Here is a 112,804-nt window from a genome sequence, read left to right on the forward strand (position 1 = left end):
ATGGGGCCGCCTGAGACAAAAATCGTCGGAATGTTGAGGCGCATGGCAGCCATCAGCATGCCCGGGGTGATCTTGTCGCAGTTGGAAATACACACGAGTGCATCGGCACAGTGTGCATTCACCATGTACTCTACGGAGTCGGCGATGATTTCCCGGGATGGCAGGGAGTACAGCATGCCGTCATGGCCCATGGCGATGCCGTCGTCTACCGCGATGGTGTTGAATTCCTTGGCAACACCCCCGGTGGACTCGATTTCGCGGCACACCAGTTGCCCGAGGTCCTTCAGGTGCACGTGGCCGGGTACGAACTGGGTGAAAGAGTTGGCAACCGCGATGATCGGTTTGCCGAAGTCGCCGTCTTTCATACCGGTGGCGCGCCAGAGGGCACGGGCGCCGGCCATGTTGCGGCCTGCGGTGGATGTCCGCGAACGATACTGAGGCATGGGGTTCTTTTCTCTCTGTTGTTACCTGATGACGTTGATCAAAAAAACAGAGGATACCAGATTAGACTCCAGGCGCATGGTTGTTTTCAGAGCCTCTGTTTACAATAGTTAACACAGTTGCCAACTTATTTTCCGGTTTGATCCGACAAGGAGTATGCCTATGGCCGGCCAGGAAAGCCTGCCGCTTCGTCGCCTTAAAGAGTTTCAGCCGTTGAACCGGCTGACCGATGACCAGTTGGTTTTGCTTGCCAGCCGGGCCGAGCGTCGTACTCATGGGCCCGGGCAGCGGGTTCTGGAACGCGGTGTCCGTGATGGTCTCGATTTCTTCCTGGTGGCAGGAAAGATCGAACTTGAGTCCGTGGATGGCCGAAAAACGATTATCGAAGCCGAAACCGAGAAAGCCCAGAACCCGATTGCCAGACTCCAGCCACGGATGTACGACGTTACAGCCGTAAAACCTTCGGAATTCCTGGTCGTCGAGCAGGAGATTCTCAACCAGTTGCTACGCTCGGCGCCTGTCGAACAGGTTGAGATGGATTCGGGTGAAGGTAATGGAGGGCTGGAGAGCGAAGAGCATCACCTGCTGATGGAGTTCCTGTCGGAGCTGAGATCGAACCAGGTGAAGCTTCCCAGTGTGCCGGATGTGGCCTGGAAGGTCCGGCGGGCGGTGGATCGTGAAGAGTCGACGGCGGACCAGGTGGCCCTTGCCGTATCGGCCGACCCGGCCATGGCTGCCAAGCTTGTTCGCGCCTGTAACAGCCCTCTTTACCGTGGATTCAGTGACGTCCGGAATGTCCGGGAGGCGGTGGTCCGTCTGGGAATGCGTACCACCCGGCAACTGGTGACGGTGTTCTCCATGCGCGAGGTGTTCAAGACCCGTCAGGCGTCACTTCAGAAAGAGATGGAAAAGCTCTGGCGTCACTCTCGTGAAGTGGCTGCGCTTTGCTGGGTGCTGGCCGATCACGCCACCAAACTGAATCCCGAGGAGGCGTTGCTGGCGGGGCTACTCCATGATATCGGCGTAGTACCGATCCTGGTCCAGGCTGAACACCATGTGAATCTCTTTGCCGATGAGGCCAATCTCGGCCATGCAATCCGCGAACTCAGGGCGGATGTGGGAACGGCGGTTCTGGAGAACTGGTCGTTCCCGCCGGCGTTCGTGGAGGCGGTCCGTCATGCCGAGGACTGGGGCTATGAATGCCGCGAGGAATCACCCCAATTGGCGGATGTGGTTATCGTGGCGCAATTGCATTCGATGATCGGTTCCAGCCAGAATGCCGAGCTTCCCCCGTTCGACCAGGTGCCGGCGTATCGGCGTCTGGGCGAGCTTGAACTCAATGCTTCTCGCAGTTTGCAGCTTCTGACGGAGGCCAGGGCCCGGGTCGACGAAGTTCAGCAATTGCTGTCCATCCGGTGATTGTCCGGGCTGTGTAAACTGTGGAGTCTGCTTTCCGGTGACTGTTGCACTTATGAATGTACCTTTGTTCCCCCTGAATTCCATCGTCCTGCCCAGGGGGAGGATTCCCTTGCAGCTGTTCGAACCGCGCTACATCGACATGCTGACCCGTTGTCTCAAGGAGGATCGTGGGTTCGTTGTGGTGCTGTTGCAGGAAGGCGGAGAGGCCGGGCGCACCGCCGCCTTCTACGATATTGGCACCTACGTACGTATTATTGATTTTCAGCAGCTGGAAAACGGCCTTCTGGGGATTACCGTTGAGGGCGAATCCAAGGTCTCCGTGGTCCGCAGCTGGCAGCAGGAAGACGGCCTGAATGTGGGTGACGTCGAATGCCTGATTGAAGAGGCAGAGAGTGAGGTGCCGGAGCGTTTCAGCGAATTGCCCTCGGTTCTGAAGGCGCTGTTTCGTCATCCGGTCATCCGGGACCTGAACATGGACATCGACTATGGCGATGCCAGGGATGTTGGCTGGCGGCTCACCGAGCTTCTGCCACTGGACAAGCAGGAGAAGCAGAAGCTCGTAGAGTTGCAGGATCCTCTAGAGCGGCTCTCCCGGCTACAAGGGCTTCTGGAGGCCCTGGAAGAAGGCTAGGTGCCAGCCACCGGCCTGAAGTTCAGAACCGCCTGATCCCAGGACAGCAGGATGTAGGCTCCCGTGAAGATTAACCACACCACCGCTGCACCGACGATGGTTATATCCGGCGCCAGCGGAACCTTGTCATAGCGGCTGTAACTGGCTCGCACCGCACCGGTAACAGCCAGGGCAAGCAGCAGTCCTCCAATCACATCGGTAAACCAGTGCACCCCAAGATAGAGCCGGCTCAAAGCCACGGGCACCAGTGGAAGAGAGAGCAGCACATAGTATTGCCAACGTCTCCGGTGCCTGCTTTCGCCGGCGACAAAACTTGCCAACAGCGTCACCAGCAGGGTAATGCCCGCCGTGTGACCGCTGGGAAAAGCGCCGGAATTCGGCGGGCCCATGACTTCATCCGGCCGGGGTACGCCGAGCAGGGCCTTCAGGCCCCAGACCAGAACCACCGTCACTGCGATACCCGCCAGAACATGGATGGCTGCGGCGTAATAGCCCCGGAACAGCAGTGTCACACAGGCGAGCGCACCGGCGGTCAATAGCACCGGCGCGTCACCCAGCAGGGTAATGGCAATGAACGGACCGTCCAGCAGAGGTTGCCGGAGTTGCTCAAACCAGAGAAGGGTGGCCTGGTCGAACCCATCCAGCAGGTTGGTTGCGGTGGCCAATTGGCCCCATATAAGCAGTAGCGCGGAGGCACCCAGCGCGAGCATGAATGAGGCCAGCGGGAACTCGCCCTCCCGGGCCGGACGTTGATTGGTGTACAAGCGCCAGAAACGGTTTGTAGCTTCGTATTGCGCCATCCATTGCTTCAGCCAGCGGTAGAAACGGCTGTCCTCCCCGAGCCCCAGCTGAAACCGTAACAGCACGAAATAGACCACTGTCAGGGCCGCGAGGCTGATGCCGATGACCGCATAAAAATGCGCCGGAGGCCTGATTTCACTGGCCAGGGCACTGCCCACCAGAAACCCCGGGAAGATATAGACCGGCGCCCAGGCAATGGCGGAGCCGATGTTGAAGGCCAGAAAGCGTCGCCAGGACATCGTCAGGGCACCGGCCACGAGGGGGATGATCGGTCTGACCGGGCCGACGAAGCGGCCGATGATCACACTCTTGCCGCCGTGACGCCTAAAAAAGCGCTCCCCGGTCCCGATGATTTTCGGATAGCGACTCAGTGGCCAGGTGGTTGTCAGGCGACCTTGCAGCAGTCGCCCCAGGCCAAAACTTGCCGTGTCGCCGGCGATGGCTCCAAGCCCCGCCCAAAGCAGTGCTTCCAAAAGCGGCATGCCGGTCTCCCCCGCCAATACGGCCACGGCAAACAGGATGGCGACACCCGGGACAATAATGCCGGCTATAGCGAGGGACTCGATGAAGGCAGTCGTAAACAGGGCCGTTGCCAGCCAGCCGGGATGCAGGCTGAGCCATGCCGACAGGTCGTGCAGCCAGGCACTGCTCATGTTTCGATGGTTTCTCCAGGGCTGAACCAGACCGAATCCGTGCCGCGTCTGCGAGCTTCTTCCATGGCCTGGTGGGCCCGGTCCCTGAGTGTGTCGGTGCGGGTGTCGCCACTGCCGCGGGTGGTGCAGCCCAAGCTTACTGTGGCTTTGCCAACCACCGGCCAGTGGTGTTCGGCAATGGTCCGGCGAATCCGTTCGGCAATCACTCGCACGCCTTCTTCCGGGGTGAACGGCAGGATCAGGAAAAACTCCGAGTCTTTCAGTGTGTACAGGGTATCGCCGGCACGAATCACGCCGAAGAGGTGCTCGGTCATATCCCGGAACAGGCCCTGAACCTGGTCCCTGCCGTGCAGGTCGGCCACTTCGTCGGCGTAATCAATGCTCAGGTCGATGACGGACAGACAGTGCCCGGTGGCGATGGCACGGCTGATCTCTTTTTGAAGGGTTTCATCCAGGAAGCGGGCGTTGTGGGCGCCGGTCACCGGATCGGTAATGGCGAGGTCCTCTGCCGACTGGGCCATGTGGTCATAGTGCCAGATGTACAGGGCCGCAACCGCCAGGAGAATGAACAGGCCCCCCGTGATGGCAATGGCGTCAGCCGGTGCCTGTTCCAGGAAAAGGATGATCGACATGGGTACCAGTAGCAGAAGCGATAGCCCGACGCCCTGGCGCAGGGGCAGGATAAGCAGATTCAGCACCAGCAGGGGCATGGCCCAGTGGCTGATGCCCGGGGCATCCATGGTCAGGAGCGCTGCCAGCATGCCGCTGTTCAGGCCGGAAAGGATGACCAGGTGCCCGGGCGCCGACAGCTGGTGGCGGCGGCAAATGATCGTGTAAACGGCACCCGCGAGGGTCAGAACCGCCATCCCTGAGGCCAGGTAAAAGAGTTCGTAGAAGCCATAACGGAGGTTCTGCATCGCCAGGGTGAAAATGAACAGACAGGCGATGCCGTAGCCAAAGGCGTGTGTCCAGGTTCTCAGGCGGGTCTCTGTCATGCCACTGGCCCCTCGGCCCGAGGCTGGCTCGGTTGTGCCGGCTGCGACCATGAACTGTAGGCCTGGCTTCGGTTGCCTCCCTGTTGCTGGGCCCGGCGCAGGGCATTCGCGGCACTCTGCTGCAGACTGTTGGCATCGTCACCGATATTCAGCCCGGCGATCCCGGTGCTGACGGTCAGATTCATACCGTGGGATTCCAGAAGCGTTGCCAGGCCCTTGCGGATCGTCTCGGCGCGGGCGATGGCATCGCCGGTGGAAATGCCCGGCAGGATCACCAGAAACTGCAGATCCGCGACCCGGTAGTAGGTGTCGAAATCACGGATCTGTGAATGCAGGTAGCGACCAATGCGGGGAAGAATCGAGCGGATATCCTCATCCGGTTCGTCATCGCTAAGGTGGGTGTCCAGCCCGATCATGATAATCGACATATCGGTGCCCTCACGCTCACTGCGCTGAATTTCCTTATGCAGGTCGGCGGACAGATATTCCCGGCTGGCTGCCTGGGTCAGCTCGTCGGTACGGCGCAACGGAGCGAGTTGACGGGCCTTGTAGTCCCTCAGAAAGACCAGCAGCGCCGAAAGCAGCAGGGTCAGTAGAAAGGCACTGATCATCTGGTGGCGGTCGGCAAGGCCTACCGCCCATTGTGTCGCGATCATTGCCAATACAGCGATAATCAGTGTCACCACGGCTGCGGCGGCTGGCGGAACCAGGGCGAAAGCAGCCAGAGGGAGCGCGTAAAGCCAGTGGCTCAGTATCCATGGGCCGGTCCAGAAACTGGCCAGCAGTATCAGCAGAAGCACGACAAAGAAAGCCTGCTGGAATCTCGGCCAGGGCTGGTGGATCCGGTTGGGGTGGAACGTCTTACCGGCAATGACAATACCTGCCGCGGCAGCCGCGGCTGCGGCGACCATGGGTTCTCCCAGCACGGCGCAAAGGGTCGCAATGGCGATCAGGGCCACGAAGCCCGCTCGCGACAACTTGCTCAACAGGAATTTTTCGGCCATCTGGGCCATGGTGTCCTTCCTTTTCCCGAACTCCCTTGAAAAACCGTCCCCGGGGAACCTTTATAGGTCCGAGTATGGCATATCGCAGCGGTATAATATCTGTTTGGGATGCGTACTTGAAACGGGAAAGGTAAAGTTAGGCCCTGATTCCTGATTCCGCTTGAAAACAGAAAGGTATTTGAATGGATATTGCAGCGTACATGGCTGAGGTTGGGCAGCAGGCCCGTGCAGCGGCAACCGGAGTGGCACGTTCGACCACCGCCTTGCGAAATCAGGCGCTCCTGGCGACGGCAGAGGCCCTGGATGCAGCCCGGGAAGATCTGGCCCTCGCCAATGGCAAGGATCTGCAGAGGGGCCGTGAAAATGGCCTGGATGCGGCGATGCTTGACCGACTGGAGCTGACGCCCCAGCGAATCGATGCCATGATTGAGGGCCTGCGCCAGGTGGCTTCCCTGCCAGACCCGATTGGTGCCATTACCGACATGACCTACCGTCCCTCCGGTATTCAGGTGGGCAAGATGCGTGTTCCGCTGGGCGTCATCGGTATTATCTACGAGTCCCGTCCCAACGTGACAGTTGAGGCCGCGAGTCTCTGTCTCAAGTCGGGCAATGCGACCATTCTCCGGGGCGGCTCCGAGTCCATTCATTCCAACCAGGCCATTGCCCGCTGTCTTTCCGAGGGGCTCGCCAAAGCGGGTTTACCCGAGAATGCCGTGCAGGTGATCAAGACTACGGATCGCGCTGCGGTGGGTGAGTTGATCACCATGCCGGACTACGTCGATGTGATTGTACCCAGGGGCGGCAAGGGTCTGATCGAGCGTATCAGCCGTGACGCCCGGGTGCCTGTTATCAAACACCTCGATGGCGTCTGCCATGTCTACATCGATAGCCATGCTGATCCGGAAAAGGCGCTGAAGGTCGCGATCAACGCTAAAACCCACCGGTATGGGACCTGCAACACCATGGAAACCCTGCTGGTCGATGCCGAGATCGCCGAGGATATCCTGCCTCTGCTGGCCCAGGCTTTTGTTGAAAAAGGCGTGGAATTGCGTGGCTGCGAGCGAACACGGGCCATTGTCGAGGGCGTGGGCGAAGCTACCGAGGCAGACTGGGAAGCCGAATATCTGGCTCCGGTCCTGGCGGTGCGTGTGGTTGACGGTCTGGATGGCGCCATTGCTCATATCAACCGTTACAGCTCCCAGCATACCGACAGCATCATTACCGAGAACTACACCCGGGCACGCCGCTTCATCACCGAGGTGGATTCCAGTTCGGTGATGGTCAATGCCTCCACCCGCTTTGCCGATGGATTCGAGTATGGACTGGGGGCCGAAATCGGCATCTCCACTGACAAGATCCACGCCCGGGGTCCGGTGGGGCTGGAGGGCCTCACTTCCCAGAAATACGTGGTCTTCGGTGACGGGCACATCCGGACCTGATGCCCATGCATGTCATTTATGGAGGGACCTTTGATCCGGTGCATCATGGCCATCTGAGATTGGCGCTGGAAATCAGCGATCGTCTTGGCGTGGATTACGTCAGCCTGATGCCCTGTCATATCCCGCCGCACCGTGGGCAAACCGGGGCGTCTTCCAGTCAGCGCCTGGAGTTGTTGAGGCTGGCAGTGGCCGGTGAGCCCCAGTTGCGGATTGACGACCGGGAGCTGTCACGAGGCGGAGCTTCCTACACGGCCGATACCCTTCGCCAACTCCGGGCCGAGCTTGGCCCGGATGAACCCCTGGTGATGGTGGTTGGCACAGACGCGTTCGCGGGCTTCGATCGCTGGCGGGAATGGCGGCAGATTCCGGATCTGGCGCATGTGGTGGTGGTCCGTCGGCCGGGCCCGGCACTGGACCCATCCTCCGAACCGGCCCGATTGCTGGCAGAGCGCGGTGTGGAAAGCCCGGAGGCCCTGCATGACAGCCCCTGTGGCTGCGTTCTCGAGCTGGACCCGCCCTTGCTGGATGTTTCCGCGACCGGTATTCGGGAGCGTATCGGTGACGGCCGCTCGCCCCGCTATCTGTTGCCTGACTCGGTCTGGACAGAAATTCGCCGCCAGGGGCTCTATGGAGCATGCCCTGACGGGAACTTTTAGTGCTACAATCGCGTCTGAATATGACATTTCGGGCGGCCATACCGGCAAACGCCCGTCCAACAGGGTGATTATGCAGGCAGAGCAACTGAAAGATCTGGTAATTAATGCGCTTGAAGATGTGAAAGCACAGGACATCAGCGTGATCGATGTCCGTGACCGCACCAGTGTCACCGACTTCATGGTTCTGGCATCCGGAACGTCCAACCGACATGTAAAATCCCTGGCAGACTCCGTCGTGGTCGAAGCGAAGGAGAAGGGTGTGCGCGCGAGCAATGTTGAAGGTGCCGGCGTCAGCGACTGGATTCTTGTAGATCTGGGCGATGTGGTTGTACACGTTATGATGCCTGCCACAAGAGAATTTTACGATCTGGAGCGCTTCTGGCGTGATGCTCCGGATCTTGGTGTTGCGGGCAGCGAATAATCATGCGGTTACGCCTGATCTGTGTGGGGCAGAAAATGCCCGACTGGGTCAGTACCGGATTCGGAGATTACGCCCGCCGCATGCCGCCGGAGCTACCCGTGGAACTGGTTGAAATCCCCGTCGCCCACCGGGGAAAGAATCCCGATATCCCCAGGCTGATGCAGCGAGAAAGTGACGCCATTCTGGCGGCCACCGGTGCAAAAGACCGCGTCATCGCGCTCGAGGTTGGTGGTCGGCCCTGGTCGACTGAAAAGCTCGCGGCGCAGCTGGAGAACTGGCAACAGGATGGCCGGGACGTCAGCTTTCTGGTGGGCGGGCCGGATGGCCTCGCCGACGATTGCCGCAAACGGGCCGACCAGCAATGGTCGCTGTCGCCCCTGACCCTGCCTCATCCCCTGGTGCGTATTGTTCTGGCAGAGCAGCTCTATCGGGCCTGGTCGATCACCCGCAATCACCCGTATCACCGGGCCTAGGGGGACGTTATGCCATGGGGTGAATTCAAGGATACGGCAGCGGAACGTCGGCTCTTCCAGCGGCGGAGCCTGGTCATGCTGGTGCTTGTCATGCTCGCTATCAGCGGCCTGATTGCCCGGATGTACCAGCTTCAGGTCGTGGAGCATGAGATATACACCACGCTCTCAGACAAGAATCGCGTTCAGGTCCAGTCTGTGCCTCCTCCCCGGGGGCTGGTATACGACCGCAATAACACCCTGCTGGCGGAGAACCGCCCCGTTTTCAGTGTGACGCTTGTGCCCGAGCGGGTGCAGGGCATGGACGATACCCTGTCACAGCTTGACACGATTCTGGAAATCTCCGAGGAAGACCGCGAACGGTTCCAGCGTCGGCTCCAGGAGCCCCGCCGGCCCTTCCAGGAAATCCCCCTTCGCTATGACCTGAATGAGCAGGAGATGGCACGCCTCGCGGTGCATCGCCACGAGCTTCCGGGCGTCGAGGTCAAGGCTGAACTGGTACGGTATTACCCCCACAGTGAACTGACGGCCCATGCCCTGGGCTTTGTCGGGCGTATCAACCGGGATGAGTTGCAGAGGATCGATCCGGTCAACTACGCAGGCACCAACTACATCGGCAAGTCGGGCATTGAGCGCTTCTACGAGGAAATCCTCCACGGCCAGGTTGGTTACCAGCATGTTGAAACCAATGCCCGTGGCCGGACCCTTCGGGTCCTGGAGCGCGAGAACCCGGTTCCCGGGGAGGATCTGCAGCTGCACCTGGATCTCAGGCTGCAACAGCGTGCCCACGAGCTTCTTGATGGTCGTCGGGGCGCCATCATTGCCATAGAACCGGATACCGGCGGCATTCTCGCGTTGGCCAGTGTGCCGGGGTTTGACGCCAACAAATTTGTCACCGGTATCAGCGTCAATGATTATCGGGAATTAAGCGACAGCAAAGACAAGCCCCTGTTCAACCGTGCCTTGCGCGGTCAATACCCCCCGGGCTCAACGCTCAAACCCATGCTTGCGGTCGCCGCCCTCGACAGTGGCGCGACTACCCGGGATTACACCATCTGGGATCCGGGTCATTTCCGGCTGAATCAGGGTGGGCGGGTCTGGCGCGACTGGAAGCGGACGGGTCACGGCTGGGTCGATCTCAAAGACGCTGTAGCCGAATCCTGTGACGTCTACTTCTACGAGGCGGCGGTCGAGATGGGCGTGGATACCATGCACAGCTACCTGTCTCATTTTGGTTTCGGGGAAGACGCGACGCTTGATGTCTCCGGGGCCCTGAGCGGCTTGCTTCCCTCCAGAGACTGGAAAAGGGCCGTCCGCAATGAACCCTGGTATCCGGGAGATTCCGTTAACCTGGGTATCGGTCAGGGATTCATGCTGGCGACACCGTTGCAACTGGCGACGGCGACCGCCCTCATCGCCAACCGGGGCGAGTGGGTCGAGCCGAGGTTACTGAAAGATATCAAGGGGGATCGCCCGGTCGAGGAGTTCCTGCCCGCCGAAACCCACGAGCCGCTCAAGTTGAAGAACCCGGATGACTGGGAGTATGTGGTGGAAACCATGGTTGAAGTCATGCACGGAGCGAAGGGCACTGCCCGGGGCGCCGGCCGCGGTGCCTCCTACAAGATGGCAGGCAAGACAGGAACTGCCCAGGTCTTCAGTCTGGCCGAGGATGAAGAATACGATGCGGAAGAAATTCGCGAGCGGCTCCGGGATCATGCGCTTTTCGTAGGTTTTGCGCCGGTGGATAACCCGAAAATTGCCGTCGCCGTGATTGTCGAAAACGGCGGCAGTGGCAGTGGCACCGCGGCACCGGTTGCGCGGGCGCTGTTTGACTCCTGGTTGCTGGATTATGGGCAGGGGGATAGCGCATTGATCAGCGGTGTCGGCGAGGTGGCCGACTGATGGCATTCAAGGCGTTACTGGATTCAACCGCCAGCAATCCTCTCGGCCGGCACCGTAGCATCTGGACCGCGCTGCACCTGGATCCGATCCTGTTGCTGCTGTTGCTCCTGCTGGTTTCCGGCGGGCTGTTCGTGCTATTTAGCGGCGCCGACCGGAACCTGGAGGTCGTCAAGGCCCAGGGCATCCGGCTGGGCGTGGCGTTTGTCGTGATGCTGGTATTTGCCCAGCTCGATCCCTCGGTGTTTCGCCGTTGGGCACCATGGCTCTACGGCGCCGGTATTGTGGCCCTGATTGCAGTTCTGCTGGTGGGCGTTGGTGCCAAGGGTGCGCAACGGTGGCTGGCGATTCCGGGACTGCCGCGTTTCCAGCCATCGGAATTGATGAAGCTGGTGGTTCCCATGATGGCAGCCTGGTACCTGTCCAGGCATTTCCTGCCGCCCAGGTTCCGGCACGTGACTGTCGGGCTGGCGATCGTTCTGGTGCCCATGGTCATGATCATGCAGCAGCCGGACCTGGGGACCTCGCTGCTGGTCGGCATGGCCGGTATCTTCGTGGTGTTTTTTGCGGGTATCAGTTGGAAGCTGATCACGGCGTTCGTGGCCATGGTGTCCGTTTCGGCCCCGCTGATGTGGTTCTTCGTCATGAGGGAATATCAGAAACAGCGGGTGCTGACGCTTCTGGATCCTCAGAGTGATCCCCTCGGCGCCGGCTGGAACATCATCCAGTCCAAGACCGCCATCGGTTCCGGTGGCGTGGATGGCAAGGGCTGGCTTCAGGGAACCCAGTCGCATCTGGAGTTTCTGCCAGAGAGCCATACCGACTTCATAGTTGCAGTGCTGGCTGAAGAGTTCGGGTTCGTGGGTATGCTGATCCTGATGACGGTGTATTTCCTGATCATACTGCGGTGTCTGTATATTGCCGCGACGGCCCAGGATTCATTCAGCCGCCTTCTCGCGGGCGCGCTCACCATGACGTTCTTCATTTACATCTTCGTAAATGTCGGGATGGTAAGTGGACTTTTGCCCATCGTTGGTGTGCCATTGCCTCTGATCAGCTACGGTGGGACATCGGGGGTTACCCTGATGGCAGCGTTTGGTGTTTTGATGTCGATTCATACCCATCGTCGAATGATTGGCGCCTGATCAGGTCACTCAAACCATGGCCGCAGGGTAATGGTGATTCCGGCGGAGAACCCGTTACAATGAAGGCGGGACCACCGGGAACCTGGTAACGGTGGCCAGTGTAGTCAAGAGGAATTCCGGACAGTGAACTGCAAGCCCTCATTCTCCCTCCTGCTGGCGATGGTTGTGTCGCTGGTACTCGGCGGCTGCGCTTCGGCCCCGGAAACGGACCACTCGTCCCGCTATACCCTGGCAACCGACAGGGCCCCTTCGGGCAACTTCGACGTGTCCGGTCTTGAAGATGCTGTACCGGTTTACGAGGCTCCCAGGAGGGCGGGTAATAAATCGCCTTACCAGGTCTGGGGCAAGCAGTACTACCTGCTCGACAGTAACGACGGCTATGTCGCCCGGGGTACGGCGAGCTGGTACGGCGAGAAGTTTCATGGCCACAAGACCTCCAATGGCGAAACCTTTAATATGTATGCCATGTCCGCCGCGCACAAATCGCTGCGGATCCCCGGCTATGCACGGGTAACGAACCTTGATAACGGCCGCTCGGTGATTGTCCGTGTCAACGACCGGGGTCCCTTTCACAGCGACAGGATCATCGACCTGTCATATGCCGCTGCCAAGAAGCTGGGTTACCAGGCCAGGGGCACGGCCCGTGTGGAAGTGGCTGCTATCACCGTCAGGCCGGATGGCGCCATGTTCATTGCTGGCGAGCCTTATTCCCCCGGAGATCCGGCCGGATACGCTGAAAGCCGTGTAGAGGCAAGCGGTGACATGGCGATGACCAACCGGTCATTGTTTGTCCAGCTTGGGTCCTTCAGCAGCCGGGACCCGGCCGAAAAACTGCTCAGCCAGGTGAGGGCGGTGCTGGAGAACCCGATGCGCGTTCGGGCAGTGGATACCTCCGCGGGACGCTTCCATCGGGTTCAGGTGGGCCCCTTCAACGATGAAGACAGCGCCCGGCGCACCCAGAGTCTGCTGGAAGCCCGTGGTTTCGATCAGTCCATCCTGCTGACCGACACGCACTGAATAAACCGAACACGACATATATAGAAAAAATACACTTAACGACGAATGAATGGACCCATGGCCTTAAACTCTGCTTTTCGAACTCTCTCCGTTGTCCTTGTGCTGATGCTTGCCCTGACAGGCAAGGCAATGTCCCAGTCGGTGCTGATTCCGTCGCCGCCGCAGATTGCCGGCAGCTCCTACGTGTTGATGGATCCCAAGAGTGGACGGATCATCATGGAGGAGAACAGCCACGAGCGTTTGCCTCCGGCCAGTCTGACCAAAATGATGACGGCCTATATTGTCGAGCGTGAGCTTGATGAGGGCCGCATTGCCATGTCCGACATGGTTCCCGTCAGCGTCAATGCCTGGAAGACTGAAGGTTCGCGCACCTTCGTTCGGGAAGGCACCCAGGTGTCGGTTGAGGATCTGCTCAGGGGGGTCATCATTCAGTCGGGCAACGACGCCTCTGTTGCCCTGGCGGAATTCGTTGCGGGCAGTGAAGGAGCCTTCGTTGACATCATGAACCAGCAGGCCCAGCTGCTGGGAATGAAAGACAGCAATTTTGTGAACGCTACCGGCCTGCCCTCGCCGGAGCATTTTTCAACAGCGTATGACCTGGCGATGCTGGCCCGGGCGATCATCAATGATTACCCGGAGAACTATCCGCTCTACGCTGAAAAACATTTCACCTACAACAACATCCGCCAGCCGAACCGGAACAGTCTGCTCTGGCGCGATGACAGTGTCGACGGTCTGAAAACAGGCCACACCGAGGAGGCGGGGTATTGCCTCGTTGCCTCTGCCAAGCGCAACGACACCCGTTTTATTGCCGTGGTAATGGGCACCAACAGTTCAGAAGCACGTGCCCAGGAAATCCAGAAAATGCTGAACTACGGCTTCCGCTACTATGAGAGCGAGCGCCTGTTCCGGTCGGGCCAGGAGCTCATCGAAGCCCGTGTCTGGGGCGGTCAGGCTGATCAGCTGTCGGTTGGCATGACTGGTGATGTCTACGTAACCATCCCGCGGGGTTCCCGAAACGATCTCGAATCTACGGTCGACCTTGATTCTGTGATCAAGGCACCCATTAAGGTTGGGGACGAGCTGGGACGGGTCAAGGTGTCCTATAACGGCGAGGTACTGGTTGATCAGCCGGTGCTGGCCCTGACCGAGGTTCCTGAAGGTGGCTTTTTCAAGCGCATCTGGGACGCCATCAAGCTCTTTTTCGTTCAGTTATTTCAGTAAGGCGATGTTGATCCCGGGGAGTAAAGCGGCATGAGTCAGCCGAAAGCACCAAAAATTGAGTTTCCTTGCGACTATGTGATCAAGGTGATTGGCAACGCGGCCCCGGATTTCACCGAGTTCGTGGTCGAGGTTGTGGAGCAGCATGCCCCCGGAATCAGCGAGACCGACATCACGGTTAACGATAGCAGCAAAGGCCGTTTTTCCTCGATTCAGCTGAAGATTGTGGCCACGGGTGAGGCGCAACTGAAGGCCCTGTTCGAGGATCTCAAGGCCAGTGGCCGCGTACACATGGTGCTCTGAGGCCGATGCCTGACCTGATTGTCCGATCCCTGGGTGAGCAGCCCTATCTGGAAACCTGGGAGGCCATGAAGTCCTTTACCGCCGACCGCGACGACAGTGTGGCGGATGAGCTCTGGTGTTTGCAGCATCCGCGGGTTTACACCCAGGGCCAGGCGGGTAAGGCAGAACATATTCTCGCCCCGGGCGACATCCCCGTGATCCCGGTGGACCGAGGCGGGCAGGTGACCTACCACGGACCCGGTCAGCTTGTGATTTACCTGATGATCAACCTGACTCGCAAAAAACTCGGTGTACGTTCTCTGGTAGACGAGATAGAACAGGCCATCGTCCGTACGCTTGCAGGATTGGGCGTTGAAGCAGCTCCAAGACCGGACGCTCCGGGCGTTTACGTGGGCGATGCCAAGATTGCCTCACTCGGCTTGAGGGTTCGCCGGGGTTGTTCCTTCCATGGCCTGGCGCTGAATGTGGATATGGACATGGAGCCTTTTCAGCGCATAAACCCGTGCGGCTATGCCGGAATGGCCATGTGTCAGGTGCGCGACTTTGTTCCCGGTGTGACCCTGGCGGACATGCAGCAGCGGTTGTCGCAGCAGCTTGTCAGTGGCCTGGCCCACCACGATGTCGATTTCCGCGAAGGCTGGTAGTTCAGGCCGCGGCTTCATTCTCGTAACCGCATGCGCGGTTACGTCCCTCGGATTTCGCCCGATACAGGGCTTCGTCTGACCGCTGCAGCAGGCGATCAACGGATTCCGAGCCACGGATCGACGCCACCCCCACACTGATGGTGGCCTGAATCAGGCCCTGCTCCGTGCTCACGGATTTGGCGGCAAAGGCTTCCCGGATCCGGTTGGCAGATGCCAGGGCCTCCCCGGTATTGGTTTCGGGCAGCAGAACCAGGTATTCCTCACCGCCCCATCGGGCCAGCGTATCAACTTTGCGGCATTGTTCCCGAAGGGTCCTGGCCACCAGAATGATCAGCTCGTCACCCACATGATGCCCGTAGTTATCGTTAACGCTCTTGAACAGGTCAATGTCCATCAGCAACACCGAAAAGGGACGGGCGTTGCGAAGATAGCGCTGGTACTCGATGTCGAGTTGCTCAAGCGCTTCGCGGCGATTGGCCAGGCCGGTCAGGGCATCGTGCTTGGCGGCATACTCGAACTCCGCGGCCAGCTTAAGCAACCCCAGCTTGCTGCGTCGACGGCTCTGGTCAAGGATGTAACAGGTGACCATTTCAAAACCCAGCACCGCTATCATGGTAATTCTGAAACTTGTGCTGTGCGGCGGCTCAAACAGGAAATCCCCCAGTGGGCTGAACAGGAAGATGACGGCGGCGAACCCGCCACAGCAGGCAAGCACTCCAACCCGGGATTCACTGATGTAGAAAATGATGGGCGGGTAGGCAAACAACCAGATAATGGCGGAGCCGTCTTCTACCGCGTGGATAGCCAGGTAGGTGAACAGCACCGTAATCAGGGTTATGAAGCCGCGACGCTGCAGGGTCTTGTTTCCGAAAAGCAGGTAGCTCACAGAGTTGACGGCAAGAAGAACGGCGAAGCCAACCAGTAGTGGCGGCGTGATCGGGTCGCTCTGCAGGCTCGAGCGCCAGGCAAAGAAACAGAGCAGGGGCACGGCAACAGCGGTCAGCCAGTTGATCAGGATCGGGACAGGAATCTCGCCCTTGACCCGGAACTGCGACAGCTCTGTATCCGGCGTTTTTCTTGCGGATTGCGGCATTTTGAGATCTTGTTCTTGTGATAGTCGTTGTTGGACCTTACGTATCTAGAAATAGTAGACAGGTTCCCCGGCGGAAACTGTGTCGAAACGTAAACGATCCGGTTATGCAGATGTAAACCGGCAACGGTGCTGGCGCATTGGCTCCGTGGCCGCGTCAAGCCGGTCGACTCGGTTAGGTCAGCTCCCCTGACTATCCGTATAATGGTATAAGCCGCCAAACGTGGTGAAATTCTCTGATCCGAACAGGTCACTATGTCTTCCAGACGTTCAGGAAATTCGGTTTCCCGCATCAAGACAGGCAGTTTCGAGCGCAGGCTGAGTCTGACCCGTGCCGGGTTGTTTGCTGGTACCCGCATGGCCTCACACATGGCAACCAATTGGTTCAGCAGTCGGGAAAACCGGGAGAAGCGTCACCGCGCCATGCTTTCGAGCCAGGCGCGGTTCCTGGTGGACGAGCTGGGCCAGCTGAAGGGCAGCGTGGTCAAGATTGGCCAGGTTATGGCTCTGTACGGCGAGCATTTTCTGCCCGAGGAAGTCACCGAAGCGCTCCACACTCTGGAAGATCAGACCACCTCTCTGGAATGGCCGGCTATCGAGCGTGTGCTGAAAGACGAGCTGGGCGCGGAGCGTCTGGCGCAACTGGATGTAGAGCCCGAACCGATTGGCGCTGCGTCGCTGGGGCAGGTGCACCGGGCCTGGCGCCGCAGTGACGGACTGGAGCTGGTGCTGAAGGTGCAATACCCGGGCGTTGCCGACGCCGTAGACAGCGACCTGAATGCTGTCGCCCAGTTGCTGCGAGTGGCGAGGCTGGTCAGTTTCGGCCCCGAGTTCAATGACTGGCTGGAGGAAGTCCGGCAGATGATGCATCGCGAGGTGGACTATCGCCTTGAGGCGAAGACCACCGAGAAATTTCGCAACATGCTGGCATCGGATCCGAGGTTCATTGTGCCCAGGGTCTTGCCCGAGTTTTCAACCGAGCACGTTATTTGTTCAACCTACGAACACGGGCATTCGGTCAGTTCCCAGTCGGTCAGGGACCTTCCGCTGGATCGGCGGAGTGCCCTGGGCAAGGCAGCCCTGGAGCTGTTTTTCCGGGAGTTGTTCATCTGGGGCGAAATACAGACCGATCCCAATTTCGGCAACTACCGCATCCGGATTGCCGGGGAGGAAGGGGATGACCCGGGGTACGACCGTATCGTCCTCCTCGATTTCGGCGCCGTGCAGTCCTACTCGGATGACTTTCTCAAACCGGTTATCCAGATGATCAGGGCATCCTACGAGAATGATCTCGCTGCAGTGATCGATGGTGGCGTGAAGCTGCGTTTCATGAGCACCGAGTGGCCGGAAGAGGTATTGGAGAAGTTTGGCCAGGTCTGCATGTCGGTGCTTGAGCCGCTCTCCAGCGACAAGGAATCCTGGCCAGACTATGCAGTGAACAGCCATGGCCAGTATCGTTGGAAACAGAGCGAACTGCCGTCCCGTGTGGCACGTCAGGCGGCCCGGTCGGCGATCAGTCGTTATTTCCGGGTGCCTCCGAAGGAGTTCGTGTTCCTCAACCGTAAACTGATCGGGGTCTACACCTTTGTTGCGGTCCTGAATTCCGAATTTAACGGCGAGCCGCTGCTTCGGAAATACCTCTACGGTGAAGGTGACGATGCACCGGACGCCTCCGCGACGAGCCAGAGCACGAAGGCATAGCGGGCCCCCTTACCAATCCCTACCAGTACCACAAAATTGAGCCACGGCACGCGCATGATCCCTCCAACCAGGGTCAGCGCGTCGCCGCCCAGAGGCAGCCAGCCCATCAGCAGTGACCACTGGCCATACCGGTTAAAGCGGTTCCTCGCCTTGTGCAGTTGCATTTCGCTGATCGGAAACCAGCGTTTATGCTTAAAGCGATCTACCTGCCGGCCGATAACTCCATTAACGACCGAGCCCAGCGTATTCCCCAGTGTTGCCCAGAACCAGAGCCACCACCAGGAGTAACCCTGTGTTATCAGCGTGCCGAGCAGAACTTCCGAGTAAGCGGGCAGCAGCGTGGCAGCGGCAAACGCGGTCAGAAATAGCGTCAGGTAGGCCACCGGCCCCTCCGTGCTTTAAAATAGAATGAACCACCAAATCCCCGCAGGTCCGACTTCACCATGAAACAGTTATCGCTCCGCTTCAAGCTCTACGCCCTCGTTGTGTCCCTGCTTCTGATAATGGGCATCAGCATTGTGGTGACTGCCCAGCTGTCTCTCGGAGATATGGAGAAGCGGTTGACCGGCGAGACCCGGGATACGGTGCAGGGTATTGTGATGGATCAGCTCGGCGCAACCGCCGGCAAGTATGGCGAGCTGGTCAGTGGTCAGTTTGCAACCGCCTTTCGGACCCCGGAAGTCGTACGCAATGTCATTACCCGCAATATTCAGTCCGACAGTTCCGGGCGAATCAGCAGGACGGCCTTGCAGGAAACTGTTGGCGCCGTGCTTGAGGAGCAGAAAAGTCTGAGTTCGATATACGCCCAGTTCGAGCCTGATGGCTACGATGGGCAGGATCGCTATTTCACCGGTGGTGTTGAAGAACACAGCAGCGACGAGGGTACCCTGGAGATCTATTACTACCGGGATCCGGACGGCAAGGTCCAGTTCAGCCGCACCGAAGACCCGGCCACGAAGTATCTGGACAGCCTGAACGAATTCGGTATTCGGGAAGCCGAGTGGTATCTGTGCTCGCGGGACACCAAGGCACCCTGCATCATGGAGCCCTATGATTACGAAATCAGTGAGGGCTATTCCGAGCTGATGACCAGCCTGGTGGTTCCGATTCTGGATGACGGAGCATTCGCCGGTGTGGTGGGCGTCGATATCAATCTCTCGACACTGCAAACAACCATTGCTGGTGTCAGCCAGGAGTTATTTAACGGCAAGTCCCGGGTTACGCTGATCAGTCAGCAGGGGCTTATCGCGGCCTCAAGTCATTACGAGGAGCACCTTGGCCGACCCCTGCCGGAAGCCGTGCCCGATCATGGCGATACCTTCGCAGGACTGCACAAGGGGGAGGGCACCTTTGATGACGGCGAGACCCTGGCCGTGGCCTACCCCGTCGAAATCCGCCTGCCGGATGCCGAGTGGTCGTTGTTGATTGAACTGCCAAGAGATGCCGCGCTTGCCAGCGTTTCTGAAATCACGGACCTGCTGGCAGACGAAGTGGCCGCGACCGCGACTCGCCAGACTCTGGTAGGCATCGGTGTCGTGGTTCTGGCTGTTGTCGCCCTCGTTCTCCTGGTGCGCTCCGTGACCCGCCCGCTGGATGAGATCCGGGATCGCATGAAGAACCTGGCCAGTGCGGAAGGGGATCTTACCCGTGAGCTGGAAATCGACACCCATGCCGAACTGATCGAGCTGGCTGGCGGATTCAATGCCTTTCTGGCCCGGTTGAGAGAAATGATCAACGACCTGAAGGATGTGAACGCCAAGGTCCGCGAGCAGGCCAGGGATGTCGGCAGCATCGCGGTTGAGACCGATGAGCAGACCGGTAGGCAACATCAGGACATCGACAGTGTGGTGACCGCCATGAACGAAATGTCTGCCGCTGCCGGTGAGGTGGCCGGATTTGCCGGCGAGGCGGCGGACAACGCCCGGATGGCCCAGGACGGCATCCGGTTTACCCAGGATACCCTGTCATCGGCGGTGAAGGGCGTGAGCGCGGTCGCCAATGATATGGGCGAGGCCAGTACGGCGATCGGTCAGGTGGCCAGTCGCAGTGAGGAGATCAACCGGATTCTGGATGTCATTCGTGGCATCGCAGAACAGACCAATCTTCTCGCCCTCAACGCTGCTATCGAGGCCGCCAGGGCCGGCGAACAGGGGCGCGGGTTTGCCGTGGTTGCCGATGAGGTCCGCACGCTGGCCTCCCGCACGCGGGAATCCACCGATGAAATCAGTACCATGATCGACGGGCTCAAAGAGGATGTTAATGGCGCGGTTTCGGTGATCCAGAGTGGCGTTGATCGCGCCACCTCAGCGGTCGATGGCACCCAGGAGGCGGCCCATTCCCTTGCCACGGTTGTCGACAGGATCGGTACCATTGTCGAACACGTGACCCAGGTGGCGACCGCAGCGGAAGAGCAAAGCTCGGTAAGCGAGGAAATCAATCGCAACCTCACTCACATCGGTGATGCCGCCAACGATCTCCGGGAGCTTGCTGGTCGGGTAAAAGGCAGTGGTCAGGCCCTGGACAATGAAGTGCAGGTTCTGGAGCGGGAGCTCAGCCGCCTCAGGACATGATGAGCGGCCGCTATGGTGGCGATTCAAAGCATCAATTTTAAATTACCGGGTGCCGTGCCATCATTCATTGATAGGTTTTCAGTTCCGAAACATACAGCCAGAGACTTTGGGGAGGTGTTTATGGAGCAGGTCACAATTTATGGCCGCTCGAGTTGTGGGTTCTGTGTTCAGGCAAAGCGCCTGTGTGAGGCCAGAAACATTCCCTACGTATGGGTCGATATGATCGAGAAGGGCATGAGCAAACAGGATATTGCGGACAAGATTGGTCGGCCAGTGTATACCGTGCCTCAGATTCTGGTGGGGAACCAATACGTGGGTGGGTTCGATCAGTTCTACGCCTACATGCGCGACCAGCAATCGGAGATGGCCCGCTAACAATTTGCGGTAGTGTCTGAACAATGAAAAAAGCCTGACAGAGTTAGTCTGTCAGGCTTTTTTGCTTCCCGATGCGCTGTTTGCTCGGTTACAGCTGGAAGTCGGTCTTCAGCTTCTTCTCGGTCAGCGTGTTCTGGAGTTTGGCAACACGCGGCAGGCCATTATCGAATGGCGGGAAACTCTCACCGGCAATCAGAGGTTCCAGGTAGTCCCTGCAGTCCTGGGTGATACCAAAGCCATCGTCGGTGATGAAGTGAATCGGCATCTTCTTTTCCTGGTTTGCCACTTCGCTCAGCGGGGCCTCACCGATCTTCCAGACGTAAGGTTTGCCCTGTTCGCGGACGATGGTGGGCATCAGTGCCTGCTTGCCTTCGAGCGCCATTTCCACGGCGGCCTTGCCAACCGCATAGGCCTGCTCCACATCGGTGGCGGAGGCAATGTGGCGGGCGCTGCGCTGAAGGTAGTCGGCAACGGCCCAGTGGTATTTGTGGCCCAGAGCCTGCTTGACCATATTGGCCAGGGCCGGTGCAACACCACCCAGCTGGGTGTGGCCAAACGCGTCCTTGGCACCAGCGTCCGCCAGGAAGCGACCATCTTCGTACTGGGCACCTTCGGAGGCCACGACAACACAGTAGCCATACTCCTTCACGCAATGATCCACGCGCGCAAGGAAGGCGTCCCGATTAAAAGGGATTTCCGGGAACAGGATAACGTGGGGCGGTTCGCCCTCGCCCTGTCCGGCCAGGCCACCGGAGGCGGCAATCCAGCCGGCATGGCGCCCCATCACTTCGAGGATGAACACCTTGGTCGACGTTTCGCACATGGATTTGATGTCCAGGCTGGCTTCCAGGGTGGATGTGGCAATGTATTTGGCAACGGAACCGAAGCCGGGGCAGCAGTCGGTAAACGGCAGATCGTTATCCACAGTCTTGGGCACGCCGATGCAGGTAATGGGGTAGCCCATCTTGTCGGCGATCTGGGAGACCTTGTAGGCAGTGTCCTGTGAGTCACCGCCGCCGTTATAGAAGAAGTAGCCAATGTCGTGGGCCCGGAACACTTCGATCAGGCGTTCGTATTCGCGGCGGTTCTCGGAAATGTTCTTGAGCTTGTGACGGCAGGAGCCGAAGGCGCCGCCCGGGGTGTGAATAAGTGCCTGGATGGCGTCGTCGCTCTCGAGGCTGGTATCAATCAGTTCTTCCTTCAGCGCACCGATAATGCCGTTGCGTCCGGCAAACACCTTGCCGATTTTGTCCGGATGCTTGCGGGCGGTCTGGATAACGCCACAGGCACTGGCATTGATGACGGCGGTGACACCGCCGGACTGAGCGTAGAATGCATTCTTGATGGCCATCTCGGGCTGGAGCCTCCTGCTGGTTCGACAATGGCGCAGATGATACGCCAATCGCCGGCAATTTTCATGAGCAGGATTGCGGATAGCGTGGCTCTTGACGGGGTGGGGCGGATACGGGAGGCTTGTCGGGTTTCAACTCAGAGGGCAGTTGCCGAATGCACATTCATATCCTCGGAATCTGTGGCACTTTCATGGGCAGCCTGGCCGTTCTGGCCCGGGAACTCGGCCATACGGTGACAGGCTCCGATCAGGGTGTTTATCCACCCATGAGCACCCAACTGGAGGCTCAGGGTATCAGTCTGATGGAAGGGTATAGCCCGGATCACCTGGAGCCGAAACCCGACCTGGTGCTCATCGGTAACGCCATGTCCCGCGGCAATCCGGAAGTGGAAGCGGTGCTTAACCGCAATATCGACTACATGTCCGGGCCCGAGTGGCTGAGCCGCGAGGTGCTCAGGCACCGTTGGGTGATGGCGGTGGCCGGTACCCACGGCAAGACCACAACCACGTCCATGCTGCTCTGGATCCTGGATCAGGCCGGGTTTGAGCCGGGTTACCTGGTTGGCGGTGTTCCCCGGGACTTTCCCGTGTCGGCGCGTCTGGGCAACAGCGACTTTTTTGTGATCGAGGCGGACGAGTACGACAGCGCCTTTTTCGACAAGCGCTCCAAGTTCGTTCATTACCGCCCCCACACCCTGATCCTGAACAATCTGGAATTTGATCACGCGGATATTTTCGAAAACGTTGAGGCCATTGAGCGACAGTTTCATCATCTGGTCCGGACCGTCCCTTCCCAGGGCCTGATTATCCGTCCGGCGGTGGACGGCCACCTGGACAATGCCCTGGCGCTGGGCTGTTGGAGCCCGGTTCAGGACACCGCCATTGGCAGCGAGACCCCGCGCATGTCGGACTGGCGGGCCGAGTTGCTATCGGAGGACGGCAGCCGGTTTCTGGTGATTCACCACGAACAGCCGGTGGCAACGCTGAAGTGGGATCAGACCGGTCTGCACAATGTCCGCAATGCCCTGTCTGCCATTGCTGCCGCCCGTCACGTGGGCGTCACCCCTGACCATGCGGTGGCGGCCCTGTGCAGGTTCTCCGGCGTCAAACGGCGGATGGAGTTGCTGGCGGACATAGACGGGGTGCGCGTATACGACGACTTTGCCCACCATCCGACCGCCATTGCCACGACACTTGAGGGCTTGCGCAACCAGGTGGGTGAGGAACCCATCCTGGCATTGATCGAGCCGCGCTCGAACACCATGAAGCAGGGCGTCCACCAGCAGACACTGCTGCCCAGCGCGGAAATCGCGGACCGGGTTCTGTGGGCGAATCTGAACAATATGGAGTGGCTGCCGGAACTGATTGCCGGTTGGCAGGCGCTGAATGCCGGTTCCGATCGGCACCGGGTGGAGGCCTCGGTGGAGGACATGCTGGCGCGCACCCTGGAAGATCTTCCCAGCCCCTGCCACATTGTGATCATGAGCAACGGCGGCTTTGGTGGTATTCACGGTAAACTTATTGCCGAGCTTGAGCGTATCCGTGGCTGATCCGGCGCAACCGGCGACTCCCCCTGACTGACAAGTGGCGATATTCATGACCAACGACCATAACCGGCCATCAACCGTTAACCTGGCCTTCACCGGCGCGTCCGGTGCGCAGTATGGCCTGCGCCTGTTGCAGTGCCTGGTGTCAGCGGGTTGCCGGGTGAACGTGATGGTCAGTCGGGCTGCGCAAGTGGTGATCGCCACGGAAACCGATCTGAAACTGCCGGGAACGCCGCCGGCGATGCAGGAAACATTGTCTGCCTATGCCGGCGCAGAACCGGGGCAGGTTCTGGTGTTTGGTCGGGAAGACTGGTTTGCACCGCCGGCTTCCGGCTCCGGGGAGAAAGCGCCACTGGTGGTCTGCCCCTGCAGTACCGGCACTCTCTCGGCCCTGGCGACCGGTGCCAGTAACAACCTGATCGAGCGGGCCGGGGACGTTGCGCTGAAAGAGCGTCGTACGCTCATTCTGGTTCCCAGGGAGGCACCTTTCTCGGAGGTGCATCTGGAGAACATGCTGAAGCTGACCCGCATGGGTGCCGTCATCATGCCGGCGAGTCCCGGCTACTACCACAAGCCCCAGTCGATCGAGGATCTGGTGGATTTTATTGTCGCCCGTATCCTCGACCATCTGAATCTGCCCCAGAACCTGATGCCCCGCTGGGGCGAAGCCCGCGCCGAGGACAAGCGCAAGGGCTGAGGCTGCTCGGGGCGATGGTTTTGGCCAGCCCGATTGATGCTTTTCATCATTGAGCAAACCGGGCTCCGGGCAGAGACTTGGTGAACGACAATCACTACACAGGTTATTCACCGAGGTTCACCATGATTCCACGCACTCTCTTCGACGCCGACCTTGAAGGCTTTCGCGATTCTGTCCGCAAGTTCCTGGAGCAGGAAGCAACGCCGTACCATGATCAGTGGGAGAAAGACGGCCAGGTTAGTCGCGAGCTCTGGCAGAAAGCGGGTGAGCTTGGCTTCCTTTGCCCATGCTTGCCGGAAGAGTTTGGCGGTGTTGGCGCGGATTTCCGGTACAGCGCGGTGTTGATCGAAGAGGTAGCCAGGGCCGGCTTGACGGGCATAGGCTGGGGCCTGCACTCTGACATCGTTGCGCCTTACGTGCTCAACTACGGCTCCGACGAGCTGAAAAATTACTATCTGCCCAAACTGGCCAGCGGCGAAATGATTGGCGCCATTGCCATGACGGAGCCGGGTGCCGGCTCGGACCTGCAGGGCGTGAAAACCACGGCGGTGAAAAACGGCGATCATTACGTGCTGAATGGTTCCAAGACCTTCATCACTAACGGCCAGCTTGCTGACGTGGTTATTGTTGTTGCCAAGACCGATCCCAAGGAAGGCGCCAAAGGCATCAGTCTGTTCATGGTGGAAACTGCGTGGGAAGGTTTCGAGAAAGGCCAGAACCTGAACAAAGTGGGTATGAAGGCCCAGGACACCTCCGAGCTGTTCTTTCAGGACGTAAAAATCCCTGCGGGAAATTTGATTGGCCCCGGGGAAGGCCAGGGGTTTTTCCAGCTGATGCAGGAACTGGCGGCAGAGCGTCTCCAGGTGGCTCTGGGTGCTGTGGCCGCGGCTGAAGCTGCCTGGCAGTGGACCCTGGATTACGTCAAGGAGCGCAACGCTTTCGGCAAGCCGGTGATTGCGTTCCAGAATACACGCTTCAAGATGGCGGAAATGAAGGCGGAAATTACCGCTGCCCGGGTGTTCACCGATCGGTGCCTGGAGCTGCATCTGGACAAGAAGCTCGACATCCCCACCGCGGCGATGTTGAAGCAGCTCACCACTGACCTGCAGTGCAAAGTGATGGATGAGTGTGTTCAACTTCACGGCGGTTACGGCTACATGTGGGAATATCCGATCGCACGGGCCTGGGCGGACTCACGAGTGCAGCGGATCTACGCCGGCACCAATGAAATCATGAAGGAAATCGTTGCCCGTTCATTCTGATTCTGGCCCCGGGGCCTGGTCATAAGGGCAATTGAGGGCAATGCTGGCACTGCCCGTTTCCTTTGATCAGGAGAGGCACAGATGAAACAGCCGTTGTCGCGAGAAACCGGTTTCGAGGTAAACAGCCTCGAAGAACTTGCACCGATGGCCGACTATTCGCTGATGGATCATCTTACCCCTGATCCTGACGCCACGCCCGATGGTGTTGACCATCGGCCGAGGCAGGTCTTTTCGGGGCACTATGTCCCGGTCAGGCCCACGCCCATCGAGACCCCTGAATACGTTGCCCACAGCGAGGATTTGTTCCGCGAACTGGGCTTTGCCGACAGCCTGGCCCAGTCCGACGACTTTATCCGGATGTTCTCCGGAGACCTCTCGCTTGTGCCTGAGCCGATGCGCAAAGTGGGCTGGGCCTCTGGCTACGCGCTTTCCATCTACGGCACCGAATACACCCAGCAGTGTCCGTTTCAGACCGGCAACGGTTATGGCGACGGTCGTGCCATTTCGGTGCTCGAAGCGGTTATCAACGGTCGGCGCTGGGAAATGCAGCTCAAGGGTGGCGGACAGACGCCGTATTGTCGCGGTGCAGATGGACGCGCCGTTCTGCGCTCCAGCGTCCGTGAATTCCTGGCGCAAGAGCACATGTACGCCCTGGGTGTGCCGACCTCGCGATCACTGAGTCTATATGTCTCGAAAACGGAGAGGGTGCGGCGTCCCTGGTACTCCGAGGGCTCCCATTCCCGGGATCCCGACCAGCTCATTTCAGAGCCGGTTGCCATTTCCACCCGCGTTGCCCCTTCCTTCATCCGGGTTGGCCAGCTGGAGCTCTTTGGTCGCAGGGCCAGAAAGCAGGAGCACCCTCGAGCGATCGAAGAACTCGAACAGTTGGTGCTGCACCTGATTGATCGGGAGTACAGCGGGGTCATTGACCAGACGCTCGCGACTCCTTCGAAAGTCGTCATGCTTGCACGGGAGTTCCGCGGCCGCCTTGCCTCGCTGGTGGCAAACTGGATCCGAGTCGGCTATTGCCAGGGCAATTTCAACAGCGACAACTGCGCCGCTGGAGGCTTCACGTTGGACTACGGGCCTTTCGGCTTCTGCGAAGTGTTTGAGCCGTTTTTCCAACCTTGGACCGGCGGCGGGCAACACTTTGCTTTCCTGAATCAACCGGCGGCAGCCGAGCAGAACTTCAAGAGTTTCTGCTCGGCCCTGCGGCCTCTGCTCAATGGCCATGAAGACGAACTGGCTCAAATTGACGAGATTCAGAAAGGTTTTCCGGAGGTGATGCAGGCGGAAATGCAAAGGATGTGGTCAGCGAAACTGGGGCTAAAAGGTTTTGACGTCGAACTCTTCCGGGAGCTGATGATGCTGATGACCCGAACCCCGGTCGATTACACCATTTTCTTTCGTGAGCTTTCGTCGATACCCGACGACATTGAGCCAATAAAAAAGAGCTTCTACAGGTCACTGGATGAAGCAGATGGAGCTGATTCGGAAGGGCTGCTCCAGCGCTGGTCCGAATGGCTTGCCAAGTGGAAATCCCAGATTGGAATCGGCGGCGCGGGCAATGGTTCCCAGCTCCGCGAGGAGCTCTCCCGAGACATGAAACTCGTGAACCCGAAATACACCATGCGCGAGTGGTTCGTGGTTCCCGCCTATCAGCAAGCTGCCGAAGGTGGTTACCTGCCACTGAGGGAACTGCAAAAAGTATTGATTCAACCCTATGCTGAGCAATCGCATGGGATTGAGCATCGCTACTACCGGCTGAAGCCCTCCGAGCTGTTCGATCTCGGCGGGTTTTCCCATTACAGCTGTTCGTCCTGACCTGTTACCAAACTTTACAAATTGCCAAACCTATCAAGGTCTCCGATCACCACATCCCCTAAAGTAGCGGCACAACCTCTAACAAGGATAAACGGTTGCCGCGATGAAACGCCTGATAGGTTTCTCTGTGTCTGTTCTCTCTCTAGCCCTGGCCGGTTGTGGCGAGGAATCCGATGAATTGCCCGTGGACGGGCGGGATTTTGATGGTGTGGAGTACAGTGAGCCGGCGCCCTACACCGGCAAGGTTATCGACGGATACCTGAATAACGCCCGAGTCTGGCTGGATATGGATGGCGACAGCCAGTTTACGCCGGGGCCACTGGTCATCGAACTGGGTAACGGGGGAGAAGTCACCCTTGCCTCGGGTGAGCCCACGGCAATGAGCGGTACCGGTGGCCGCTTCACAATGGACATCTCGGAGCTGGTTCTACCCCCTTCCGTGGGCCCGGACCTGGATCCCAGGGACTATCCGTTACACGCAGTCGCCCTGCCGGGCAAGACCCTTGAGGAAATGCGCAACGGCGAGGTGCCGGTAGCCAGCGCCTATCTGATGTCGGCACCCCCCGGTGTTCGCAATATTACGCCACTGACAACACTGGCCCGTTACCGGGGTATCGTCGGGCTGGGTTCGTTCCTGGAAGCGTCATCTGGCGTTGCTGCCAGCCTGGCAGACCTGAATCTGGTGCGGGATTATATTCTCGCCCAGGACGACCGCTCACACGCCTACGCCAGGGCATTGGCAAGATTTATGGCCAGCCAGATTCCCGAGGCTTACAACGACCTGCTGGCAGCAGAGGGCAGTGACGGCACGGAGCGATTCCTGAGCAGGGAAGCGGCGTTTCTGCTGGGTGTCTCTCTGGTGCAGAATGCTGAGGATGTTATCGCGGTAGTCGATGCCGCCGCTCAGGGTGACTTCGCCAATGTCGATGTCGACGCCCTGACCCTGCCCGAAGTGGATGTGGAATTGAGCGATCCGGTGCTGCTAACCAGCCAGAAGGTATACGCCGAGCCTTCCAACCAGGACACCCTGCCTGCCAATCGCTCTGGCCTGCAGATCTCTGCCGAGCTGGCCTTCGATTACAGTGAGAGCGGGCGCCTGCTATCCGTCTCGGCGAATGGCTGTCTGTCACCTTCCCTGCCGGAGTTGGCGCGCCTGATCGGTGTAAATGGCTATATGGCGAACCTGCAAACCCAGTGGTTGCCCTCCGCCGCACTGTCGGAGCAGAGCCGCTTGAATTTCGATGAAGAGGGAGCGGATGAGCGTCTGATTTTCGACTGGGACAACCGCCGTGCCTATTTCGAGACCAGTACCACCTGTCATCAGTATCGCGGGATTACAGCGGGCTCGACTGAACTCGGTGGTAACCCCGAGGTTACCTACAGCTGGACAAAGGACAGTGGTGAGCTGGCAGAGCTGGTTGCAGAGACTAGCGGTGGCACAGCTCGAACGCTGGTTCCTGAAACCGCAAATTCGTCTTCCGTGTTTCCCGGTTACCGGATTGCAGAGCAGGGCGGTGAGGTGGAGGCTGTAACGTTTGCGGCCGGCATCAGTAACTGTAGCCCGCAGGAGGATGCCGCGGACGCAAATCAGGCTGTAACAGGCGTTCAGGCGTACCAGTTTTCGGGCTACGATCCTCAGCCCGAGGGTTTTACCGATACGGTTCTGGAATTCGATCGCAGGGAGTTTTCCGGCCCGGAGCAGCCCGATCTTCGGCTCTTGCGATACGGATTTCTCGATCCGGATCTGCTCCAGCTGGCCCGGGTGAGCGGCGATGGCAGTTTCGAGTGGGCCATGAATTACCCGGTGGCGGATGGGCCAGGCTTTGTGGCTGAACAACCGAATCTAATTCGCGATGCCTACCTTAAATCATACAATACGGGTGGTGACTGTGGCCGCGAGTTCGAGGGCGTTCCCAATTCCGCTTATGCGCGGGTGGAGTATAGCTACCAGCGTTTGTCTGAGTATCTGGTTGGATTGCTGGAATAGGCAATATTGAGCCCGATTCTTTTCCTGGCTGCAGGCAACTGGCAAAGGAGCTACGGGAATTAGATGTGATTCGACGGGATCTGGAATGTGGCCGGCTGGCCAATTCGCCACTTCCTGGGGGAGGAAGTGGTGCCGAGGAGAGGACTTGAACCTCCACGGGGTTGCCCCCACTAGCACCTGAAGCTAGCGTGTCTACCAATTTCACCACCTCGGCAGGTGATTTGCAGTTCTGCGTTTAGTTCGTTGAAAACTTGGCAGTTCTGCCGCAGCTGAGGTATTGCCCCTCAACCGATGGCGCGTACTTTAATAATTCCGGAAAACGGTGTCAAACGTTTTTTATCAAAAACCTTGAGTGGTATTTGTGCCTATATTCTTTGTGTGGTTAGGCACTTCCTTTATACCGGCGTTATACTCGGGATCAAATTCAATTCAGACACACCGCATTACGGTACCAGGACAAGGACACGAATGGCTTCGAGAAAAAAGACAGACAGAGATCCGCACGCAGGTCGTGAAGCAGAAAAATACGACAATCCGATCCAGAGCAGGGAGTTCATCCTCGAGCACCTCAAGGAGCGTGGCGCCCCGGCGACACACGAGACGCTTTGTGACGAGCTCGGACAGAATTCCCCGGAGGGTATCGAGGCTCTGCGTCGGCGTCTGATTGCCATGTGTCGTGACGGTCAGCTGATCTGTAACCGCCGTGGGGCCTACCTTCCGATTGAGGAGGCCGAACTGGTCGCCGGCAGGGTGGTTGGTCATAAGGATGGTTTCGGTTTCCTGATCCCTGACGACGGAGGCAGTGACCTGTTCCTCACCGCCCGGCAGATGCGTCAGGTTTTCCATGGTGATCGGGTGGCTGCGAGGGTCGATCGTGTCGATGATCGCGGCCGGCGGGAAGGTGTGATCGTTGACGTTCTGGAATATCGGACCAGTCAGACGGTGGGACGTTTCTTCCAGGAAAGCGGGATCAGCTTCGTTGTGCCGGAAAATGCGCGGATCAACCACGAAGTACTGATTCCCCAAGAGAATTGCGGCAATGCCCGCCACGGCCAGTACGTGGTGGTGGATATCGTTCGCCAGCCCACCGTGCGCACCCAGCCATTGGGTAAGGTGGTCGAGGTCCTCGGGGAGCACATGGCGCCGGGGATGGAAATCGATGTTGCCATTCGTTCCTACGACATTCCCCATAGCTGGCCGCCCGCTGTCGGAGAGCAGGCGGCAGAAATTCCGGAAGAGGTCACGGAAAAAGACAAGGCCAACCGGAAGGATATCCGCAATCTCAGGCTGGTGACCATCGACGACGAGACGGCCCGTGATTTTGATGATGCCGTGTATTGCGAGCCAAGGCCCCGTGGTGGCTATCGCCTGCTGGTTGCGATTGCCGACGTTTCCCACTATGTCCGGCCGGGTACACCGCTGGATGAAGAGGCGGTTAACCGCAGTACGTCGGTCTATTTCCCGGACCACGTTGTGCCGATGCTGCCGGAAAAACTGTCCAATGGCCTGTGTTCGCTGAACCCGGGGGTCGACCGCCTCTGCATGGTGGCCGATATGACCATCAGCGCCGCGGGCAATATCAGCAGCTACAGCTTCTATCAAGCGGTCATGTTCAGTCATGCGCGGCTTACCTATAACAAGGTAAGCACCATGCTGGAGCACCCGGACACCGAACAGGGCTACAAGCTGTGTGAGCAATACGCCAATGTTCTCCCGCAGCTGCACAATCTCTACGGGCTCTACCAGTTGCTGCGCAAGGCCCGCACCGAGCGTGGCGCAATTGATTTCGAAACCACCGAAACCAAGATTGTGTTTGACGCCGACCGGAAGATAGAAGAGATCGTGCCGGTGCAGCGGAACGACGCCCACAAGATTATCGAGGAGTGCATGCTGTGCGCGAACGTAGCGACAGCGCGATTCCTGAAGAAGCATAAACTGCCGGCCCTTTACCGGGTGCATGATGGCCCGTCGGAAGAGCGCCTCAATGCGGTCCGGCTGTTCCTGGGCGAGCTGGGCCTGCAATTGGGTGGTGGTGATAACCCCACGTCTGCGGACTACCAGGAACTGCTGAACAGTATCAAGGACCGCTCGGATGCCAATGTGATCCAGACGGTTATGCTGCGCTCACTCAGTCAGGCGGTCTACAGCCCGGAAGAGGGCGGTCATTTTGGTCTTGGTTATGCGGGTTATGCCCACTTCACATCGCCGATCCGACGTTACCCGGACCTTATCAATCACCGGGCCATTAAATCGGTAATCCACGGGGGGCAGGCGTCCAAGGACGTTATCGTGCCCCCGAAAGCGGATCCGGAGCTTTCCGAGTATCCCTACGATATGGCCCGGATGGAGCAGCTGGGTGAGCACACCTCGATGGCAGAGCGCCGTGCCGATGATGCTACCCGGGATGTCATGGCCTGGCTGAAGTGCGAGTACCTCAGTGATCATGTCGGTGAGGAGTACGACGGCGTCATTGCGTCCGTTGTGCCTTTCGGTTTCTTTGTGGAGCTTTCTGGCGTCTACATAGAGGGGCTGGTGCACGTGTCGACGCTCAGCGGTGACTTCTTCCATCACGATTCAGCCAAGCATCGCCTCATCGGTGAGCGCACGGCAATGAGCTTCCGGCTTGGTGATGAGGTGCGTGTGAAAGTCGTTCGGGTTGGAATGGAAGATCGCAAGATCGACCTGGAGCTGATCAGCGAGCCCGTGCATCGACAGGCAGATCGCGACGCGCTCAAGGTTCCAGATAAAGGCGAGCGAGGAAAGGGCAAGCGCGGCCCCGGCAAAGGTGGCAAGCCGCCCGGCAGAACCAGGCCTGGCCAGAAGGGCGCATCACCCGGCGAGCCTGGTCTGAAGCGTCCGAGGAAACGCCCGGCGTCGGCGTCATCGAAGAAAAAGGAGCCTGAGGCCTTCGATGATAATGAAACGCCGTCTGCCAGAGATGAGCTGGTTGCAAAGGCTGCGAAACTTGCCCTGAAAAAAGGCAAGAAGGGCAGTGGCGCTGGTAAAGACGACAAGAAAGCCAAGCCGCGAAAATCAGGCAAGTAACAGGAATCAGAACCAGTGTCCGGAGAGTTTGTGTTTGGCTGGCACGCGGTTGAGGCTGTCCTCAAGCGCGAGCCTGAGCGTCTTCAGCAGGTCTGGATCCAGACCGGCCGGCAGGATAAGCGGGTCAAGAGCATTACCGATACCCTGGACAGTCTGGGGGTGAAATGGAAGGTCGTGCACCGCAAGGAGCTTGATGAGCGGGTGTCCGGTGTTCATCAGGGTGTTGTCGCTGCCGTCAGTGAGAGCCGGGAATGGACGGAGGATGATCTGCTGGCCCAGTTGGCCGGTAGTGACAAACCGCCGTTCCTGCTGGTACTTGACGGTGTGACCGATCCACACAACCTTGGTGCCTGTATGCGCACCGCCGATGCGGTGGGTGTTCAGGCGGTTATTGTGCCCAAGGACAAGTCCGCGTCACTGACGCCGGTCGCCCGAAAGGTCGCCTGTGGTGCTGCCGAAACGGTGCCCTTTGTGCGGGTTACCAACCTTGCCCGCTTTCTGCGTAATTTGCAGGATCAGGGTGTCTGGCTGATTGGCACCGCCGGTGAGGCGGACGCCACCCTTTATCAGGCCGATTTCAAGGGGCCGGTAGCGCTGGTGATGGGCGCCGAAGGCAAGGGTATGCGCCGGCTCACCCGCGAGCACTGCGATCAGTTGATCAATATCCCCATGCTGGGCCACGTAGACAGCCTCAACGTCTCTGTGGCTACGGGTGTTTGCCTATACGAAGCACTGCGCCAGCGGCTTGGTTAACCCTTGCACACAGGGCCTTCCCCGCCTAGAATACGTGACCCCTTTTCTAAGGGGTGGTTTTGTATTGCCTGATTGCAGGCAATACCGGGCCAAGCTTTTGATCAAGCCTTTCTTGTAAAGCCTTATTGATAAAGCAAAAAGAAACCGGCAGCAGCAGCTGTCAACTCCTTGCTTTCATATTTGTCGGTCGCGGGTTCAACGCCGTGCCGGTAAAAAGGAAGCTGTTTAAACCGTAGGGAGAACTCATGCGTCACTACGAAATCGTTTTTATGGTACATCCGGATCAGAGCGAGCAGGTGCCCGCGATGATCGAGCGTTATACCGGCGTCATCACTGAAGATGGCGGCAAGGTACATCGCCTGGAAGATTGGGGCCGTCGTCACCTGGCATACCCGATCAACAAGATTCACAAGGCTCACTACGTACTGATGAACGTTGAATGTTCACAGGCCGCGATGGACGAGCTGACTCACAACTTCCGTTTCAACGATGCAATCATCCGCGACATGATCCTGCGCCGCGATGGTGCGGATACCGACCTGTCCCCGATGAAAGCTTCCGAGTCCCGTGAAGACCGTCGTGGCGGCGATGATCGCCCGCGTCGTTCAGCCGAATCTGACGAGCCACGTCAGCGTGCTGAAACCCAGGACGAAGAAGAGTAATTAACCGGAGTTGAGGAGTTAAGTTATGGCTCGTTTTTTCAGACGTCGTAAGTTCTGCCGCTTCACGGCAGAGGGTGTTAAGGAGATCGATTACAAAGATCTGGACACCCTGAAAGGCTACATCACTGAAACCGGCAAAATCGTGCCCAGCCGCATCACCGGCACCAAAGCACGTTATCAGCGTCAGCTGGCTACCGCTATCAAGCGTGCCCGCTACCTGGCACTGCTGCCGTACTCGGACAGCCACGATAACTAAGTAACAGAAACACAGGACTTGGGACCATGCGTGCACTTGCACAGTATGTAATGCGCGGTCCCTTCCAGGCCGGCGGGGTAGCGGCAGTCACGACTGCAGTGCCCTTGTTGTTCTGGATTGGCGCAGCCGTTGTCGGCCTGGTTATTCTCAGGCTTGGCATCAGTCAGGGGCTCAACATCGGGCTCTGGGCATTACTTCCGGCGCTTGGCTGGAGCATTTTCGGGCAGGACCCGACCGCTCTGGCTGTATTGCTCCAGGTGATGCTCATGGCGTCGCTGATCAGAAACACGCAGTCCTGGGAAAAAGCCCTGCTTGCGGGAAGTTTTCTCGCAATCGTCACAGGCCTGTTGTTGCCTGTGGTCTACCCGGGTTTGCTGGATGATCTGGTCCAGGCCGGGGTGAGCTTTTACCAACAGTACAATGCCGAAATCGCTCAGAGTCTGGGCGATGACCTCGACAGGGTTATCCGGGACACGATGAACGCGAGTATGGCCGGCACCTACCTGGCAACGGGTGTGGGCATGACCATGCTGGCGCGGTCCTGGCAGGCGGGGCTTTATAACCCCGGTGGGTTCCGCAAGGAATTCCATAGCCTGCGGCTGTCGGCGCCGATTGCGGTGTTGTGTGCAGTGACCATGGTGGTTGGCCCGGTCCTCGGGCTGAATTCCATGTTGCTTGCCTGGGCTGCGGGAACACCGCTGTTCCTGGCCAGTCTGGCACTGGTGCACGGTGTTGTTGGTTTGAAGAAGCTCAGTGGGAACTGGTTGGCGATGTTTTATGTAGCGCTGATCCTTTTGGGCCCAAGCCTGATGATTCTGTTAGTGGTTCTGGCTTTTGTGGATAGCTGGCTGGATATCCGGAGGCGTATAAGCCCTGCCGGGCCGGCTGAATAAAGCACGAAGAGGTTAACGAGATGGAAGTTATTCTGCTCGAGAAAGTTGCAAACCTTGGCTCCCTGGGTGACAAGGTGAAGGTTAAGGCCGGTTACGGTCGTAATTTCCTGCTTCCTTATGGCAAGGCTGTACCTGCCACCGAAGCAAATCTGAAGGCGTTCGAAGAGCGTCGCGCCGAGCTTGAGAAAGCAGCTGCTGAGAAGCAGGCTGCTGCCCAGGCCCGTGCCGAGGCCCTCGAGGGTGCTGCTTTCACCATCAGCTCCAAGGCTGGTGAAGAAGGCAAGCTGTTCGGTTCTATCGGTGTGCGCGACATTGCTGACGCGATTACTGCCGGTGGTACCGAAGTTGAGAAGAGCGAAGTTCGTCTGCCGGAAGGCCCGATCCGGGTGACTGGCGAGTACGAGATTGAGCTTCAGCTGCACTCCGACGTTGAAGTAAGCGTCAAGCTGGCGGTTGTTGCCGAGTAAGCCGTTTTCCCGGAAAACGGCGTCGGGGTTTCCCCGGCTCTGGTAATACGCTGGTGGCCTCACCGCCTCTCCGGAGATTGGTGCTGGCCAACCTGACAGGCCCGAACCGCATCTTGCGGCTTTCGGGCCTGTTGCTTTCTGGTATGCTGTTAAGTCCTTGTAACCCCCTCCCATTGCTTCGGCAGGTCGCTTAAACTGTCGTGGTTATGATGTGCAACTGAAGATGTGTTCATGGCCAAGCCCAATCTGAAGCCCGCGAGTACCGATCTCGAAACCAGTCGTATCAAGGTTCCCCCTCACTCTGTGGAAGCAGAGCAGGCGGTCCTGGGCGGCCTGATGCTGGACAATCGCCGGTTTGACGAGATTTCCGAGGTGATTTCGGCCGCTGATTTCTACCGGCAGGACCACCGCCTGATCTTCGGTGCCGTGGAGCGTCTCGCCAGTGAGAGCGAGCCACTGGATGTGGTGACCCTCGCCGAATTCCTGGAGCGGGCCGGAGACATCGAAGATGCCGGTGGTTTGTCCTATCTGGCGGAATTGGCCGAGAAAACTCCGGGTGCCGCCAACATCCGTGCCTACGCCGATATCGTCCGCGAACGCTCCATTCTGCGCCAGCTGGTGGAAGTGTCCGGCAAGATTTCCGATTCGGCGTTTAATCCGCTCGGGCGGAACAGCAATGAGATTCTGGATGAGGCTGAGCGCAGCGTCTTCCAGATTGCCGAAGCACGAGTCAAGGAGGGTTCCGGGCCGCAGGCCATCAACCCCATTCTGGCCAAGACCCTGAGCCGAATTGAGGAACTGTTTGAGTCGGGTGAGCAGACCACCGGTCTGACGACCGGCTTCAAGGATCTGGATGAGCAGACCTCGGGCATGCAGCCTTCGGATCTAATCATCGTGGCGGGTCGCCCCTCCATGGGTAAGACGACCTTTGCGATGAATATTGTCGAGAACGCCCTGATCAGCACCGGCACGCCGGTTCTGGTGTTCAGTATGGAGATGCCGGCGGATGCCCTTGCCATGCGTATGCTCTCGTCACTCGGGCGCATCGACCAGACCAAGGTCCGCGGCGGCAAGCTCGAAGAGGACGACTGGCCCCGGTTGACGTCGGCGGTGAGTCTGCTCAAGGACAAACCGCTCTACATCGACGATACGCCCGGCCTGAGCCCCACGGAGATGCGCTCCAGGGCCCGTCGTATTGCCCGGGAAAACGACGGCAAGATTGGCCTGATCATGGTCGACTACCTGCAGTTGATGCGGGTGCCCGGGAACACCGAAGGCCGGACTGCAGAAATCTCGGAAATCTCCCGGTCGCTCAAGGGTATTGCCAAAGAGCTGAGCTGCCCGGTGGTGGCTCTGTCCCAGCTCAACCGGAGTCTTGAGCAGCGGCCCAACAAGCGCCCAGTCAACTCGGATCTGCGTGAATCCGGTGCCATCGAGCAGGATGCCGACGTCATCATGTTCGTGTACCGGGATGAGGTTTACAACGAGGATACCTCGGACAAAGGCATTGCCGAGATCATTATTGGTAAGCAGCGGAACGGCCCCATCGGCACCATCCGACTTGCGTTTATCGGCAAGTACACGAAATTCGAGGATCTGGCCCACGGCGATTACAGCGACTACGGCGGGGAGTATTGATGCCCCGCAGTACGATTGCCCGGATTGATCTGGACGCCCTTCGGCGGAACTTCCAGACTGCTCGAAGCCGGGCCGGCGGAGCCCAGGTGATGGCCGTGGTAAAAGCCGATGGCTATGGCCACGGCATCGGGACGGTCGCTTCGGCGCTGGATAGCCTGGCGCCGAAATATGCAGTGGCTTGCCTGGAAGAGGCTCGGGCCATTCGGGAAGCAGGTCTGGTACAGCCGGTCGTCCTGTTGCAGGGTGTCCACGCTGAAGCGGATATCGATGAATGCGCCCGGAATGGGTTTGAGCCGGTTTTCCACAGTTTCCAGCAACTGGCGTGGCTGGAACGGCTGGAGGCATCCCCGGCTTTCTGGCTGAAAGTGAACAGCGGTATGAACCGTCTCGGCTTTCATCCGGATGAGCTGGAGGGGGTGATGGGTCGGTTGCAGGCCAGGAGCGCTGATAAAGAGCTCTTGGGGTTTGTCACGCATTTTGCGTGCGCCGACGACCCCGACAGCGCAATGACGACGCAGCAGACTGCGGTGTTCGAAAAGGCCACGTCTTCGTTCCCGGGATTAATGAAGAGCGTTGCCAATTCGGCCGCCCATTTTCGACCGGGCCAGCCGATGTTTGACTGGAGTCGCCCCGGAATCATGCTGTATGGCGGTTCACCAATGGTCGGTACGACCGGTCCCGAGCTTGGCCTGGAGCCTGTAATGTCGCTTGAGGCACCTTTGATCAGCACCCGGGTGGTGCCGGCGGGCGAGTCCGTTGGCTATGGTGCCAGCTGGGTTGCCGATCGGGACACCCGGATGGGCATGGTGGCAATTGGTTACGGTGATGGCTACCCCCGGCATGCCGGCACCAATACGCCTGCGGCGATCAACGGTCAGCGGATAAGGCTGATTGGCCGGGTATCCATGGACATGCTGGCGGTGGACCTCACCAATGCACCCGATGCGAAGGAGGGTGACAGCGTTGAACTCTGGGGTCGCACCGTGGGTGTCGATGAGGTGGCCGCATGCGCCGGTACCATCTCCTACGAGTTGATGACCGGCATCACCGGTCGGGTACCTCGGCAGTATCGGTAGCGTTGCGGAGCGCTTTGTCAGCCCGGTTCCGGTTCGTGAATGATTTCCTCGATAAAGTCGAGAATGGCAGCGAGGCTGCGGTCGTCCAGTTTTTTGAGCACCTTGTGCACGACCATCTTACTGCCCTTGAGCATGCTGCTGATGCCCATTTTGGCCATGCCCATCATCATGCTGCTGGCATGCAGGCGGCGAAGCGGCTCCAGGAAAAAGAAGTCCAGACCTTCTTCGGTCATGTCCACAATCAGGTTGAAGAGTTTGTCGATGGCTTCCTTGTCGGCCTTGCCCCGCTCGCGCAGTTCGCCGACGGTATACAGGGCCCGGGTTCGCAACTCATCAGGGATCGGCGCCACAATGTGGCTCTGTTGTTTCAGCATGACAGTTCCTGTTGTTGTATGCTCTTGAAAGAAATAGCAAAGCATTAAGTTCAGACTGCATCAGTGTAGGCGCCGGAATCCAGAAGCCATTGGCCAGACCGGTTCCGAAATACCGTCACATAAGTGATATCGGGAGGCATTGAATCCTCGTGCATGTACTTGTTGTTCACGATTACGGCCCTTTGGGGAAGGTTTTGCTGGAGCGCTTGCGGGCAACGCACCTGCATGTCAGCCCATTGCTTGTCAGCGACCCCTCCAACGCCGATCTTGATGCACTTGAGAACTGGATTCCCGAAGATACCGACCTGATCGTAAATGCTCTCTGGATGGCCGATCCGGAGGTCGCCGAGAATGATCCTGAGGGCGTCCATATGGCCGCATTCTCGCTACCGGTTGCCATGGCCGAGTTTGCCCGTGATCGTGGTATGGCGCTGCTCCAGCTCTCCTCCTGCTACGTGTTCGATGGCCGGAAGCAAAGTGGGTACATCACGTCCAATCCGGGGCAGCCGGTGAATGAACTGGGTAACTGGCAATGGGAGTGCGAGCAGGCCCTGCGGACCCTGTTGCCACGGCACATTATCCTGCGGACCGGCTGGAGCCTGGCACGGTTCATCCGGAAGGTGCAGGCCAGTACTGCTGCCGGTGAGATACTCTCACTGCCCGGACGATGTCGGGGGCAACCCCTATCGGTCCGTGATCTGGCCCGGGTAATCGAGGCGGTGGTTCTGCAACTTGATTGCGGGGCCGAGGTCTGGGGTACCTATCAGTACGCCGGTGCCGAGGAAATCAATCTGTACGAGCTGGGCCTGGCGATTGCCGGCCTGCCGGGGATTCCCGAAGGTATCCGGGTGGTGGATGAAGTGCCCAAGTGGGGCCATCTTGAGCCGGTCAATACCACGCTGATCTGCACCAAGATCCGCAATACCTTCGGCATCAAGCAGATGCCGTGGCGCTCCGGCCTGATGGATGAGCTGACCATGCTGAAAAAGAATAACGGTAGGGAAGTGGAGGGTGAGCCCGCCGGCTAGTGACAACGGCGGGCAACACGCAGTTACTCAGTTATTGCACTGGCGGGAGAATTCCCGGCTGACCATTTGCAGGGCTTCGATATCCAGAAGTTCGACTTCCCGGCCCCGGGCCTTGATGATGCCCTGATTCTGAAAGCGCGTGAATACCCGGCTTACCGTTTCAACGGCGAGACCCAGGAAGTTTGCGATGTCGTTCCGTGCCATGGGCAGACTGAAGTTGGTCGGCGACATACGGCGGCGCTGGAATCGGCTGGACAGCGACAACAGCAGTGCGGCAATGCGCTCTTCAGCGGTGTTCTTGCTCAGCAGCATGGCCAGTTGATGGCTGTTCTGGATCTCCTGGCTCATCAGGTGATACATGTGGTGCTGCAACTCCGGCAGTTTGCCGGTCAGCTCCTCCAGTTTCTCGATCGGAAACTCACACACGCTGGTCCGTTCCAGAGCCTTGGCAGTGCAGGCATAGTGTTCACTGCCAATGCTGTCCAGGCCCACCAGTTCCCCGGGCATGAAAAAGCCCGTCACCTGTTCCTCACCATTTTCCGTAATGATCGACGTCTTGATGGAGCCGCTTTTCACCGCAAAACAAGAGCGGTAGGGCGTACTCTGGTCGAAGATGTGTTCACCACGGTTGAAGATCCGTCCCTGCTGGACAATGTCTTCCAGGCGGTCGAGGTCATTCTCTTCAATTGCCAGGGGCAGGCACAGGTTGCTAAGACTGCACTGGTGGCAGGACGCCTTGAGGGGAGATGCCTGACGAAACGGAATTGCTTGAGCCATACGTGATAATCCGTCCGATTTGATCCATGTCAACTATGTACCTTAATACGGATGGCTGTCTTTGCCAATAATCAAGCTGGATGATCTTAGAATATATTTTTAAAAAATAAGGGCCCGCAGGCCCTTATGCACCCCGGTTTCAGAGCTTCTCGAATACCAGTGAAGCGTTGGTTCCACCAAATCCGAAACTGTTGGACATCACGGTGTTCAACGAGGCTTCCCGACCTTCAGGGCCTACAAGAGGAATATCGCTGATTTTCTCGTCCAGATTGATCAGGTTCTTGGTGCCGGCGATGAACCCGTTCTGCAGCATCAGCAGCGAGTAGATGGCTTCCTGAACACCGGCAGCGCCGAGCGAATGACCAGACAGTGACTTGGTTGAAGAAATAGCCGGGATGTCGGAACCGAAGGTGGCCCGCACCGCGCCCATCTCGGCAACGTCGCCAACCGGGGTGCTGGTGCCATGGGCGTTAATGTAGTCAATCTTGCCATGGATAGTGGCCATGGCCTGCTTCATGCAGCGCTGGGCACCCTCGCCCGAAGGCGCGACCATGTCGTAACCGTCCGAGGTGGCGCCGTAGCCGGTCAGCTCGGCAATGATGTTGGCGCCGCGCTTCTTCGCGTGTTCCAGCTCTTCCAGCACCATCATGCCGCCACCGCCCGCAATCACGAAACCGTCCCGGCCGGCATCGAAGGGGCGCGAAGCCGTTTCAGGCGCGTCGTTATATTTGGTGGACAGCGCCCCCATGGCATCGAACATCATGGTCAGGCTCCAGTCCTCTTCCTCACCGCCACCGGCGAAGACAATGTCCTGCTTGCCGGCCTGGATTTGCTCCATGGCGTGACCGATGCAGTGGGCGCTGGTGGCACAGGCCGAAGACATGGAGTAGTTCACGCCACGGATCTTGTAGGCTGTGGCCAGGCATGCGGACACTGTGCTGGTCATGATGCGGGGGACCATGTAGGGCCCGATGCGCTTCACGCCTTTCTCGCGCATGATGTCGGTGGCTTCTACCTGGCTCGAGCAGGAGGCTCCGCCCGAGCCAGCGATCAGGCCGGTGCGGTCGTTTGAGATCAGGTCTTCGGTCAGCCCCGCCTGGGCGATGGCCTGCTCCATGGACAGAAAACTGTACATGGCGGACGGACCCATGAACCGGCGGATTTTGCGGTCGATAACGGATGTGTCCACATCCACCGAGCCTGCAATCTGGCTCCGGAAGCCCATTTCCTTATAGGTTTCGTTGAAGCGGATGCCTGACTTTCCATTCTCCAGGCTCTGGGTGACCTCGTCCAGTGAGTTTCCGAGGCAGGACACGATGCCCATGCCGGTGACGACGACGCGTCTCATAAGTTCCTCCTTACCGACCGGCCGAAATGGCCGATCTTGCGATCAATAACGTTATTTAACAGTCTAGGCGCTTTGGCCCGGATACGATATTTGACCTTGGTAAGGGGCGAGGGGCGGATTGAGTCTAGAGCCGAATCAGCGACTGCTACCCCGGCCTTTCCTGGGGCCCTTCTTTTTACCGTCGACCTCTTCCCTGGCCGCCTTCTCGGCCTCGGCCTCGGCCGCTTCCCGAGCTTCTCGCTCGACCATCTCCGGAGTCTCCAGGGAGATGCGCCCCAGGGTTCCGGCCCGGAATTCGTTGAGTAGCACCTCCGACACTTTATGCAGGTCAGGGATGCCGCCGCGCCCGAAAAACCTGCGCTTTGCGGCAATACCGTCCATCAGCGCCAGCGCGTCTTTCGGCAGTTCTTCAAAGCCGTAGCGGGCCCGCACAAGCTCCGGGTAGGCTTCCAGCAGGTACTCGGCCTCGAACATGGCCACATCCTCAAAATCCAGAACCGCGCTTCGAATCGCTCCGGTAACCGCCAGACGGTAACCGCAGGCCTCGGGCGACAGTTTCGGCCAGAGGAAGCCCGGGGTGTCGTAGAGCAGAATATTGTTGGGCAACTTGATAGCCTGCTGGGCTCTGGTTACTGCCGGTTCGTTCCCGGTTTTGGCTGCAGGTCGTCCCGCCAGTGTGTTGATCAGGGTGGACTTGCCGACATTCGGAATACCCAGAATCATCACCCGTAATGCGCTCTTCTGGCGATCGTGACCGGGCGTCATCTCTCCCGCCAGCTTGAGGATGGACAGTGCCTCACTGCGCTGGTTGTGGGTAAGAGTGATGGCGCGCACCCCACGTTCTTTCTCGAGCCAGGCTAACCACTGCTCGGTAATCTCTGGATCCGCCAGGTCGCGCTTGTTCAATACCTTGATCAGTGGCGTATCACCACGAAGGGCCGGCACGAGCGGGTTTTCGCTACTGAAAGGAATACGCGCATCAACCACTTCGATGATGAGATCCATCTGCGGCATGACTTTTTTGATCTCCTTGCGGGCCTTGTGCATATGCCCTGGAAACCAGTTAATGGCCATCTTGTCTGCTCCGGATGTGGTTAAACGGCGCCATTATGAAGGGGAATGACTAAACTTTCACATTTGTTTGAATCCCCGTGTGTGGCGGGTTTTAGCGAGGGATACTGAGAAGTATGTACAAAAAGAGGGCTGATCGGGGTGAAAAACCGTATCCGTATGTTTTAGGGTGTAGTCCCTGAACGATGAAACCAATGTATGTCGGTGGTATTCAGATTGCGGCCACCCTGTTTATGGAGAGAGTTATGAAGCTTGCAAAACTGTTTGGTACTGCCCTGGTCGCCCTGAGCCTTTCGGTTCCGGCCATGGCCCAGCAATCCGGTGGCCAGCCGGATCAGGTTGATCAACTGGCCCAGATGGTAGGGCTGACTGAAGATCAGCAGGTTGAAATCCGTGCCATCATCGACGAGATGCAGGGCGAAATTGGCGAGCTTCGCCAGGAAGCCCGTGCGCTGCAGCAGCAGATGCAGGGCGAGATCAAATCAGACTTTGACGAAACCGCCATTCGCGAACAGGCTGAAGAGCTGGGCGATGTGACCGGCGAGATCGCGGCTCTGTCTACCCTGATGCAGGCGAAGGTCGACAGCATCTTCACCCAGGAGCAGCGCGACGAGCTGGATAAGCGTATGCAGCAGATGCAACAGCAAATGCAGCAGCGTCGTCAGATGCAACAACAGATGCAGCAGGGCCAAGGTCAGGGCATGCAGTAATCCTGCTTTCCCTCTGACTTTGTTGGAGAAGGGCCGCATCCTTGGGTGTGGCCCTTTTTTTGTGTCCGTAGCCTGCGAGTTCTGGTGGGGCTCGGCGGGTGTGGGCCTTTGCCAGAACCGCTACGAGCACATCCATGTGCGCTTGACGTCGGCCATCCTTGGCCGCCGACATTCTGGCAAAGGCCCACACCCGCCAAGCTTCAGAAATCGGAGCTATAGGAAGTCACCTTGGATTCGAATCTCAGCGTGCCTTTTGACGGTTTGCGATTACTGAACTGTTTGAAGAACAGGGGTGTTGCCCCCTCCCAAAAATGGCTGTGGCCAAGGATGGCCACAGCCAAGCGCACATGGATGTGCTCGTAGCGTTTTTTGGGAGGGGGCAACACCCCTGTTCCTCCTCTGAAACCGGAAGGCTAGGAGCCCAAGACTGAAGCCCCGCCAGAGCCAAAGGGTTTAACCAGAACAATGAGCCGGGGAAGCAGGGTAAGCGCCCCCACCAGAGCCATGAACATGGCGAACCCGGTGAACAACCCGAAGTAGATGGTCGGGATGAAGTTGGAGAGCACCAGTATCGAGAACCCGGAGATGATGGTCAGCGAGGTGAAGAACATGGCCTGGCCGATGCTCCGGTGGCAGCGGTGCATGGTGGCGATGTAGTCGCCGTCTTTCTGGAACTCGGTTTTGAACCGGTGAATGTAGTGGATAGTGTCATCCACGGCGATGCCAACAGTGATTGCGGCCACGGTGATGGTCATCATATCCAGGGGAATGCCCAGCCAGCCCATCAGGCCGAGCACGGAGCCGGCGGCGATGAGGTTGGGGGCAATGCCGATGAGTGCCAGCTTGAGCGAGCGGAACAGGATCAGGAACATCACCATGATGGCGGCGAAGACCACGCCGATGGTCTTGATCTGGGAATCGAACAGGCTTTGCAGCATGTTGTTGTACATCACCGTCATGCCGGCAAAGAGTATCTGATCCTCGGAGTAGCCCAGTTTCGTCGTCAGGTGTCCACGGATGCGGTTCAACAGCTCCTGTCGTCGCAGTTCCGGCATGGTCTCCAGTATCCGGATGCTGAAGCGGGCCTGGTCGTGTTCCTCGGAGATGTAAGGCGTCAGCAGGGTATCCTGCAGGTCGTCCGGAACGGCAGCAGGTACAAATGCCAGTTCCAGGGCGTCCAGAGGCTCGCCCTGGTTGATTTGTGCGAGGATATCCAGCGTGGTGTTGATTGAGAGCACCTTGCCGGTTTCCGGTAATCCGTCCAGGTACTGGTGAACGGCTTCCAGTTCTTCCATTTTCTGGTAGGTGTACCAGGTATCGCGGTATTCCTCTCCGGCACCGCAGTCTTCCACGAACGGGTCGCAGTCACTGGCAAACGGGTCGCCGCCGCTCGCGCCTTCCGGTGGTGGATCGTCGGTGATCACTACGTCCAGAGGCGTCGTTCCGCCCAGGCGATTGTCGATGGTGATCATGCCCTGATGGATTTCGGTGGACGATTTGAAATAGTCGATAAAGCTGTTTTCCACCGTCAGCTTGCTCAGGCCGACCACGCAGAGCATCGCAATCAGGCCGGAGCCGACCAATACCGTCTTGCCGAAGTGTTCCGTGAACCGCGCAAAGGCATCGGTGAAGGGCACCCTGTCAGAGGTAACCCGGCTGTCCAGTGGTGGTGGCAACAGGGTGAGCAGGGCCGGGAAAACAATAAAGGTGATGAGAAAAGCTACGGTCAGGCCCAGGGTCATCATCCAGCCGAAATCGATGACCGGGCGAATGCCGCTGAAGGTAAGGGACCCGAAGGCGACAATGGTAGTGATGGCCATGTAGAAGCAGGGCTTGATCATCGCCATTACGGTGTTACGCAGGGTGTCTCTGGCGCTTGCCTCGGGCTCGTCGTGCTGGAATTCCCGGTAGCGCACGATCAGGTGGATGGTGAGCGACAGGGTCATGATCAGCAGCAGGGAAATGAAGTTGGAGGAGATGACCGTCACCGGCCACTGGGCCCAGCCCAGAAAGCCGACCATCAGCCAGACGGTAAAGCTGCAGCACAACAGTGGCACCAGAACCCAGCGCCACTGCCGGAAAATGATGGCCAAAGTGAGCAGCAGAAACGCCAGGACGCCAAGCCCGAAGGTCGACAGGTCGTTTTCGATGAAGCGGATCATGTCCGCCACAATCATCGGCACCCCGCCCAGGTGGATGTCTGCGCCGTCGCGGTAGTTGTCGAGAATGGAGCGAACCGTGCGGATGGTGGCATCGCGCTCGACGCCGAGGGTTTCTGTAAAGTCGATGAAATCCTGTTTTACCCGTTCCAGTTCGGCCAACTCGGCCTCGGAGGCTTTGCCGGCGCCGGCCTTGTCTCTGAGATCGTTTCGTTTGTTCAGTAGCTCAAAATATCGATCCGGCGTGGGCAGGTTGACCTGTATCGCGGTTGTACGTCCGTCTTCACTGATCAGCAGGTTCGGGTAGAGCGGATTGTCCAGAAGCGCCTGGCGAGCGGTGTCCGGCGCTACATCGTGCTGGTCAAGGGTCTTGATCTCGCTGTCCACGGTATCCAGCGTCAGATCCGGGCTGTGGAGCAGGGGTACGTTCAGGATGCTGTTGGTGGAGCCTACGGCTTCCAGGCCTTGCAGTTCATCCCGCAACGCGCCCAGTCTGGCCAGCCCATCTTCGGAGAACAGTTCACCTTCGGGGGTATAGGTGACGATCAGGAAATCGTCCGAGGTGGTGAAGCGGCGGTTTACCTGGCGGTATTGTTCGAGGGATCGGTCGTTTTCCAGTACCAGGGACTCGGCGGAAGCATCCAGGCGGAATTCGCCGAATTTGATAGCGGCGAGGGCCAGAAGGAGGCCAAAAGCTGCAAGGATAATAACGGGATGCGGAAAAATCAGGCGGTCATACAGGGCGCGAAGACGATTCATGAACAACTACTCTGCCAGTTCAAACGAGTGCAGAGTGTGCCATAAACCTCAGTGAACCGTGACCTTTGACGAGGCTTCTTCCAGGGAATCGATCAGCTTTTTCAGGCGGCGGCTCATATCCGCGCTCTCGGCAAGCTGAGTTACCATGTTCTGGGTGGTTTCGCGAATGCCCTGAACGTTAGCCAGCACGTCGTCGGTGCCAGCGGTCTGGTCCGCCGAGACGTTGGCGATTTCCTGGTTGGTATGATCGATCCGGCTGACCACCTCGTTAATGGCTTCCAGGGCACGGCGGCCTTCCTCGGATTCCTCGACGCAGCGGGTGGCATCCTCGGAGCTGCCGGTCATCTGGTTCACGGCCGTGTTCATGGCATTGAGTAGGCGATCGATGGTGCCCTGAATCTGATCGGTGGAGTCCTGGACTCGCTGGGCCAGTTTACGGACCTCATCGGCAACCACGGCAAACCCACGGCCCTGTTCGCCAGCCCGGGCTGCCTCGATAGCCGCGTTCAGGGCCAGCAAATTGGTCTGTTCGGCAATGCCCCGGATTTCGGTGATGGCGTGGCTGATTTCATGGCTGTTTTCGGCCAGGGCTTCGACGCTGCTGGCGGAATTGCGCACCACATCGGCAAGCTTGCGGATGCTGTCGGCACTCTGGCCGACACGGGTGCTGCCGTCGCGGGCCGCATCGCTGGCTTCGTGGGACAGGGTCTTGGCAATTCCGGCCTGTTCAGCGATGCCGGTGAAGCTTTGCAGCATGGTTTCGATGACTTCCGCGGAGCGATCGGCGCCCTGTTGTTGGCGACCGAGGTCATCCCGGCGGGCCTCGGCGGCCGAGGTGAGTTCCTCGACTTCCTGGTGCAGCCGTTCAGTGGCTTCCTTCATGCTTCGGACCACGCCCACGGTGCGGTCCTGCATGGCATTGAACGCGCTGGCCATTTCGCCGATTTCGTCGGTGGAATCCACCACCGCCCGCTGGCTCAGATTGCCCGAGGCCTGCACATCGACCATGGTGTCTTTCAGGCGATTCACGTGGCGCTCGATAAACGAAATCAGCAGCTGGGAGCCGGCCATCTCGAGCACCATAAGTATTGCCACAACCAGCGCAAAGCCGGCCGCCGTCTCAGCGAAGACCTGGTCGAACGTCTTGCTGGTCTGCCCGGCAATGGTGTTCATGGCGTAGAGAACGAGCAAGCAGAGAACTGCAAAAACGACAATGTTCAGCAACCAGAATTTGTACTTCAGCCGGGCATTTCGCAGCAGTGTCAGCATGAATGTTCTCAGTCGATGGCCTTCACCGGAATCTGCATGGCATTGGAGGCTTGGGGAACCTCGGGCACGGCAAGACCCAGATTGTTTTTATCGAAGACTTTGTCAGCCCGGTAGCTGGAGCGGACCATGGGGCCGGATGGCACTTCCATGAAACCCTTCTCCAGGCCGATTTCCCGGTAACGGTTGAACTCTTCGGGGGTGACGTAGCGTTCCACGGGCAGGTGATTCGGAGTAGGGCGCAGGTACTGGCCCAGGGTCAGGATATCCACACCGATGGCGCGCAGGTCGTCCATGGTTTCCAGGATTTCCTCTTCAGTTTCGCCCAGGCCCAGCATCAGGCTGGTCTTTGTGAGCACATCCGGACGGTGTTTCTTGGCGTGCTCCAGCACCTGCAGGGTTTTTTCATAACCGGCCCGTGGATCACGGACCCGACTGGTCAGCCGTTTGACGGTTTCCACGTTCTGGGCGAAGACATCCAGCCCGGAATCCACAACCTTCTCGACGTCCGACATGACGGCATCAAAATCCGGCGTCAGTGCTTCAACGGCGACTTCGGGCGTGCGCTGTTTGATGGCCGACACACAGGCGGCATAGTGCGCAGCGCCGCCGTCGTCGAGGTCGTCACGGTCTACCGAGGTAAGCACAATATATCGAAGGCCCATGAGCTCTACGGACTTTGCGGTGTTCTCCGGCTCTTCATGATCCAGCCAGCCTTTCGGGTTGCCGGTGTCTACCGCGCAGAATTTGCAGGCCCGGGTACACACAGAACCCATCACCATGATGGTGGCAGTGCCGGCGGTCCAGCACTCACCGATGTTGGGGCAATGGGATTCCTGGCAAACGGTGCTCAACCGGTGCTCGCTGACGTTCTTGCGCACCGCCTCATAGCGCTCGCCGCCGGGCATGCGGGCCCGCAGCCATTTGGGCTTTCGCTCAGGCTTCTCCGCCGTGGTGGCTTCCTGCTTTGATGACCGCTTGACGCCGTCCTTGATGGCCGAGAAGCCATGTTCATTGCGGAATTTGGAACCACTGGTAATGCGGGTTTTTGCGCTGTCGCTCATTGCAACCGGACTCTCGATTCGGGCATGGGGAACCCTAAAGAGTAATGGGCTGGCGGGGGAGTTACAAGACAGATAGGGGCAATCACGGGGGTGCCGGGCACGACATTGGTCGTACCCGGTTGACCGTCATCAAGCCTGGGCTTTGTCCAGGGCCTGGGTAATGTCGGCAATGATGTCGTCGACATGCTCGATGCCGATAGACAGCCGCACTAGATCCTCGCTCACGCCGGCACTCTTCAGTTCCTCAGGGTTCAGCTGGCGGTGGGTGGTGGTGGCCGGATGACAGGCCAGGGATTTGGCGTCACCGATGTTCACCAGACGCAGGATCAGGTCCAGGGCATCAATGAATTTCGCGCCGGCTTCCCGGCCACCCTTGATGCCAAAGCTCAGGATGCCAGAGGCCTTCCCGCCACATATCTTGTCACAGATGGCCTTGTAGGGGCTGTTGGCCAGGGTCGCGTAGTTGACCCATTCAACAGATGGGTGCTCCTGCAGGAAGTTCGCGACTTTCTCTGCGTTCTCGCAATGACGTTCCATACGCAGCGCCAGGGTTTCCAGACCCTGCATGATCAGGAACGCATTGAACGGCGCCAGGGCGGCACCGGTGTTGCGCAGTGGCACCACACGGCAGCGACCGATGAAGGCGGCAGGGCCCAGCGCCTCGGTATAGACCACGCCGTGGTACGACGGATCCGGCTCATTCAGCATCGGGAACTTATCGGCACTGGCCTTCCAGTCGAACTTTCCGGAATCCACGACAACGCCTGCGACGGTGGTGCCGTGGCCACCGATGTACTTGGTGAGCGAGTGAATCACGATATCGGCACCGTGCTCAATCGGGCGGCACAGGAACGGCGTGGCAACCGTGTTGTCCACCATCAGCGGGATGCCGTGTTTGTGTGCAATTTCGGCCCAGCGCTGGATATCGACCACGTTGCCCGCCGGGTTGCCGATGGACTCGCAGAACAGGGCGCGGGTGTTTTCATCGATAGCCTTTTCCACGGCATCGAAATCATCATGGCGCACCATCTTGCACTCAATACCCTGGTTTGGCAGCGAGTGGGCAAACAAGTTGTAGGTGCCGCCGTAAAGCTGGCTGGTGCTGACGATGTTGTTGCCCACCTTGCAGATGGTCTGCAGGGCATAGGTGATGGCAGCCATGCCAGAGGCCACGGCCAGAGCGCCAACACCGCCTTCCAGTTCTGCCATCCGCTCTTCGAGAACCGCGTTGGTCGGGTTCATGATGCGGGTGTAGATGTTGCCCTGAACCTTCAGGTCGAACAGATCGGCACCGTGCTGGGTGTCATCGAAGGTGTAGGACGTGGTCTGGTAAATCGGCGTGGTAGCGGCCCGGGTAGTGGGATCGCTTTTGAAGCCTGCGTGCAGCGCGAGGGTTTCCGGTTTCATGTCAACGGTCCTTGCTGGTGTGTTGTTCTTTGTGGGTTTCAGCCCGTGAGTATGCCACAGAGTTTCTCGTTAGAGGATCGTTGCAATGGGTCGGAAAGCGAAACCATTCCGGGCGATACGTACCCAGCGCTAATCGTCCCGCTGTCTCCTTGCAGACCTGAGATAGTCACTGATGGATGGGTAGAAGAATATTCCCAGGCAGAGCCAGAAAACACTAATCGACAGGAGGGCCGCCTTCACGCTCGCGCCAGCGAACCCAAGGGCAATGGGAACCAGAATAACGGCCAGGAACACCGTGAGGGCATGGCGGGATTTCATAATGCGATACAACCTTAAAACGCATTCGGGCGGAGCCTCTATCCTATCCGACTCCCGCCTCCGGAATTGTCAAAGTTTGTTTAAGTGACGTTGGATTTCTTGGCGTCCGTGTCAGGAAATATAGAGTCGTAACACCAGGTGAATACGAACGCATACACCAGATAGAACACCACGAACGCCACATCTACGATCAGCGCTTCCAACAGGCCAATGCCCATCCACCAGGCAATGATCGGCAGGAAAATCAGCATCAGGCCCAGCTCGAAACTGACGGCGTGGAGGAAGCGCATACGCAGGGATTTACGGGTTGATCCGGTGAAGTGTTTGAGTCCGTGATCGAACCCCAGGTTGAACAGGTAATTCCAGATAGTCGCGATGGTGGCGCCAACCACACCAAGGACTCCGGTTCTTCCCATATCGAAGCCGAACGTCACCGCAGCGAGGGGAACGGAAAGCAGGAGGCCGATCAGCTCGAAAGAGATGGCCTGGCGAACTCTGTCTTTGGTTGATCTCATAGCAGACGTTGTACGAAGGCGGGTCGTCCCGCGTTCACTGCCCGGGAAGGGTGGGGTCGTCCCCAGAAACTGAAAAAGCCCGGCGTTTTCACGTCGGGCTTTTCAGAATACTGGTAGCAAGGGGCGGAGTCGAACCGCCGACCCCAGCATTATGAGTGCTGTGCTCTAACCAACTGAGCTACCTTGCCATTTCGCTTTGGGCATCGCCCCGAACGAGGCGCGTATTTTCAGTATTTGGGCCCTTTGTGTCAAGGCTTGGGGTCCAGATTTTTCCTGAAAAACTACACGTTGAAGCGGAAGTGGATTACGTCGCCGTCTTTCACGATGTATTCCTTGCCTTCCAGGCGCCATTTTCCGGCATCCTTGGCCCCGGCTTCGCCGTTGTATTGTACGAAATCGTCGTAGCTCACCACTTCTGCCCGGATAAAGCCGCGCTCGAAGTCGGTGTGGATCACGCCAGCGGCCTGGGGTGCCGTAGCGCCCACTTTTACCGTCCATGCGCGGACTTCCTTTACCCCGGCGGTAAAGTAGGTCTGCAGGCCCAGCAGGCCGTAGCCGCCGCGAATAACCCTGTCGAGGCCTGGCTCTTCCATGCCCATTTCTTCCAGGAACATGGATTTTTCATCGTCTTCCAGTTCGGAGATTTCGGCCTCTATCTTGTTGCAGATAGGCACAACCACGGCATTTTCCGACTCGGCGATCTTGCGCACCGTGTCCAGATGCGGGTTGTTCTCGAACCCGTCCTCGCTGACGTTGGCGATGTACATGGTGGGCTTGACGGTGAGCAGGCAGAGCTCACGGATCAGGGCCATCTGGTCCTTGTCCAGATTCATGCTGCGCACTGGTTTGCCTTCGTTCAGTACCGGCAGTAGCTTCTCGAACATCTCGAGCTGGGCTTTGGCCTCTTTGTCGCCGCTTTTTGCGACTCGCTGAACCCTTTTGATGGCTTTCTCAACGGTTTCCAGATCAGCCAGAGCCAGTTCGGTGTTGATGATTTCTACGTCCGAAGCCGGGTCAATCTTGTTGGCAACGTGAATGACGTTGTCGTCCTCAAAGCAGCGCACCACATGGGCAATGGCATCGGTCTGGCGGATATTGGCCAGGAACTGGTTGCCCAGGCCCTCGCCTTTCGAGGCGCCCTCTACAAGGCCGGCGATATCCACGAACTCCATGGTGGTTGCCACCACCTTTTCCGGCTTAACGATCTCGGCGAGCTTGTTCAGGCGAGGGTCCGGCATGGCGACAACACCGGCGTTGGGCTCGATGGTGCAGAACGGGAAGTTTTCCGCGCCAATGCCGGATTTGGTCAATGCGTTGAACAGGGTAGATTTGCCGACGTTGGGAAGGCCGACGATGCCGCAGTTAAATCCCATGGAATGCCTCTGCTGGTGCTGAAAAAAATTTGGTCGGATTATACCGGTTTGAAACTGTGCAGGCGATTCATGGCGGCGGGGAGTTTGCCGCTGGCTGCGTCCGGTAATACCCGCATGATTTCGTCGATCACTGCGTTCAGTTCCTCGGTTTCCTGTTTGCCAAGGCGGCCGAGAACGTAGCCGGTTACCCTGCGGCTGTCGCCGGGGTGCCCGATGCCGATGCGCAGTCTCTGGAAATCGTTGGTGCCCAGGTGGGAGACGGTGTCTCGCAGACCGTTGTGTCCGCCGTGGCCGCCGCCTTTCTTGAGCTTGGCGGTACCCGGGGGCAGATCGAGCTCGTCGTGGGCTACCAGAATTTGTTGGGGCTGAATCTTGAAGAAGTCTGCCAGCGCCTTGATGGCCAGGCCGCTGCGATTCATGAAGGTAGTCGGATTCAGGAGGTGCAGGTCCAGGCCCTGCCATTGAATGCGGGCATAGAGCCCGTGGTATTTCTTGTCGGGGCGGAGCGTCTGGCCCGCAGAGCGGGCCAGAGCTTCGACGAAGAGGGCACCGGCGTTATGGCGGGTATTCTCGTAGTCAGCCCCGGGGTTTCCCAGGCCAACCACCATGACAATATCCTGCGCCATTTGCCGCTGCCCTCCTCAGAACAGGAGTGATTACTCCTTGTCTTCGCCGCCTTCTTCGCTTTCTTCGCCGTCTTCGGCTTCATCATCAGCCTTGGCGCCGCGCGGCTTGTGGATAGCCACAACCGGCAGGTCGTGATCTTCACCCTGGAGCAGGGCGGCAATCTTGACGTCTTTCGGCAGATTCAGGTCGCTCAGGTGAACTACCTGGTCCATCTCGACAGTGGTCATATCCACTTCGATGAACTCGGGCAGGTTCTGCGGCAGACAGATCACTTCAACTTCGTTGATCTGGTGGTTCGCTACGCCGCCCTGGAGCTTGATAGCCGGTGCGGTGTCTTCGTTGATGAAGTGCAGCGGTACGTTGACGTGGATCTCGTGGTCCTTGTCAACGCGCAGGAAGTCAGCGTGGGTCAGGATCGGCTTGTACGGGTGACGCTGCAGATCCTTCAGGATGACGCTTTCTTTCTTGCCGTTCAGTTCAACGGTCAGAACGTGAGAGAAGAACGCTTCGTTTTCCAGAGCTTTTTTCAGCTCGTTGTGCCAGATGGCAATCGCAGTAGCGTCTTTTCCGCCACCATAGATGATGGCCGGAATTTTACGCTCCTCACGACGCAGGCGGCGGCTCGCACCTCTCCCCTGATCGTCGCGAGGAAATGCTTCGATAACAAATTCCTGAGACATGGTATTAACCTCAATCGTCACCTGAACTGCCCGCGACCAGGCGTTGGATCAGGTGATGTTTCTGAAAAGCCGGATTTTTCCGGCTGACTAAAAGAGTCGGGAGCCTGTGTAGGCTCCCGACCCGGTAACTGCTTGTAATGCCTTGATATTACGACCTTGAGATCACTCAGGCATTCTCGAACATGGCGCTGATGGACTCTTCGTTGCTTACGCGGCGAATAGACTCCGCAAGCAGCCCGGCCATTCCGAGGACGCGGATTCTATCACAATTATGCGCTTTGTCACCCAGCGGGATGGTATCGCAGACCACAAGTTCGTCCAGCTGTGAGGCATTGATGTTATCAATGGCCGGGCCTGAGAGAACCGGGTGGGTGATGTACGCAACTACGCGGGCCGCGCCATGCTCTTTCAGGGCATTGGCCGCTTTGCACAGCGTGCCGGCGGTATCGATGATGTCGTCGACCAGGATACAGGTCTTGTCTTTGACGTCACCGATGATGTGCATCACCTGGGACACGTTCGCTTTCGGGCGACGCTTGTCGATGATAGCGAGATCGGCGTCGTCCAGCCGCTTGGCCACGGCACGGGCGCGAACCACGCCGCCAACATCCGGAGATACTACGACAAAGTTCTCGAAGCGCTGCTTGAAGATGTCTTCGAGCATGACCGGTGTGGCGTAGATGTTGTCCACCGGAATATCGAAGAAGCCCTGGATCTGGTCGGCGTGCAGGTCAACGGTCAGAACCCGGTCGACGCCGATGCTGGAAATCATGTCTGCGACCACCTTGGCGCTGATGGCAACGCGGGTAGAGCGTACCCGGCGATCCTGGCGCGCGTATCCATAATAGGGGATAACGGCGGTGACTCGTGTAGCGGAAGCACGGCGAAGTGCGTCGGCCATCACGATCAGTTCCATCAGGTTATCGTTGGTGGGGTAGCAGGTCGGCTGGATGATGAACACATCATGGCCGCGGACATTCTCATTGATCTCGACGGTGGTTTCCCCGTCGCTGAAACGGCCTACAGTGGCCTGACCCATGGGAATGTGGAGTTTGCGGGCAATCGCTTGAGCCAGTTCAGGGTTGGCGTTGCCAGCGAAGATCATCAGTTTGGACACGACGGCATCCTTCTCAGTATCGGCGTTTGATTCAGAAGAAGCGGGAGAAAGGTGGCTGGGGTGGCAGGATTCGAACCTGCGCATGACGGGATCAAAACCCGTTGCCTTACCACTTGGCGACACCCCAGTATCGTGCTTTTTTGGCATCATTTCAGCTCTGTTAGCTTTTTGTGTAGAGGTGAACTGTTCACCCCTTGAGCTACGAACCCCGTGACGCCGGAGGGTTTGCTTTCCCAGATGATCCGGGCTGCGGATTCTGTCGGGAAACGTCCAAATATGCAAGCCCCGGTTCCGGTTAATCTTGCAGGTCCGAATTGTGAAAGCCATTCCAGGCTCTGGTTAACTTCAGGATACAGTTTTCGAACTACATCCTCACAGTCGTTTCGGTACCTCGAGGCGTCTCCCTCAAAAGCGGGCGCTATTTTGATTCTCGGGGTGTTCCTTGTCAACCCTTGCTCGGAAAAAATCTTGCCAGTGTTGATGTTGCAGCCAGGCTTGAGAACAACGAACCAGTCCTCCGGCGGATAAGCGTTGGTCAGTGTTTCACCAATCCCCTCGCCGAAGGCAGTATGGCCCCGGACAAACACCGGAACATCGGCGCCCAGGCCGAGGCCGATTCCGGCAAGCTCATCGGTGCTCAAATCGAGCTGCCAGAGATGATTCAGGCCCAGCAGAGTGGTTGCAGCATTGGAGCTGCCGCCGCCCAGGCCGCCGCCCATGGGCAGCCGTTTGGTGATGCCGATAGTGATCCCGGGCAAATCGCCGCCAACCCTCTCAACGAGTGCTCTGGCCGCGCGAATGATGAGGTTGTCCTCGTCGTCGACACCGGGAACAGGCTCCGTGAGCCTCACGCCCGGCTCGCCGGGTGTCAGGGAGAAGCTCAGCTCATCGCCGTAGTCCAGAAACTGGAACAGGGTCTGAAGCTCGTGGTAGCCGTCGTCCCGGCGCCCGACAATGTGCAGAAACAGGTTCAGCTTGGCCGGTGAGGGCAGTGTCAGGTCAGGTGTCACTCGGGCTGCTCCTGCCAGTCACTGACTACCAGGCGAACCCGCTTGTCCTCCTTGAGGGCGGTAATTCGGGCAGGCAGTGCAGGGTAAGCGGAGAGGAAGGTTTGCCAACGGTCGTAGCGGATCTCCCAGCCGTTCTGGCGGATCATGGCCAGGGTGCCCTGATCATCAAACAGCAGGCGATAGCCGCTGGCGGGTGATGGCAGGCCCCGAATCCACCAGGTCAAATTCTCCAGCGGCAACTGCCAGCCCGTGGCCGCCTCGACCAGACCTTCCGGTTCGCCCGAGCGGTAGGTTTCGCCGTTCGGCAGGGTCAACTCGATAAACCCGGGTACCCCTTTGAGTGTTGTGCTGCCCATGCCGAGGAAAGATGAGGAAAGGGCAAGATCGTAGGCTTCGCCATCCTGGATCCAGTGATTGATGATGGCGGTTCCGCTGTCTGATGGCTGGCGCACCGCCAGCTTCCCGGACAGCTTCCAGTGGTCGAATTTGCCAAGACTGGCTGCGCGAGTGGTCCAGTTAGCCGGAGGCTGGTCTGTCATGCCCGCCGGCAATGGGTCGATCTGAATCGTGGTGCAGGCGCCGAGCGTGGCAAGCATGGTCAGTGCTGCCAGAATTCGCGCCAGTCTCATTCGGTGTCACCACCATTGGTCAGCCGATCAATGGTTTCTCTGAGCACTTCGTGATCGCTGTCCTGTTCGAGGCCTTCCTGCCAGATGATTCGGGCCTGTTCTTCGGCTCCGTTCATCCATAACGCCTCACCATAGTGAGCGGCAACTTCCGGATCCGGGAAGGCGGCCCAGGCACGAGAAAGGTAGTCGAGCGCCGGCTCGAGCTGGCCTTCGAGGAACAGGACCCAGCCCATGCTATCGAGGATGGCCGGATTGTCGGGGTCCAGCCGCAGTGCTTTCTCGATATAGCCGCGGGCTTCTCTCAGTCTGTCTGTCCGGGTGGTCAGGATGTAGCCCAGGGCATTCAGGGCAACGGCGTTTTCCGGTTCCTGTTCGATAATCTGCTTCAGATCGGCTTCGGCTTCGGCAGGCTGTCCGATGCCATCGTAGAGCATGGCCCGGGCGTAGCGGATCTCGATATTGTCCGGATGTTCTTCCAGGGCTTCCTTGGCGGTGCTCAGAGCCTGCTGTTGCTGTTCCTGATCCAGTAGCAGGTTTACTTCCAGTAACCAGAAGTTCTCTGCCTGCCGGGGGTTGGCTTCGCGCAGCCTGCGGATGCGGTCAATGGCGTCCTCAAGCTGTCCGTTATCAGCCAGCAGGGAGCTGGCGCGGGCCAGGGCCGGAAAGTAATAATTGCCCTGTTCGACGCTCTGGTAATAGCCAATGGCCTGGTCGGTATTGCCTGCCTGGTCCTCAATGCGGCCCAGGTAGTAGTTGGCTTCGCTGGTATGGTGGCCTTGTTCGGCCAGCTGTGTCAGCTCTTGCCGTGCCAGGTCGGTCTGCCCATTCTCAAGAGCGACCAGTGCATGAGAGAGTCTCAGGCCCGGAGTGTCCGGGTAACGCTCAACGAGGCGGTTGAATTCATCCTGGGCAGCCTGTAATTCGCCTTCATTTATAAGCATGCGGCCGTAAAGTGTGCCCATCTGTCGGTTGCCCGGAAAGCGGCGGGTGTTGGTCAGCAGGTAATCCAGGGCGCTGCTTTTCTGACCGGTCTGGTAGAGCAGGTCGCCCCTGAGAATGATAGCCGGTTGGAAGTTCCCGTTTTCCTGCAGGAGTGGTTCGAGTCTGTCCAGGGCTTGCTGTGGCTGCCCGGTTACTTTTAACAGGAGCGCGATGCTGTATTCCAGTTCCGGGGTTTCGGGGTGGCGGTCCGACATTTCATTATAGAGGGCGAGCAGTTCCTGCTGTTGCTCTGGCGGCAGATTGGCAGCCATAGCGGCAAGGCTGTCGAAGTCCGCATCGCCGCCCTGATCCATGATCCGTTCCATGTGATGGATGGCGGTCTGGAGGTCGTTGCCCTTTACGGCCTGGATCGCAGAGATTCTGTGGGCCTGGAGGTTATCCGGGTCGATTTCCAGCCACAGCTCGGCGAGCTGTTTCTGGGCGTTATCGCCGTTCAGGGACTGGGCAATTCGCATGGCCCTCTCAATCACTACCTGGTCACGGGACTGCTTGGCAGCCTTCAGGTAGTTAACCAGGGTGATGTCGTAGCGTCCGCGCTGGGCCGCGATCTCGGCAGACAGCAGCAAATAGAGGGTTTCGGGCTCGAAATCGGCGTATTCAACCGGTGGCTTTGGCTCCGTCTTGCTCTCAGTGGCGGCTGTTTCGCCAGGAGCAGGCGCTTCCTCAGTGCCGGTGAGGCTGGCACATCCTGCCAGTGTGAGGCCAAGCAGGCAGGTAACCAGAAACGGTACGGACTTGTGCATGCAACTTCCCATGGTCTGTCGAAAACGCATCAAAAATAACCACGCTCCAGCCCCTTTTTTGAGGTGGATCGGGTCGCGGCCTCAGCCGAATCCCTATAATGGCATAAGCATCTGATCTTGCCCAACCTGTCCGCACTTGCCGAAGCTGCGGTGGTTTTGGGTGGCAGCTCAGGCCGCTGGCCGTTAAAATGTCCAGTAATTGCGCGTATCTGCACCGCTCATCGGCAAAAGGTTGTACAACCACGAAATGGCACTGGTAACGCTGGGAATCAATCACCGCACGGCCCCCGTAGAACTACGGGAGCGAGTGGCGTTTACGCCCGAGCGTATGGCGGAGGCGTTTGCCGAGCTGCGTGCGACGTCGGGCGCCACCGAGGCTGCGATACTTTCGACCTGCAACCGGACCGAGCTTTACCTGGCCGGCGATGACGACTGCGCACCCATGGTGCTTCGCTGGATGGCCGGCTTCCATGATATGGACGCCGCGGAACTGGAAGAGGCGCTGTACGTGCACCGCGACGGTGATGCCGTGAGGCACATGATGCGAGTGGCCGCGGGCCTGGACTCCATGGTGTTGGGCGAACCGCAGATCCTCGGGCAGTTGAAGGATGCCTATTCCCTGGCCAGGGAACACGGCGCCAGTGGCTCGTTCCTGTCCCGATTGTTCGAGCACACCTTTTCGGTCGCCAAGCGCGTGCGGACCCAGACCGCCATCGGTGAGAATCCCGTCTCTGTTGCCTACGCAGCGGTGAGCATGGCGCATCATATCTTTGCCGACATGTCCCGCAACAAGGCCTTGTTGATCGGTGCCGGCAAAACCATTGAACTGGTGGCCCGGCACCTTGCGGATGCCGGCGTGAAGGATTTTCTGGTGGCCAACCGTACTCTTGAGCGGGCACAGGCACTGGCAGAATCTCGCGGTGGCAAGGGCATTGTGCTGTCCGAGATCCCGGAACACCTGGCCGATGTCGACATTATTATTTCGTCCACGGCAAGCCCATTGCCGATCCTTGGTAAAGGCGCCGTTGAGCGTGCCCTGAAGAAACGCAAACACCGTCCCTATTTCATGGTGGACATTGCCGTGCCCCGGGATATCGAGCCGGAGGTGGCCTCGCTGGACGACGTCTATCTCTACACGGTGGACGACCTGCGCCAGGTTATCGAGGAAAATATCCGCTCTCGTGAGGGTGCGGCCAGGGAGGCCGAGAATCTGGTGGCGTCCGGGGTTCAGGATTTTCTGAACCAGCTAAGGGCCTTGGATGCGGTGTCTACGCTCAAGCAGTTCCGGCAGCGCGCCGAAGTGCTGCGCGATGCGGAGACCGAAAAAGCCCTGCGCGCCCTGCGCAATGGCACAGATCCTGAAACCGTGCTGCGCAGTATGGCACGCGGCCTCACCAACAAACTCCTGCACGAGCCCTCCGTGCAGGTTCGCAAGGCCACCACAGAAGGTCGCACCGAGGTGACAGAGTGGCTGCGTGAGTTGCACCAGCTGGATGCACTGGACGCGGACACGACGACAACCCCGGAAAAACTATGAAGCCAACGATCCAATCCCGCCTCGAGCAGCTCTCCGACCGCTTCGAGGAAGTCAGCGCATTGCTCAGTGATTCCTCCATTATCTCCCAGCAGGACAAGTTCCGGGATCTTTCCCGGGAGTTCGCCGAGATTGAGCCCATTGTTCACTGCTTCCAGGCCTGGCAGCACTCCCTGGATGACATCGAGGCTGCGCGCGAGCTGGCGAAAGATGGCGACGCCGATATGCGGGAGATGGCCGAGGAAGAACTGCAACTTGCCGAGCAGAAGAGCGAGGAACTCGATGAAGAGCTCCAGCGCCTGATGCTGCCGAAAGACCCGAACGACGGCAAGAACGTATTCCTCGAGATTCGCGCCGGCACCGGTGGCGACGAAGCCGCTATCTTCGCCGGCGACCTGTTCCGGATGTATCTGCGCTATGCCGAGCGCCGGCGATGGCAAGTGGAGGTTCTGAGCGAGAGCGAGGGCGAGCACGGTGGTTTCAAGGAGTTGATTGCGCGCGTGGCTGGTGACGGCGTTTACGGTGCCCTGAAGTTTGAGTCGGGAGCCCATCGGGTGCAGCGCGTTCCGGAAACCGAGTCCCAGGGCCGGATCCATACGTCGGCCTGCACCGTGGCGGTAATGCCCGAGGCCGATGAAGCCGAAGCTATCGAGCTCAACAAGGCGGATCTGCGGGTGGACACTTTTCGTGCGTCCGGTGCTGGTGGTCAGCACGTCAATAAGACTGATTCGGCGATCCGGATAACGCATTTGCCAACGGGCATCGTGGTCGAATGCCAGGAAGAGCGTTCCCAGCACAAGAACCGAGCCAAGGCGTTGAGCCTGCTGGCTTCGCGGCTTCAGAATGCCGAGACCGAGCGGCAGCAGAAGTCCATGGCCGAGACTCGCAAGAGCCTGGTGGGCAGTGGCGACCGTTCCGAGCGCATCCGCACGTACAACTTTCCCCAGGGGCGGGTGACGGATCATCGGATCAACCTCACCCTCTATAAGCTCGACGAAGTGATCGCCGGTGATCTGGGCGCCGTCGTCGTGCCGTTGCAGCAGGAACACCAGGCCGAGCTGCTCGCCTCTCTTGCCGATGACCAGTAAACCCTCACTGACCTGTGAAGCCCTTTTGAAGAAGGCATCCACCCGGATTGATAGCGATTCGCCCAGGCTGGATGCCGAGCTGCTCCTGAGCCACATTACGGGGCTCAGCCGAACCAGTTTCCGGGCCTGGCCGGAACGTCAGGTTACCGACGCTCAGGCCGAGGCCTTTGAGGAGCTGGTGCAGGATCGGGTGGCCGGCAGGCCTGTGGCGCATTTGTTGGGGCAGCAGGAATTCTGGTCACTGCCGCTGAAAGTCAGTGCCTCCACCCTGATTCCAAGACCGGATACCGAATGCCTGGTGGAAGTTGCCCTGGCTTTGCCACTGCCGCCGCAAGCCAGAGTAATGGATTTGGGAACGGGTACGGGCGCCATTGCTCTGGCTCTCGCCAGTGAGCAAGGGGGTTGGCGAATGTCTGCCTGTGATGCCGTGCCTGAGGCCGTGGCGCTCGCCCGTGACAACGCCGTTGCGCTTGGCCTGAACCTTTCCGTGGTCCAGAGCTCCTGGTTTTCAGGGCTGGAGCCAGAGAGGTTTGATCTGATTGTCTCCAATCCACCCTATATCCCCGCTAGTGATCGCCACCTCAAAGAAGGGGACGTTCGATTCGAACCTGCCTCGGCCCTGGTGTCCGGCAGCGATGGCCTGGATGATCTGCGGCTGATTATCAGTCAGGCGCCGCAATGGCTGGTTGAAGGCGGCTGGCTTCTGGTTGAGCATGGTTTCGATCAGGCGGAGGCCGTGGCAGAGTTGTTTCACGCTCGCGGGTTTAACGCCGTAGAGACCCGGCGGGATTATGGCAACCGGGATCGGATGACACTTGGAAGATGGTATTCCGGTGCTTGACAGTGGAGATGCAAATGCTCAGTGACGACGAATTATTGCGCTACAGCCGGCAGATCCTGATGCCGCGGTTCGATATTTCCGGCCAGGAAAAACTGCAGTCGGCCAGGGTTCTGGTGATCGGTGCCGGCGGCCTTGGGTGTCCTGTAGCACTCTATCTTGGCGCCGCAGGTGTCGGAACCCTGATCCTGGTGGATGACGATAATATCGAACTGGCCAACCTTCAGCGCCAGATCGGTTTCGAAACCTCGCAGCTGGGTGAATCGAAAGCGGAAAGTCTTGCCGATCGGATTCGTCGGATCAACCCGCTGGTGTCCGTTACCGCCCTGAATCAGCGCCTCGAAGGTGAGGCCCTGGCGCGGACGGTCGCGGAGGCAACCCTGGTGGTGGATTGCACGGATAACTTCAACACCCGGTTTGCGCTGAACCGTGCCTGTGTGGCGTCGAGAGTTCCGCTGGTGTCCGGTGCGGCTATTCGGGGCGAGGGTCAGGTTTCGGTTTACGATAGTCGGCGCGAAGAAAGCCCCTGTTACCACTGTCTTTACCCAGAGCAGGGCAATGAGGATCTGACCTGTTCAGAGGCGGGGGTAATTGCGCCACTGGTAGGGATGATTGGGGCGACTCAGGCGATGGAAGCTATCAAGGTGGTTTCCGGAGTGGGGACGCCGCTGGTTGGGCGGTTGTTAATTCTCGATGCCTGGGAAATGCAGTGGCGGGAGATGAAGCTGGCTCGGGATCCTGATTGCCCGGTCTGTTCTGGTTAACTTCGGTGCCTGCGGGCTTGGGAGCGTTCGGGCTGCAGCGCCGGGGATGGCCTTCCCAAAACACGCTCCTTGCGGCACATCCCTGTGACGCTTGGGCTCCGCCATCCATGGCTCCGCACAGTTTTGGGAAGGCCATCCCCGGCGCTGCGTCAGAGCCTTGGAGTAGCCCGCCTCGTTGTTTACCTCAGTTTTTCAATTCCTGAAACTTTGCGATCGCTTCTTTCCTGCTTTCTTTAAGATCAACGATCTGCCTCGGATACCCCTTCGGAATAACACCACCTTTCGCACCCGGATCGTGAATCCGTTTGCTATCCAGTTTCGCTAGCTCCGGTACCCACTCACGGATGAAATCCCCATCGGGATCGAATCGCTCGCTCTGGGTAACCGGGTTGAAAACCCGGAAGTAGGGGGCGGCGTCGGTGCCGGTGGAGGCGCTCCATTGCCAGCCGCCGTTGTTGGAGGCCAGGAAGCCGTCGATCAGTTTTGACATGAAGTAGGCCTCACCCAGGCGCCAGTCGATGAACAGGTTTTTAGTGAGGTACATGGCGGTGATCATGCGCAGGCGGTTGTGCATCCAGCCGGTCTGGTTGAGTTGGCGCATGGCGGCGTCGACGATGGGAACGCCGGTTTTGCCGGTTTTCCAGGCTTCGAACCTGTCGCCCGGGGTGTTCCACTCCAGAGCTTCGGTTTCCGGTTTGAAAGCGCGGTGCATGCTGACCCGGGGGTAGTGGTACAGGATGTTGATGTAGAAATCCCGCCAGGCGATTTCGGTGATCCAGGTTCCCAGGCCTTCCTGGTTGCCGCCGGCGCCCTGCGCCTGTCGGCCGGCTATCAGGCATTGCCGGCCAGATAGAACACCGTTGGCGAGGTAAGGGGATATCTGGCTGGTGCCATCGATGGCGGGGAAGTCACGCTTTTCCTTGTACGCACCGCCGCGTTTTTCAAGGAAGCGCTCGAGCTGGTCTTGGGCGGCATCTTCACCGGTTGCAACGAGGGGCTCGGGGGCGTCTCGAAAGGCTCCGGGTATGGTGTCAATCTGTTCCGGGCTTACGGCGTTACCCCTGGCTTTGGGCGTTGGAAAAAGACCCGGATGGGTTTCTTCTATCCAGCTGCGCCAGCGTCTGGAAAACGGTGTGAACACGGAGTAGGGGTCATTCTGTTGGGTGAGGATCTCGCCTACTGGTGCAACTGTCTGGTCGCGGTATTTGCGAACGGCAATGCCGAGTTCATCGAAGAGGTGTTTCACCGCCTTGTCGCGTTTGCGCTCGTTGACGCCATACTCCTCGTTGAAGTGCAGCGCTGTCACCTTGTTCTCTTCACAGTGGCTCTGGAGTTTGCCAATACTGTCTTCGAAGCGCTTTGCGTGAATAAAGGACAACGGTATGCCCAGTTTGGCTAGCTCTTCGGCCAGGGCGTTGGCGTGGGCGACGACGAATTGCACCCGGGCCGGCGACCAATCGTGTTCCTGCCATTGGTCCGGGGTGAGAATAAAACAGGCTCGCACCTCTTCGCTGCTTTCGCAGGAGGCCGTAAGGGCCGGGTTGTCGGCAACCCGGAGATCGTTTCGGAACCAGACCAGTTGTGTCATCCGTAATCCATAGTTGTCTGAGGGATTGATGTAAGTGTAATTACAGCCCGGTGCTTCAATAAAATCACCAACTTGGATATTCGCCCGGGCTGGCTGATTGGATTATAGTTAGGACACTTTTACAGCAATTCAGCCGGGCGATCCTGAAGGAGTTTTGTGGCGGGAATGGAGAACAACAGCGAAGGTCGCCGTGACGGCGTTTGGGCCGAGCCTTATTCACTGGCTTCGGGCCAGACCCAGTATCATCAACTGGGTCATATTCGTTTGTGGGTCACTCTGCTGGATCAGGAATGGCAGATTCGTTCCGAAACGCTGGAACTGGAAACGGATCCGGCCAGTTGGACAGAGACCATCGGCCACACCCTGCCTTCGGCTTCTGTGCCGCTGCAGCGTTTCATCCGGGAAAACCAGTCGTCCACAGTCACGTTTCTGCCCGCGCTCGCCAACCTGCCCACTGTGATTCGGCCTTTCCAACCACTGACGATACCTGCCGGCGGCCGGTGCACGATCTATGTGGGAACCCTGGTCTGGATGAAGGTCTGTGTGGGGGACAAGAAGACCGTGCTGACGGAAATCCCACTGGCATCGCCTTCGATGACCTGGGTGGGCAGAAATACCATGGAGGGCGAGCTTTGTTATACCTCTCACAGTTTTGCCAGATTGGTGCTTGAGGCTGTGCCAAAGCGTCCGTGGCGAGCGGTTACGCCGGTGACCCTGATCAACCAACGGGAACAGCCCCTGCTGCTAGAGCGGTTCAGCCTGCCAACGCCGTTGCTGTCATTGCACCAGAACGATCGGGGCCAGCTCTGGACGCCGGGGGTAACGGTTGAAGTTGAGACCGACATGAATTCGGCGAGCCTGCATGTGGAACAGTCGTTGCTGGCGGCAGCTGGCAACTGCCGGCCTGTGGCGGATGCTCGTGAAAAAATGGCCCGCGGCCGGCTTGTTCGGGCGTTTGACCGGATGTTTGGCTGAAACGGATCTGACGGAGTCGACGCTTTGCTGGAAACAATACAAACAGGCGTAATGAAGTTCTTTACCGATATTGCCTGGGGGCAGTGGATCAGTTCCGCCTTTCTTGTGGTGCTGGGGCTATTTCTCGGGTCTCTGGCGGCCCGCAGTGTCGGCCGCTTCATGGCGCAGCGCACTTCACGCCATCATACCGTCATGGTTCGGCGGCTGGTGTTTTACGTCATCGTGGTGCTGTTTTTTGTGGCGGCCTTGCGGGAGGCCGGGTTCTCTCTGGATGTGGTGCTCGGCGCCGCCGGTATCCTCACCGTTGCCATCGGTTTTGCCTCTCAGACCTCGGCATCGAACATGATCAGCGGCCTTTTTCTGCTGGTGGAAAAACCTTTTGAAATCGGTGACTTCATTGAGGTAGACGCGACCATTGGGGAAGTCGTTGGCATTGATATGCTGAGCGTGAAGTTACGCACGCCGGACAACCTTTACGTGCGGATTCCCAATGAAACTCTGATCAAGACCCGGGTGGTCAACCGTTCCCGGTTTCCGATACGCCGGCTCGACCTGACGGTGGGGATTGCCTACGCTGAAGATGTAGAGCGCGTAGAGAGCCTGCTGCTGGATCTGGCAGAAAAGAATGCGGTGTGTCTCGAAGAGCCCAAGCCGTTTACGCTGGTAACAGCGTTTGGCCCGTCCTCTGTGGATTTGCAATTCTCGTACTGGGTGCCCAAGGAGAAAGTGCTCGAGGGGCGCAGCGGCATGATGGTCGCGATCAAGAAAACCCTGGATCGGGAAGGCATTGAAATTCCGTTCCCCCACACCAGCGTTTATGCGGGTAGCCATTCAGAGCCGTTCCGTGTTCAGCTATTGGGGCCGGAACAAATCACTGAAAAGGATCTCCCGGATGTCGACAAAGACAGCTGAAATTATCAAAACCATCCCCCCGACCCCCGCCGACAACAAGATGAGTCTCGGCTGGCGTGAATGGGTGGCGCTGCCGGACCTGGACATAAGCCGTATCAAGGCGAAAATCGATACCGGAGCCAGAACTTCCTGTCTCCACACGTTCCGTACGGAACCCTACACGGAAAACGGTGAACGGCGCGTGCGCTTCTGGGTTCATCCGGTGCAGAACGATCTTCACCAGGTGGTGGAGTGTGATGCCAGGGTGCTGGATGAGCGGAACGTGTCTGATTCCGGCGGTCACAAGGAAATGCGCCTGGTCATCGAGACCACGCTACTGATTGGCGGCCAGAAATGGCCCATTGAAATGACATTGACCAACCGAGATTCCATGCGGTTCCGGATGCTGCTGGGCCGTACCGCTATGTCAGGACGCTCAGTAATCTATCCCGAAGCTTCCTATCTTGCCGGTAAGCCGGCCCTAAGGACTGAAAAATGAAGATTGCGATATTGTCGCGAAACCGTCACCTCTATTCGACCCGCCGTCTGGTGGAGGAGGGCATCAATCGGGGCCACGAAGTAAAGGTAATCGACTGCCTTCACTGCTCCATGAACATCACCTCCGCCAATCCGCAGATTCATTACCACGAAGAAGTGCTTGAAGATTTTGATGTGGTGGTCCCCCGAATCGGTGCGTCGGTCACCTTCTACGGTACGGCGGTATTGCGTCAGTTCGAGATGATGGGGGTGTTCCCCGTCAATGAATCCGTTGCGATTACCCGCTCCAGGGACAAGTTACGCTCCCTGCAGTTGCTGGCCCGAAAAGGCGTCGGGATGCCTGTGACCGGTTTTGCCAACAAGCCGGACAATGTGCCGGAATTGTTGCAAATGGTGGGCGGCGCACCGGTGGTGATCAAGCTGCTTCAGGGCACCCAGGGTATTGGTGTGGTGCTGGCGGAAACCCGCAAGGCTGCGGAGAGCGTGATCGAGGCCTTTATGGGTCTGAAAGCCGACATTCTGGTGCAGGAATTTATCAAGGAAGCCGGCGGCGCCGACATCCGTTGTTTCGTGATTGGCGACAAGGTGATTGCCGCCATGAAACGTCAGGGTGCCGAAGGCGAGTTTCGGTCCAACCTCCATCGGGGAGGCAGTGCCTCTCTGGTGCGGATAACTCCTGAAGAGCGGCGTACTGCCATTACTGCCGCCAAGTCCATGGGGCTGAACGTAGCCGGCGTCGATCTGTTGCGCTCCAGCCGTGGGCCACTGGTGATGGAGGTGAATTCATCCCCGGGTCTTGAGGGCATTGAGAATGCTACGGGCAAAAATGTTGCGGGCATGATCATCAACTGGACCGAGAAAAATCAGAAGCCCTGGAAAACCCGGACCAAGGGGAGAGGCTAGAGCATGGCCCGCGCTCCTTTTGAAATTGCCGGCACTCAGGTAAAGGCCGGCACCAGGCAAACCGTGGAGGTTCCGGTTGCCAAGCTCTACACCCACACTCCGTTGCATATTCCCGTTGAGGTTGTGCACGGCCGCAGAAATGGCCCGGTATTAATGGTGTGTGGTGCCATTCATGGCGACGAGATCAACGGCGTTGAGATCGTGCGTCGGGTGCTCACCAATTCGGCCCTGAGGCACCTTCGGGGTACGTTGGTTGCGGTGCCGATCGTCAATATTTTCGGGTTCGTGCAGCGCACCCGATACCTGCCGGACCGGCGGGATCTGAACCGCTGTTTCCCCGGCAGTGAAAGCGGCTCCCTGGGCGGGCGCATTGCCTACCTGCTGCGCACGCAGATCATGGAGCGGGTGACTCACATCATTGATTTGCACACCGGGGCGATTCATCGATTCAACCTCCCGCAAATCCGTGCGGAGCTGAAAAACCCGGAAACCGTGCGTATGGCCGAGGCCTTTGGTGCTCCGATCATAATCAATGCGGGGCTTCGAGAAGGAAGCCTCCGGGCCTATGCAGATTCACAGGACATTCCGGTGATCACGTTCGAGGGCGGAGAGGCTCTGCGCTTCGATGACGTGGTGATTGGCAGTGGTGTGAAAGGGGTCATCCGGGTGATGCGCGAACTCGAAATGATCCCGGCGAAAAAAGGGCCCAAGGCACCCAGAAAACGGTCTGAAACCGCAGCCAACTCCCAATGGGTGCGGGCGGATATCGACGGGATCATGCGGCCTGTTGCCCGGCTGGGCCAGAAGGTTCGCAAAGGCCAGAGGCTGGCCATGGTGGCGGACCCCTTCGGCGAATCGGAAACCGCGGTGGTGTCACCCTGCTCGGGTATCGTTATCTGCGTGAACAACCTGCCGCTGGTGAACGAGGGCGAGGCAATCTACCACGTTGCCCGGTTTGACGAACTTAGCGAGGCGGAAAAAGCCATGGATTATTTCCGCAGCAGCTACGAGGGCGATGTCGGCGACGATGTGGTTCCCGTGCACCCCTGGGATGACCGGCAGAAATAATCGAGAGGGCTGTCATGATCTGGGATCAGTCGTTTATCGAGTTGGCGCCGCTGCCACGGGGTTTTCATCTGGTCACCAATGAAATCCTTGCCCAGGCGCCGGACCTGACCAACTGCGAAGTCGGTTTGCTGCACCTGTTCATCCAGCATACCTCCGCTTCCCTGGCGGTGAACGAGAACGCTGATCCGGATGTGCGGGGCGACCTGGAACGCCATTTCAACGTCATGGTGCCGGAGAATGCGCCGCACTATGAGCACGTTATGGAAGGGCCTGACGACATGCCGGCTCATATCAAAAGCATCCTGATCGGCCCCTCGCTGACCCTCCCGGTCAGCCATGGTCGCCTGGCGCTGGGAACCTGGCAGGGACTTTATCTCTGCGAGCACCGGGATCGAGCCGGTAGTCGTCGTATTGTGGCGACTCTTCAGGGCCGCTGGTAGCCAGAACCCGATACGCCCTACGTGTCGGGATTCACCCATCCGCTCTTTCCGATGGGTGGTTATCCACCCATTTTCCAGGGCCTGACCTTGCTCTGATTTTAGTAAGGCCCTGTTTTTCCGAATTAATCGAGATCTGGTCTGCTCCTTGCTGATTGGGTTACCCACCGGAGCTGTTAGAGCTTCGTTGAGCACCCAACAAACAAAATGAATCGGGAGCATTCCTTATGAAAACCCAAGCCGTAATGGCGGTGGCCTTTGCCTCCACCTTCGCAGTCGCAACCCCCGCAACAGCCCAGGATCGTTCGGACTGGCCGAGCAACTTCACCGTTGGTACCGCCAGTCAGGGTGGAACCTATTTTGCGTATGGTTCCGGCTGGGCCAACTATGTCGCTGAAAACCTGGGCGTTTCCGGTGGTGCAGAGATCACCGGCGGTCCGGTTCAGAACATGGCGCTGGTGCACACTGGTGACCTGAAGTTTGGCCTGACCACCATGGGCCCGGCTCGGGAATCCATGGACGGTAACAGCCCGCTTGCGCCGGGCATGAAGATGGACAACGTCTGCGCCATGTTCCCGATGTACGAAACACCGTTCTCGGTAACCGCGCTCTCCAGCTCTGGCATTACTTCCATCGCCGATATCCCTGATGGCGCCACTATCGGTTTTGGCCCGGCGGGCTCCACTTCTGACACCTACTTCCCGCGCATGATGGAAACCCTGGGTGTGGACTTCGAACGCCGCAACGGCAGCTGGTCTGATCTGGGCGGTCAACTTCAGGACGGCCTGATTGATGTGGTTGCCTTCGCCGCCGGTATTCCCATTCCTGCGGTCAGCCAGTTGGAAGTGCAAACCGACGTAAATATCATCGGCATGAACGATGCCGAGGCAGAGACCATTATCAACAACTTCCCGGTATCCGAGTTCATCATTCCGGCGTCCACCTACCAGTCGCTGGACGCTCCGTCCCGCGTGGTATCCATGTGGAACTTCGCGATGGTCAACTGTGATGTGTCTGAAAGCTTCGTGTATGAAATCACCAAGCTGACCATGGAGAACAACGACAAGATGGTCTCCATTCACAAGGCGGCCAGCAACTCGGTGCCCGAGAACTACACGAAGAACAACGTCCTGCCCTGGCACCCGGGCGCTGCGCGTTGGTTCAACGAGAATGGTTACCCGATCGAAGACGGCCAGATCAAGTAACGGTGCTCGAGCGGGAGGCTGCCCGGCAGTCTCCCGCAAAGTATGGCCAGCCGAGTTCTGGCCCCGATTTGCCTGCAAGCAGGGTGTGTCATGACTACCGAACAAGATTCCAAAGACCTTCCGGACATTGAAGTGGGCGAGGACCATGTACTCGCGCACAACGTGGACGATGAACCGGTCGAAGCCAACCGCCGGCTGTTTGAAGGCGGCCTGCTGAAATTTGTCGCCCTGCTGGCGATTGCCTATTCAGCCTTTCACCTGTACTCCCTGAACATAGCGCCACTGGAAACCTGGTCGTTCCGGATTGTGCACATTGCCGGTGCCCTGGTGCTGGGTTTCGTGCTGTTTGCCGGCGCCCGATTTGTGTTATCGGAAGAGGGCGGCGCCCGCCACCGTTGGACAACCTGGATCAGCGCCGTCGCCATGCTGCCGGCTCTCTATGTGTTTTATCAGACGTTTTCGTTCTGGCAGATGGTTCAGAACGGTGCCATGCGGATTCCGGTCGAACTGGAAGTGTGGCACTTTGGCTGGCCGCTGCTGGCGGCCACCGGTGTCGGCATTGTCATGAGCTGGTTTCATCAGCGCGAGCGAACGGTATTCAGCGTACCCGATCTGGTATTGATCGTCTGTTCGCTGGCGGTCGCGGCCTATTTCCTGGTGGTCTATAACACGTCCATGCGGATGTCGACCGGCACCTCCTTCGCGCCGTTAGGTATCTCGTTCGCAGCGATTGCCGGCACGGCCCTGATCATGGAACTTACCCGGCGTGTGGCGGGGATGGCGCTGGTGATCATCGGCCTGGTGTTCTTGGCCTATGTTTTCGCCGGGCCCTATCTGCCCGGTTTCCTCGGGTACCCGGGGCTTTCGGTTCAGCGATTCTTCAGTCAGGTTTATACCGATGCCGGAATCCTTGGGCCGACCACTGCGGTGTCTTCGACCTACATTATTCTCTTCATTATCTTTGCCGCATTCCTGCAGGCCTCAAAGGTAGGCGACTATTTCGTCAACTTTGCCTTTGCTGCGGCCGGGCGCTCCCGAGGTGGCCCGGCCAAGGTCTCGATCTTCGCATCGGGCCTGATGGGTATGATCAACGGCACCAGTGCCGGCAATGTGGTATCCACCGGTTCGCTGACGATTCCGCTGATGAAGAAAGTGGGCTACAGCAAGCAGTCTGCCGGCGCTGTCGAGGCGGCCGCATCTACCGGTGGCCAGATCATGCCGCCGATCATGGGGGCCGGCGCCTTTATCATGGCGGAGATTACCGGCATTCCCTACACCGAGATTGCCATTGCCGCGATCATTCCGGCGATCCTGTATTTTGCCTCGGTCTACTTCATGGTGGATTTTGAAGCCGCGAAGACCGGCATGCGCGGTATGCGTGAAGATGAGCTGCCGAAGCTCAAAACCATGATGAAGCAGTGCTACCTGTTCGTGCCGATCATTATCCTGATCGTGGCCCTGTTCATGGGTTACTCGGTAATACGGGCCGGAACCCTGGCGACCGTTTCGGCCGCTGTGGTGAGCTGGTTGTCCCCCAACAAGATGGGCCTGAGGCATATCCTGCAGGCGTTGGAAATTGCCTCCTACATGGCGATCCAGATTATTGTGGTGTGCGCAGCGGCAGGGGTGATTGTTGGCGTTATCTCCCTGACAGGGGTCGGCGCGCGTTTCTCAGTGCTGCTGCTGGACGTTGCGGCCACGAGCCAGTTGCTGGCGCTGATCTTCGCAATGTTCATTTCCATTCTTCTGGGTATGGGGATGCCGACCACGGCGGCCTATGCGGTGGCTGCCTCGGTGGTCGCGCCCGGCCTGATCCAGTTGGGTATTGAACCGTTGACGGCGCACTTCTTCGTGTTCTACTTCGCTGTAGTCTCCGCGATCACACCACCGGTTGCGCTGGCCTCCTATGCCGCTGCAGGGATATCGGGCGCCAACGCCATGGAAACCTCTGTAGCCTCGTTCCGGATCGGCATTGCGGCATTCATCGTGCCCTTCATGTTCTTCTACAACGGCGCGCTGTTGATGGAAGCCGGCTGGTTCGAGATCGCAAGGGCACTGGTAACCGCAACCTTTGGCGTGTACATGCTCTCTGGCGGAGTACTGGGCTGGTTTGCGAGCATTTCCGCATCCTGGATAACCCGACTTCTTCTGATTGCGGCCGCGTTGCTGATGATCGAAGGTGGGCTATGGACAGACCTCACCGGTATTGCCCTGGCGGTTCTGGCGTTCGTCATCCAGAAGCAGCGTAAAACTCGCCTCGCCACAGCGGGAGCCCTGTAAAGGCGCCTTGCTGGCGGCGTCAGCACAACCGTGCCATGGAGCCATGGTGCGGTTGTTCTGCACCCGGCCTGGCTATACTCTAGCGGCTTTCCGCGGTTTTTCGGGAACCGGACCCTATGCCTTACCGTATTGGCGTTTTTCTCCTTTTTGTAGCGACCCTGGTGACTGCCTGGCTGCTCGGTGGCTGGGTTGGATACCGGCAGGTGGAGCAGGAGAGCCTGGAGGAGTCCTTCCGGTATCGCCAGTTGGTGGCCAACGAGCTGAACCGGTATCTCCCGGTACCCGAGCTGATGGCCGAGCATCCGGTGCTGCAGCGAGCGCTGCAGGCGCCTGACCGTCCCTCCGCCATTCTTTCGGCCAATGAACAGATGCAGCGAATGGCCACGATCGTTGGAAGTTCGGATGTCTACCTGATGGATACCCGCGGCCTGACGATTGCAGCCAACAATTACCTCCAACCAGACAGTTTCGTCGGGCGGAATTTCAATTTTCGACCGTATTTCTATGAGGCGATGGAATCGGGCGACTCGGCGATCTATTTCGCGCTTGGCCTGATGTCTGGTGTCCGGGGGCTGTATTTCTCGCATCCCGTTCGGGACGAGGGCGGCCAGATTATCGGGGTGGTCGCAGTGAAGGTTCTGGTCCATGAACTGGAATCCCAATGGGATCGCCCTGCTGGCCTGCGAGAGGCGGAGATGGTTGTGCTGGATCAGAATGGCATCAGTTTTCTCGCGAGCAGGCAGGACTGGCTCTACCGGAATTTCTCGGGGCTGGCGGATGCCGTGCCTGACGAGTATTCCCGCCGCCGCTATCCAGACCGTGATTTGACGCCAATGGCGCTGAAAACGTTGGGAACACCCTGGGGGCTCCTGGAGCAGTCAGCAACGGTCCGTATCCGGGAGAATGGCAAACCCTGGGAGTATCTGAGCGTGCGCACGCCTCTGCCACGTATGGACTGGACGCTTCAGGTTATGGTGAGCACTCGCTCGGTCGTCTGGACCCGGCTGGGTTTTGCGGTCGGTGGCGTGGCGCTGTTCTTTGGTGGCCTGCTTACCTGGCTGTATCTGCGCGAGCGTTACCGGCGCGAGGCAGAACTGGCGCTGCGGGGCGAGCAACTGGAGTGCAGCGTGGCCGAGCGGACCGCAGACCTGGAGAATTCCAACCGCAAACTGGTGGAGGAGATTCGAGAGCGTGAACGCACCCAAACCGAGCTGCGGGAAACCCAGCAGGAGTTGATCCAGGCTGCAAAACTGGCGGTGCTGGGCCAGATGTCCGCGGGTCTCAACCATGAAATGAACCAGCCCCTAACTGCCATTCAGACCTATGCCCGAAACAGCCGCCGCTTCCTTGAAAAAGGCGCCGGGGAGATGGTGGATGCTAATCTGTCAGAAATCATCCTCCTGTGTGACAAGATGGCGGAGCTTACCCGGCAGTTCAAAGTGTTTGCCCGAAAATCCGAGGGCCCGCCGGCGGTGGTGGATCTCCGGCAACCGATTGATGCATCGCTGAAAATCATCGTCGCCCAGCAATCGAGTTCAGAAATCGATATCCAGTGGCACCGTCCGGACGCGCCGGTGATGTGCCACGGCGACCTGATACGGATAGAGCAGGTTATGGTTAACCTGATGGCCAATGCGGTTCAGGCGGTAGAGGGCGGTGCACGGCCGGAAATCCGGATCGATATAGAAGAAACCGAGCATTGCTGGAAATGCCTGGTGCGCGACAACGGGCCGGGATTGCAGGGCGACACCGAACAGATCTTCGAGCCCTTTTTTACCACCAAATCGGTCAAGCAGGGCCTGGGCCTGGGGCTCTCCATATCGCGCCAGATTGTGGATGCGCTGGGTGGCAGCCTGACCGGTCGGAACCGCCGGGATGGATCAGGCGCGGAATTTGTCGTAACGCTCAAGAAGCGGGAGGCCATGGAATGACAGAACCTTCGGTAATCTTTGTGGACGACGATCCACACATCCGTCAGGCCATTGCCCAGACACTGACCCTGGAGGAGTTGCCGGTCAGCTGCTTCGGGGATGCGCCATCGGCGCTCGGGCATATCAATGTCGACTACGACGGCGTGGTTCTCTGCGATTACAACATGCCGGAGATGAACGGCCTGGAAATGCTGGACAGGCTCCGCACCATTGATGACACCATTCCTGTAATCATTCTTACCGGGCAGGGCGACATAAGCACGGCGGTAACGGCCATGCAGCAGGGCGCTTACGATTTTATCGAGAAGCCGTTTGATCATGATGAACTGATCGAGCTGCTACGCCATGCCCTGGAAAAACGGCATCTTGCCCTCGAGAACCGCCGACTGAAAGCACAGCTGCGCCACCTGGCCAGACCCGGTCCCCGGATGTTGGGGGATTCGCCGTTGATGCAAAAGGTCATGGCGACCATTGATCCGATCCTCGACATCTCGGCCAATATCCTTCTGCATGGGGAAACAGGGTCCGGGAAGGATGCGCTAGCCCGATACATTCATGAGAACAGTGGACGCAGCGCCCATAACTTTGTGGCGATCAACTGCGGCGCGGTTCCCGAGAACCTGATTGAAAGCGAGTTGTTTGGCCATGAGGCCGGAGCGTTCACCGGGGCTGAAAAACGCCGTATCGGCAAGATCGAGCACGCCCACAAGGGCACCCTGTTCCTGGATGAAGTTGAAAGTATGCCTATGCCTTTGCAGGTGAAACTCCTGCGGGTGCTGGAAGAGCAACGGGTCGAGCGTCTGGGTAGCAATCAGGTCCAGGAGGTGGATGTCCGGATCATCGCCGCCACCAAGGCTGATTTGAAAAAGCTCAGTGACGACAGCGAATTCCGGCCCGATCTCTATTACCGGCTGAATGTTGTCAAAGTTGCCATCCCGCCGCTGAGAGAGCGGAAAGAGGACATTCCCGTGCTGTTCCATCATTTCGTGCTGATTGCCGCGGCCCGTTACGATCGGGAGAGCATTCCGCTTGATGCCGGCCAGGCCGCCCGGCTGATGCAACATTCGTGGCCCGGCAACGTTCGCGAACTTCGGAACCTGGCTGAACGTTATGTGCTGCTGGGGCCTGCAGCGCTGGATGAGAACGAACCTGCGGATACCGCCAACGTGGCGGGCCGGCAGACGCTCGGCGAAATGATGGACGGCTTCGAGCGTTCCGCCATTATCAGCGCCCTGAATGCCAGCCATGGCAGCATCAAGGACACCATGGTCCAGCTAGGTATTGCCCGGAAAACCCTGTACGACAAGATGCGCAAGCATGGCTTGGACAAAGCCCAGTTCAAGGATTGAGGAGCAACAAAAATTTACCGGCATGGTTACAGGCTGGAAACAAACTACGCAGTATCATCAATGATATTGCCCCCGGTTTTTGCGTATTCTTTGCGGCTTTTTCCACGCCGGATTGCCCGGCGAATCGATCACTTAACCAAAAAGACTACCAGTCATGAAAAACCTGACCATCCAGACGCGGGTACTGTTGCTGGCCCTGGTGCCGGTTATTGTGCTCACGGCATTCCTGACCAGCTACAACCTGAACCAGGCCAGCGCTATTGGCGAAGAGGCCGTTGCCGGATTCTCTTCCGATATGGAAGAGAGTAAACGCCAGGAGCTGCAGAATTATCTGGCCGTTGCAAAGTCTTCCATCGAGCATCTTTACAATCAGCCGGGATCCGCAGACGATCCGGACGTGCGCGAGAAAGCCTGGGAGATCCTGCGACAGCTGCGCTTTAACGATTCGGGAAGCACCGGTTATTTCTTTGCGTACGACACCCGTGGTGTCAATGTGATGCACGGCGTCAACCAGTCTCTGGAAGGCAAAAACCTTTGGGACTTCCAGGATCCCAACGGAACCTTCCTGATTCGTGAGCTGGTAATGGCGGCGCGCAATGGCGGCGGTTATGTTCCTTATGGCTGGAAAAACAGCGAAACCGGACAAGTAGCACCCAAGCTGGGCTATGCGGAAATGCTGCCCAAGTGGGGCGTGATGATCGGCACCGGCTTCTGGATTGACGGCCTCGAGACCCAGGTAGCGGCGATGGAAAACCAGGTGGGGACTTCACTTGAGGACGCCGTGATCGGCTCAGTCAGCACCTCACTTGTCGCATTGGCGCTGATCGTCCTGCTTGCCCTGATTGTTGTCCGCAGCATCATTCGCCCCCTGAAATCGGCCGTGTCGGCAATGAACGACATCGCCAGCGGTGATGGCGACCTGACCCGTCGTCTTGACGTTTCGGGCAAAGATGAGCTTGGACAGTTGGCAACCGCCTTCAACAGTTTTGCCGACCAGGTGCATGGTTTGGTTGAGCGTGTGTTGTCATCCACCCGGACATTGAACGAGGCCACGGCTGATCTGAATCAGGTCATGAATGAAGCCGAGCAGGGCGTGGACCGGCAGAAGTCCGAGAGTGATCAGGTGGCAACGGCCATGAACGAGATGACTGCTGCGGCTCAGGAAGTTGCGAGTAACGCAAGTGAAGCATCCACGGCTGCTGACCACGCCAACGGGCAGGTCTGTGATGCCCAGGGCCTGGTACATCAGGCCACAGAGGTTATTGGCGGGCTCTCCGAGCAGGTGGGAGAAGGCGTTCGGGTTATTGAGCAGCTTGGCGCTGACTCTCGCCGGATCGACAGTGTCCTGGAGGTCATTCGCGAAATTGCTGATCAGACCAACCTGCTGGCCCTCAACGCGGCGATCGAAGCGGCCCGGGCCGGCGAGGCCGGTCGGGGCTTTGCCGTGGTGGCTGACGAGGTGCGAACGCTGGCTCGCCGGACCCAGCAGAGCACCCAGGAAATCCAGGATATGATTGAGCGGCTTCAGTCCGGGGCAGGGAATGCGGTCAAGGTGATTGGTTCCATCAATGAGCGCAGCGAAGCGACCGTGGAAGAAACCCGGCAGGTAAACGATGCGCTGCAGCGCATTGGTCAGGCTGTGGCAACAATCACGGACATGAATACACAGATTGCTAGCGCCGCCGAAGAGCAGACCAGCGTTTCCGAGACCATCAATCAGAACGTGCATGAGATCGTCGCGATTACCGAACAGACGGCGCAGGGAACTCGCCGGGCCGGAGATGCAACTCAACGACTGAAGAACCTGGCGTCCGAGATGTCAGAGCAGGTCAGTCGCTATCGGGTGTAGGCACATTTAAGTAGACGCGAAAGGGGCAGAACGCGGGTTCTGCCCCTTTTTGTTTTTTAAAAGCTCGCCTTAGTCAGAGATTGGCTTCGGCAAACTCTGCCAGCAGTGACCGGGGAACCCCCTGCAGGTGGATGTGGGCGCCATGTCGAAAGCGCTTGAATCGTTCGGTCATGTAGGTGAGGCCTGAGCTCAGGGCACTCAGATAGGGCGTATCGATCTGCGCAAGGTTGCCCAGACAGATCACTTTTGAGCCATTACCGGCTCGGGTAATGATGGTCTTGATCTGATGGGGCGTCAGGTTCTGTGATTCATCGATGATGATCAGGCTGTGCTGGAAGCTGCGGCCCCGGATGTAGTTCATGGATTTGAAGTGCAGGGGCACCTTGCTGAGGATGTAGTCGACGCTGGCGGTCATGTTCTCGTCATCCTCGTGGAGCGCTTCCAGGTTGTCGACGATGGCGCCCAGCCAGGGCTCCATTTTCTCGGCTTCAGTGCCGGGCAGGAACCCGATGTCCTCGTCGAGGCCCTGGGTGGAGCGGGTGGCAATAATTCGCTTGTAGAGCTTGCTGGCCACGGTCATCTCGATACACGCAGCCAGTGCCAGGATGGTTTTGCCCGAGCCTGCGGAGCCTGTGAGGTTGACCAGGTGGATGTCCGGGTCCAGAAGCAGATTCAGCGCCATTGCCTGATAGATGTCCCGGGGAACCAGACCCCAGACTTCCTCGTTCATTAGGTCATGTTGGTGCAGGTCCTTGATGATCAACTGGTCGTCGGAGAGGTCCACCACTTTGCCGACGAAGCCCATCTGGTCGATGACAAACTCATTGATGTTCAGCTTTGCCAGTTCGCCTTCCCGCTTCAGGATATGTTCGGTCGAACCCTCCCGCTGAACAGTCTCCACCTTCTCGATGGTGTCCCAGAAGGAGTTGGGGAATTCCCGGTAGCCCTTGGGCAGCAGATCAATATCGTCAAGCAACTGATCGTTGTGGTAATCCTGAGCCTCGACGCCGAAGCCCCTTGCCTTGAGGCGCATGTTGATGTCTTTCGACACAAGGATGATATCCCGGGATTTATGGCGGTTCTGGAGAGCGGCCAGGGTGTTGATGATCTTGTTGTCGTTCAGATGCTCTGGCAGCGAATGGTTGCCGCTGTCACCGGTGCTCATCAGGATCGAAAGAGTGCCCAGGGGTTCGGCCTTCTTGCCTCGCACGATGGGAACACCTTTCTCGATCACCTTCGGGCTGGCATCGCCCAGCAACTTGTCGATATTGCGGATGGCCTGACGGCAGTCAGCGGCCACGGCTTGTTTGCCGGATTTGAGGCTGTCGAGTTCTTCGAGGACTGTCATCGGGATGATGACATCGTGTTCTTCAAAGTTGAGGAGGGCGTTCGGGTCGTGGATCAGGACGTTGGTGTCGAGGACGTACATCTTTCGGCGAGCTTGCGGTGCTCTGGGCATAAGTGGCGCTACCTCTCTGGTGGCTCAGTCGTTATCGGCGCAGCGTTGCGTGAGTTCCTCATCCGAGATCACTTTCAGCATATCGTAAGTCGTTACGATGCCTGTAATTTTTGAATCATTGGTGACAAAGATCCGGTGCAGGTGCTCGCGCATCATGATGTTCGCAATGTCGCGCACCGGCGTCTTCTCGTCAACCGATAAAACGATGGGGGTCATGATGTCCCGGACTTCCACCGGCACCTTGCCCATTTCCTCAAAGATCACCATCCGAAGACGCCGGGCTTCCTCCCGCTCTTCCGGTGTCAGATGTCTGTCGGCATCGGAGCGCGTAGCGTTCCAACGGAATTCGGTAATGTCTTTAAGCGTGGCAATGCCGACAATTTCGCCGTCGTCATCGGTGACGGGGCTGCCGGTTATCTCGTTGTCGGTGAGGAAACGGGCCAACCGGTCCATGGTCCAGGATTGCGGGACGGCCTTGATGCTGGGTGTCATGATCTCGTAAGCGAGAACGGTCATTGATCTGGGCTGCCTTCTAGAGTCCTTTCGTAAAGCTTAGCGCGTGATACCCCGCGCGTCATCCCTTACTGTGGGCCGAGACTCAGGGTTTGTTCATGCGAAGGCCGGTCAGTTGGCCCTGCTCATCATAAACCAGTTGGTAACCCTGGTACTTTTTAGTGTTGGCAACGCGCTCCAGCGCTTCCATTGACCTCACGGGAATATCCACCAGCAGGGAATTCACCAGCCAGCCGGGTAGCGCCCCATTGGGGTCCGTGTGCTGGACCCACACCATCCGGGTGCTCTCCCCCTCTGGCCTGAACCGGTACAGGGTGTCTGAGCGATCGACTCTCACCCGGCTACTGTTTTCTGCACGTTGATCGGGCATGGCGTTCAGATCCATGACGATCTCACCGGAGGCCTGATCACCTCGTGTGCGTATGCGCAGGACATAGTCGCGGTCAGTAACCGGCCAGGGCATGTCATTCACGGAATAGGCAAAGCGATCGTGAAACCCGCCATCGCCGAAGGCATAGGATTCGGTGCAGTTGTGCACCCACTCGACACAGGAACCGGGGTTGGCCATAACAGCCATCAGGTTTTCGATAGGCGCATCGAGGACCGCCACTGCCTTGAATGCCTTGAAGCTGGAGCCTGGCTGCTCGATGGTATAGACCCGGATGTGATCGGCTTCCTTGCGCAGCGTCCACGCCTCGTTACTTTCACTGGGCAGTTCAGCCCGGGCGCTGGCGGCGACAGCAAACACCAGCAACGCGCAGACCAGCCCACTGATCACCGAGGCCCAGCCCGTAATGCCATGGGCTATGCTCTTTCTCATAGGGTACACTTCCTTGCAGATGGTGGGCCGAGTCTAGCATGGGGCTTTTGCTGGCATGGCCACGGAAACAGTGGATTGTGAACCAGGTAGCGACCTGTTGATTTGGTAACCGAAATTGGCCCGATCTGACGACGACTATGACCATTAAGAAACTTATCAACGGCAAAGGGCAGGTGATTCCGGGACTGCTGGATGAACCGGTAGAAGAGATCAACTACCTGGACTATGACCTGCGTACGGTGATGGACCGCCCACGTTCAAAGTTGGCAAGACGCTGGCGGTTCAACCAGTTCCAGTTTGTCAGTGCCATGGGCCCGGGTTGGGTGTTTGGTCTGGCGGTGGTGGATCTGAAACTGCTGGGCAGCGGATTCTTCTATCTCTATGACTTCGAGACTGGCCAGATGATGGAGCAATCGTTCCTTCAGCCATTGGCCAGACAAACCTGCATTGAGCCACGGCCAGAGCAAGGGGTGACAAGGTTCAACAAGGGCGAGGTTGCGGTGCGAATTGCGCCTTCCGCGGATGGCCGGACGATTACGGTATCGGCCCCCGGAGGCATCCGTATCGAACTGACTCTTTCAGAGGATCGGGATCCGCTCCGACTTGTATGCCCGGCCGGCTACAATGGCTGGGTGTTCACCCGCAAGTCGGCGGGCTTGCCGGTGGAAGGGGAAGTGCGCTGGGATCATCGTATCTGGCGCTGCGACGAGCAGACTCGCGGATCCATCGACTGGAGCTGTGGCTTCATGCGCCGGGAAACGGCCTGGAACTGGGCCTGCCTGGCCGGCCAGCTTTCGGATGGGCGGTCCCTGGGGTTGAACCTGGCCGCAGGGGTGAATGAGACGGGGATGACAGAAAATGCGCTCTGGCTGGATGGCTTCTGCCACAAAGTCGGGGCGGCACAGTTCCGTTTCGACCGCTACCAGCCAGGTGGCGATTGGCAGGTGACCACGGAGGATGGCCGGGTTGACCTACACTTCGTTCCTGCCGGTGTCCGCAAAGAGAAGCTGAATGCCTGGATACTGGCGTCCAACTTCCGGCAATACGTAGGTACTTTCAATGGAACGGTAAAGGACGAGACTGGCAGAAAAATTCCAGTCAGGGGCCTGCGGGGCCTGATGGAAGACCACTTTGCGCGGTGGTAAGAAATGGCCTGTCCCGCCCGGGACAGGCCAGATCAAACGGTTTATCGCTCCGGCAGCGTGACGTTCAGTTCCAGTACCGAGCAGCTCTCGTTGCGGTCTACTTCAACCTGAACCATGTCGTCACTGATTTGGACGTACTTGCGTATGACCTCAAGCAGCTCCTGCTGAAGCTGGGGCAGGTAATCTGGCTGATCACGCTGGCCCCGCTCGTGAGCCACGATAATCTGGAGTCGCTCTTTGGCCACGCTGGCGGTGTTCTTCTTTTTACCCTTGAAGTAATCGAGGAAACTCATCCCTTAGCCCCCCTTGAACATCCGTGAGAAGAAACCTTTCTTCTGGGACGTCATGAAACGGTGTTCCCGTTCCTCACCCAGCAGGCGTGCGACTGCGTCTTCATAGGCCTGGCCGGCATCGCTGTCCTCTTCGAGGATGACGGGCAAACCCTGGTTGGACGCATTCAGTACAATCTGGCTCTCGGGAATGACGCCCAGCAGCGGAATCGCGAGAATTTCCTCCACGTCCGCCACGGACAGCATCTCGCCCTTTTCGACCCGGGACGGGTTATAGCGGGTCAGGAGCAGGTGTTCCTTGACCGGATCCTGGCTCATTTCGGCGCGGCGTGATTTGCTTTGCAGAATGCCCAGGATGCGGTCGGAGTCCCGGACCGAGGACACTTCCGGGTTGGTGACCACCACGGCCTCGTCGGCGTAGTACAGGGCCATCATGGCACCATGTTCGATGCCCGCCGGAGAATCACAGACGATGTAGTCAAAGGTCTCGGACAGCTCGTTAATGACCTTTTCCACGCCCTCCTTGGTTAGAGCCTCTTTTTCCCGGGTTTGGGAAGCAGGAAGGATATAGAGGGTGTTGACCCGCTTATCGCGGATCAGGGCCTGGTTCAGGGAGGCTTCGCCCTGGATCACGTTTACGAAGTCGTACACCACGCGACGCTCGCAGTTCATGATCAGGTCCAGGTTGCGCAGGCCCACGTCAAAATCGATGACTACTGTCTTGTGGCCTCGCTTGGCAAGGCCGGTGCTGATCGAGGCGCTGGTGGTGGTTTTGCCAACGCCGCCCTTTCCTGAGGTAACGACAATAATTCTAGCCAAGGTTCTGTTCCTGTTTCTCGGTGGATTCGTCGTGTCTGCCGAATTATCCGGTCAAGTTATTGTGTTCAGCTCCAAAATCAGGCCTTGTCCAGTGGCGTTACCACCAGCAGGTCGTCCCTGAGCTGGATTTGCACAGCGCTCTTCCAGCCATTTTCCTGAAGATCCTCGGAGATTTTATAGTGTCCCGCGATGGACACAAGCTCCGCTTCCAGGGATTGACAGAAAACCCGTGCGGATTCTGCGCCATGGATGCCGGCCAGTGCCCGGCCCCGAAGCGGGCCGTAAACATGGATGTTGCCCGCTGCGAGTACTTCGGCACCGGCCTGCACCGGCGCCAGGATAACCAGGTCACCCTCCGGTGCGTGGATCTGTTGGCCGGAGCGGACCGGCTGGGAGATGATTTTGGCCGGAGGTGGGTCACCGGCAGCGCTTGTCGAGGCTGCAACAACTGCCGCTTCCGCTTCGTTCGCGGCCGCCTGTTCGGCTTCATGGGTGCGATCCCGCTGGCCGTTACCCGGCAGCAGTGCCAGTGCAGCGCCTCGGGCGAGCCGACGCTGGTCGTCGGTACCACCGCGAACGCCAATGACGTGGATGTTATTGCGCCGACAGGTACCGATGATCTTGAAGAAATCCAGTTCGCTGTCCAGCCCCTGGTATTTCTCAAGGCTGATGATCAGCGGAATATCCTTGAAGAACCCGGGGGCCTGGCTGATCTTGTCTCGCAGTACTTCTTCAAACTCGCTGTCATCAAAGTAGTAGAGCTCCAGGGCTGTCATGGACACGCTGGCGCTTTTTAGCTGAAAACCCTGTTTTACCCCGGAGGTGGCGGTATCGCTCATGAAGGAGTCTCTTCCCTGGTCATGTTATCGGTTGGGTTCGGGCGCTGCCGTAGTGGCATGCCTTCGAATCGGATGCCTGACCATCCTGTGCTGATAAACTGGCGGATGTTGCCGTGGCTCTCGCCGGTCGGATCGTCCAGTACCTGTTGGTAGTGCTCGGCAAACAGCTTGAGCGTGTCCACTTCGCTCAGATTGCAGTACTGGCCCAGGCCAAAGATCCGGCAGGAACCGGCGTTCTCGCCTTCTGCATTTACCAGCGGGCCGTTGCGGAAGCCGCAGGGCTGGTACTCGAAGTGCTGTTCAATCAGGTCCAGGGAATCTTTGAAACTGGCGTGGCCAGCGTCCAGGGATGCCAGGTGAATCCTTACGGCATCGTTGACGCTCATTATTCGTGTTCCTGCTTGGGGCCTGTCTGATAGAGCGCCTTCCAGTCCTCGTAAGGCATGCCGTAGATTTCCTCACGGGCCTGGGGGTCTGAAATCTCGAAACCCCGCTCATCCGCCTCTGCCCGATACCACTTGGACAGGCAGTTGCGGCAGAAACCCGCCAGGTTCATCAGGTCGATATTTTGAACATCGGTGTTTTCGCGCAGATGCCTCACCAGTTTACGGAAGGCTGCGGCTTCAATTTCGGTGCGTTCTGCTTCAGGAATCGGGTTGCTCATGATGGCCTCGCAATGGTTGATGCGCCGGTTGTTGGGGTTCCTGACATTCTCTGCATGTTAGCTTAAGATACAAGGCTGTATAAATGTACAGAAAGTCGACGCGAGCCCTCTAATTATGCCACAACGCAAGATCATCCATGTGGATTGTGACTGCTTCTACGCGGCCGTGGAGATGCGGGACGATCCCAGCCTTCGGGATGTGCCGCTGGCAGTGGGCGGTGATGGTGGACGGGGCGTGGTAACCACCTGTAATTACATGGCCCGGGCGTACGGTGTGCGGTCGGCGATGCCCGGCAGCGAAGCGCGACGGCTGTGCCCCGGACTGGTCACCGTGCCAACAGATATGGGCCGGTATCGGGCGGTCTCACAGCAGGTGATGGCCATCCTGCGGGAACTGACAGACCTGGTGGAACCGCTTTCCCTGGATGAGGCCTTTCTGGATGTCTCCGATGTAACCGATCACAAAGGCAGTGCCACCCTTATGGCTCGCCACCTTCGTGAGCGGGTGCGCCAGGAAGTGGGCATCACCATTTCTGCCGGCGTTGCACCCAACAAATTTCTCGCAAAGGTTGCCAGCGACTGGGAAAAGCCGGACGGGCTCTTTGTGATTCGCCCGGAGGACGTTGAGGACTTCGTGCAGGGATTGCCGGTAGAAAAACTGTTCGGAGTGGGGCAGGTGACTGCCTCGAAATTGCACGCACTCGGGGTGAAGACCTGCGGCGACATGCAGGCGCTTGGGGCGGATGTGTTGATCGAGCGCTTCGGCAAGCAGGGTTATCGTCTCCATGAGATGGCCCACGGTCGGGATGAGCGAACGGTGGTGGTATCGCGAATCGCCAAGTCGGTTAGCGTGGAACGAACCTTTTCCCAGGACTTGCCCGACATGGCCGCCTGCCAGACGGTCATGGCCTCACTGGTTGCGGATCTCAACCTTCGCCTGTCGCGCAAAGCCCGTCGAAAACCGATCCACAAACTCTTCATCAAGATTCGCTACAGTGATTTTTCAACCCATACCCTTGAGCGTGTTCGGGAGCAGGTCAAAGAGCCAGCTCTGGAAGACTATCTGCCACTGTTGGCTGAGCTGGTGACCAACCAGAAGCGGCCGGTGCGGCTGCTGGGTCTGGGAGTGCGTTTCCGCAATGATGATGCGCCGGTTACCCAGTTGCGTCTGTTCGATTAGAAGTGCAGCCAGCTCATAGCCGCGTAACCCATCAGGCCACCGATCAGGGCGCCGGCAGCGACATCGCTGGGGTAGTGCAGGCCGAGGACCACCCTCGATGCCGCCACACTCAACGTAAACGGAAGTACGATCAGCGCCAGCGCCGGTTCCGCCACGGTCAGCATGATCTGAAAGCAGGCAGCGTGCAGCGTGTGGCCGGACGGGAAGCTGTAGCGGTCCAGGGGCGGTGTGCCGCAGTTGATGGCGGGAAAGGATATAAATGGGCGTTCACGGATGAGCCAGCGCTTCAGTAACTTGTAGCTGAGGGTGCAGGTGAGGCCGGTTAACGCCATAAGCAGTGCCAGCCCTGGCCCGGATTCCGGGCGGAGAAAGGGTATGAACAGGATCAGTGCGTACCAGAACCAGCCGTCGCCGAGTCGGCTGACGAGTCGGAAATAGCCCAGGGCGGGTCGGAATTGAACAGCTCGGTTAATAGACTGGCAGAAAGCGACTTCCCGCTGGTCTGCCAGTTCAAAGAAGCGAGACGCTTTGCTTGTTGATGGCATGGTATCCGGCCTTTGCGGTTTGATTGAAAACCAGTTGTTCAAACTGTTCGATCTGCGAATTCCAGCTCTGTTCCAGGGCGTCCAGCCTTGCCTGGGCCCTGATCCGGTTCAGCAGGGTTGGTTGATCGGCCAGACGGAGTGCGCTGTCAACGAATGCCTCGTCCTGGTCCAGAGGCACCTTCATGCCGTTCTCTTCATGGCGTATGTGTTCGGCTGCTGCGGCGTCGTCAAAGCTGACGATGCCCAGTCCGCTGGCCATGGCCTCCAGCACCACGTTGCCGAAGGTGTCGGTTTTGCTCGGAAACAGGAACAGGTCGCCTGAGGCGAAATGGCGGGCCAGGTCGTCGCCCCGGCGGGTGCCGCAGAACACGTAATCGGGGTGGCGCTCAGCCAGCTGGCGCCGGAGTGGACCGTCGCCAACCAGTATGAATCTGGCCTGGGGGTGCAGACCGCGAATACGTTCGAAGCAGGCAACCGCCATCCGAAGGTTCTTTTCTGGTGCAAGCCGGCCGACATACAGAATGGCGCGGTCGTTGGCCTGCAAGCCCCAGGATTCCCGCAGTGCACTGTCTCGCTTGTGGGGCGTAAAGCGATGACAGTCCACGCCCCGACTCCAGAGGCCGGTCGCCGGAATACCCATGGCGCGGGTTGTCTGCTGCATTTTTCGGGTCGGCACCAGGGTGATGGCCGTGCGGTTGTGGAACCATCGACCATAGAGGCACAGCAACCTCTCCAGCATGCCGACGCCATAATAACGGCTGTAGCTGTGAAAGTTGGTGTGGAAGCCCGAGCTGACCGGAATGCCCACCTGACCTGCCGCTGTTGTCGCCGCGACACCCAATGGGCCCTGAGTGGCAACGTAGACGGCATCGGGCCGGTCAGTCGCCAAGAGCTTTTTCAGATGGCCGGTTCGGGCCAGGCCAAAGCGCAGGTCTGCGTACCCGGGTAGGGGTAGTCCGGTCACCACATGTTCACGGGTGAACAGGGCCTCGCCGGCGCTGGCGAAGTGGCCTTTGCGCTCATGTTGCTGTCGCGGCCGTATAACCGTCACCCGGTGCCCGCGCTGCATCAGCCCCTGGCAAAGGTGCCTGAGCGTATTTGCCACGCCATTGATTTCCGGCGGAAAAGTCTCCGAAACAATGGTAATGTGTTGTTGGCGCCGGTTGGCCTGCATGGTCTCGGTCACGGTGTTTCCTGTGCTTCCTTTGACATGCCCCTACTATGAAAAGCCGGCATGACAGTTGTGCGACACTCCCGTGACATTCCCTTTACCCGTTAACCGAACCGAATCGGAGACGATATGCAAACGCGAAAGCTTGGAAAGACCGATCTCGACGTTACCCTGATTTGCCTGGGCACTATGACCTGGGGGGAGCAGAACACCGAAAAGGAAGCATTTGAGCAGCTGGATTACGCAGTCGCCGAGGGTATCAACTTTATTGATGCCGCAGAGATGTACCCTGTGCCGCCCCGGGCGGAAACGCAGGGGCTGACCGAGACCTATCTGGGAAACTGGCTTGCCAGCAGGGGCAAACGCAACGACCTGGTAATTGCTTCGAAAGTGGCGGGGCCGGGCAACGGACTGAAGTACCTGCGCAATGGTCCGCGCCTGACCCGGGATCATATTATGGAAGCCTGCGACGCCAGCCTGAAACGCCTGCAGACCGACTACATTGATCTGTACCAGGTGCACTGGCCGGATCGCAGTACGAACTTTTTTGGCAAGCTCGGTTATGAGCACAACCCGCAAGAGTCTTTCACGCCAATCGAGGAAACACTTGAGGCGCTGAATGACCTGGTTCGGGCCGGAAAGGTCCGGCATATCGGACTGTCCAATGAGACGCCCTGGGGCACCATGGAGTATCTGCGTCTGTCCGGCGAGAAAGGCTGGCCGAGAGTGGCCAGTATCCAGAATCCCTACAACCTCCTGAATCGTTCATTTGAGGTGGGGATGGCGGAAATTGCCCACCGGGAACAGGCCGGTTTGCTCGCTTACTCACCGCTTGCCTTTGGCATGCTCTCCGGCAAATATCTGGGCGGCAAGTGGCCTGAAAAAGCCAGAATGACACTGTATGAGCGTTTCAGCCGCTACACCGGCAGTCGTGGCATGGATGCCACCCAGGCCTATGTCGAACTGGCTAGGCAGAACGGATTGTCTTCGGTCCAGATGGCGCTGGCTTACGTGAACAGCCGCAGCTTTGTGACCAGCAATATCATCGGAGCAACATCCATGGAGCAGCTGCGGGAAAACATAGGGTCCGCAAAGGTCACCCTGAGCCCCGAGGTACTGGAAGCGATAGAGGCCATTCACCAGGAATTCACCTACCCCTGTCCCTGAGCCCGCCGGCTTTGTTGGCTTGAACCCCCGGCTGAGAGGTGCTGGCCGGGGGTGCTGTTACAGTCTGAAATATCGGGGTTCATAAATTGACAAAAAGATGCTGATCTCGTGACAAAAAGTCGGCGTCTTTGTGTGCAGATTCACATCTTTCCCGCCCTCAATCATTAGACTTAAGCCTAAGGTATCCGTAGACTCCCGTGTCGGAAAAAAGGTCTCAGGCAGTGTCATGATTATTCGAATCTTTGTTGCGTTACTCGCTCTCAATCTTGTTGCTTTCGTCGTTCGCGCCGAAGCATCCGAGCGCGTCTTCGAACAGGTCGAAAGCAAGACAGCCAGCGAGCAGATTTTCGAAATCCAGGAACGGGTTTCCGGTGACTTTGACGAGGACAGTTCCGATGCGTTCGCCGAAATCGGTTCCCGCCTGCTGAGCCTTACCTTCACCCGTTCGAAGCACTCCGGCAAGCATTATGCGTCAGATCCGGCCCAGGCCGACCATGGCATTGCGCTCCTGAACGAGGGTGCCTGCCTGAATCTGAAGTGGAATTTCTGAACTCCGCAATTCCCCTCACCCGGTCGTACCCTCAAACCCCAGAATCATGATCTGGCGCATTGTCTGTGCCCGATGCTCGTGTGATCATCCCCGTTAGCATGCTGATTAGCCAATAAGGAGCTTGGTAATGGCGGGTGATAGAGGACAGTTATCAAATGATGTGAACGCCTGTGTTGACGAGGTGATTCGCCGGGTTGGCAAGGAGATTACGCTCGGGTTGCCGCTTGGGCTCGGAAAACCGGTTCGCTTTGTTAATGCGCTATACCAGCGGGCGAAAGACGATCCGGAGATTCGCCTGCACATTGTGACAGCACTGTCGCTGTTGGCGCCAAAGGGCGGTTCCTCACTGGAAAAGCGTTTCATGGGACCTTTTGTTGAGCGCCTCTATGGCCGGATTCCTGAACTGGCCTATGCCAGGGATGTATCGGCAAACCGTCTTCCTGAGAATGTTCAGGTCTCGGAGTTCTTCTTCAAAGCCGGCAGTTACCTGAATAATCGTTCCCAGCAGCGGCATTACGTGTGTACCAACTATACCCATGCCGTTCGCGATCTGATGGCGGTGGGTGTCAATGTCGTAGCCCAGATGGTGTCGCCGGGCGAGGCCCATGGGCAGCCCGGCCAGGTCAGTCTGAGCTGCAACCCGGATCTGACGCTGGACCTGATTCCCCTGCTCCGCGAGCGCGAGGCGGCTGGCACGCCGGTGGCGCTGGTGGCCGAGATGAACCAGAACCTTCCCTGGTTTGGCCATCATGCGGCGATTGAAGCAGACCGGTTCGATGTCTTGCTTGATCAGCCTTCGGGAGACTATCCGCTGTTCTCAGCGCCCCAGATGTCGGTCAGCCCGGAAGACCACCTGATCGGATTCTACGCCAGTACCCTCCTGAAGGACGGCGGTACGCTCCAGGTTGGCATCGGCTCACTGGGCGCGGCCCTGGTCCACAGCGCCATTCTCAGACACAGTCACAATAAGGCCTGGCGGCAGGTGTTTGACCATCTCCAGGTTGACCAGCATTTCCCTGTCGTTCGTGAGGAGGGTGGCACCGGCCCCTTCGAGGAGGGGCTTTATGGCTGTAGTGAGATGATGGTGGATGGTTTCCTGTACCTGATGCAGGAAGGCATCCTTACCCGCGAGGTATACGATCACGCCGGTCTGCAGACATTGATCAATCGCGGTGATATTCCCAGCGAGGTGTCTCTCGCAACCCTCGATGTCCTGCGCCGCGAACAGCTGATTGATAGTCCGCTGCGTGCAAGGGATGTCCATTGGCTGGTCCAGCACGGCATCTTCAAAGAGGCTGTCGAGTTCAAAGGCGGCCGGTTGCGTATTGGTGATCAGTCGGTCGAGGGTGATCTGGACAATCCGGAGGCCCGGCAGGCCGTCGAAACCCTCATCCTCGGGGAACGGCTGACTGGCGGTATCGCTATGCACGGCGGTTTTTACGTTGGTCCCGAGCAGTTTTACCAGTACCTCAGGGAAATGACCGACGAGCAGCGTGCAAAAATCTGCATGACCAGCGTGAACTTCATCAACCACCTGTATGACCACCGGTTCGGAGACCAGAAGCTGAAAGCGGCGCAGCGCGTTCATGGCCGGTTCATCAATTCGGCAATGATGTACACCCTCAACGGTGCCGGCGTATCGGATGGTCTTGAGGATGGCCGTGTGGTCAGTGGCGTCGGTGGCCAGTACAACTTCGTTGCCATGGCTCACGAGCTGCCGGGCGCACGTTCGATCCTGTCGCTGCGCAGCACCCGATCATCCCAGGGCAAGGTACTGTCCAATATCGTGTTCAATTATGGTCATTGCACCATACCCCGCCATCTGCGGGACATCGTCATTACCGAGTACGGGATTGCCGATCTGAGAGGCCAGTCGGACGAGCAGGTTTTCCTCCGTCTGATCCGCATTGCCGACTCACGGTTCCAGCAGGAGCTTCTGGAAAAAGCCCAGAAGGCAGGCAAGGTGGATCCTGCGTTCAAACTGCCCGTCGACTGGTGCAACAACACACCGCAAGCGATCCGGCGTGCCGTTGCGGCAGCGGGAGAGGCAAGCATGTTCCCGCCATTCCCGTTTGGCAGGGACTTTACCGATGAAGAGCTGACGTTGGGGAAAGCCCTTAAGGGACTCAAGGCCGCAACCGCTACTCGCCGTGGTAAACTGTCGACTCTGCTACAGGCCCTCCGGGCCCGGGATGACGAAGGCCGTTATGGGGCCCTGCTTGAGCGCATGGGCCTGCGTAACCCTTCAGGATTGCGGGACAAGCTGGATCAGCGACTGGTTATTCATGGCCTGCAGCAGCTCGAATCACCAACGGACACAGGAAACTCGAAGACCTGATGACAGCTTCACAAGCAAGACCCGACGTTTTTACCGTTCACTATGTTCTGAAGAACAAGATCGGCGAGCTGGTTGATACTTCCGAAGGCAGTGAGCCCCTGCATTTCGTCTATGGCAGTCCCGAGATTGTTGAAGGGATCCAGCAGGCGGTCAAAGACCGCAATGTGGGGGATTGCCTGGAGGTGACGGTGCCGCCGGCCATGGCGTACGGGGAACACAAGCCTGAGCTGGTGCGCAAGGTGCCGCGTTCACTGTTCGAAGGTATCGAGAACCTGCAGATTGGCATGAAGTTCCAGACCAACACCGGCGATGAAGCGCAGATCGTGCAGGTTGTGGGGATCGACGGCAACCTGGTAAAGGTGGACGCCAATCACCCGCTGGCAGGCTTTACCCTGTACTTTGATCTGGAGATCGTTGGCCGCCGTGAAGCGACGGAAGATGAGGTAGCCCAGGGGCGTCCTCTGTTCTGAGGCGCTCTGTTGCCGGCCTGTCGTATTCACCACGGTATATCCGGGTCAGCCCCTCCAGAACGGTCTCTCTCAGGCTGGCGGCGAACTCTCCGCCCGGGAGCTTATTCGACGGGTGCACGGGCTCGTGGAAGACCACGTCGATCCGGGCAGTTGGCTGCCTGAGCATCCGCAACAAATGATGGTGGAACTCATCGTCACCAATGAAGGGGGCCAGATGGTCGGGTCGCCCGTCCCTGCGATAGGCAATGGTGATCGGCTGTACCGGCGTTCTGCTCTCTGGAGCGGCCTTGAGCAACAGGCCGTGGAACGGCAACACCGTCAGACCTGCGCTGGTGGTTCCTTCCGGGTACACAAGGACATTCTCTCCGGCCCGCAAATTCTCAATGATCTGGTCCCGAACCCGGCGGGCCTGGCCACCGCCGCGCCGAATGAAGAGCGTGCCGGCTTGTCCTGCCAGCCAGCCTATGACCGGCCACTGGCCGACCTCGGCTTTCGACAGGAAGCGGATCGGTGCCAGGCTTCCCAGAATCGGAATATCTGACCAGCTGATGTGGTTGCTGACGAACAGAACGGTATCGTCGGAAGGTGAGCCGTGCTGGTGTATATTCAGTCCCAGGCACCGGCAGGCCCACCGGAAACAGAATCTGGCCCAGGGTGTCCGGTCGATAGCTTTGCGGGTAACAGCTTCAGTGATCCGCAGAACGGCAGCCAACATTGTGGTGGCTGCCAGGAAAGCCATAAAGGCAGTGATCCGAACGCAAAGTCTCAGCCAGCTCATCTCCCAGACTCCCGGCTTCAGGATGCCGAGCGCATGAAGTGTCGGCTGTAGCGGCCGGCCAGTTTACTGACCTCCAGCACAACCAGCAGGTCTGCACAGCGAAAATCCGGATCCCAGCAGGGCTCACCGCAGACGCGGGCACCAAGACGCATGTAGGCTCGGATCAGCGCGGGAACGTCCACCGGGCGATCGCTGTCCCGGGTGTGGGTCAGATGTGGCATCGCACGGAGTGGTTTTACCAGAAACGCCGGATCGGCCAGATACTCGTTCTGGAGGTGGCGGGCAATGCGCCAGGCTTTCAGGCCTCCGTCAGACATGCCGATGCTCGCGCAGCCAATCATGTAGTCAACACCGCGCTCAACCAGATATTCGGCCACTGCCGACCAGAGCAGGCTAATGGTCGCGCCATTGCGATAATCCTGGTGAACACAAGTGCGCCCCAGCTCCGCGATGGTGCCGGGCAATTTCTCGAGGGCGCTCAGATCGAACTCGCCGGCCGAGTAAAAGCCGCCAACATCTTTGGTGTCGGTCTGGTGCAGGATGCGTGTGGTCGCTACCAGTTCGCCCGAATCCAGGTCGGTAACGATCAGGTGGTCACACACGGAGTCGAACTCGTCAGCGTCGATGCCGGGCGTCTGTGCGCCCAGGTCGCTGCCGTATTCCTCCGAAAATACCCGGTAACGCAGCCGCTGGGCCGCTTCAACCTTTCTGGGGCACCGGGTCAGGTCGGTTTTCAGGCGACGGGCGCTGCGGCGGGCTTTCGCGGTTTGTGTGGTCATGGCGTCGTCTCTTTTGTTTCCATTTCCCGACAAGCCTATGAAGCCGGTATGACACATCGGTGACCACGAGGTGACGTGTCTGTGACATCGGGGCGCGGATTGGTGGTTACGGGAGCTCTGTCACAGGGTGTAACGAAGCAGCGGTTCCATGTATATTTCTGAATAGCATGTATAATTGCTGTTACAGCAGGTTGCCTGTATCGTCAGGTACACAGAATGACCTGAAACCGGAATAACAAAACCAGAGATGGATGGCGTGGAACAGACAAACGAAAGTTGGCGAATTCTGATTGTCGAGGACGACGAGCGGTTGGCGGAGTTAACCCGCGAATACCTTGAAAGCAACGGGTTGACCGTCTCCCTGGAAACTCATGGTGGTCCTGCGGTAGAGCGGATCCGCAACGAGCAGCCGGATCTGGTGGTTCTGGATCTTATGTTGCCGGGCGAGGATGGACTGTCCATTTGCCGTCGGGTGCGCCCCTTCTATTCCGGTCCGATCATCATGTTGACTGCCCGAACCGACGATCTGGACCAGGTCCTGGGTCTGGAAATGGGTGCCGATGACTATATTGGTAAACCGGTCAAACCCAGGGTGCTGCTGGCACGTATTCGCGCCATGCTGCGTCGGGTGACCGAAACCGCCCAGGGGTCGGCGGACGAGGCAGGCGGCGAAGAGCCGGTGCGTCTCCAGTTCAACGATCTGGTTGTCGACCGCTCTATGCGTGAAGCCTGGCTGAATGAAGAAAGCATTGATCTGACCAGCGCCGAATTCGATTTGCTCTGGTTGCTCGCCAGCAACGCGGGCCGAGTGCTTAGCCGGGAAGAAATCTTCACCGCCTTGCGTGGTATTGAATACGATGGTCAGGACCGGTCCATTGACGTTCGCGTTTCCCGAATTCGCCCCAAAATTGGCGATGACCCCATTCATCCGCGACGCATCAAGACCGTTCGTAGTAAAGGCTATCTGTTTGTAAAGGAAGCCTGACGATTCAGTCTCTGGAGCCGGTGTGCCATTCGCCCGCACACCGGTGTTCCATGCCAGGGTTGGTACCATGCCCCTGAAGTTCTTCCTCAAGCTTTATGCCCGCCTTGCCGGCCTGACCGCGCTGGTTGTTTTTTTATGTGTCCTGCTGTTCACCGGGATCAACTCTGTACGCTCCCAGTTCTGGCATGAACGCTTCCCCGAGCCACTGATGCGCTGGCTGGCTGCGGCCCCGGCGCCGTTACAGCAATACCACTGGCTGAGTTCGACGGTTGATCTTCGCATGGGGGCTGCTTCCCGTTTTAACCTGTCCTCGGTGGCCCTGGAGCGACTTGGTTACGGCCAGGTGGTTGGCATCGAGAGTGACGTAGGGTATCGGGTTCTGGTAACCGGACTGACCGGAGAAATCGTGCAGCTGCGTCTGAATGAGCCCTACCGGGACGTGTCAGAAACCATTGGGTTGATATTCCGGTGGCATCTTGATTCAGCCTCTGCGGATGACCGTCTCAATGTTGCGTCGGAAATGGCCCGTTCTCTCAATGTAGAAGTTCAGCCCCTGGACGACGCCGGCTTGCTGCCGGATTCTGACGTTCTGGATCAGGTTGCCGAGCGGGGCCTCGCCTTCTACACCGACGAATCAGACGGTTGCGGACGGGTGATCGTTCAGCTATCCGACGGTGAGTTGTACCGGATTGACATGCCGGCTGCGTTTGATGCCTGGGCCTGGCCGGTTGTCCTGCTGCTTGTCCTTGTCCTTGGTGGGGTTCTGGCCGTTGCTCTTTTCCTCGGGCTCCGGGAGGTGGACAGCAACCTCAGAACCGTTGAGTCGGTAGCGGTTCGAATCGCACGTGGTGAAATGGGCGCCCGGGTCCAGACGGGTGAAGGAACGCTGGTAACCCGTCTGGCCTCGTCATTCAACGGCATGGCCGAGCACATACAGCGCCTGGTGCAGGTGCAGCGGGAAATGATCCACGCAGTTTCGCACGAATTGCGCACTCCCGTGGCCCGTATCCGCTTTGGTGTCCAGATGATCGAGGACTGCCAGGACGAGGCTTCGCTGCAAAGGCAACTGGACGGCATCGATGGTGATATCCAGGAACTGGACGAGCTGATTGATGAGATCCTGACCTATGCGAGGCTGGAGCAGGGCGGCCCGGTATTCTCGCTGCAGGAAACCTCGGTAACCGACATTGTCCGCCAGGTGGTTTCTGAGCAGCAGATGGTTCGGCCCGAACTGAGTATCGAGGGCAATATTGATGAGGCCTCGGAACGTTGGGCGCTGTCGGACATTGAGCCTCGCTACTTGCATAGGGCGATTCAGAATCTGGTAGGCAACGCCGGACGCTACGCGGCTGGCAAGGTGCTGGTCAGCTGTCATTTCGATGAGGACAACTGTCGCGTTGACGTCGAAGACGATGGCCCCGGCATTCCCGAGGAAGACTGGGAGAAAGTGTTTACTGCGTTTGCCCGACTGGACGACAGCCGTACCCGAACCTCCGGCGGCTATGGCCTGGGTTTGTCTATTGTTCGCCGGATTCTCTACTGGCACGGAGGGCACGCCTTCGTCAGCAAGAGCGATACGCTTGGCGGTGCAAAATTCAGCCTGGTCTGGCCCAGAAAAAAACCAGTGGACTCGATTGTGTGAAGAAGACCCCATCGCCTCACCTGATGTAACAAAGCAGCTACACAAGCACTACTGAAGTTTTTGGCGGCCCGGTCAATACTGCAAAACGTAAGGGATGACTTTTGAGGTTGTAGTTCTTACGAACTTTCCTTGTTTCATTCGTCATTTGAGGGCCGGTTTTCCGGCCCTTTTTTTATGCCTGGTCCCAAATTCCTGATCGGTCACCCTTTCCCGGCTGCTCTGCTGCTAGAATCCTGTTAAACAACAGGAGGCCGTCCATGACCCGTTATCTGCTTGCCATCGACCAGGGTACAACCAGTTCCCGCGCCATTGTTTTTGACCAAACGGGCAACAGCGTTGCAACCGACCAGCAGGAATTTCACCAGTTTTTTCCGAAAGATGGCTGGGTAGAGCATGATGCCCGGGAAATCTGGGACAGTACTCTGGCGGTGTGCCGTGGTGCTCTCGAGAAAGCTGGCATCGAGGCTTCGGAGCTGGCAGGTATCGGTATCACCAATCAGCGTGAAACCACTGTGATCTGGGACCGGGCAACCGGCGAGCCGATCTACCACGCCATTGTCTGGCAGGATCGTCGAACCGCGTCCTGGTGCACCAAGCTGAAATCCGATGGCCATGAAGACACGGTTGTTGAACGAACCGGGCTGTTGATTGATCCCTACTTTTCGGCCACCAAGATAGCCTGGATTCTGGATAACGTGGAGGGTGCCCGCGGCCGGGCCGAATCCGGTTTGCTGGCTTTTGGAACGGTGGACAGCTGGCTGCTCTGGAACCTGACTGACGGCAAATCCCACTGCACCGATGCCACCAATGCGTCGAGAACGGCTCTTTTCAATATTCACAAGCAGGACTGGGACGAAGACCTTCTGGCCCTGTTTCGCGTGCCCCGGGCCTTGCTGCCGGACGTACTCGATAGCGCCGCAGATTATGGCACCGCCGAAGCGCAGTGGTTGGGCGCGCCAGTTATGATTGCCGGCATTGCAGGGGATCAGCATGCTGCTCTCGTTGGGCAGGCGTGCTTTCGTCCGGGCATGGCCAAGAGCACCTACGGCACCGGCTGTTTTCTCATGCTCAATACGGGCGATAAGGCCGTTCGGTCCGAGAACCGTTTGCTGACCACCATGGCCTATCGCCTGAACGGCAAGCCCTGTTACGCGGTGGAAGGCAGTATTTTTGTCGCAGGTGCTGCCATGCAGTGGTTGAGAGACGGGCTCAAGCTGATTGCCCACGCCAACGAATCTTCCGCCCACGCGGAGGCCGTCGGAGTCGACAATCCGGTTTACCTGGTCCCGGCGTTTACCGGCCTGGGAGCGCCTCATTGGGATCCCCATGCCCGCGGCGCCATCATGGGCCTGACCCGGGATACGGGCATTGGCGAGATCGTTACCGCTGGCCTGCAGTCCGTCTGCTATCAGACCAAGGACCTGGTGCGGGCGATCCAGAATGACGGCGCTCGACTTGAATCGCTGCGAGTGGATGGCGGTATGGTGGTGAACGACTGGGTGATGCAGTTTCTGGCCGATATACTGAATGTCACCGTTGACCGGCCCCGGGTCACAGAAACAACCGCTCTTGGCGCCGCCTACCTTGCGGGACTGCAGACAGGTGTTTTCGACAGCCTTGAGCAGATCTCCGGGCTCTGGGAATGCGAGCGGCAGTTCCATCCGGAAATGCGCCCGGCTTTGCGAGAATCACTCTACGCTGGCTGGCTGGATGCCGTTGAGCGCGTCTGCAACAACTAAATTTATGAATCAGGTGGTGCGTTCGAAGGCAATCAGGTGATCCGCCTCGACACGCACCGGCACATGCTCGCCCAGATTGAAATCCAGGTGGCTGCGGAACAGGGCTTCAAACTCTGTGTCCTCGGAACACCGGAAACGGTAAAGAGTAGAAGTGCCGGCAAAGGTTTTCTCAACCACCTTGGGCTGCAGATCTGAGTCGGGGTCATGAACGATGTCATCGGGCCGGATCAGAACGTCTACCAGGGTGCCGGGTTCCCATTTGTAGGCCCGGTTGCCGTGGATCACGCCCAGCTCGGATTCAATGGTATCCGGCCCAAGGGCGGTGCCGGGGACGAATCCGCCCTGACCCACGAAGCTGGCAACGAAACGATTCGCCGGTTCATGGTAGAGGTTGTAGGGCACGTCCCACTGCTGGATCCTGCCGTCCCGCAACACGGCGACCTGATCGCACATTGCGAAGGCTTCCTGTTGGTCGTGGGTCACCAGAATGGCGCTGATGCCCAGAGTCTTCAGGATTTCGCGAACATCCAGGCTCAGCCGCCGCCGCAGATCCGCGTCCAGGTTGGAAAACGGCTCATCCAGCAAAATCAGGGTGGGCTCCGGTGCCAGGGCGCGGGCCAGTGCAACCCGCTGCTGCTGGCCGCCCGACAGTTCATGGGGGTAGTTGTCGGCCAGATCCTGCAAGTGCACGACATTCAGCAGCTCCATGACCTTCTGCCGCTTTTCCGCCTTGTTCAGATTGCGCAGGCCGAACCCCACGTTGTCTGCAATGGTCAGGTGCGGAAACAGGGCGTAATCCTGGAACACCATACCGATCCGCCGCTTTTCCGGGGGCAGAGTGCGTCCGGGCAGGCTGATGGCCTGGGACTGCAGAGAGATCTCGCCACCACTCAGCGGAAGAAAGCCCGCGAGGGCACGCAGTATGGTGCTTTTGCCGCAGCCGCTTGGGCCGAGCAGGCAACCGATGTCGCCATGGCTCAGGGCAAAGCTGACATCTTTGACCACGGAATCCCCGCCGTAGCCACAGGACAGGTTATTGACCTCGAGCAGCCAGTCTGCCTGAGATTGCGCGGTTGTACTCATGGAGTCAGTCCAGCCGGTTCAGGATGAGAAATTCGAGCAGTGCCTTCTGGGCGTGCAGGCGGTTCTCGGCCTCGTCCCAGACCACGGAGGCGGGATGTTCCATCATGTCGGCCGATATTTCCTCGCCACGATGAGCCGGCAGGCAATGCATGAACAGCACATCCTTATCGGCTACAGAGAGCAGCCCGGGATTGATCTGATAGCCACTGAAAGCCTTTTCACGGGCCTTCTGTTCGTCTTCCTGGCCCATGGAAGCCCAGACATCTGTCACCAGGAGTTGAGCGTTTCGGGCCGCCTCGGCCGGCTCCCGGAATACCTTGACCCGGTCTTCGTGGCCCTTGATCATCGATTCTGCCGGCTCGTAGCCTTCCGGGCAGGCGATGTTCAGGTTGAAATCAAACTGGGCAGCGGCATTGATGTACGAGTGGCACATGTTGTTGCCATCGCCGATCCAGGCCACGGTGGCGCCGCGAATACTGCCTCTGTGTTCCCGGAACGTTTGCATGTCGGCCAGCAGCTGGCAGGGGTGAAAGTCATCGGTCAGGGCATTGATCACCGGCGCTCTTGATGCAGCCGCGAAGCGCTCTACCGTTTCATGGGCAAATGTGCGAATCATCACCGCATCAACCATGCTGGAAATGACGATAGCGGAGTCTTCTATCGGCTCGCCGCGGCCAAGCTGGGTATCCCGTGGCGACAGGAACATTGCGGAGCCGCCGAGTTGGGTCATGCCGGCTTCAAAAGAAACCCTGGTTCGCGTTGATGATTTTTCGAAGATCATCGCAAGGACACGGTTCTTGAGTGAGTCCCGAACCTTCCCTTGCCGCCACTCGTTGCGCAATGCTGTGGCATGATCAACCAGGCTTTCCAGCTCGTTGGTTGTCATGTCATTCAATGTCAGAAAATGTCTTGCCGCCATGCAATGGCCCTTATCTCAACGAACCCCGCCGTTGGCGGGATTGCCTGAACGTTGACTGAAAAAATGGGGGCATCAAGTCTAGCCCTTCGGAGCAGGTATGACAACGCTGTGGCCGGGCTGGAACTGCCGGTGTTGCTCGAGGTCAAATCAAGGTGTTTGGTGAGGCGTTCGGCACCCGTGTACAATAGCGTCAAGAAAATTGCCGTGTGGCAAGACTGTTCCAACAGAGGTGAATGTTCATGGATATCAATGAAACCATTAAGAGCCAGCTCGAAGAGAACCCGATCATCCTGTACATGAAGGGTAGCCCCCAGGCACCCCAGTGTGGCTTCTCGGCCAAAACAGTACAGGCGGTAATGGCCTGCGGCGAACGCTTTGCCTTCGTCAATATTCTGGATAACCAGGAGCTTCGTGAAGCCCTGAAGGTTCACTCCAGCTGGCCCACTTATCCCCAGCTGTACATCAATGGTGAGCTGGTTGGCGGTTGTGACATCGTTCTGGAAATGTCCGAGAGCGGTGAGCTGGCCAAGCTTGTCAAAGAGGCGGCGAAGCAGACAGAAGCCTGATCACTGCCGGTCAGAGCCGTTTCGGGGTGAACAACAGTTCGACCTCGAAGCGGTTAGCGCTCCCGCCGTCCTTCGGTGGCTGGGGGTAGGGGCTTGCCGCCAGCGCCGCCCGATATGCAGCCTCATCAATCGTCTTGATTCCTGTTGATTTCAACACCCTTGCCCGGGTCAGGGCGCCATTTCCCAGCAACCGCAGTTCAACCTCCATAGCGACCGTGTCAGTGAGACTCCTCATGGCCGGCACTCTCAGTTCTTCAAGCTGATGAGCCAGATGGACAGCCAGTTTGACCACGTAGGGGTCGAGCTCGCCCGGTGACTCCGTAACCCGTGTAATGCTCTCCTCCGGGTTCCCCGGGGGCTGTTCCGCGTTTTCGCCGGCAGCAGAGCTGGCGCTTGACTGTGCGGCCTCGCTCTGGGGCCCGCTGGTATTCGTTGCCTCATTCGGGGCGGGGGTTTGCGGCTCGCGGGAGGTAACAATCTCCGGTTTGGAGAGGGGTTCCGGCTCAGGGGGATCAATCTCAAACGGTGTTATCCGCGCTGTATCCTGACGAGGGGTGGGGTCAGCCGACGGATCGGCGACCGTTCTATGCGTGCCCGGTGCTATCAGCTCGAACCGGACACTCTCTCTGTGAGTGGCCGTTGGTTCTTCCATGGGAGTGGGGATGCCTGAGAGCAGGAGCGTGTGTAGGAAAAGTGCCAGAGATACGGCAAGCCCAAGCCGGTACGAAGCCGGCAGGGCATTGGGACTGCTTTTTTCAGGCATTGGCGTCAGGCGGTCTTGCTCCGGAGGGTGCCGACAACCGCATCCAGGGCCCGATCAATCAATGCGCCCTGCTCAAGCAGGGTCAGCCGGCCACGGCGCATTTCATGGGCCAGTTCAATCCGGGTTTTCTCAATCACTTTCAGCCCCATCCGGTTCACAAAGACAAAGCAATCTGCTTCGTCGATGATAGCGGAAAGCTTACAGCGGAAGTTTGCGCCATTGACCAGACGGAACTCGACCCAGTTGCCGATCTGCAGACCATCTATCTGAGCGACATATTCAGCCACGGCCGCGTCTTCCAATTCTTGCTGCCTGTTGGCCTTTTTCGAGGTGTGGCTTTCTGAATCATCAACCGACGTTGTAGCTGCTTCCTCGCGGGGTTCAATCACAGCGTTGGTCCGGAATGCTTCAGCAAGCTCGTGTTTCAGTTGCCCCATCATTTCATCAAGTTTTGAGGAATTATAGGAGACTTCCTCGAGTCCTGACCTTAGCGACTTCAGGAGGCTGGGAACCACGCGCACCCATTCGTCCCGTTCATTGTCCTCCTGATGAGGGTGCAAACACCAGATGAGGTCATCAACAACTTTCACGGTTGAATTCCATCGGTGTTCGACATCGTCTCTGAGGTAGGCGAGGAAAAGAACGCGGCTCCACCCGTTCATCAGGATATCATGAACGGGTTGCGGCATTTTATAACGGGACACCTTCTCTTTAAGAAGGTTGTCGACAGTTTCTTGCGCCGCCTGGGATTTGATTCGCCCCCTCTCAGATTCTCGGGTTCGCTGCTCGACAAGTGATGCTTTGCGGTTCTCGCGCTCCAGAAACTCCTCGAACTCCTGATTGAGGGTTTCAAAGAGAGAAATGTCACCATCGAATTCGTTCAGGATCCGCTGAACAATGTTATGGATCTGTCCATACAGCTTATCCTTTGACTTTTCGTCACTATTGCTCCAGCCAATACCTGCCCTGGCAAGGGAATTTAACAGCCTACGAGCAGGATGTGTGGCGCGACTGAAAAAGCTCTTGTCTCGAATAACCACTTTCAGGATCGGAATCTGCAGCCGGCTTATCAGAACCTGGACCGGAGCGGAGAGGTTGTAGTCGTCGAGAATGAACTCGAACAGCATAGAGACGAGATTGATCAGGTCTTCATCAACTTCGTTGAGTGCGGGTTGCCGTCCATCACCGTGGTCAGCTTCTTCCTGGAGTAGCTGGTGGACCAGCTGTCTGAGGTCTACGTTTAGCGGTTCGCCATCACTTAAATTGCTTTGGTTCTGCCAACTAGCACCAGCAAGTGGCAGCGCATGGAGCAGGCTCGCTAATTCCGAGTCGCCGATAACTCGCAAGGATGGGTCAGATGCTCTCGGAGGCATGCCTGCGTTGGCCCTTTGTAATGCAAGCATCTGACGAATCTGCTCGAACACAGCGCTACTACCCACTGCATCCCGGCCACCTTCCAGGGTTTCAGTGCCTGCTTTGTTCGATTCGTCTTTCTCTGAGCTAGAGCTCTGTTTTCCAGAAGCCTCATGTTGCTGCCCGGCCTTGCCGTGATAACGGAAGTTCGGAATGATGCCGGCCTGGATCAGTATACGGTTGGCTTCGTCCAACAGCATGCCGAGGTTGGATACAACATAGCGGTCAAACTGTTTGAGCAGGATCAGGCGTTCACGAATCTGGATCTCAAGGGCTTGTATTGCCTCTGTGAACGCACTGCACAGGTGTTCTGGTGCCATCGGATTGACCGGTGATTCGTCGGTGGCTTCCGGGTACACCTGACTGAAACGGGTCTGGAGTTGGAGCAGTGGACCCTGAAAGTGCGCCTTTGCCTTGGTGATCATGGCATTGAGCGCAACCTGCTCCTCAAGGTCGTCATTGCCGACCAGGGCAAGAGTGTCTGCGCTGGCCTGCTTGCTCAGCTGTTCTTCCTGAAGCGGTCCGGTATGCGGGGGGGTGGCAAAATATTGGGCAACGGTGTTCTGGAAATGCCGCTCGACACCCTTACGCTTGATGCGAATTTCACGCATCGCCTCGAAATACCGGTTCTGTTCGTTGTTGCTGCGGGCATTATTGGCCAACTCGAACAGTGAATCGTCGACGGCGTCGAAGGCGCCCTGCAGCAAATCACCGAGCCCGGCGACAACCGTGTCCCGGATGCGGGTGACCTCCGCAGGAACCGGTCTGTTACTTCCGGCTTCCCTGTGTTCGCGGAGGTAATGTATGCCGGACTGCTTGTTCATGGCAGACTCCTGTTTACGCCTCAACCGGATACATGACCGAGCTTGAAATCCTTGGATTCTCGTTATTGGTTAAATTTACCGCATTTTGCCCAAAGTTAACATGACCAAACGCTAACGTGAGAGCAAATTCAAAAAAACACGGGGTGCCGGACAGGCACCCTCATGCAGATTACTGACTTGCCTGAGAATTAGCGGTCAGTTCACGTAAACCGGGCCTATGCCCATGCTCCAGATGACGACACTGATGGCGAGCAGGGCGACAAACATAACCAGGCCAACCGTCAGGACTGCAGAAGCGAACATGAACCCCTTGTCCGCCGGAATCTTCATCAGGATCGGTAGCCCTTCGTATAGTAGGTAGACCGCGTAGGCAACCGCCACCAGGCCCGCCAGCATATTCACCCATATGTTCGGATAGGCGGCGATCACGCCAATCAGGAAAACCGGGGTCGCCGTGTACGCCGCCAGAGCAACGCCTCTGGGAGTCCGTTCCACCGCATCATACGTGGCGGCAAAAAAATCAATGAACTTGCCAAGTATAAAAATTCCGGCAAGCATGGCCGCGTAGAAGAGTGTGGATAGCTGGAGTGCGCTCGCCGCCGACAGCTTCGTGATCTGGCCATCACCAATTTGCCAGCCCACCTGGGTTGTTCCGATGAAGCCGGCAACAGCCGGGATCAGTGCCAGCAACAGAATGTGGCCGGCATAAAGTCTTGTGACAGTCTCGGATTCATTGCGAATCGCCTCCCACTCCTGATCGGGATGGGCGAGCAGGCCAAACGTGTGTGTCAGACTCATGGACGTATTCCTTGTGATTGTTTTTGTATCGCACGCTCCTTCAGTGTTGGCGGGGGATCATCGGGGGTCAAGCTGGCGGTTAAATTTTGATCTTTCAAGAATGGAGGGCGCTATAACTGAAGGGTCTATAGCGCCATGGAGAGGAGCTTTCCGGCTTTTACTGTTTCAGTGACAGGGAACGTTTTTTGCGTTTTTTCGGGTGCACAATGGCTGCTTTGACGACATTGTCCTTGATCTGCAGCACTTCTACCCGGTGGCCGTCCACTTTCAGGCAGACGTTGGTGTCGGGGATGTTCTCCAGGGTTTCGGTAATCAGGCCGTTAAGGGTTTTGGGGCCATCGGTAGGGAGCTTCCAGCCAAGGGTCTTGTTGATGGTTCGAACGGCGGAAGTGCCATCGATAATGAAAGTGCCGTTGTCCTGCGGGATGATGTCCGGGCTGGTGGCGGCATAATCCGTCGTAAAGTCGCCGACGATCTCTTCAAGTATGTCTTCCAGTGTCGCAAGGCCAAGAACGTCGCCATATTCATCGACAACCACGCCGAAACGGCGACGGCCTTTCTGGAAGTTGATCAGCTGGGTGTTCAGGGGCGTGCTTTCCGGGATGAAATAGGGCTCCTGGCAAAGCTGCATGATCATGGCCTTGTTGATTTCCTCCTGTTGCAGCAGTTTGGAAGCGCTGCGCAGGTGCAGTATGCCCTGAATACTGTTGATGTCGCCCTTGAAGACCGGAAGCCGGGTATGCTGGCTGCTCCTCAGTTGGCGCAGAATGGTGTCGGTGTCGTCTTCCAGGTCGATACCCACTACCTCGTTTCGGGGCACCATGATGTCATTCACGGTCACTTTTTCCAGATCCAGAATGCTGACCAGCATGTCCTTGTGCTTGGCGGGTATCAGGGCGCCTGCCTCGTTCACCAGTGTTCGCAGTTCTTCCCGGCTGAGGTGGTCGTTGGCAGCGTCTGCGGCGGAAACGCCCAGCAGTTTCAGTATCCCCCCGGTGAACAGGTTCACGGCCCAGACAATCGGGTAGAGGATTTTCAGCAGGGGGCCGAGTATGTAGCTGGCCGGGAAGGCAATTTTCTCGGGAAACAGTGCTGCAAGGGTTTTCGGAGTGACTTCTGCGAAGATCAGAATCACGATGGTCAGCAGGATGGTGGCAATCGCGATGCCGGCATCGCCCCAGACCCGAATCGCGATAACCGTGGCGATCGAAGAGGCAAAGATGTTCACGAAGTTGTTGCCGATCAGGATAACGCCGATCAGCTGGTCGGTTCGTTGCAACAAGCCCTGGGCGCGCTTGGCACCTTTATGGCCGGTTTTGGCCATATGTTTAAGACGATATCGGTTGAGGGACATCATCCCTGTCTCGGAGCTCGAGAAGAAACCGGAAAGCAGGATCAGTCCGACCAGGAGAATAAACAGCGCGGTAAGCGATGTTTCGTTCAAAAGAGGTGTCCTTATATTGCTGACAAGTAGCGAAAATAGGGTTTTGGCGAGCGTTGTGTCAAGAGAATAACCGGTGCTTCTGGTGTCAGCCGCCGCGCTGGAAGATCAGCTCTAGCACAAACTTGCTTCCGTAGAAGGCCAGCATCAGGAGTGCGCAGCCTGCGAGGGTCCAACGGCTTGCAGTCATGCCCCTCCAGCCTTTGGTGTAACGACCAATCAGGAGCGCCACGAAAACCAGCAGGGATAGGATCGAGAACAGAGTCTTGTGGGCGAGGTTCTGGGCAAAGAGATCCTCTATAAAGAGGGCGCCGGTCACAATAGCCAGAATCAGCATGACGACGCCGGCCCAGACCATCTCGAATAGCAGTGACTCCATGGTTTGCAGAGGCGGCAGGTTACGAACCAGCAGGCTGTTGTAATTGTGCTTCAGTTGGCGATTCTGGAAGTAAAGAAGAACCGCCTGGATGGCCGCCAGAGTAAAGAGGCTGTAGGCTGTCACCGAAAGCGCGATATGGGAGAGCATGCCGTAGCTGTGATCGGACACCAGTCTCGAGGGTCCATGGGTAACCAGGGCGAGAATAATCGTGAGCCCGGCCAGCGGGTAAACGCCGAGGAACAGGCTTTGCACCGGCTTTTTAAGGTTGAGCCCCAATAGAAGAAAGACGATCAGCCAGGAAATAAGCACCGAGCTTTTGAAAAAACTGAAATCGAAGCCGCCGTCGTGGTGGACTGTCTGGCCAATAAGAAGTCCGTGGCTGGTCAGGGCGAGAACGCCAATCAGGGTGGTAATGGCAATGTTGCTCTGAACCCGACCCCTGAAATGCAGGGCCTGCAGCGCGGTACCGACGCTGTAAAGAAAAAGAGAGGTGACCGCGAGAATCAGCGTTCCCATGACTTCCTTATTAACCACTATTCTGACTGGGGATCGGCGCAGGTTTGGACCGATTTGACCGGGCTGGTCGTTTCAGGGCGATAGTCTGGTTATAATGTCGCGATTATGCAACTGGAATCAAGGAGTCCTCGCCGGCTCTGTCGATTCACGCACTCAATTTATCCGGGGTACGGAAGAGCAACATGTTTGAGAACCTCCAAGACCGACTTTCCGGCAGTCTGCGCAAGATTTCCGGCCAGGCGCGCCTCACTGATGACAATATAAAGGACACTCTGCGGGAAGTGCGGATGGCGCTGCTGGAGGCGGATGTCGCCCTGCCGGTGGTGAAGGACTTTGTTGAGGGCGTCCGCAAGCGAGCCATTGGCCAGGAGGTGCAGCGTAGCCTGACGCCGGGCCAGGTCTTCGTTAAAGTTGTCCAGCAGGAGTTGGAACGGGTGATGGGTGAGGGCAACGAGTCCCTCAATCTGAACGTCCAGCCGCCGGCAGTGATTATGATGGCCGGTCTGCAGGGTGCGGGTAAGACCACCACGGTCGCCAAGCTCTCGCGCTTCCTCAAGGAGCGGCAGAAAAAATCTGTCCTGGTGGTCAGCGCTGACGTCTACCGTCCGGCGGCGATTCGCCAGTTGGAAACCCTCGCTGGCGAGGTGGGTGTTGAGTTCTTCCCGAGCAGTGCCGATCAGGATCCGGTTGATATTGCGGAAGGTGCCATTGCCGCGGCCAGGAAGAAGCACATTGATGTTGTGATTCTTGATACCGCCGGCCGACTGCACGTTGACGAGCAGATGATGGGAGAGATTGGCCGGCTGCATAAAGCGGTTAACCCGGTTGAAACCCTGTTCGTGGTCGATGCCATGACGGGCCAGGATGCCGCCAACACCGCCAAGGCGTTCAACGATGCCCTGCCGCTGACCGGCGTGGTACTGACCAAAACCGATGGCGATGCCCGTGGCGGTGCCGCCCTGTCTGTTCGTCACATTACCGGCAAGCCGATCAAGTTCCTGGGTGTCGGGGAAAAGTCTGATGCGCTGGAACCGTTCTATCCGGACCGGGTTGCCTCCCGGATCCTGGGCATGGGTGATGTGCTCTCGTTGATTGAAGAGGCGGAGCGCAAGCTTGACCAGAAGAAAGCCCAAAAGCTCACCAAGAAAATCAAGAAGGGCAAAAGCTTTGATCTGGAGGATTTTCGGGATCAGCTACAGCAGATGAAGAACATGGGCGGCATTGGTGGTCTGCTCGACAAGCTGCCGGGTATGGGGCAGATGGCCCAGGTGGCGCAGCAGCAGGTCAACGACAAGTCCATGGGGCAGATGGAAGCCATTATTTGCTCAATGACGCCAAAAGAGCGGCGTTACCCGGATGTGATCAACAATTCCCGCAAACGCCGGATCGCCACGGGGTCTGGAACCCAGATCCAGGACGTCAATCGTCTGCTGAAACAGCACAAGCAAATGCAGAAGATGATGAAAAAGTTTGGCAAGAAAGGCGGTATGGCGAATATGATGCGCGGCATGGGTGGCATGATGCCCCCGGGCGGCGGTGGTGGAGGCGGAATGCCTCCGTTTGGCCGTATGTAAAAAGCCTTACATGGAAAACGGGGAAACAACTGGTTTTGCTGTTTTCTTTGGCGCTTTTTTAGCATAGAATAGCGCCCCTTTCGAGTATGGGTCTTCGCGTCAGCTGGTGTTCAGCAGGCGTGAATCGTACAAAGTTCGTTCAACAGAACAGGATATTGGTTAAATGGTAATTATCCGTTTGGCTCGTGGCGGCTCCAAGAAGCGCCCGTTCTACCATCTGACAGTCACCGACAGCCGCAAATCTCGCGACGGTCGTTTCATCGAGCGTGTAGGTTTCTTCAACCCGGTTGCCCGTGGTCAGGAAGAGAGTCTTCGCGTTGATCGTGATCGTGTCGAATTTTGGCTCGGTCAAGGCGCGCAGACCAGCGAGCGCGTTGCACAGCTGCTGAAGGCTGCTGGGTAAGACAGCACTGACACCGGGGTTTATGGCATGACACAGAATTCGCAGGAAACTGTGATCGGCCGCATTACCTCGGTGTTCGGGGTCAAGGGTTGGCTGAAAGTCTTCTCTTTCACAGACCCCAAGGAAGGAATACTGAACTATCCCGATTGGACGCTTGATCTGGATGGCAAACGTATTCCGGCCAAGCTTGAGGAGGGTCGCCGCCAAGGGCAGGGGATCGTCGTCAGGCTGAAAGGCATTAATGACCGTGATCTGGCCCACACATACTGTGGTGCCGAGGTCAGGGTTTCTACGGCTGAGTTACCGGCGCTCCCAGAAGGGGAGTTTTACTGGTTTCAGCTGGAAAGCCTTGATGTGTATACGGTCGATGATGAGTGCCTTGGTAGAGTGCACCATCTTATGGAAACCGGATCCAACGATGTTCTGGTGGTGCAGGCGACAGCAGGTTCCATCGATCAACGTGAGCGTCTGATTCCTTATCTGCCTGGCGAAGTGGTTCAGAACGTTGATCTGGATTCAAAGCGCATGGTGGTGGACTGGGATCCGGAGTTCTGACGGGTGTGGATTGGCGCAGTCAGTCTGTTCCCGGAGATGTTCGGTGCGGTAACGGATTACGGGATCACGGGGCGAGCGGTTCGGGATGGTCTTCTGACCTTTCGAAGCTGGAATCCCCGTGAATTTACCCATGACCGGCATCGCACGGTAGATGACCGGCCCTATGGTGGCGGCCCAGGTATGCTGATGAAAATTCAGCCCCTGAAGGACGCGATCCATGCGGCACGGGAAGCGGCACCCGGAAACCCCTGTGTGGTTTACTTGTCGCCCCAGGGTGAGACGCTGAACCAGTCTGTTGTCGAGTCGCTCGCGGCAGAGCAGCAGCTGATTCTGGTGGCGGGCCGGTACGAGGGTGTTGATGAGCGCCTGATAGCGACGGAAGTCGATCGGGAAGTGTCACTGGGTGATTTTGTGCTTTCCGGTGGCGAACTGGCAGCGATGGCTGTTATCGATGCGGTTACACGCCTCATCCCCGGAGCGCTGGGTCATGCGCAGTCGGCAGAGCAGGATTCTTTCGCCGACGGTTTGCTGGATTGTCCGCACTACACCCGGCCCGAGGTTTACGAGGGTCAGGCGGTGCCGGATGTTTTATTGGGCGGTCACCATGATCAGATCCGGCGTTGGCGGCTCAAGCAGTCGCTGAGGCGAACCCGGGAGCGACGCCCCGACCTGCTGGAAAAGCGGGTGTTTACGGACGAAGAGCGTGAGCTGCTGGAAGAGATTTTGAACGAACCGGGTGCCTCTGAATAATCAGGGCATTAACAGATTGGGTATCAGGAGCATTACGATGAGCGGCAAGAACAACATCATCAGTCAACTTGAAGCAGAACAGATGACCAAGGAAATCCCTGCGTTTGCGCCGGGTGACACCGTGGTCGTTCAGGTTCGCGTAACCGAGGGTAACCGTGAGCGTCTTCAGGCGTTCGAAGGTGTTGTCATCGGAAAGCGTAACCGTGGCATGAACTCCTCTTTCACCGTACGTAAGATCTCCTACGGTGTTGGTGTTGAGCGTACTTTCCAGAGCTTCTCCAAGCTGATCGAAAGCATCAGCGTGAAGCGTCGTGGCGATGTTCGCCAGGCCAAGCTTTACTACCTGCGCGACCTGTCTGGTAAGGCGGCTCGTATCAAGGAAAAGCTGGGCTGATCAGCAGTGCGCTGAACAGCAGTCAGGAAAAGGCAGCCGAGGGCTGCCTTTTTTGTGTCTGAGGTTCCGGTATGCTTGATGTGTCGTGAGACCTTTGCAGTCTGGGAACTTGCCATGAGAGCAGAAGATGAATCGGTAATCGTCAGGTTTGTTGATGCCATCTGGCTGGAGGACGGGCTGGGCGAAAAAACCCGGCAGGCTTACCGGAGCGATCTGATGCGATTGTCAGAATGGCTCCAAAGTCAGCCTGGCAAGCCAGTGCTCACGGATGTTCGCCGAACCGATTTGCTGGCGTGGATGTCCAGTGGCCTCGCACAGGGCGTCAAGAGCTCCACGGCAGCCAGGCGGCTGTCCGGGCTCCGACGGTTTTACCGGTTTCTTCTGCGAGAAGGTCTGATAAGCGAAGACCCAACCCTGCGGATTGACAGTCCCAAACTGCCTCGGCGTCTCCCCGATTCACTGACCGAGGACGAGGTGGATGCGCTGCTTTCCGAGCCGGACCCCGGAATTGCCATTGAGCTCAGGGATAAGGCCATGCTGGAAATACTCTACGGTTGCGGTCTGCGGGTCTCGGAGCTGACCGAGTTGCGGGTCGATCAGGTAAACCTTCGCCAGGGCGTGGTGCGGATCACCGGCAAGGGGGACAAGGATAGGTTGGTCCCATTGGGTGAAGAGGCTGTGGACTGGTTGCTTCAGTATATGAAGGAAGGGCGGCCGGAACTTCTTAAGGGGCGATCCTGCGATGCGCTGTTCCCGGGCAATCGTGCTGCGGCAATGACTCGTCAAACCTTCTGGCATCGTATAAAGCACTACGCGGTTCGAGTGGGTATTCGCAAACATCTGTCGCCCCATACGCTCAGGCATGCCTTTGCCACGCACCTCCTTAATCATGGTGCGGACCTGCGTGTGGTGCAGATGCTGCTGGGCCATTCTGACCTGTCGACAACCCAAATATACACCCATGTGGCTCGTCAGCGACTGCAGTCGCTGCACCAGGCTCACCATCCCAGGGGCTAACAGTGGGGCTGTTCCGCTATTGGGGGATGAACTTTCTTTTTGTGTACTTGTCGCATTGAATTGATTCCCGGCCTGTGGCAATACTGCCCGGGTTGTTTAACCGCTTACTGGAAAAGGTTGTTTGCCAGAATGAATATGAAACATGTGGTTGTGGCGCTTGGAGTCGTCGTAGGTGCCTTTGGCGCGGCCAGCGTCAGTGCCGGTGAAGTGGAAGACCGGATTTCCGAGCGTCTAACCCAGGCTGTCCCCGGCCTTGAGGTGGTGTCGGTAAAACAATCCGAAGCCAAGGGCCTCTATGAGGTTCAGAGCAACAATGGCGACACGATTTACGCGACCGAGGATGGCCAGTACCTGATGACGGGAGATCTTCTCAAGATTACCGATCAGGGTATTGCCAATGTCACCGAAGCCGCACGCACGGAGGCCCGTCGCGAAATGATGGCGGACTATGGAAACAAGGGAGTTATCAGTTTCCCGGCCAAAAACGAAAAGGCCGTGGTAAACGTGTTTACTGATATCGACTGCCCTTACTGTCGGAAGCTGCATGACGAGGTGCCGCAGCTGAACGACTATGGCATTACCGTCAATTACTACGCGTTCCCCCGGTCCGGTCCCAATACAGCGTCTTTCAGAAAGTACGAGTCGGTCTGGTGTGCTGACGATCAACAGGCGGCCATGGACGCAGCCAAGGCCGGCCGCACAGTGGCCGACGCAAGTTGCGAAAATCCGGTGGGCGAGCAGTATGAACTTGGTGGCCGGGTCGGGGTTACAGGGACACCTGCCATTGTTCTGGAGGATGGCAATATGGTTCGTGGCTATGTCCCGGCGCAGCGTCTGGCCGAAGGCCTCGGGCTGCTCTGACACCCTGGCGCACCCATCGTACGAGGTGCGTTACACGGGATTTTCGAAGGATCCGATTCAGGGCTTATTCAGTGAGGCCTGAATCGGTATACTATGCCCGCCTAATATAATTCATCAGCACCCCTTCGGGATCAGAGGTGAGAGTTTGAAAGACGTCAGTGTCGGAATCTGCGGATTGGGAACCGTCGGCGGCGGTACCTTTAATGTCTTGACCCGCAACGCCAGGCTGATTGCCGGTCGGGCCGGATGCAATATCCGGATTACCCGGGTTGCCAGTCGCCGGGCCCGCGAGGATATGGACCTCGGCGATGTGCCCTTCAGCACCGACATTTACGACGTGGTGAACGATCCCGACGTGGATATCGTGGTCGAGCTCATCGGTGGTTATGATGCGGCCAAAGAGCTGGTGCTGGCGGCAATCCGCAACGGCAAACACGTGGTTACCGCGAACAAGGCCCTGATTGCCGTCCACGGCAACGAAATCTTCGAGGCGGCCGAGAAGGCTGGTGTTGTGGTGGCCTACGAGGCGGGTGTAGCCGGTGGCATCCCGGTCATCAAGGCTGTTCGTGAAGGCATGGCGGCAAACCGCATTGACTGGATTGCCGGCATCATTAACGGCACCGGGAACTACATTCTGACCGAAATGCGTGCCGGTCGGGAATTTTCCGAGGTTCTCAAGGAAGCCCAGGATCTTGGGTACGCCGAAGCAGACCCGACTTTTGATGTGGAAGGCATTGATGCTGCCCACAAGCTGACCATACTGGCATCGGCCGGGTTCGGCGTGCCTCTTCAGTTCGAGAAAGGCTACACCGAAGGCATTTCGAAGATTACGCCTTATGACATTGCTCATGCCGAATTGCTGGGTTACCGCATCAAGCACCTCGGCATTGCCCGTCGTCGCGATGATGGCATTGAACTACGTGTTCACCCGACTCTGGTTCCCCAGAGCCATCTGATTGCCCAGGTTGATGGTGTCTTGAACGCGGTCCTGGTGGATGGCGATGCCGTTGGCCAGACCATGTATTACGGTCCCGGAGCAGGGGATGAGGCAACCGGGTCGGCTGTTATTGCGGATATCGTGGATGTGGCCCGTGCCGTGTCGACAGAAAGCAAACTCCGTGTACCCT

At 58.2% G+C, this 112,804-nt stretch carries 107 protein-coding genes and 3 tRNA genes (2 of these 110 cut by a window edge); 63 read left to right on the forward strand and 47 right to left on the reverse strand.

Translation table 11 applies throughout. The features are described from left to right. Window positions 1–443: the 5' end (the start) of a dihydroxy-acid dehydratase gene (gene ilvD, locus ACWJ62_RS10920; RefSeq protein WP_449286224.1), read on the reverse strand. The gene continues 1,393 nt to the left of window position 1, outside the view; 443 of the gene's 1,836 nt are visible here — the first part of the coding sequence; it begins with the start codon at window positions 441–443; its stop codon lies off the left edge, out of view. A gap of 160 nt (window positions 444–603) precedes the next feature. Between ilvD and ACWJ62_RS10925 the strand changes: the two genes are divergently transcribed. Next, window positions 604–1,860: an HDOD domain-containing protein gene (locus ACWJ62_RS10925; protein ID WP_449286225.1), complete on the forward strand. Its 1,257-nt coding sequence runs from the start codon at window positions 604–606 to the stop codon at window positions 1,858–1,860. A gap of 52 nt (window positions 1,861–1,912) precedes the next feature. After that, window positions 1,913–2,491 carry an LON peptidase substrate-binding domain-containing protein gene (locus tag ACWJ62_RS10930; RefSeq protein ID WP_449286645.1) on the forward strand — a complete coding sequence of 193 codons (579 nt, stop codon included), beginning with the start codon at window positions 1,913–1,915 and terminating at the stop codon, window positions 2,489–2,491. Here the strand turns inward: ACWJ62_RS10930 and ACWJ62_RS10935 are convergent. Genes ACWJ62_RS10935 through ACWJ62_RS10945 form a run of 3 tightly spaced genes read right to left on the reverse strand, consistent with a single transcriptional unit; the run spans window position 2,488 to window position 5,953 of the window. Further along, on the reverse strand, window positions 2,488–3,945 hold the full coding sequence (locus tag ACWJ62_RS10935) for a bifunctional DedA family/phosphatase PAP2 family protein (protein ID WP_449286226.1): 1,458 nt from the start codon (window positions 3,943–3,945) through the stop codon (window positions 2,488–2,490). The genes ACWJ62_RS10930 and ACWJ62_RS10935 overlap by 4 nt on opposite strands. Then, window positions 3,942–4,940, reverse strand: coding sequence for a GGDEF domain-containing protein (locus ACWJ62_RS10940; protein ID WP_449286227.1), 999 nt, complete (start codon window positions 4,938–4,940; stop codon window positions 3,942–3,944). The genes ACWJ62_RS10935 and ACWJ62_RS10940 overlap by 4 nt, the downstream gene beginning before the upstream one ends. Beyond that, entirely contained in the window at window positions 4,937–5,953 is a 1,017-nt protein-coding gene (locus ACWJ62_RS10945; RefSeq protein ID WP_449286228.1) for a GGDEF domain-containing protein, read from the reverse strand. The genes ACWJ62_RS10940 and ACWJ62_RS10945 overlap by 4 nt, the downstream gene beginning before the upstream one ends. 173 nt (window positions 5,954–6,126) lie before the next feature. On the opposite strand from ACWJ62_RS10945, the gene ACWJ62_RS10950 reads away from it, so the two are divergent. The 10 genes from ACWJ62_RS10950 (at window position 6,127) to lipB (ending at window position 15,159) form a co-directional block, all read left to right on the forward strand. Then, complete coding sequence (locus ACWJ62_RS10950; protein ID WP_449286229.1) at window positions 6,127–7,383, forward strand: glutamate-5-semialdehyde dehydrogenase; 1,257 nt, start codon at window positions 6,127–6,129, stop codon at window positions 7,381–7,383. 5 nt (window positions 7,384–7,388) lie between these two features. Then, window positions 7,389–8,039: a nicotinate-nucleotide adenylyltransferase gene (gene nadD, locus ACWJ62_RS10955; RefSeq protein ID WP_449286230.1), complete on the forward strand. Its 651-nt coding sequence runs from the start codon at window positions 7,389–7,391 to the stop codon at window positions 8,037–8,039. Between the two features lie 70 nt (window positions 8,040–8,109). Continuing rightward, window positions 8,110–8,460 carry a ribosome silencing factor gene (gene rsfS / locus ACWJ62_RS10960; RefSeq protein ID WP_008176434.1) on the forward strand — a complete coding sequence of 117 codons (351 nt, stop codon included), beginning with the start codon at window positions 8,110–8,112 and terminating at the stop codon, window positions 8,458–8,460. A gap of 2 nt (window positions 8,461–8,462) precedes the next feature. Beyond that, entirely contained in the window at window positions 8,463–8,933 is a 471-nt protein-coding gene (rlmH, locus tag ACWJ62_RS10965) for a 23S rRNA (pseudouridine(1915)-N(3))-methyltransferase RlmH (RefSeq protein WP_008176432.1), read from the forward strand. A 9-nt stretch (window positions 8,934–8,942) separates the two neighbouring features. Beyond that, window positions 8,943–10,832 carry a penicillin-binding protein 2 gene (gene mrdA, locus ACWJ62_RS10970; protein ID WP_449286231.1) on the forward strand — a complete coding sequence of 630 codons (1,890 nt, stop codon included), beginning with the start codon at window positions 8,943–8,945 and terminating at the stop codon, window positions 10,830–10,832. After that, complete coding sequence (rodA, locus tag ACWJ62_RS10975; RefSeq protein ID WP_449286232.1) at window positions 10,832–11,974, forward strand: rod shape-determining protein RodA; 1,143 nt, start codon at window positions 10,832–10,834, stop codon at window positions 11,972–11,974. Before mrdA ends, rodA begins: the two co-directional genes overlap by 1 nt. A gap of 159 nt (window positions 11,975–12,133) precedes the next feature. Further along, window positions 12,134–12,991, forward strand: a complete 858-nt coding sequence (locus tag ACWJ62_RS10980) for a septal ring lytic transglycosylase RlpA family protein (protein ID WP_449286646.1) — start codon at window positions 12,134–12,136, stop codon at window positions 12,989–12,991. A gap of 57 nt (window positions 12,992–13,048) precedes the next feature. Further along, a complete protein-coding gene (locus tag ACWJ62_RS10985) occupies window positions 13,049–14,215 on the forward strand; it encodes a D-alanyl-D-alanine carboxypeptidase family protein (RefSeq protein ID WP_449286233.1) in 1,167 nt (388 codons plus the stop codon). A gap of 30 nt (window positions 14,216–14,245) precedes the next feature. Then, entirely contained in the window at window positions 14,246–14,515 is a 270-nt protein-coding gene (locus ACWJ62_RS10990; protein WP_449286234.1) for an HP0495 family protein, read from the forward strand. Window positions 14,516–14,520: 5 nt separating this feature from the next. Continuing rightward, complete coding sequence (gene lipB, locus ACWJ62_RS10995) at window positions 14,521–15,159, forward strand: lipoyl(octanoyl) transferase LipB (protein ID WP_449286235.1); 639 nt, start codon at window positions 14,521–14,523, stop codon at window positions 15,157–15,159. Between the two features lies 1 nt (window position 15,160). On the opposite strand, the gene ACWJ62_RS11000 is transcribed toward lipB, so the two are convergent. Then, entirely contained in the window at window positions 15,161–16,252 is a 1,092-nt protein-coding gene (locus tag ACWJ62_RS11000) for a GGDEF domain-containing protein (RefSeq protein WP_449286236.1), read from the reverse strand. A 252-nt stretch (window positions 16,253–16,504) separates the two neighbouring features. On the opposite strand from ACWJ62_RS11000, the gene ACWJ62_RS11005 reads away from it, so the two are divergent. Next, the gene (locus ACWJ62_RS11005; RefSeq protein WP_449286237.1) at window positions 16,505–17,950 is read left to right on the forward strand and encodes an ABC1 kinase family protein; all 1,446 of its coding nucleotides are present in this window, start codon (window positions 16,505–16,507) and stop codon (window positions 17,948–17,950) included. Here ACWJ62_RS11005 and ACWJ62_RS11010 read toward each other — a convergent pair. Further along, complete coding sequence (locus ACWJ62_RS11010) at window positions 17,890–18,333, reverse strand: YqaA family protein (RefSeq protein WP_449286238.1); 444 nt, start codon at window positions 18,331–18,333, stop codon at window positions 17,890–17,892. The two genes, ACWJ62_RS11005 and ACWJ62_RS11010, sit on opposite strands and share 61 nt — an antisense overlap. Before the next feature lie 60 nt (window positions 18,334–18,393). Here ACWJ62_RS11010 and ACWJ62_RS11015 point away from each other — a divergent pair, with 60 nt between their 5' ends. Both ACWJ62_RS11015 and ACWJ62_RS11020 read left to right on the forward strand, forming a co-directional pair. Continuing rightward, the gene (locus tag ACWJ62_RS11015; protein WP_449286239.1) at window positions 18,394–20,520 is read left to right on the forward strand and encodes a methyl-accepting chemotaxis protein; all 2,127 of its coding nucleotides are present in this window, start codon (window positions 18,394–18,396) and stop codon (window positions 20,518–20,520) included. Between the two features lie 120 nt (window positions 20,521–20,640). Beyond that, complete coding sequence (locus ACWJ62_RS11020; RefSeq protein WP_449286240.1) at window positions 20,641–20,895, forward strand: GrxA family glutaredoxin; 255 nt, start codon at window positions 20,641–20,643, stop codon at window positions 20,893–20,895. 88 nt (window positions 20,896–20,983) lie between these two features. Here ACWJ62_RS11020 and ACWJ62_RS11025 read toward each other — a convergent pair whose 3' ends face one another. Next, window positions 20,984–22,246: a 6-phosphofructokinase gene (locus tag ACWJ62_RS11025; RefSeq protein ID WP_449286241.1), complete on the reverse strand. Its 1,263-nt coding sequence runs from the start codon at window positions 22,244–22,246 to the stop codon at window positions 20,984–20,986. 155 nt (window positions 22,247–22,401) lie between these two features. Between ACWJ62_RS11025 and mpl the strand changes: the two genes are divergently transcribed. The 5 genes from mpl to ACWJ62_RS11050 all read left to right on the forward strand — a co-directional run bounded on the left by mpl (window position 22,402) and on the right by ACWJ62_RS11050 (window position 29,563). Then, a complete protein-coding gene (gene mpl / locus ACWJ62_RS11030; protein ID WP_449286242.1) occupies window positions 22,402–23,796 on the forward strand; it encodes a UDP-N-acetylmuramate:L-alanyl-gamma-D-glutamyl-meso-diaminopimelate ligase in 1,395 nt (464 codons plus the stop codon). Between the two features lie 46 nt (window positions 23,797–23,842). Beyond that, the gene (locus ACWJ62_RS11035; protein ID WP_449286243.1) at window positions 23,843–24,490 is read left to right on the forward strand and encodes a flavin prenyltransferase UbiX; all 648 of its coding nucleotides are present in this window, start codon (window positions 23,843–23,845) and stop codon (window positions 24,488–24,490) included. A gap of 122 nt (window positions 24,491–24,612) precedes the next feature. Further along, complete coding sequence (locus ACWJ62_RS11040; RefSeq protein WP_449286244.1) at window positions 24,613–25,752, forward strand: acyl-CoA dehydrogenase family protein; 1,140 nt, start codon at window positions 24,613–24,615, stop codon at window positions 25,750–25,752. Between the two features lie 81 nt (window positions 25,753–25,833). Next, entirely contained in the window at window positions 25,834–27,576 is a 1,743-nt protein-coding gene (locus ACWJ62_RS11045; protein ID WP_449286245.1) for a protein adenylyltransferase SelO, read from the forward strand. Window positions 27,577–27,679: 103 nt separating this feature from the next. Next, window positions 27,680–29,563, forward strand: a complete 1,884-nt coding sequence (locus ACWJ62_RS11050; RefSeq protein ID WP_449286246.1) for a hypothetical protein — start codon at window positions 27,680–27,682, stop codon at window positions 29,561–29,563. Window positions 29,564–29,690: 127 nt separating this feature from the next. Here ACWJ62_RS11050 and ACWJ62_RS11055 read toward each other — a convergent pair. Then, a tRNA-Leu gene (locus tag ACWJ62_RS11055) sits at window positions 29,691–29,777 on the reverse strand. A 254-nt stretch (window positions 29,778–30,031) separates the two neighbouring features. On the opposite strand from ACWJ62_RS11055, the gene rnr reads away from it, so the two are divergent. The 8 genes from rnr to alr all read left to right on the forward strand — a co-directional run bounded on the left by rnr (window position 30,032) and on the right by alr (window position 38,353). After that, window positions 30,032–32,608 (forward strand): ribonuclease R, encoded by a 2,577-nt coding sequence (gene rnr, locus ACWJ62_RS11060; RefSeq protein WP_449286247.1) that lies wholly within the window; start codon window positions 30,032–30,034, stop codon window positions 32,606–32,608. Window positions 32,609–32,623: 15 nt separating this feature from the next. Further along, window positions 32,624–33,361 (forward strand): 23S rRNA (guanosine(2251)-2'-O)-methyltransferase RlmB, encoded by a 738-nt coding sequence (gene rlmB / locus ACWJ62_RS11065; RefSeq protein ID WP_449286248.1) that lies wholly within the window; start codon window positions 32,624–32,626, stop codon window positions 33,359–33,361. A 245-nt stretch (window positions 33,362–33,606) separates the two neighbouring features. After that, the gene (rpsF, locus tag ACWJ62_RS11070; protein ID WP_008176389.1) at window positions 33,607–34,023 is read left to right on the forward strand and encodes a 30S ribosomal protein S6; all 417 of its coding nucleotides are present in this window, start codon (window positions 33,607–33,609) and stop codon (window positions 34,021–34,023) included. A 25-nt stretch (window positions 34,024–34,048) separates the two neighbouring features. Continuing rightward, window positions 34,049–34,279 (forward strand): 30S ribosomal protein S18, encoded by a 231-nt coding sequence (gene rpsR / locus ACWJ62_RS11075; RefSeq protein ID WP_007154918.1) that lies wholly within the window; start codon window positions 34,049–34,051, stop codon window positions 34,277–34,279. Between the two features lie 26 nt (window positions 34,280–34,305). Then, window positions 34,306–35,172 (forward strand): hypothetical protein, encoded by an 867-nt coding sequence (locus tag ACWJ62_RS11080; RefSeq protein ID WP_449286249.1) that lies wholly within the window; start codon window positions 34,306–34,308, stop codon window positions 35,170–35,172. A gap of 20 nt (window positions 35,173–35,192) precedes the next feature. Then, entirely contained in the window at window positions 35,193–35,639 is a 447-nt protein-coding gene (rplI, locus tag ACWJ62_RS11085) for a 50S ribosomal protein L9 (protein ID WP_449286250.1), read from the forward strand. A gap of 231 nt (window positions 35,640–35,870) precedes the next feature. After that, a complete protein-coding gene (gene dnaB, locus ACWJ62_RS11090; protein ID WP_148608138.1) occupies window positions 35,871–37,277 on the forward strand; it encodes a replicative DNA helicase in 1,407 nt (468 codons plus the stop codon). Beyond that, entirely contained in the window at window positions 37,277–38,353 is a 1,077-nt protein-coding gene (alr, locus tag ACWJ62_RS11095) for an alanine racemase (protein ID WP_449286251.1), read from the forward strand. Before dnaB ends, alr begins: the two co-directional genes overlap by 1 nt. Before the next feature lie 17 nt (window positions 38,354–38,370). Here alr and ACWJ62_RS11100 read toward each other — a convergent pair whose 3' ends face one another. Next, the gene (locus ACWJ62_RS11100; RefSeq protein ID WP_053114594.1) at window positions 38,371–38,727 is read right to left on the reverse strand and encodes a hypothetical protein; all 357 of its coding nucleotides are present in this window, start codon (window positions 38,725–38,727) and stop codon (window positions 38,371–38,373) included. A gap of 149 nt (window positions 38,728–38,876) precedes the next feature. Here ACWJ62_RS11100 and ACWJ62_RS11105 point away from each other — a divergent pair, with 149 nt between their 5' ends. After that, window positions 38,877–39,755, forward strand: a complete 879-nt coding sequence (locus ACWJ62_RS11105) for an SDR family oxidoreductase (protein WP_449286252.1) — start codon at window positions 38,877–38,879, stop codon at window positions 39,753–39,755. 27 nt (window positions 39,756–39,782) lie between these two features. Here the strand turns inward: ACWJ62_RS11105 and fnr are convergent, their stop codons facing one another. From fnr to ylqF, 3 genes are all read right to left on the reverse strand, one after another. Continuing rightward, window positions 39,783–40,532: a fumarate/nitrate reduction transcriptional regulator Fnr gene (fnr, locus tag ACWJ62_RS11110; RefSeq protein WP_449286253.1), complete on the reverse strand. Its 750-nt coding sequence runs from the start codon at window positions 40,530–40,532 to the stop codon at window positions 39,783–39,785. Window positions 40,533–40,671: 139 nt separating this feature from the next. Continuing rightward, window positions 40,672–41,880 carry a beta-ketoacyl-ACP synthase I gene (gene fabB, locus ACWJ62_RS11115; protein ID WP_449286254.1) on the reverse strand — a complete coding sequence of 403 codons (1,209 nt, stop codon included), beginning with the start codon at window positions 41,878–41,880 and terminating at the stop codon, window positions 40,672–40,674. 135 nt (window positions 41,881–42,015) lie between these two features. After that, complete coding sequence (ylqF, locus tag ACWJ62_RS11120; RefSeq protein ID WP_449286255.1) at window positions 42,016–42,954, reverse strand: ribosome biogenesis GTPase YlqF; 939 nt, start codon at window positions 42,952–42,954, stop codon at window positions 42,016–42,018. 242 nt (window positions 42,955–43,196) lie between these two features. Here ylqF and ACWJ62_RS11125 point away from each other — a divergent pair, with 242 nt between their 5' ends. After that, complete coding sequence (locus tag ACWJ62_RS11125; protein WP_449286256.1) at window positions 43,197–43,661, forward strand: Spy/CpxP family protein refolding chaperone; 465 nt, start codon at window positions 43,197–43,199, stop codon at window positions 43,659–43,661. Window positions 43,662–44,074: 413 nt separating this feature from the next. Here the strand turns inward: ACWJ62_RS11125 and ACWJ62_RS11130 are convergent, their stop codons facing one another. The 15 genes from ACWJ62_RS11130 to ACWJ62_RS11200 form a co-directional block, all read right to left on the reverse strand. Next, a complete protein-coding gene (locus tag ACWJ62_RS11130; RefSeq protein WP_449286257.1) occupies window positions 44,075–46,579 on the reverse strand; it encodes an efflux RND transporter permease subunit in 2,505 nt (834 codons plus the stop codon). Between the two features lie 48 nt (window positions 46,580–46,627). Then, complete coding sequence (locus ACWJ62_RS11135; RefSeq protein ID WP_449286258.1) at window positions 46,628–47,848, reverse strand: methyl-accepting chemotaxis protein; 1,221 nt, start codon at window positions 47,846–47,848, stop codon at window positions 46,628–46,630. A gap of 8 nt (window positions 47,849–47,856) precedes the next feature. Further along, window positions 47,857–48,909 carry a lipoyl synthase gene (gene lipA, locus ACWJ62_RS11140; protein WP_449286259.1) on the reverse strand — a complete coding sequence of 351 codons (1,053 nt, stop codon included), beginning with the start codon at window positions 48,907–48,909 and terminating at the stop codon, window positions 47,857–47,859. 129 nt (window positions 48,910–49,038) lie between these two features. Beyond that, window positions 49,039–50,316: an O-acetylhomoserine aminocarboxypropyltransferase/cysteine synthase family protein gene (locus ACWJ62_RS11145; protein WP_449286260.1), complete on the reverse strand. Its 1,278-nt coding sequence runs from the start codon at window positions 50,314–50,316 to the stop codon at window positions 49,039–49,041. A 129-nt stretch (window positions 50,317–50,445) separates the two neighbouring features. Continuing rightward, the gene (locus ACWJ62_RS11150) at window positions 50,446–50,634 is read right to left on the reverse strand and encodes a hypothetical protein (protein ID WP_449286261.1); all 189 of its coding nucleotides are present in this window, start codon (window positions 50,632–50,634) and stop codon (window positions 50,446–50,448) included. An 80-nt stretch (window positions 50,635–50,714) separates the two neighbouring features. Next, entirely contained in the window at window positions 50,715–51,149 is a 435-nt protein-coding gene (locus ACWJ62_RS11155; RefSeq protein ID WP_449286262.1) for a PACE efflux transporter, read from the reverse strand. Between the two features lie 111 nt (window positions 51,150–51,260). Further along, window positions 51,261–51,337: transfer RNA gene (locus ACWJ62_RS11160), tRNA-Met, on the reverse strand. A gap of 93 nt (window positions 51,338–51,430) precedes the next feature. Further along, the gene (gene ychF, locus ACWJ62_RS11165; RefSeq protein WP_449286263.1) at window positions 51,431–52,522 is read right to left on the reverse strand and encodes a redox-regulated ATPase YchF; all 1,092 of its coding nucleotides are present in this window, start codon (window positions 52,520–52,522) and stop codon (window positions 51,431–51,433) included. 38 nt (window positions 52,523–52,560) lie between these two features. Then, the gene (gene pth, locus ACWJ62_RS11170) at window positions 52,561–53,148 is read right to left on the reverse strand and encodes an aminoacyl-tRNA hydrolase (protein WP_449286264.1); all 588 of its coding nucleotides are present in this window, start codon (window positions 53,146–53,148) and stop codon (window positions 52,561–52,563) included. A gap of 30 nt (window positions 53,149–53,178) precedes the next feature. Beyond that, the gene (locus ACWJ62_RS11175; RefSeq protein ID WP_449286265.1) at window positions 53,179–53,829 is read right to left on the reverse strand and encodes a 50S ribosomal protein L25/general stress protein Ctc; all 651 of its coding nucleotides are present in this window, start codon (window positions 53,827–53,829) and stop codon (window positions 53,179–53,181) included. Window positions 53,830–53,995: 166 nt separating this feature from the next. Further along, entirely contained in the window at window positions 53,996–54,946 is a 951-nt protein-coding gene (locus ACWJ62_RS11180) for a ribose-phosphate diphosphokinase (protein WP_008176348.1), read from the reverse strand. Between the two features lie 52 nt (window positions 54,947–54,998). Further along, window positions 54,999–55,073 (reverse strand) — tRNA-Gln (locus ACWJ62_RS11185). A gap of 19 nt (window positions 55,074–55,092) precedes the next feature. After that, entirely contained in the window at window positions 55,093–55,956 is an 864-nt protein-coding gene (gene ispE / locus ACWJ62_RS11190) for a 4-(cytidine 5'-diphospho)-2-C-methyl-D-erythritol kinase (RefSeq protein ID WP_449286266.1), read from the reverse strand. Further along, window positions 55,953–56,585: a lipoprotein insertase outer membrane protein LolB gene (gene lolB / locus ACWJ62_RS11195; protein ID WP_449286267.1), complete on the reverse strand. Its 633-nt coding sequence runs from the start codon at window positions 56,583–56,585 to the stop codon at window positions 55,953–55,955. Before lolB ends, ispE begins: the two co-directional genes overlap by 4 nt. Further along, the gene (locus ACWJ62_RS11200) at window positions 56,582–58,330 is read right to left on the reverse strand and encodes a tetratricopeptide repeat protein (protein ID WP_449286268.1); all 1,749 of its coding nucleotides are present in this window, start codon (window positions 58,328–58,330) and stop codon (window positions 56,582–56,584) included. The genes lolB and ACWJ62_RS11200 overlap by 4 nt, the downstream gene beginning before the upstream one ends. Window positions 58,331–58,577: 247 nt before the next feature. Between ACWJ62_RS11200 and hemA the strand changes: the two genes are divergently transcribed. The 4 genes from hemA to ACWJ62_RS11220 are packed head-to-tail and all read left to right on the forward strand — an operon-like array spanning window position 58,578 to window position 62,554. Further along, the gene (gene hemA, locus ACWJ62_RS11205) at window positions 58,578–59,867 is read left to right on the forward strand and encodes a glutamyl-tRNA reductase (protein ID WP_449286269.1); all 1,290 of its coding nucleotides are present in this window, start codon (window positions 58,578–58,580) and stop codon (window positions 59,865–59,867) included. Continuing rightward, on the forward strand, window positions 59,864–60,952 hold the full coding sequence (gene prfA, locus ACWJ62_RS11210) for a peptide chain release factor 1 (protein ID WP_449286270.1): 1,089 nt from the start codon (window positions 59,864–59,866) through the stop codon (window positions 60,950–60,952). Before hemA ends, prfA begins: the two co-directional genes overlap by 4 nt. Further along, the gene (gene prmC / locus ACWJ62_RS11215; protein WP_449286271.1) at window positions 60,942–61,793 is read left to right on the forward strand and encodes a peptide chain release factor N(5)-glutamine methyltransferase; all 852 of its coding nucleotides are present in this window, start codon (window positions 60,942–60,944) and stop codon (window positions 61,791–61,793) included. The genes prfA and prmC overlap by 11 nt, the downstream gene beginning before the upstream one ends. A gap of 14 nt (window positions 61,794–61,807) precedes the next feature. Beyond that, a complete protein-coding gene (locus ACWJ62_RS11220) occupies window positions 61,808–62,554 on the forward strand; it encodes a HesA/MoeB/ThiF family protein (RefSeq protein ID WP_449286272.1) in 747 nt (248 codons plus the stop codon). 184 nt (window positions 62,555–62,738) lie between these two features. Here the strand turns inward: ACWJ62_RS11220 and phrB are convergent, their stop codons facing one another. After that, complete coding sequence (gene phrB / locus ACWJ62_RS11225; RefSeq protein WP_449286273.1) at window positions 62,739–64,142, reverse strand: deoxyribodipyrimidine photo-lyase; 1,404 nt, start codon at window positions 64,140–64,142, stop codon at window positions 62,739–62,741. Between the two features lie 165 nt (window positions 64,143–64,307). Between phrB and ACWJ62_RS11230 the strand changes: the two genes are divergently transcribed. From ACWJ62_RS11230 to ACWJ62_RS11280, 11 genes are all read left to right on the forward strand, one after another. After that, window positions 64,308–65,117: a hypothetical protein gene (locus tag ACWJ62_RS11230; protein WP_449286274.1), complete on the forward strand. Its 810-nt coding sequence runs from the start codon at window positions 64,308–64,310 to the stop codon at window positions 65,115–65,117. A 51-nt stretch (window positions 65,118–65,168) separates the two neighbouring features. Beyond that, window positions 65,169–66,029, forward strand: coding sequence for a mechanosensitive ion channel family protein (locus tag ACWJ62_RS11235; protein WP_449286647.1), 861 nt, complete (start codon window positions 65,169–65,171; stop codon window positions 66,027–66,029). Further along, complete coding sequence (locus tag ACWJ62_RS11240; RefSeq protein WP_449286275.1) at window positions 66,010–66,507, forward strand: ATP-dependent zinc protease family protein; 498 nt, start codon at window positions 66,010–66,012, stop codon at window positions 66,505–66,507. Before ACWJ62_RS11235 ends, ACWJ62_RS11240 begins: the two co-directional genes overlap by 20 nt. Further along, complete coding sequence (gene rimK / locus ACWJ62_RS11245; protein ID WP_148608113.1) at window positions 66,504–67,409, forward strand: 30S ribosomal protein S6--L-glutamate ligase; 906 nt, start codon at window positions 66,504–66,506, stop codon at window positions 67,407–67,409. Before ACWJ62_RS11240 ends, rimK begins: the two co-directional genes overlap by 4 nt. A 3-nt stretch (window positions 67,410–67,412) precedes the next feature. Continuing rightward, entirely contained in the window at window positions 67,413–68,477 is a 1,065-nt protein-coding gene (locus tag ACWJ62_RS11250; protein ID WP_449286276.1) for a succinylglutamate desuccinylase/aspartoacylase family protein, read from the forward strand. A 14-nt stretch (window positions 68,478–68,491) separates the two neighbouring features. After that, on the forward strand, window positions 68,492–68,917 hold the full coding sequence (locus ACWJ62_RS11255; protein ID WP_008176325.1) for a secondary thiamine-phosphate synthase enzyme YjbQ: 426 nt from the start codon (window positions 68,492–68,494) through the stop codon (window positions 68,915–68,917). A 224-nt stretch (window positions 68,918–69,141) separates the two neighbouring features. Continuing rightward, window positions 69,142–70,119 (forward strand): TAXI family TRAP transporter solute-binding subunit, encoded by a 978-nt coding sequence (locus ACWJ62_RS11260; protein ID WP_449286277.1) that lies wholly within the window; start codon window positions 69,142–69,144, stop codon window positions 70,117–70,119. 90 nt (window positions 70,120–70,209) lie between these two features. After that, window positions 70,210–72,399 carry a TRAP transporter permease gene (locus ACWJ62_RS11265; RefSeq protein ID WP_449286278.1) on the forward strand — a complete coding sequence of 730 codons (2,190 nt, stop codon included), beginning with the start codon at window positions 70,210–70,212 and terminating at the stop codon, window positions 72,397–72,399. A 116-nt stretch (window positions 72,400–72,515) separates the two neighbouring features. Next, window positions 72,516–74,330, forward strand: a complete 1,815-nt coding sequence (locus ACWJ62_RS11270; RefSeq protein ID WP_449286279.1) for a sensor histidine kinase — start codon at window positions 72,516–72,518, stop codon at window positions 74,328–74,330. After that, window positions 74,327–75,679, forward strand: a complete 1,353-nt coding sequence (locus ACWJ62_RS11275; protein ID WP_449286280.1) for a sigma-54-dependent transcriptional regulator — start codon at window positions 74,327–74,329, stop codon at window positions 75,677–75,679. The genes ACWJ62_RS11270 and ACWJ62_RS11275 overlap by 4 nt, the downstream gene beginning before the upstream one ends. Window positions 75,680–75,833: 154 nt before the next feature. After that, complete coding sequence (locus ACWJ62_RS11280) at window positions 75,834–77,528, forward strand: methyl-accepting chemotaxis protein (RefSeq protein ID WP_449286281.1); 1,695 nt, start codon at window positions 75,834–75,836, stop codon at window positions 77,526–77,528. Window positions 77,529–77,601: 73 nt separating this feature from the next. Here ACWJ62_RS11280 and ACWJ62_RS11285 read toward each other — a convergent pair whose 3' ends face one another. The 3 genes from ACWJ62_RS11285 to ACWJ62_RS11295 form a co-directional block, all read right to left on the reverse strand. Then, entirely contained in the window at window positions 77,602–78,987 is a 1,386-nt protein-coding gene (locus tag ACWJ62_RS11285) for a PhoH family protein (protein ID WP_041644998.1), read from the reverse strand. 24 nt (window positions 78,988–79,011) lie between these two features. Continuing rightward, window positions 79,012–79,503, reverse strand: a complete 492-nt coding sequence (locus tag ACWJ62_RS11290) for a CBS domain-containing protein (protein ID WP_449286282.1) — start codon at window positions 79,501–79,503, stop codon at window positions 79,012–79,014. A gap of 82 nt (window positions 79,504–79,585) precedes the next feature. Beyond that, the gene (locus ACWJ62_RS11295) at window positions 79,586–80,320 is read right to left on the reverse strand and encodes an START domain-containing protein (RefSeq protein WP_449286283.1); all 735 of its coding nucleotides are present in this window, start codon (window positions 80,318–80,320) and stop codon (window positions 79,586–79,588) included. A 137-nt stretch (window positions 80,321–80,457) separates the two neighbouring features. On the opposite strand from ACWJ62_RS11295, the gene ACWJ62_RS11300 reads away from it, so the two are divergent. Next, window positions 80,458–81,465 (forward strand): DUF2804 domain-containing protein, encoded by a 1,008-nt coding sequence (locus ACWJ62_RS11300; protein ID WP_449286284.1) that lies wholly within the window; start codon window positions 80,458–80,460, stop codon window positions 81,463–81,465. Window positions 81,466–81,506: 41 nt separating this feature from the next. Here ACWJ62_RS11300 and minE read toward each other — a convergent pair whose 3' ends face one another. From minE to ACWJ62_RS11325, 5 genes are all read right to left on the reverse strand, one after another. After that, window positions 81,507–81,758, reverse strand: a complete 252-nt coding sequence (gene minE / locus ACWJ62_RS11305) for a cell division topological specificity factor MinE (protein ID WP_008176301.1) — start codon at window positions 81,756–81,758, stop codon at window positions 81,507–81,509. A gap of 3 nt (window positions 81,759–81,761) precedes the next feature. Then, complete coding sequence (minD, locus tag ACWJ62_RS11310) at window positions 81,762–82,574, reverse strand: septum site-determining protein MinD (RefSeq protein WP_449286285.1); 813 nt, start codon at window positions 82,572–82,574, stop codon at window positions 81,762–81,764. Between the two features lie 77 nt (window positions 82,575–82,651). Beyond that, the gene (minC, locus tag ACWJ62_RS11315; RefSeq protein ID WP_449286286.1) at window positions 82,652–83,413 is read right to left on the reverse strand and encodes a septum site-determining protein MinC; all 762 of its coding nucleotides are present in this window, start codon (window positions 83,411–83,413) and stop codon (window positions 82,652–82,654) included. Then, window positions 83,410–83,799, reverse strand: coding sequence for a HopJ type III effector protein (locus ACWJ62_RS11320; protein WP_449286287.1), 390 nt, complete (start codon window positions 83,797–83,799; stop codon window positions 83,410–83,412). The genes minC and ACWJ62_RS11320 overlap by 4 nt, the downstream gene beginning before the upstream one ends. Then, entirely contained in the window at window positions 83,799–84,077 is a 279-nt protein-coding gene (locus ACWJ62_RS11325; protein WP_449286288.1) for a DUF1244 domain-containing protein, read from the reverse strand. Before ACWJ62_RS11325 ends, ACWJ62_RS11320 begins: the two co-directional genes overlap by 1 nt. A 115-nt stretch (window positions 84,078–84,192) precedes the next feature. Here ACWJ62_RS11325 and dinB point away from each other — a divergent pair, with 115 nt between their 5' ends. Continuing rightward, the gene (gene dinB, locus ACWJ62_RS11330; RefSeq protein ID WP_449286289.1) at window positions 84,193–85,257 is read left to right on the forward strand and encodes a DNA polymerase IV; all 1,065 of its coding nucleotides are present in this window, start codon (window positions 84,193–84,195) and stop codon (window positions 85,255–85,257) included. Here dinB and ACWJ62_RS11335 read toward each other — a convergent pair. Further along, window positions 85,254–85,802 carry a phosphatase PAP2 family protein gene (locus ACWJ62_RS11335; RefSeq protein ID WP_449286290.1) on the reverse strand — a complete coding sequence of 183 codons (549 nt, stop codon included), beginning with the start codon at window positions 85,800–85,802 and terminating at the stop codon, window positions 85,254–85,256. The two genes, dinB and ACWJ62_RS11335, sit on opposite strands and share 4 nt — an antisense overlap. Then, complete coding sequence (locus tag ACWJ62_RS11340; RefSeq protein ID WP_449286648.1) at window positions 85,768–86,976, reverse strand: glycosyltransferase family 4 protein; 1,209 nt, start codon at window positions 86,974–86,976, stop codon at window positions 85,768–85,770. Before ACWJ62_RS11340 ends, ACWJ62_RS11335 begins: the two co-directional genes overlap by 35 nt. Window positions 86,977–87,102: 126 nt before the next feature. Here ACWJ62_RS11340 and ACWJ62_RS11345 point away from each other — a divergent pair, with 126 nt between their 5' ends. From ACWJ62_RS11345 to ACWJ62_RS11360, 4 genes are all read left to right on the forward strand, one after another. Beyond that, window positions 87,103–88,140: an NADP(H)-dependent aldo-keto reductase gene (locus ACWJ62_RS11345; RefSeq protein ID WP_449286291.1), complete on the forward strand. Its 1,038-nt coding sequence runs from the start codon at window positions 87,103–87,105 to the stop codon at window positions 88,138–88,140. A gap of 226 nt (window positions 88,141–88,366) precedes the next feature. After that, complete coding sequence (locus tag ACWJ62_RS11350) at window positions 88,367–88,690, forward strand: hypothetical protein (protein WP_008176283.1); 324 nt, start codon at window positions 88,367–88,369, stop codon at window positions 88,688–88,690. Between the two features lie 127 nt (window positions 88,691–88,817). Next, window positions 88,818–91,028: an acetyl-CoA hydrolase/transferase C-terminal domain-containing protein gene (locus ACWJ62_RS11355; RefSeq protein ID WP_449286292.1), complete on the forward strand. Its 2,211-nt coding sequence runs from the start codon at window positions 88,818–88,820 to the stop codon at window positions 91,026–91,028. After that, window positions 91,028–91,498 carry an FKBP-type peptidyl-prolyl cis-trans isomerase gene (locus ACWJ62_RS11360; protein WP_449286293.1) on the forward strand — a complete coding sequence of 157 codons (471 nt, stop codon included), beginning with the start codon at window positions 91,028–91,030 and terminating at the stop codon, window positions 91,496–91,498. The genes ACWJ62_RS11355 and ACWJ62_RS11360 overlap by 1 nt, the downstream gene beginning before the upstream one ends. On the opposite strand, the gene ACWJ62_RS11365 is transcribed toward ACWJ62_RS11360, so the two are convergent. Next, entirely contained in the window at window positions 91,416–92,276 is an 861-nt protein-coding gene (locus tag ACWJ62_RS11365) for a lysophospholipid acyltransferase family protein (protein ID WP_449286294.1), read from the reverse strand. The two genes, ACWJ62_RS11360 and ACWJ62_RS11365, sit on opposite strands and share 83 nt — an antisense overlap. Before the next feature lie 17 nt (window positions 92,277–92,293). Next, window positions 92,294–93,055, reverse strand: a complete 762-nt coding sequence (locus tag ACWJ62_RS11370) for a GNAT family N-acetyltransferase (RefSeq protein ID WP_449286295.1) — start codon at window positions 93,053–93,055, stop codon at window positions 92,294–92,296. Window positions 93,056–93,302: 247 nt separating this feature from the next. On the opposite strand from ACWJ62_RS11370, the gene ACWJ62_RS11375 reads away from it, so the two are divergent. The 3 genes from ACWJ62_RS11375 (at window position 93,303) to glpK (ending at window position 97,421) form a co-directional block, all read left to right on the forward strand. Then, complete coding sequence (locus ACWJ62_RS11375) at window positions 93,303–94,040, forward strand: response regulator (protein ID WP_449286296.1); 738 nt, start codon at window positions 93,303–93,305, stop codon at window positions 94,038–94,040. 22 nt (window positions 94,041–94,062) lie between these two features. Continuing rightward, window positions 94,063–95,682 (forward strand): ATP-binding protein, encoded by a 1,620-nt coding sequence (locus ACWJ62_RS11380; RefSeq protein WP_449286297.1) that lies wholly within the window; start codon window positions 94,063–94,065, stop codon window positions 95,680–95,682. Between the two features lie 257 nt (window positions 95,683–95,939). Then, complete coding sequence (gene glpK / locus ACWJ62_RS11385) at window positions 95,940–97,421, forward strand: glycerol kinase GlpK (protein WP_449286298.1); 1,482 nt, start codon at window positions 95,940–95,942, stop codon at window positions 97,419–97,421. A gap of 9 nt (window positions 97,422–97,430) precedes the next feature. Here the strand turns inward: glpK and ACWJ62_RS11390 are convergent, their stop codons facing one another. Both ACWJ62_RS11390 and argF read right to left on the reverse strand, forming a co-directional pair. After that, window positions 97,431–98,504 carry an ABC transporter ATP-binding protein gene (locus ACWJ62_RS11390; RefSeq protein ID WP_449286299.1) on the reverse strand — a complete coding sequence of 358 codons (1,074 nt, stop codon included), beginning with the start codon at window positions 98,502–98,504 and terminating at the stop codon, window positions 97,431–97,433. A 4-nt stretch (window positions 98,505–98,508) separates the two neighbouring features. Further along, window positions 98,509–99,423: an ornithine carbamoyltransferase gene (gene argF, locus ACWJ62_RS11395; protein ID WP_449286300.1), complete on the reverse strand. Its 915-nt coding sequence runs from the start codon at window positions 99,421–99,423 to the stop codon at window positions 98,509–98,511. A 239-nt stretch (window positions 99,424–99,662) separates the two neighbouring features. On the opposite strand from argF, the gene grxD reads away from it, so the two are divergent. Continuing rightward, window positions 99,663–99,989 carry a Grx4 family monothiol glutaredoxin gene (gene grxD / locus ACWJ62_RS11400; RefSeq protein WP_449286301.1) on the forward strand — a complete coding sequence of 109 codons (327 nt, stop codon included), beginning with the start codon at window positions 99,663–99,665 and terminating at the stop codon, window positions 99,987–99,989. Window positions 99,990–99,999: 10 nt separating this feature from the next. On the opposite strand, the gene ACWJ62_RS11405 is transcribed toward grxD, so the two are convergent. The 5 genes from ACWJ62_RS11405 to ACWJ62_RS11425 all read right to left on the reverse strand — a co-directional run bounded on the left by ACWJ62_RS11405 (window position 100,000) and on the right by ACWJ62_RS11425 (window position 106,123). Continuing rightward, a complete protein-coding gene (locus ACWJ62_RS11405; RefSeq protein WP_449286302.1) occupies window positions 100,000–100,752 on the reverse strand; it encodes an energy transducer TonB family protein in 753 nt (250 codons plus the stop codon). 5 nt (window positions 100,753–100,757) lie between these two features. Beyond that, window positions 100,758–102,989, reverse strand: a complete 2,232-nt coding sequence (locus ACWJ62_RS11410) for a DUF1631 domain-containing protein (RefSeq protein ID WP_449286303.1) — start codon at window positions 102,987–102,989, stop codon at window positions 100,758–100,760. A 195-nt stretch (window positions 102,990–103,184) separates the two neighbouring features. Beyond that, window positions 103,185–103,787 (reverse strand): Yip1 family protein, encoded by a 603-nt coding sequence (locus ACWJ62_RS11415; protein WP_449286304.1) that lies wholly within the window; start codon window positions 103,785–103,787, stop codon window positions 103,185–103,187. A 157-nt stretch (window positions 103,788–103,944) separates the two neighbouring features. Continuing rightward, a complete protein-coding gene (locus tag ACWJ62_RS11420) occupies window positions 103,945–105,231 on the reverse strand; it encodes an HlyC/CorC family transporter (protein ID WP_449286305.1) in 1,287 nt (428 codons plus the stop codon). Between the two features lie 85 nt (window positions 105,232–105,316). Continuing rightward, complete coding sequence (locus ACWJ62_RS11425) at window positions 105,317–106,123, reverse strand: cytochrome C assembly family protein (protein ID WP_449286306.1); 807 nt, start codon at window positions 106,121–106,123, stop codon at window positions 105,317–105,319. 182 nt (window positions 106,124–106,305) lie between these two features. Between ACWJ62_RS11425 and ffh the strand changes: the two genes are divergently transcribed. The 8 genes from ffh to ACWJ62_RS11465 all read left to right on the forward strand — a co-directional run. After that, entirely contained in the window at window positions 106,306–107,697 is a 1,392-nt protein-coding gene (ffh, locus tag ACWJ62_RS11430; RefSeq protein WP_202347112.1) for a signal recognition particle protein, read from the forward strand. A gap of 163 nt (window positions 107,698–107,860) precedes the next feature. Next, on the forward strand, window positions 107,861–108,100 hold the full coding sequence (gene rpsP / locus ACWJ62_RS11435; protein ID WP_088829094.1) for a 30S ribosomal protein S16: 240 nt from the start codon (window positions 107,861–107,863) through the stop codon (window positions 108,098–108,100). 27 nt (window positions 108,101–108,127) lie between these two features. Next, the gene (rimM, locus tag ACWJ62_RS11440) at window positions 108,128–108,655 is read left to right on the forward strand and encodes a ribosome maturation factor RimM (RefSeq protein WP_449286307.1); all 528 of its coding nucleotides are present in this window, start codon (window positions 108,128–108,130) and stop codon (window positions 108,653–108,655) included. 3 nt (window positions 108,656–108,658) lie between these two features. Beyond that, window positions 108,659–109,405, forward strand: a complete 747-nt coding sequence (gene trmD / locus ACWJ62_RS11445; protein WP_449286308.1) for a tRNA (guanosine(37)-N1)-methyltransferase TrmD — start codon at window positions 108,659–108,661, stop codon at window positions 109,403–109,405. Window positions 109,406–109,442: 37 nt separating this feature from the next. Next, window positions 109,443–109,799, forward strand: coding sequence for a 50S ribosomal protein L19 (gene rplS / locus ACWJ62_RS11450; RefSeq protein ID WP_008176237.1), 357 nt, complete (start codon window positions 109,443–109,445; stop codon window positions 109,797–109,799). Between the two features lie 114 nt (window positions 109,800–109,913). Next, the gene (gene xerD / locus ACWJ62_RS11455) at window positions 109,914–110,816 is read left to right on the forward strand and encodes a site-specific tyrosine recombinase XerD (protein ID WP_449286309.1); all 903 of its coding nucleotides are present in this window, start codon (window positions 109,914–109,916) and stop codon (window positions 110,814–110,816) included. A gap of 129 nt (window positions 110,817–110,945) precedes the next feature. Continuing rightward, window positions 110,946–111,677: a DsbC family protein gene (locus tag ACWJ62_RS11460; RefSeq protein ID WP_449286310.1), complete on the forward strand. Its 732-nt coding sequence runs from the start codon at window positions 110,946–110,948 to the stop codon at window positions 111,675–111,677. 145 nt (window positions 111,678–111,822) lie between these two features. After that, window positions 111,823–112,804, forward strand: the 5' portion of a protein-coding gene (locus tag ACWJ62_RS11465; RefSeq protein WP_449286311.1) for a homoserine dehydrogenase. 320 nt of this gene lie beyond the right edge of the window; 982 of the gene's 1,302 nt are visible here — the first part of the coding sequence; it begins with the start codon at window positions 111,823–111,825; its stop codon lies off the right edge, out of view.

It is taken from the genome of Marinobacter sp. PE14 (assembly GCF_053566155.1).

Bases quoted from the DNA above. Each gene is read 5' to 3' on its own strand.
- ACWJ62_RS10925 (WP_449286225.1), top strand. From the start codon at position 604: ATGGCCGGCCAGGAAAGCCTGCCGCTTCGTCGCCTTAAAGAGTTTCAG.
- ACWJ62_RS10930 (WP_449286645.1), top strand. From the start codon at position 1,913: ATGAATGTACCTTTGTTCCCCCTGAATTCCATCGTCCTGCCCAGGGGG.
- ACWJ62_RS10935 (WP_449286226.1), bottom strand. From the start codon at position 3,945: ATGAGCAGTGCCTGGCTGCACGACCTGTCGGCATGGCTCAGCCTGCAT.
- ACWJ62_RS10940 (WP_449286227.1), bottom strand. From the start codon at position 4,940: ATGACAGAGACCCGCCTGAGAACCTGGACACACGCCTTTGGCTACGGC.
- ACWJ62_RS10945 (WP_449286228.1), bottom strand. From the start codon at position 5,953: ATGGCCCAGATGGCCGAAAAATTCCTGTTGAGCAAGTTGTCGCGAGCG.
- ACWJ62_RS10950 (WP_449286229.1), top strand. From the start codon at position 6,127: ATGGATATTGCAGCGTACATGGCTGAGGTTGGGCAGCAGGCCCGTGCA.
- nadD (WP_449286230.1), top strand. From the start codon at position 7,389: ATGCATGTCATTTATGGAGGGACCTTTGATCCGGTGCATCATGGCCAT.
- rsfS (WP_008176434.1), top strand. From the start codon at position 8,110: ATGCAGGCAGAGCAACTGAAAGATCTGGTAATTAATGCGCTTGAAGAT.
- rlmH (WP_008176432.1), top strand. From the start codon at position 8,463: ATGCGGTTACGCCTGATCTGTGTGGGGCAGAAAATGCCCGACTGGGTC.
- mrdA (WP_449286231.1), top strand. From the start codon at position 8,943: ATGCCATGGGGTGAATTCAAGGATACGGCAGCGGAACGTCGGCTCTTC.
- rodA (WP_449286232.1), top strand. From the start codon at position 10,832: ATGGCATTCAAGGCGTTACTGGATTCAACCGCCAGCAATCCTCTCGGC.
- ACWJ62_RS10980 (WP_449286646.1), top strand. From the start codon at position 12,134: ATGGTTGTGTCGCTGGTACTCGGCGGCTGCGCTTCGGCCCCGGAAACG.
- ACWJ62_RS10985 (WP_449286233.1), top strand. From the start codon at position 13,049: ATGGCCTTAAACTCTGCTTTTCGAACTCTCTCCGTTGTCCTTGTGCTG.
- ACWJ62_RS10990 (WP_449286234.1), top strand. From the start codon at position 14,246: ATGAGTCAGCCGAAAGCACCAAAAATTGAGTTTCCTTGCGACTATGTG.
- lipB (WP_449286235.1), top strand. From the start codon at position 14,521: ATGCCTGACCTGATTGTCCGATCCCTGGGTGAGCAGCCCTATCTGGAA.
- ACWJ62_RS11000 (WP_449286236.1), bottom strand. From the start codon at position 16,252: ATGCCGCAATCCGCAAGAAAAACGCCGGATACAGAGCTGTCGCAGTTC.
- ACWJ62_RS11005 (WP_449286237.1), top strand. From the start codon at position 16,505: ATGTCTTCCAGACGTTCAGGAAATTCGGTTTCCCGCATCAAGACAGGC.
- ACWJ62_RS11015 (WP_449286239.1), top strand. From the start codon at position 18,394: ATGAAACAGTTATCGCTCCGCTTCAAGCTCTACGCCCTCGTTGTGTCC.
- ACWJ62_RS11020 (WP_449286240.1), top strand. From the start codon at position 20,641: ATGGAGCAGGTCACAATTTATGGCCGCTCGAGTTGTGGGTTCTGTGTT.
- ACWJ62_RS11025 (WP_449286241.1), bottom strand. From the start codon at position 22,246: ATGGCCATCAAGAATGCATTCTACGCTCAGTCCGGCGGTGTCACCGCC.
- mpl (WP_449286242.1), top strand. From the start codon at position 22,402: ATGCACATTCATATCCTCGGAATCTGTGGCACTTTCATGGGCAGCCTG.
- ACWJ62_RS11035 (WP_449286243.1), top strand. From the start codon at position 23,843: ATGACCAACGACCATAACCGGCCATCAACCGTTAACCTGGCCTTCACC.
- ACWJ62_RS11040 (WP_449286244.1), top strand. From the start codon at position 24,613: ATGATTCCACGCACTCTCTTCGACGCCGACCTTGAAGGCTTTCGCGAT.
- ACWJ62_RS11045 (WP_449286245.1), top strand. From the start codon at position 25,834: ATGAAACAGCCGTTGTCGCGAGAAACCGGTTTCGAGGTAAACAGCCTC.
- ACWJ62_RS11050 (WP_449286246.1), top strand. From the start codon at position 27,680: ATGAAACGCCTGATAGGTTTCTCTGTGTCTGTTCTCTCTCTAGCCCTG.
- rnr (WP_449286247.1), top strand. From the start codon at position 30,032: ATGGCTTCGAGAAAAAAGACAGACAGAGATCCGCACGCAGGTCGTGAA.
- rpsF (WP_008176389.1), top strand. From the start codon at position 33,607: ATGCGTCACTACGAAATCGTTTTTATGGTACATCCGGATCAGAGCGAG.
- rpsR (WP_007154918.1), top strand. From the start codon at position 34,049: ATGGCTCGTTTTTTCAGACGTCGTAAGTTCTGCCGCTTCACGGCAGAG.
- ACWJ62_RS11080 (WP_449286249.1), top strand. From the start codon at position 34,306: ATGCGTGCACTTGCACAGTATGTAATGCGCGGTCCCTTCCAGGCCGGC.
- rplI (WP_449286250.1), top strand. From the start codon at position 35,193: ATGGAAGTTATTCTGCTCGAGAAAGTTGCAAACCTTGGCTCCCTGGGT.
- dnaB (WP_148608138.1), top strand. From the start codon at position 35,871: ATGGCCAAGCCCAATCTGAAGCCCGCGAGTACCGATCTCGAAACCAGT.
- alr (WP_449286251.1), top strand. From the start codon at position 37,277: ATGCCCCGCAGTACGATTGCCCGGATTGATCTGGACGCCCTTCGGCGG.
- ACWJ62_RS11100 (WP_053114594.1), bottom strand. From the start codon at position 38,727: ATGCTGAAACAACAGAGCCACATTGTGGCGCCGATCCCTGATGAGTTG.
- fnr (WP_449286253.1), bottom strand. From the start codon at position 40,532: ATGGCTCAAGCAATTCCGTTTCGTCAGGCATCTCCCCTCAAGGCGTCC.
- fabB (WP_449286254.1), bottom strand. From the start codon at position 41,880: ATGAGACGCGTCGTCGTCACCGGCATGGGCATCGTGTCCTGCCTCGGA.
- ylqF (WP_449286255.1), bottom strand. From the start codon at position 42,954: ATGGCCATTAACTGGTTTCCAGGGCATATGCACAAGGCCCGCAAGGAG.
- ACWJ62_RS11125 (WP_449286256.1), top strand. From the start codon at position 43,197: ATGAAGCTTGCAAAACTGTTTGGTACTGCCCTGGTCGCCCTGAGCCTT.
- ACWJ62_RS11130 (WP_449286257.1), bottom strand. From the start codon at position 46,579: ATGAATCGTCTTCGCGCCCTGTATGACCGCCTGATTTTTCCGCATCCC.
- ACWJ62_RS11135 (WP_449286258.1), bottom strand. From the start codon at position 47,848: ATGCTGACACTGCTGCGAAATGCCCGGCTGAAGTACAAATTCTGGTTG.
- lipA (WP_449286259.1), bottom strand. From the start codon at position 48,909: ATGAGCGACAGCGCAAAAACCCGCATTACCAGTGGTTCCAAATTCCGC.
- ACWJ62_RS11145 (WP_449286260.1), bottom strand. From the start codon at position 50,316: ATGAAACCGGAAACCCTCGCGCTGCACGCAGGCTTCAAAAGCGATCCC.
- ACWJ62_RS11150 (WP_449286261.1), bottom strand. From the start codon at position 50,634: ATGAAATCCCGCCATGCCCTCACGGTGTTCCTGGCCGTTATTCTGGTT.
- ACWJ62_RS11155 (WP_449286262.1), bottom strand. From the start codon at position 51,149: ATGAGATCAACCAAAGACAGAGTTCGCCAGGCCATCTCTTTCGAGCTG.
- ychF (WP_449286263.1), bottom strand. From the start codon at position 52,522: ATGGGATTTAACTGCGGCATCGTCGGCCTTCCCAACGTCGGCAAATCT.
- pth (WP_449286264.1), bottom strand. From the start codon at position 53,148: ATGGCGCAGGATATTGTCATGGTGGTTGGCCTGGGAAACCCCGGGGCT.
- ACWJ62_RS11175 (WP_449286265.1), bottom strand. From the start codon at position 53,829: ATGTCTCAGGAATTTGTTATCGAAGCATTTCCTCGCGACGATCAGGGG.
- lolB (WP_449286267.1), bottom strand. From the start codon at position 56,585: ATGAGACTGGCGCGAATTCTGGCAGCACTGACCATGCTTGCCACGCTC.
- ACWJ62_RS11200 (WP_449286268.1), bottom strand. From the start codon at position 58,330: ATGCACAAGTCCGTACCGTTTCTGGTTACCTGCCTGCTTGGCCTCACA.
- hemA (WP_449286269.1), top strand. From the start codon at position 58,578: ATGGCACTGGTAACGCTGGGAATCAATCACCGCACGGCCCCCGTAGAA.
- prfA (WP_449286270.1), top strand. From the start codon at position 59,864: ATGAAGCCAACGATCCAATCCCGCCTCGAGCAGCTCTCCGACCGCTTC.
- prmC (WP_449286271.1), top strand. From the start codon at position 60,942: ATGACCAGTAAACCCTCACTGACCTGTGAAGCCCTTTTGAAGAAGGCA.
- ACWJ62_RS11220 (WP_449286272.1), top strand. From the start codon at position 61,808: ATGCTCAGTGACGACGAATTATTGCGCTACAGCCGGCAGATCCTGATG.
- phrB (WP_449286273.1), bottom strand. From the start codon at position 64,142: ATGACACAACTGGTCTGGTTCCGAAACGATCTCCGGGTTGCCGACAAC.
- ACWJ62_RS11230 (WP_449286274.1), top strand. From the start codon at position 64,308: ATGGAGAACAACAGCGAAGGTCGCCGTGACGGCGTTTGGGCCGAGCCT.
- ACWJ62_RS11235 (WP_449286647.1), top strand. From the start codon at position 65,169: ATGAAGTTCTTTACCGATATTGCCTGGGGGCAGTGGATCAGTTCCGCC.
- ACWJ62_RS11240 (WP_449286275.1), top strand. From the start codon at position 66,010: ATGTCGACAAAGACAGCTGAAATTATCAAAACCATCCCCCCGACCCCC.
- rimK (WP_148608113.1), top strand. From the start codon at position 66,504: ATGAAGATTGCGATATTGTCGCGAAACCGTCACCTCTATTCGACCCGC.
- ACWJ62_RS11250 (WP_449286276.1), top strand. From the start codon at position 67,413: ATGGCCCGCGCTCCTTTTGAAATTGCCGGCACTCAGGTAAAGGCCGGC.
- ACWJ62_RS11255 (WP_008176325.1), top strand. From the start codon at position 68,492: ATGATCTGGGATCAGTCGTTTATCGAGTTGGCGCCGCTGCCACGGGGT.
- ACWJ62_RS11260 (WP_449286277.1), top strand. From the start codon at position 69,142: ATGAAAACCCAAGCCGTAATGGCGGTGGCCTTTGCCTCCACCTTCGCA.
- ACWJ62_RS11265 (WP_449286278.1), top strand. From the start codon at position 70,210: ATGACTACCGAACAAGATTCCAAAGACCTTCCGGACATTGAAGTGGGC.
- ACWJ62_RS11270 (WP_449286279.1), top strand. From the start codon at position 72,516: ATGCCTTACCGTATTGGCGTTTTTCTCCTTTTTGTAGCGACCCTGGTG.
- ACWJ62_RS11275 (WP_449286280.1), top strand. From the start codon at position 74,327: ATGACAGAACCTTCGGTAATCTTTGTGGACGACGATCCACACATCCGT.
- ACWJ62_RS11280 (WP_449286281.1), top strand. From the start codon at position 75,834: ATGAAAAACCTGACCATCCAGACGCGGGTACTGTTGCTGGCCCTGGTG.
- ACWJ62_RS11285 (WP_041644998.1), bottom strand. From the start codon at position 78,987: ATGCCCAGAGCACCGCAAGCTCGCCGAAAGATGTACGTCCTCGACACC.
- ACWJ62_RS11290 (WP_449286282.1), bottom strand. From the start codon at position 79,503: ATGACCGTTCTCGCTTACGAGATCATGACACCCAGCATCAAGGCCGTC.
- ACWJ62_RS11295 (WP_449286283.1), bottom strand. From the start codon at position 80,320: ATGAGAAAGAGCATAGCCCATGGCATTACGGGCTGGGCCTCGGTGATC.
- ACWJ62_RS11300 (WP_449286284.1), top strand. From the start codon at position 80,458: ATGACCATTAAGAAACTTATCAACGGCAAAGGGCAGGTGATTCCGGGA.
- minE (WP_008176301.1), bottom strand. From the start codon at position 81,758: ATGAGTTTCCTCGATTACTTCAAGGGTAAAAAGAAGAACACCGCCAGC.
- minC (WP_449286286.1), bottom strand. From the start codon at position 83,413: ATGAGCGATACCGCCACCTCCGGGGTAAAACAGGGTTTTCAGCTAAAA.
- ACWJ62_RS11320 (WP_449286287.1), bottom strand. From the start codon at position 83,799: ATGAGCGTCAACGATGCCGTAAGGATTCACCTGGCATCCCTGGACGCT.
- ACWJ62_RS11325 (WP_449286288.1), bottom strand. From the start codon at position 84,077: ATGAGCAACCCGATTCCTGAAGCAGAACGCACCGAAATTGAAGCCGCA.
- dinB (WP_449286289.1), top strand. From the start codon at position 84,193: ATGCCACAACGCAAGATCATCCATGTGGATTGTGACTGCTTCTACGCG.
- ACWJ62_RS11335 (WP_449286290.1), bottom strand. From the start codon at position 85,802: ATGCCATCAACAAGCAAAGCGTCTCGCTTCTTTGAACTGGCAGACCAG.
- ACWJ62_RS11340 (WP_449286648.1), bottom strand. From the start codon at position 86,976: ATGCAGGCCAACCGGCGCCAACAACACATTACCATTGTTTCGGAGACT.
- ACWJ62_RS11345 (WP_449286291.1), top strand. From the start codon at position 87,103: ATGCAAACGCGAAAGCTTGGAAAGACCGATCTCGACGTTACCCTGATT.
- ACWJ62_RS11350 (WP_008176283.1), top strand. From the start codon at position 88,367: ATGATTATTCGAATCTTTGTTGCGTTACTCGCTCTCAATCTTGTTGCT.
- ACWJ62_RS11355 (WP_449286292.1), top strand. From the start codon at position 88,818: ATGGCGGGTGATAGAGGACAGTTATCAAATGATGTGAACGCCTGTGTT.
- ACWJ62_RS11360 (WP_449286293.1), top strand. From the start codon at position 91,028: ATGACAGCTTCACAAGCAAGACCCGACGTTTTTACCGTTCACTATGTT.
- ACWJ62_RS11365 (WP_449286294.1), bottom strand. From the start codon at position 92,276: ATGAGCTGGCTGAGACTTTGCGTTCGGATCACTGCCTTTATGGCTTTC.
- ACWJ62_RS11370 (WP_449286295.1), bottom strand. From the start codon at position 93,055: ATGACCACACAAACCGCGAAAGCCCGCCGCAGCGCCCGTCGCCTGAAA.
- ACWJ62_RS11375 (WP_449286296.1), top strand. From the start codon at position 93,303: ATGGATGGCGTGGAACAGACAAACGAAAGTTGGCGAATTCTGATTGTC.
- glpK (WP_449286298.1), top strand. From the start codon at position 95,940: ATGACCCGTTATCTGCTTGCCATCGACCAGGGTACAACCAGTTCCCGC.
- ACWJ62_RS11390 (WP_449286299.1), bottom strand. From the start codon at position 98,504: ATGAGTACAACCGCGCAATCTCAGGCAGACTGGCTGCTCGAGGTCAAT.
- argF (WP_449286300.1), bottom strand. From the start codon at position 99,423: ATGGCGGCAAGACATTTTCTGACATTGAATGACATGACAACCAACGAG.
- grxD (WP_449286301.1), top strand. From the start codon at position 99,663: ATGGATATCAATGAAACCATTAAGAGCCAGCTCGAAGAGAACCCGATC.
- ACWJ62_RS11405 (WP_449286302.1), bottom strand. From the start codon at position 100,752: ATGCCTGAAAAAAGCAGTCCCAATGCCCTGCCGGCTTCGTACCGGCTT.
- ACWJ62_RS11410 (WP_449286303.1), bottom strand. From the start codon at position 102,989: ATGAACAAGCAGTCCGGCATACATTACCTCCGCGAACACAGGGAAGCC.
- ACWJ62_RS11415 (WP_449286304.1), bottom strand. From the start codon at position 103,787: ATGAGTCTGACACACACGTTTGGCCTGCTCGCCCATCCCGATCAGGAG.
- ACWJ62_RS11425 (WP_449286306.1), bottom strand. From the start codon at position 106,123: ATGGGAACGCTGATTCTCGCGGTCACCTCTCTTTTTCTTTACAGCGTC.
- ffh (WP_202347112.1), top strand. From the start codon at position 106,306: ATGTTTGAGAACCTCCAAGACCGACTTTCCGGCAGTCTGCGCAAGATT.
- rpsP (WP_088829094.1), top strand. From the start codon at position 107,861: ATGGTAATTATCCGTTTGGCTCGTGGCGGCTCCAAGAAGCGCCCGTTC.
- rimM (WP_449286307.1), top strand. From the start codon at position 108,128: ATGACACAGAATTCGCAGGAAACTGTGATCGGCCGCATTACCTCGGTG.
- rplS (WP_008176237.1), top strand. From the start codon at position 109,443: ATGAGCGGCAAGAACAACATCATCAGTCAACTTGAAGCAGAACAGATG.
- xerD (WP_449286309.1), top strand. From the start codon at position 109,914: ATGAGAGCAGAAGATGAATCGGTAATCGTCAGGTTTGTTGATGCCATC.
- ACWJ62_RS11460 (WP_449286310.1), top strand. From the start codon at position 110,946: ATGAATATGAAACATGTGGTTGTGGCGCTTGGAGTCGTCGTAGGTGCC.